The sequence below is a fragment of the Agromyces zhanjiangensis genome (genome assembly GCF_040496055.1).
Lineage (GTDB): Bacteria > Actinomycetota > Actinomycetes > Actinomycetales > Microbacteriaceae > Agromyces > Agromyces zhanjiangensis.
The window spans coordinates 571,487-660,839 of the sequence record NZ_JBEPKB010000002.1; the positions used below are offsets into that span (position 1 = coordinate 571,487).

The window sequence follows — 89,353 nt, forward strand, 5'->3', positions numbered from 1 at the left end:
ATGCGTCGGGCGGAGCCGCCCGTCGAGCCCGAGCTCGCCGAGGTGCACGAATCGGGCGACGGACTCCGCGTCAACCGTGCCCGCCGAAGCCAGGCAGGACAGCGCGATCGCGAGGTCGAAGGCCGAGCCGTGCTTCGGCAACGACGCCGGGGAGAGGTTCACGGTCAACCGCCGCGCGGGGAGCGGACACCCCGCGTTCCCGGCGGCCGAGCGGACGCGCTCACGCGCCTCGCCGAGCGCGGTGTCGGGCAGGCCGATGATGACGAAGGCCGGGAGCTGGCTCGACAGGTCGGCCTCGACCTCGACGACCGACCCGGAGAGCCCCACGAGGGCGATCGCCCTGGTGCGTGCGACGGCCATCAGCCGATGCCCTGGAGGTGCTCGATGATCGCCGGCCCCGACGACGGCGCGTGCACCGCGACGGCGTCGATGCGGATGCGCGCGGCCTGATGGTCGTTCGCCTCGCACCACGCGACGGCGAGGCGACGCAGGCGGGCGAGCTTCATCTCGGTGATCGCCTCGAACGGGTGGCCGAAGGCCGGTCCGGTGCGGGTCTTCACCTCGGCGAAGACGGTGCAGTCGCCGTCGCGCAGCACGAGGTCGAGTTCGCCGTGCGTGCAGCGCCAGTTGCGGTCGATGACGCGCATGCCGCGCGCCTCGAGGTGGTCGGCCGCGACCTGTTCGCCGCGCCGCCCGAGTTCGATGTTGTGGGCCATGGGCCCAGCGTCGCGATCGGGCGGCGACGGCAGGGCGCGTCGAGACGGGTCCGTGGCCGAACCCGTCGACCGGAGGCCGGTGGAGGACGGCTCGCAGCCCGGCTACTCCTCGAGCGCGAGGTCCTTCGGAAGCTCGAACTCGCGCGTGGCGAGCTCCTCCACGTTCACGTCCTTGAAGGTCAGCACGCGCACCGACTTCACGAAGCGGTCGGCTCGGTAGACGTCCCAGACCCAGACGTCCTTCATCGACAGTTCGAAGTAGAAATCGTGCTCGGTGTCGCGGCGCACCAACTCGACCTCGTTCGCGAGATAGAAGCGCCGCTCCGTCTCGACCACGTACTTGAACTGCGTGACGATGTCGCGGTACTCGCGGTACAGCGCGAGCTCCACTTCACGGTCGTAGTCGTCGAACTCGTCCTCATCCATCGTGGATCATCCTACTTCGAGGTCGAACAGCGACGGCGCCGGTTCGGGCGACCGGTCGTGCAGCCAGGTGCGCCGGTGCAGCGCGCTCGGCCCGTGCTCGGCGATCGCGGCGAAGTGCGCGGCGCTCGAGTACCCCTTGTTCTCGTGCCAGTGGTAGAGCGGCGTCTCGTCGTGCGCCCTGCGCATGCCCCGATCACGGTGCACCTTGGCGATGACGGATGCCGCGGACACCGACGCGCAGTCGCGGTCGGCCTTGATGCGCGTGATGACCTGCGCCCGGTGCTCGATGGACTGGCTGAGCCAGTCGTAGTTGCCGTCGAGCACCAGCGGTGCGCCCGCGACCAGCCCGCGGTCGACACCGAGGGCGGCGAACGCCCGCGCGCCGGCGAGGCCGAGGCACGCCATGATGCCGAGGCGATCGATCTCCTCGGCACTCGCCTCGCCGACCGCCGACGCGTGGACCCACGATGCTGCACGCGGCGCGAGCAGTTCGCGCTTCGGCTCGGGCAGGAGCTTCGAGTCGCGCAGGCCCGCCGGCATCCGCTTCACCGTCGTGTCGATCACGACGATCCCGACCGTCACGGGGCCCGCGAGCGCCCCGCGGCCCACCTCGTCGCACGCGAGCACGACGGGGGCTCCCCCGGCCAGGAGGTCGCGCTCCAGCTTCAGCGTCGGCACCCCGGCGGGAGGCACGTCAGCCGGTCCCCTCGTCGACGCCCGCGAACACCTCGGGGTAGTTGTCGAGCCAGGCCCAGTTCGAGATCGGCCAGCTCACCACGACGGCGCGACCGACGACGTTCTCGATCGGCACGAAGCCCTCGAGCGGCGTCCCCGTGTTATAGCGGGAGTCCTTCGAGTTGTAGCGGTTGTCGCCCATGACCCAGAGGGAGTCGTCGGGGACGGTCACGTCGAAGTCGTCGCGCGACACCTTGGTCTCGCCGGGCGGCAGCGCGACGTAGGGCTCGTCGAGCGGCACGCCGTTGACGGTCATCTGGCCGAGCGCGTTGCAGCACACGACGTGGTCGCCCGGGAGGCCGACGACCCGCTTGACGAGGTGGTCGTTGGAGTCGGGCGCGGCGAGTCCGACGAACGCGAGGAAGCCGTCGACGACCGCGACGAGCGGCGGGCGCGCCTCCTCGGAGCGAGCGGGCAGCCACCCGCCCGGGTCCTTGAACACGACGACGTCGCCGTGCTCGATTGGCGTGACCTCGGGCACGAGCTGGTTGACGATGATGCGGTCGTCCTGCATCAGCGTCTCCTCCATCGACTGCGACGGGATGAAGAACGACCGGATCAGGAACGTCTTGATGAGGAACGAGACGAGCACGGCGACCAGGAAGATCACCACCAGGTCACGGAGGAACAGCAGTGTGCTCCGGCGGCGCGAGGACGCCCCGGAGGTGGCGCGTTCGTCGCGCTGCGTACGTGTGTCTTCAGTCATGAAACGGCTCGAGCTCCCCGCCCCAGTCTAGGGGTGAGGAGCTCGAGCGGATGACGCGTTCGGAACGGCGCGCGGGCCGATCAGTTCTCGCGCTTCTCCTTGATCTTCGCCTTCTTGCCGCGGAGCTCGCGCAGGTAGTAGAGCTTGGCGCGACGGACGTCACCGCGGGTGACGACCTCGATGTGGTCGATCACCGGCGAGTGGACCGGGAACTTGCGCTCGACGCCCACCTGGAAGCTGATCTTGCGGACGGTGAAGGTCTCGCGCACGCCCTCGCCCGAGCGGCCGATGACGACGCCCTGGAAGACCTGGATGCGCGAACGGGTGCCTTCGACGATGTTGACGTGCACCTTGACGGTGTCGCCCGGGCGGAAGTCCGGGATGTCCGAGCGGAGGCTCGCGGCGTCGACGTGGTCGAGGATGTGCATGATGGTTCGCTCTCTGCGCCCGCCACCGGTCGAACGCGGATCTGATTGGAAGAAGAGTTCGGTGCCGTTCGCGCGATCACTCGCGACGTGCGGGCTCCCCGGAGGCAGAGCCATGCGACGGCACGAACAACCATTCTGCCAGATCGGATGGCTCCCGGCCAAAAGCGCTGAACGGATGCCCCGACCCGACGCGGCGGGGACGGAGGCGGACGCGGGTCAGCCCCGCGGCTCCTCCCAGCGCCGCTCCTCGCGGATCACGATGACCTCGCCGGCGTCGTCGGCCGGCGTCCGCCGCGGGTCGCCGCCGACGCGCTGGGCGGTCGAGCCCTCGGCGACGAGGCGCTCGTACTCGTCCATCGTCGCGCGCACGCGGCGTGCGCCGTCGCGGAGGAGCCGCCAGATCGCGTACCAGAACGCGGCGATGCCGCCGACCATCGCGAGTACGGCGAAGGTGATGCCGGTCGGTCCGTAGAATCCCGCGGCGACGATCAGCAGGTGCCAGGCGCCGAGCACCGCGACATCCGACCAGGCGACCGCCTTCGCCTGGCGCACGTCGGGCCGCGCGGCCACGAGCAGGGCGACGATGCCGAGCATGACGAACGCGACGGGCGTGGCGAACATGAGGCCGAGCACGCCCCACCCGCTCGAGCCGAAGATCGCGTAGCCGAGGAGCAACCAGACCGGCAGCACGATCGCGGCGGCGAACTGCCACCGGTAGAACCCGCGTCGGATGAGCATGCGCCCAGCGTACTTGGGGCCGCTGGGGGCCGGCCGGGTGTTCACTCAGGGCGGAGCCGCCAGAATGGGAGGCGGAGAGGATGAGCGTGATCGAACTGAGGACCCCTGCCGAGATCGAGGAGATGCGTCCCGCGGGCCGCTTCGTGGCGAGCGTGCTGGAGGCGACGTCGAAGGCTGCGGCCGTCGGCGTCAACCTGCTGGAGCTCGACGCGCTCGCGCACGAGATGATCCGGAAGGCCGGCGCGGAGAGCTGCTACATCGACTACCACCCGTCGTTCGGTGCCAGCCCGTTCGGGAAGGTCATCTGCACCTCGGTCAACGACGCCGTGCTGCACGGCCTCCCCCACGACTACCGGTTGCAGGACGGCGACCTGCTGAGCCTCGACTTCGCCGCCTCGGTCGACGGCTGGGTCGCCGACTCGGCGGTGTCGATCGTCGTCGGCACCCCGCGCGACGAGGACCTGCGGCTCATCGACACGACGCAGCGCGCGCTCGACGCGGGCATCGCCGCCGCGCGCCCCGGCAATCGCATCGGCGACATCTCGCGCGCGATCGCCGACGTCGCGAAGGCCGAGGGCCTCTCGATCAACACCGACTTCGGCGGCCACGGCGTCGGCCGCACGATGCACGGCGACCCGCACATCCCGAACAACGGGCGCCCCGGGCGCGGGCTGCCGCTGAAGCCCGGCCTGGTCGTCGCGATCGAGCCGTGGTTCCTGCACCGCACGGACCGCATCTTCACGGACCCCGACGGCTGGACGCTCCGGAGCGTCGACGGCTCGCGCGGGGCGCACTCCGAGCACACGGTCGCCATCACCGACGGCGACCCGATCGTGCTGACCCGGCGGGGCTGAGCCCGCCGGAAGAGCCGCCCTACGCGACCGGGCTCGGCGCCCCGACCCCGGCGCGGTCGAGGACGAGCTCGACGATTCCCGGCGGTGGTGCGGCATCCGCGCGCAGCAGGGGCGCCGCGGTCACGTCGGCGCCGGCCGACGCCGCGAGGTCGTGGAAGTGGCCGGGCGCGAGCAGGTACGTCGCCGCCACGATGCGCGAGAGCGGGTGGGTGGCACGGGCGAAGCCGACGGATTCCGCGAGCGTCGGCCGCGCAGCGGAGAGGAACCCGATCGTCACGAGCCGGCCGAGGCGTTCGCCGAGCCTGCGGGCGACGGCACGGCAGTCCTCGACCGCCCGGGCATCGCTCGACCCCGCGGCCGCGAGCACGACGCGGTCGCCGGGCGCCAGCCCCGCCTCGCGGAGACGCTCGACGAGCACGTCGACGAGCCGCTCATCGGGCCCGAGCGCGCCGGCGAGACCGGTGCGACGTCCGTGGGCCGCCTCTGCGAGGTCGACGTGCACGTGGTAGCCGGCGGAGAGCAGGAGCGGGACGACCGTCACGTCGGCGTCGTCGCCGACGGCCTCGAGCACGGTGGCCACGTCGGGCTCCTGGACGTCGACGAACGCGTCGATCACGTCGCAGCCGACGGGCGCCGATGCGCGCACCTCGGCGACGAGCGCCGCGACCGCGGCACGGCCCGCCCGAGACGACGTGCCATGCGATGCCGCGATGACCGTCGCGCGCCTCACGCGTCGACCTCCACCTCGAGCATCCCGCCGATGACGCGCGTGCGGAACGTGCGCAGTCCGAGGGCCGGGTCGGTGAAGCACTCCCCCGTGCCGAGGTCGTAGACCTCCTTGTGCAACGGCGACGCGATGGTGGGCCGCTCGGCGCGCGAGCCCACGATGCCACGTGCCATGACCGGTGCTCCAGTGTGCGGGTCGTGGTGGTCCACGGCGTACACCTCCTCGTCATCGACCCTGACGAGGGCGACGAGCCGCGACCCGATGAGCGCCACCTCGCCCCAACCGGGCTCGAGGTCGGCGATCCCGCAGGCGCGGATCCACCGGGTCGTGAGTTCGATCGTCGACGTCATCTGGGGTCCTCCTCGTCGTCGCCACCGACGCTACGGATCGGATGTTTCCCCGACCCCGCCATTGGTGTTTCACCGGGGTGAAACCGCCCTCACATGACGCGCGGCGTCATGCAAGGTCCCCGAGCGCTTGTGTTACGGCTCCGAAACAGGGGCGAAACCGCGCCGCCGTACGCTCACCGTCAACCCAGGACCGGAGGAGCCATGAACGACACCGAGATCGACGCCGTCGCCCCGCGCGACGTCCTCGTCGTCGGCGGCGGGCCCGCCGCCCACCGACTGGCCGACAGCCTGCACGCCCGCGACGGCGGCCGCACGCTCCGCCTGACCGTCGTCGCCGACGAGGTGCACGCCCCGTACGACCGGGTCGCGCTCAGCACCCGCCTGGCCGACACCACCGCCGACCTCGCGCTGCCCGCCACGCCGTGGTCCGAGGGCTCCGTGCGCCTCATCACGGGCGAGCACGTCGCCGAGGTGGATGCCGCGGCCGGCGTCGCGACGACGGCGAACGGGGTGGAACTCCGTTTCGACGAACTCGTCCTCGCGACCGGCTCGAGCGCACCCGTGCCGCCGATCCCGGGCAGCGAGCACATCCGCGTCTACCGCACGATCGACGACGTCGACTCCCTCGTGGCGGAGACGCGCGAGCTCTCCGCGCGCCTCGGCCGCGCCCCACGCGTGGTCGTCGCGGGCGGCGGCCTGCTCGGCCTCGAGGCCGCGGGCGGCCTCGCGAAGCTCGGTGCGGACGCCGCGATCGTGCACTCCGGATCCTGGCTGATGTCGGCGCAGCTCGACGAGGGCGCCGGGCGCGCCCTCGGGCGCATCATCGCCGGCCAGGGCATCGACCTGCACCTCGGGGTCCGCCCCGCGAAGGTGCTCACGGGCAGCGGCGGCGTCGTGGGGGTGGAGCTCACCGACGACCGCCGCGTCGACGCCGACCTCGTCGTGTTCGCGATCGGGATCACGCCGCGCGACGAGCTGGCTCGGGCGATGGGGCTCGAGCTGGGGCCGCGCGGGGGGGTCGCGATCGACACGGGCTGCGCGGCATCCGCCCCGCACGTCTGGGCGATCGGCGAGGTCGCGAGCTTTGAGGGCCGCTGCACCGGCCTCGTCGCCCCGGCGAACGCGATGGCCGAGGTCGTCGCCGACCGGCTGCTGGGCGGCGCAGCCGAGTTCACGACGGTCGACGACGCGACGAAGCTGAAGCTCGCGGGCGTCGACGTCGCGAGCTTCGGCGACGCGCTCGCCAGGACCGATCAGGCCCTCGAGATCGTCTACGCCGACCCCGCGCGCGGCATGTACCAGAAGCTCGTCATGACCGACGACGCGAAGACGCTGCTCGGCGGCATCTTCGTCGGCGACGCCTCGCCGTACGCGTCGCTGCGGCCGCTGCTCGGCACCGAGCTGTCGGGCGAGCCCGCGGCCTACCTGTCGGCGTCGGGCATGGAGGCGCCCGCGGGCGACGAGCTCCCGGCATCCGCCCTGGTCTGCGCCTGCAACAACGTCGCGGCCGGCACGATCCGCGACGCGGTGAACGGGCCGCACGGCGAGCACGCCGAGGGCTGCGCCGAGCTCGGGCCGCTCAAGGCCTGCACGCGCGCGGGCACCCAGTGCGGGTCGTGCGTGCCGCTCGTGAAGAAGCTGCTCGAAGCCGAGCTGAAGAAATCGGGCAAGACGGTCTCGCGCGCGCTCTGCGAGCACTTCCCGATCTCGCGGCAGGAGATCTTCGAGTCCGTCAGGGTGCTCGAGCTGACCTCGTTCGAGGAGATCATCGGCCGGCTGGGCACGGGGCGGGGCTGCGACGTGTGCAAGCCGGTGGTCGCCTCGGTGCTCGCCGCCCAGCACGGCTCGTACATCCTCGACGGCGGCCGCGGCGGCCTCCAGGACACGAACGACCGCGCCATGGCGAACATGCAGAAGGACGGCACGTACTCGGTCGTGCCGCGCATCCCGGCGGGCGAGATCACGCCGCAGAAGCTCGCCGTGATCGCGCAGGTCGCCACCGACTTCGGGCTGTACACGAAGATCACCGGCGGCCAGCGCATCGACCTGTTCGGGGCCCGGCTCGACCAGCTCCCCGACATCTGGAAGCGGCTCATCGACGCCGGCTTCGAGTCGGGCCAGGCGTACGGCAAGGCGCTCAGGAACGTGAAGAGCTGCGTCGGCTCGACCTGGTGCCGCTACGGCGTGCAGGACTCGGTCGCGATGGCGATCCGCCTCGAGCTCCGCTACCGGGGGCTGCGGTCGCCGCACAAACTGAAGTTCGGCGTCTCGGGCTGCGCGCGCGAATGCGCGGAGGCGCGAGGCAAGGACGTCGGCGTGATCGCCACCGACCAGGGCTGGAACCTCTACGTCGGCGGGAACGGCGGGTTCCAGCCCACGCACGCGCAGTTGCTCGCGAGCGACCTCGACGACGAGACCCTCATCCGCTACGTCGACCGCTACATGATGTACTACATCCGCACCGCCGACCGCCTGCAGCGCACGGCCCGGTGGATCGAGGACATCGAAGGCGGCCTCGACCACGTCCGCGACGTGGTCGTGCACGATTCGCTCGGCCTCGCCGACGAACTCGAGGCGGCGATGGCGACGCACGTCGACACGTACGAGGACGAGTGGGCGGCCACCCTCGCCGACCCCGAGCGGCTCCGCCGCTTCCGACCGTTCGTGAACGCCCCCGACCCCGACGACGCCGCAGGCGCGGCCGTCTCGGCGCTCGCCCGCGTCGAGGAGCGCGGCCAGCTCCGGCCGGCCCGGCCCGACGAGATCGCCCGCGGCGAGGCCGTGCTCGTCGCCGGACCCACCATCCCGGTCAGGGGGGCCGACGCGTGACCGGGCGCGTGACGCTCGTCGGCGGCGGTCCCGGGCGCGAGGAGCTCCTCACCGTCGCGGCCGTCCGAGCGCTCGGCTCGGCGGACGTCGTGCTGTACGACCGGCTCGCGCCGCACGCACGCCTCGCCGAGCTCGCGCCCGACGCCGAGCTCGTCGACGTCGGCAAGCAGCCCGGCCATCACGCCATGCCGCAGGAGGAGATCGAGGCCCTCCTCGTCGCGCACGCGCTCGCGGGCCGCCACGCCGTCCGCCTGAAGGGCGGCGACCCCTACGTCTTCGGGCGCGGCGGCGAGGAGGTCCTCGCGTGCCACCGGGCCGGCGTGCCCGTCGAGGTCCTCCCGGGCGTGACGAGCGCCGTCGCCGTGCCCGGCGCCGCCGGCATCCCCCTCACGCATCGCGGCATCAGCCGCCTCTTCACCGTGGTGTCCGGGCACGCGCCGCTCAGCGACGACGAGCTCCGCCACCTCGCCGGTCTCGGCGGAACGATCGTCGTGCTCATGGGGGTGGGCACGCTCCCGCAGCTCGCCGCAGGGCTCGCCCGCCACGGCATGGCGGGATCGATGCCGGTCGCGATCATCGAGCGCGGCTTCCGCTGCGACCAGCGCACGACGGTCGCCGACCTCGCCGGCATCGTCCCGGCGGCGGGGCTCGCGGGTGTCGCCTCCCCCGCGGTGATCGTGGTCGGCGAGGTGGTGCGGCTCGCGCACGACGGCGACCGCACCGCCGCCGAGCTCATGGAACGCGCGGCCGGATTCGCAGGGGCGGCCGCATGACGGACCACGTCGAGGCGACGATCGGGTTCCGGCCCGACCAGCTCGAGGGGTTCCGGATCGGCGTCACGAGCGACCGCCGATCCGCGGACCTCATCGACGCGTTCGTGCGTCGCGGCGCCCAAGTGGTGCACGCGCCGACCATCCGCATGGCGAACGCCAGCTCCGACGAGCCCGTGATCGCCGACACGCGCGCGATCATCGAGGCCCGGCCCGACGTGCTCCTCGCGACGACGGCGTACGGCGTCCGACGCTGGTTCGAGGTGGCGGATGCCGCGGGGCTCGGCGACGACCTGCTGTACGCGCTCGGGCGCACCGCGATCCTGGTCCGCGGCCCGAAGGCGCGCGGCGGCATCCGCGCGGCCGGCCTCGACGACGTCGGCATGAGCGCCGAGGAGACCACCGAGTCGCTCATCGACGAAGTGCTCGCGACGCGTCCGCCGGGCCTCACCGTCGCGGTGCAGCTGCACGGGTACCTGCCCCCCGACGCCCTCGACCGACTGCGCGACGCGCACGACCGGGTCCTCACCGTCGAGCCGTACCGCTGGATCGATCCCGACCTCACCGACGAGCGCGTGGACCGACTCATCGAGGCCGCATGCACGGGCGGCCTCGACTGCATCACGTTCACGAGCGCGCCGGCCGTGCACGCACTGCTCATGGCCGCCGAGGCCCGCGGCAGGTACGACGACCTCGTCGACGCGATGCGCGGGCCGGTGGTCGCGGCGACGGTCGGGCCCGTGACCTCCGCGCCGCTCGTCGCGGCCGGGATCCACCCGCTCCAGCCGGACCGGTACCGTATGGGCGCCATGATCCGCCAGGTGTGCGAGCACCTCGAGGAGGAGCGGGTCCTCCGGCTCGAGACGCAGCACGGACCGCTCGCGCTGCGGGGCTCGGTCGTCGAGGTGCGCGGACGCCGCGTGGCGCTGCCGCCCGTCGCGCTCTCGATCCTCCGTTCGCTCGTCCGGGCCCGCGGGTCCGTCGTCGCACGCGAGCGCCTCGCCGCCGGAATGCCGGGTGGCGCCGACGAGCGTGCGCTGGAGGTCGCCCTGAGCCGCCTGCGGCAGACCCTCGGCGTGCCCGGCCTCATCTCGACCGTGGTCAAGCGCGGGTACCGGATCGACGTCTGACCATGACCTCACATCGACCTCGGGGATGGGTGAGCAGGTGGGAACACGAAGTTCACCACCCGCGCCGGTCGGGGAAACACGCCGCGGATAGCGTCGCCTCACCAGCTCGACGAGAGCCCGACTTCCACCGGAGGCAACGATGACCGAGACCCTGTCCGCCACCACGGCAGCGGCCCCCGCCGCCGTCACCGCGCCCGGCGCGCCGCCCGCGGTCGCGGGTGCCCTCACCCGCCGTCCCGGCCGTTGGATCGACGGCTGGGACCCCGAGAACCACGTCCAGTGGGAGGGAGAGGGCCGGCGCATCGCCGCCCGCAACCTCCGTTGGTCGATCTTCGCCGAGTTCCTCGGCTTCGTCGTCTGGCAGCTCTGGTCGATCGTGGTCGTCTCGCTCCCGGCCGCCGGGTTCGCGTTCGAGACGGGCCAGGTGTTCTGGCTCATCTCGATCCCCGCGCTCGTCGGGGCGACGCTCCGCATCCCGTACACGTTCATGGTCCCGCGCTTCGGGGGCCGCAACTGGACGATCGTCTCGGCGGGCCTGCTGCTCATCCCGGCGATCGGCCTCGCGATCGCGGTGTCGAACCCTGAGACGCCCTTCGGCGTCATGCTCGCGATCGCCGCGCTCGCCGGCTTCGGCGGCGGCAACTTCGCGAGCTCGATGGCGAACATCACCTACTTCTATCCCCAGCGCGAGAAGGGCTGGGCGCTCGGCCTGAACGCCGCAGGCGGCAACCTGGGCGCGTCGGTCGCGCAGTTCGTGGTGCCGATCGCGATCACGATCGGTGCGGCGGTCACGCTGAACCTCCCGCTCGCGGGATGGATCTGGGTGCCGTTCATCCTCATCGCGATGGTCGGGGCGGCGCTCCGCATGGACAACCTCTCGAACGCGAAGGCGGATGTCGCGGCCTCGCTCGCCGCGCTGAAGGAGCCGCACCTGTGGATCCTCGCCGTGCTCTACATCGGCACGTTCGGCTCGTTCATCGGGTTCGCGGGCGTCTTCCCGAAGCTCATCGCCGACCAGTTCCCCGACTTCTCCGCCTTCCACGTCGGGTCGGCGACCCTGTCGCTCGCGTTCATGGGCGCGCTCGTCGGCTCGCTCGCCCGCCCCTACGGCGGTCGTCTCGCCGACCGCTTCGGCGGCACGCAGATCACGATTGCGGCCTTCGCCGTGATGGCGCTCGGCGCGCTCGCGGTGGTGTGGACGCTCCCGAGCGGGAACTTCTGGCTCTTCCTCAGCCTGTTCCTGGTGCTGTTCACGGCCTCGGGTGTGGGCAACGGCTCGACCTACCGGATGATCCCGACCGTGTTCGCCCTCCGTGCCGGCGCGCACAACGCGCACGAGTCGGCCGGCGACGTGAGCTCGCAGCGGAAGGCGGCCGCCGCGCTCGGCATCATCTCGTCGGTCGGCGCGTACGGCGGGTTCGTGATCCCGCAGCTGCTCGGCTTCTCGAAGACCACGTACGGCGACTACACGACGGGGCTCGGCTGGTTCGTGTGGGCGTACGCGGTGATGCTCCTCATCACCGCGGGCGTCTACCTGACGCTCGCCAAGCGCTCGGGACACCGCATCTGACCGGGGCGGGTCGGGCGACCTCACCGCCCGACCCGCTCCCGCACCCCATCGACGAACTCCGGAGGACGACATGGCAGCCGACACCCACTGCCCGTACTGCGCCCTCCAGTGCGCGATGACGCTGACCCCGACGGATGCCGCGGCCGCGCCGGATGCCGCCCCGGCGGCGCCGGTGACGGTGGCCGGTCGCGACTTCCCCGCCAACCGCGGCGGGCTCTGCAAGAAGGGCTGGACCTCCGCCGAGCTCCTCGCCTCCCCGTCCCGGCTGACCGCGCCCCTCGTGCGCGCCGCCGACGGCTCGCTCCAGGAGACCACGTGGGATGCGGCCCTCGACCTCGTGGCCGACCGGCTCCGCGGCATCCGCTCGCAGCACGGCGCCGACGCCGTCGGCGTCTTCGGCGGCGGCGGGCTGACGAACGAGAAGGCCTACCTCCTCGGCAAGTTCGCGCGCCTCGCGCTCGGCACGAGCCGCATCGACTACAACGGCCGCTACTGCATGTCGTCGGCCGCCGCGGCGGGCAACCGCGCGTTCGGCATCGACCGCGGGCTGCCGTTCCCCCTCACCGACCTCGACGACGCCGACACGATCCTCCTGCTCGGCACGAACGTCGCCGAGACCATGCCCCCGTTCATCGGCCACCTCGCGGGCGCGCAGGCGGCGGGCGGCCTCGTCGTCGTCGACCCGCGGCGCACGGCGACCGCGCGGCTCACCGACGACGGGCAGGGCCTGCACGTGCAGCCGGCGCCCGGCACCGACCTGGTCCTCCTGCTCGGCCTCGCGCACGTCGTGGTCGCCGAGCGACTCGCCGACGACGCGTACGTGGCCGCGCGCACCACGGGGTTCGCCGCACTCCGGCGGAGCCTCGCCCAGTGGTGGCCCGAGCGCGTGCAGTCGGCGACGGGCGTGCCCGCCACGACGATCCGTGCGATCGCCCGGCGGCTGGCCGCCGGCGGCCGGACCTTCATCCTCACCGGTCGCGGCGTCGAGCAGCACGTCGACGGCACCGACACCGCGACCGCCGCGATCAACCTCGCGCTGCTGCTCGGACTGCCGGGACGCCTCGGCAGCGGCTACGGCACGCTCACCGGCCAGGGCAACGGCCAGGGCGGCCGCGAGCACGGCCAGAAGTGCGACCAGCTCCCCGGCTACCGGAAGATCACCGACCCCGCTGCACGCGACCACGTCGCTCGCGTGTGGGGCGTGGACCCGGCGGAGATCCCCGGGCCCGGGCTGCCGGCGATCGAGCTGCTCGGCTCGCTCGGCCGGCCGGGCGGGGTGCGGGCGCTGCTCGTGCACGGCTCGAACCTCGTGGTGTCCTCCCCGAACGTCGCCGAGGTGCGGCGCGGGATCGAGCGCCTCGACCTCCTCGTCGTGTGCGACTTCGTCCTCTCGGAGACGGCGGCGCTCGCCGACGTCGTGCTGCCCGTGCTGCAGTGGGCCGAGGAGGAGGGGACGATGACGAACCTCGAGGGACGCGTCATCCGTCGTCGCCGGGCGCTCACGCCGCCGGCCGGCGCGCGCGACGAGCTCCGGCTCCTGCACGAGCTCGCGCGGCGGCTCGGCTCGTCCGCGCGCTTCGACACCGACCCGGAGGCGGTGTTCGAGGAGCTGCGCCTCGCGTCAGAGGGCGGCATCGCGGACTACTCGGGGATCGACTACGCCATGCTCGACTCCGGCGCCGAGGCGTACTGGCCGTTCCCGCGCGGCGGCCACGGGACCCCGCGGCTCTTCGCCGAGCGGTTCCACCACGACGACGGCCTCGCCCGCCTGGTCGCCGTCGCCCCCCGCGCGGGCGCCCGCCCGGCGCCGTCGCCCGACGAACTGATCCTCGTGACCGGCCGGCTGCTCGAGCACTACCAGAGCGGCGCGCAGACCCGCCGGGTGCCCGAGCTACTCGGCGCGCAACCCGATGCGCGCGCCGCACTGCACCCGGCGACGGCGGCACGTCTCGGCATCGGCGACGACGAGCCCGTCGAGGTCGCCAACGAACGTGGCACCGTGCGCTGTCGGGCCAGGCTCACCACCGACATCCGCCCCGACGCGGTGTTCCTGCCGTTCCACTACGGCGACGAGCAGGCCGCGAACCTCCTCACCTCGGACGACGTCGACCCGATCTCGTCGATGCCCGAGTTCAAGTCCAACCTCGTGCGCGTCACGCGCCTCGTCGAAGCGGGAGCCGGATCATGACCCCTCTGCGGATCGTCCTCATCGGCTACGGCCCGGTCGGCGCGCGCTTCGTCGAGGAGCTGCTGCCCGACGTCCGCTCGGGCGCCGTCGCGCTCACCGTCGTCGCGGGCGAACCCGTCGAGGCCTACAACCGCGTCCTCGTCGCCGAGTACGCCGTCGGCAACGCCGACCTCGACGCGATGCTCGTCGGCGACCGGGAGGCCGCGGAGGCGTCGGGCGCCGCCGTCCTCCTCGGCGTACGGGCGACGCGGATCGACCGCGACGCCCACCTGGTCCACCTGTCGACGGGCGAGGCGCTCCCGTACGACCGGCTCGTGCTCGCCACCGGGTCGCGCGCGAACGTGCCGACCCTCGACGGGGTCGACCGTCCGCGGCGCGACCTCGCCGACCTCGAGCGCCACCCGTCCACGCTCGTCGCACGCGACGACGAGCTGCCGGCGGGCGTCACCGCGCTCCGCGACCTCGAGGATGCCGAGCGCGTGCTCGCCGCGGTGCGCGGACGCCGACGCATCGTCGTGCTCGGCGCCGGCGTGCTCGGCCTCGAGCTGGCGCTCGCCGCGGCCCACGCCGGCGCGCAGGTGTGCGTCGTGCACCACGGGCCGCACCCCATGCCGCGCAACCTCGACCGCGGTGCCGGGCACGTGCTGCGCTCGGCACTCCGACGCACGGGGATCACCGTCATCGCGCACAGTCGCGCCGAGGCGATCGGGTTCCGCACCGACGCCGACGGCACGCGGCGCTTCGACATGCTCGTCACGGCCGACGGCAAGCAGGTCCGCGGCGACCTCCTCGTGCTCTCGTGCGGCGTGAGCCCGCGGAACGAGCTCGCGACGCTCGCCGGGCTCCGCACCGCCGTGGGCGTCGTCGTCGGGCCCGACCTCCGCAGCTGGAGCGACCCGGACGTCTTCGCGATCGGCGACTGCGCGCAGGTCGTCGAACGGACCGACGAGACCGTCGGCCGACGCATCCTGCCCGGCGCGCCGTCCGGGCTCATCGGGCCCGGTTGGCGGCAGGCCGAGCACCTCGCCGCCGCGCTCGCCGCCGAGGCCGGCGACCGCGAGGCCGGAGCGCCGCTCGCACCGGAGCGGGACGCGATCGTCATGCTCAAGGCCGAGCACGTCGACGTCGTCGCCGTGGGCGACGTCTCGGCCGACCCGTGGGACGACGATGCACTCGCACCGCGTCGGCGCGTCGCCCAGTGGGCGGACCCGGAGCACCTCCGCTACGTGAAGATGGTCACCGAGGACGGGATCCTCACGGGCTTCGCGAGCGTCGGCATGCCGCGGACCGCGGCGGAGCTGACGCTGCTGTTCGAACGTCGAGCCGAACTACCGGCGGACCGCTCGATGCTGCTGCGCTTCGACGGGCCCGACGACGACCCGTCGGCGAACGCCGACGCCTTCGCGCCCGAGGCGACCGTGTGCTGGTGCAACGGCGTGACCGTCGGCCGCATCCAGGAGTCCGCGGCGTGCGGCAGCACCACGGTCGAGTGCGTCGGCCGCGACACGCGGGCCGGCACCGGGTGCGGCGGATGCCGCGGGCGCATCGCCGAGGTCCTCGCACGCGCGGCCGAGGCCGACGAGGCGCCGAGCCTCACCGCCTGACGGCCGCGCACGGGAAGGGGCGCGGCGTCCGCGGCGGTTCCGGGCACGCCTCAGGCGTGCTCGCGCTGCTCCTGCTCGATCGCGGTGTACCGGTCGAGCACCAGTTCGACGAGCGCCGGGGGCGGCGGCTCGCCGGGCACGAGCAGCGGGTCGGCGATCGCGTCGCCGCCCGCCGCGACGGCCTGGTCGTAGAACGTGCCGGGGGCGAGCAGGTACGGCCCGACGACGATGCGCGAACCGGGGTGCACCTCGCGGATCATCTCGATCGCATCGGGCAGTCGCGGGATCGCGGCCGCGATGAACCCGACCGTCACCGACCGGCCGAGGCTCTGGCCGAGTCGTCGCGCGGTCTCGAAGCACTCGCGCACGGCGCGAGGGTCGTTCGAGCCCGCCGCCGCGAGGAGGACCGTGTCGCCGTCGCCGAGTCCCGCGGCGAGCAGGCGCTCGGCGAGCACGTCGACGAGGCGTTGGTCGGGCCCGAGCTCGGCGGCCAGGCGCGCCGAACCGCCGATGCGGTCGAGGCCGAGCGAGAGCCCCGTGCGGACGTGGAACCCCGCGCTCAGCACGAGCGGCACGATGACCGCGTCGGGCTCGGCCGCGGCCTCGAGCGCGGCGCCGATGTCGGCGTTGCTCGCGTCGACGAACGTGATCGAGACGTCGAGGTCGGGTCGGGCCGATGCGACGCCGTCGATCAGCCTGATGACCGCCTCGCGGTTGGCCGTCGAGGGCGTCCCATGGGTGACGGCGACGAGGCGGAGCGGCGGACGACGGACCGGCTGTGACACGTCTCCGGCATCGCTCGTCCGACCCATCTCACGCCCGCACCTTCCGGCGGAATCCGGTCTCACCCGCCGATCCGACGGTATTCAGGGCGTGTTTCGCCGAGCACACCCACGTGTTTCCGGCGCGTGAAGAGTCCCTCACGCGGGGACGGCGGGAGCGCCGGGTCAGCGGGCGTCGGACCCGTCCGGCGCGTCGCCGTCGAGCAGCTCGGGACGCACGCGGCGCGTGCGCTCGACCTGCTGCTCGTGGCGCCACTCCGCCACGCGCCCGTGGTGCCCGGACAACAGCACCGGTGGGACCTCGAGCCCGCGCCAGACGGCGGGCTTCGTGTAGCTCGGGTACTCGAGCAGGCCGTCCTCGTGCGACTCCTCGACGAGGCTCTCCGGGTTGCCCACCACACCGGGCACCAGGCGGCCCGCGGCCTCGATCATCGCCATGACCGCGACCTCGCCGCCGTTCAGGACGTAATCGCCGAGGCTGATCGGACGCACACGCATGCGCGTCGAGTAGTGGTCGACGACGCGCTGGTCGATGCCCTCGTAGCGACCGCACGCGAACACCAGGTGCTGCTCGGTCGCGAGCTCGCGGGCCGTCGCCTGCGTGAACGGCTCGCCGGCGGGCGACGGCACCACGAGGAGCGCCTCCGAATGGCCATCGCCGACGATCGAGTCGAGCGCCTCGCCCCACGGCTCGGGCTTCATGACCATGCCCGCGCCACCGCCGTAGGGCGTGTCGTCGACCGTGCGATGGCGGTCGTGGGTGAAGTCGCGGAGGTCGTGGGTGACGACCTCGATGAGGCCCGTCTGCCGCGCCTTGCCGAGCAGCGACAGGTCGAGCACGTCGAAGAACGACGGGAAGATGGTGACGATGTCGATGCGCATCGTCGTCGCCTACGCCGAGTGCGTCTCGTCGGGCGCGTCGGCGTCGGGCGCGTCGGTGACGGGCGCGTCGGCGTCGGGCGCGTCGGTGACGGATGCCTCGGCCTCGACGCCCTCCGCGGGCGCGTCCGCCTCGTCGGAGAGCTCCTCGAACAGCCCGGGCGGGGGCGTGACGGTGAGCGTTCCGGCCTCGACGTCGACCTCGGGCACGAACGCCGCGACGAACGGCACCATGACGTCGCCGCGCTTCGTCTTGACGATCAGGAGGTCCTGCGCGGGCAGGTGGTCGACGTGCGCCACCTGGCCGATGCGCTCGCCGTCGCGGACGACGGCGAGACCGATCAGCTGGTGGTCGTACCAGGCATCGGGCTCGGGCTCCTCGTCGACGGGCTGGTCGACCCACAGGATCGCCTTCACGAGCCCCTCGGCCGCGGTGCGGTCGTCGACGCCCTCGAAGAAGCCGACCGGCTGGCCGTTGTACCAGCGCAGCTCGCGGAACGCGAGCGTGCGGCCGTGCCACGGCGACTCCTCGGGCACCTGCAGCGAGAACACCGCGCCGGGCACGAAGCGCCGCTCGGGGTCGTCGGTGTAGAGCTCGAGCTTGAGGGCGCCCTTCAGGCCGTGCGCCTTCGTCAGCCGGCCGACGCGGAGCTGCTGGGGGCGGGTTGCCGCGGCCACGTCAGTCGTCGGAGTCGACGACGTCGACGCGGACCCGGCGGCCGTCGGCGAGGGCGGCGACGATCGTCCGCATCGCCTTCGCGGTGCGACCGGACCGCCCGATGACGCGGCCGAGGTCCTCGGGGTGCACGTGCACCTCGAGGACCTCGCCGCGTGCGCTCGACGCGGAGACGACCTTCACCTCGTCGGGGTGATCGACGATCCCCTTGACGAGGTGCTCGAGCGCGGAGGTGAGCAAGGCCTACGCCTCGTCCGACGCGGTCTCGTCGGCGGCCTCGGCGGGCTGCTCGGCCTTGGCCGGCTTCTCGGCCTTCGGCTTCACGACCGACTTCTTGGTCGTGTCGACCTCGTACTCGGCCTTCGGGGCGGCGGTCTGGACGGTGTTCTTGGCGTTCTTGTCGCCCTTGAACGTGCCCCAGTCGCCGGTCAGCTTGAGGATGGCGAGCACCTGCTCGGTCGGCTGGGCGCCGACGCCGAGCCAGTACTGCGCGCGCTCCGAGTCGACCTCGATGAACGAGGGGTTCTCGGTCGGGTGGTACTTGCCGATCTCCTCGATCACGCGACCGTCGCGCTTGGTGCGCGAGTCGGCGACGACGATGCGGTAGTACGGGGCACGGATCTTGCCGAGCCGCTTGAGGCGGATCTTGACAGCCACGATTCTCCTGGATGTGTTGTGAGGTAGGCGAACTGACAGCCGTGAGCGTGGGGTGCACACTCGGCGGAAGCTCAAAGGGTGTCCTGCGCGCCGGATAGAGGGTCGGGCGGTACAGAACTCGACTGACCATTCTTGCAGATTCCGCGCGGAAACGAGAATCCTCCGGGTCGCACCCATGCATACGATGGGCCCATGGGCGGCACCCTCGAATCCCTCGACCTCATCGACGGGTCCGCGATCGCCGAGCGCATCACGATGCGCGCGGCCGTCGACGCGATCCGGCGGGCGCTGCTCGGCGGCTTCGACCCCGACGCCGATCCCCCTCGGAGCGTCGTCGACGTGCGCCGGGGCCAGCTCCTGCTCATGCCCTCCGAGCTCGGCGGCTGGGTCGGCCAGAAGCTCGCGACCGTCGCCCCCGCGAACCCGTCCCGGGGGCTCGACCGGATCCGGGCCGTCTACGTCCTCATCGACGCCGAGACGCTCGCCCCGGTCGCCGTGCTGGACGGGACCGAGCTCACGAACCTCCGTACGCCCGCCGTCTCGGCGGCGGCGGCGGACGTCGTGGCCGCGCCCGACGCCGCCTCGCTCGTCGTCTTCGGCACCGGCCCGCAGGGCGTTCGGCACGTCGCGGCGATGCGCGCGATCCGGCCCGTCGAGCGGATCAGGTTCGTCGGCCGCGATGCGGAGAAGGCGCGACGCGCCGCCGCGAGCGTCGCCGGTCCGGGGCTGGACGTCGCGGTCGGCAGCGCCGCGGACGTCGCCGACGCCGACCTCGTGGTGTGCGCCACGACGGCTCGCGAGCCGCTGTTCGACGGCGCCCTCGTGCCGGATCGTGCGACCGTCGTCGCCGTCGGCTCCCACGAGCCGGCGGCGCGCGAACTGCCCGGCGACCTCGTCGGTCGTGCGCACGTGATCGTCGAGTCGGAGCGCGTCGCGCTCGCTGAAGCCGGCGACGTGATCCTCGCCATCGCCGAGGGCCGGCTCTCGCGAGAGTCGCTGGTCCCGTTCTCCCGGCTGTTCGGCGGCCCGCCGGTGCCATCCGATCGCCCACGGGTCGTGAAGACCTGCGGGATGGGGTGGCAGGACCTCGCCGTGGCGCCCCTGGCCCTCGCCGGCGAACGGCGCGGATGATGCGCTGGCGCACCGAGGACTGGCACACGGCGGGCGAGCCCTTCCGCATCGTGCTCGACGCCCCGACGGAGGGCGCGACCGTCGCCGAGCGCCGCGTCGAGGCGATGGACGGGCCCGCCGATGCCCTGCGTCGGTTCCTGTGCCTCGAGCCGCGTGGCCACGACGACATGTACGGCGGCTTCATCACGCCGCCCGACGACGACGGGGCGGACTTCGGGGTGCTGTTCTGGCACAAGGACGGGTTCTCGACCGCGTGCGGCCACGGCACCATGGCGCTGGGCGCCTGGGCCGTCAGGACCGGGCGCGCGGACGCGCCCGACGACGGCGAGGCGGTCGTCACGATCGACGTGCCGAGCGGCCGTGTGCAGGCGCGCGTGCAGCGCAGCGCAGGGCGCACGACCGGCGTGGTGTTCCGGAACGTCCCGTCGCGAGTCCTCGCGACCGGGATCCGCCTTCCGACGAGCCTGGGCGAGGTCGACGTCGACCTCGTGTTCGGCGGCGCCGTGTACGCGACGCTTCCCGCGGCCGCGCTCGGCCTCGAGGTGACGCCGTCGCACACGACCGACCTCATCCGACTCGGCCGGGAGGTCAAGTGGGCGCTCGACGACCACCCCGTCGCGCAGCTCGCCGACGAGCGCCTGTCCGGGGTCTACGGGACGATCCTCGTCGACGACCTCGGACGCACCGAGGACGGGCCGTGGCAGCGCAACGTGACGGTCTTCGCCGACGGCGAGGTGGACCGCAGTCCCTGCGGCTCGGGCACGGCGGCGCGCGTGGCGCTGTTGGCCGAGCGGGGCGAACTCGCCGACGACGAGGTGCTCACGCACGACTCGATCATCGGCACCCGGTTCCTCGGCCGCGTGGCCGGGCGTACCGCCGACGGAGTGGTCCCCGAGGTCACGGGGCAGGCGTACCGGGTCGGCGCGTGCGAGTTCGAACTCGACCCGGACGACCCCCTGGCGGCGGGGTTCAGCCTGCGCTGACCGTCGCCGGCGCCCGCTGTGCTGCGACGCGGCATCCGCTCAGAACACGAAGCCCTCGGGGAACGGGTCGTCGGGATCGAGCACGTACTGGCCGAACCCGGTCACCCACGCGCGCCCGCTGATCGTCGGCACGACCGCCGGCACGCCGCCGAGGTCCGTCTCGCGAAGGATCCGCCCGGTGAACTCGCTCCCGATGAACGACTCGTTGACGAAGTCGGCCTCGAGCGCGAGCTCGCCGCGGGCGTGCAGTTCCGCCATCCTGGCGCAGGTCCCGGTCCCGCACGGCGACCGGTCGAACCATCCCGGATGGATCGCCATCGCGTGCCGCGAGCGCACCGCGTCGGATCCCGGGGCGATGAACTCGACGTGGTGCACGTGGTCGGCGCCCTCGATCTCCGGATGCCGCGGCGGCGCCTGGGCGTTGATCGCCGCCATGATCGCGAGCCCGGCCGCGAGGATGTCGTCCTGCCGCGCCCGGTCGAAGGGGAGGCCGACCGCGTCGAGGTCGACGAGCGCGTAGAAGTTGCCGCCGAACGCGATGGAGTACGGCACGTTGCCGAGGCCGGGCACCTCGATCGCGGCATCCAGCCGCTCGACGAAGCTCGGCACGTTCTCGATCGTGACGCGCGTCGCCCGGCCGTCCTCCACGTCGACCCGCGCGACGACGAGGCCGGCCGGCACGTCGAGCCGGATCTCGGTCACCGGCTCGACGACCTCGACCATGCCCGTCTCGACGAGGACGGTCGCCACCCCGATGGTGCCGTGCCCGCACATCGGCAGGAACCCGCTGGCCTCGATGAAGACCACGCCCCAGTCGGCGTCGTCACGGGCGGGCGGCTGCAGCAGCGCGCCGGACATCGACGCGTGCCCGCGCGGCTCGTTCATCAGCAGCCCCCGGAGCCCGTCGAGGTGCTCCATGGCGTACAGGCGCCGGTCGTTCATGGTCGCGCCGGGGATCCGGCCGACGCCGCCCGTGACCACGCGGGTCGGCATCCCCTCGGTGTGGGAGTCGACCGCCGAGATCACGCGGCGCGCGCGCATCAGCGGGCCGCCAGTGCGGCGAGCGCCCGCTCGGTGTCGGCCGTGACCTGCGCACGCTGCTCCGCGGAGAGGGGGCCGCGCGGCGGGCGGGTCGGCCCGCCGTACGAGTTGCCGCAGACGTCCATGGAGAGCTTGATGGCCTGGACGAACTCGGTGCGCGAGTCCCAGCGGAACACGGCGACGAGTTGCTCGTAGAGGGCCTTCGCCTCGTGCCAGTCGCCTCGGGCGCACAGGTCGTAGAGCTCGACCGCCTCCTTGGGGAAGGCGTTCGGGTAGCCGGCGAACCAGCCGACCGCGCCGTTCACCATGAGCTCGAACAGCACGTCGTCGGCGCCCGCGATGACGTCGATGTCGCAGAGCTCCCTGATCTCGTACACGCGCCGGACGTCGCCGGAGAACTCCTTGATCGCGACGACCTCGGGGATCTCGGCGAGCTTCGCGACGAGGGACGGGACGAGGTCGACCTTGGTGTCGAAGGGGTTGTTGTAGGCCATGATCGGCAGGCCTGCCTTCGCGACCTCCTCGTAGTGCGCGATGACCTCCCCGTCGTTCGCGCGGTAGAGCGTGGGCGGCAGCAGCAGCACGCCGTCGGCGCCGTCCTCGCGGGCCAGCTCCGCCCATCGCCGCGCCTGGTGGCTGCCGACGCCGTGCGCGCCGGCGACGACGATGCCGCGACCGTCGACGGCCTCGACGGCGACCTGGATGACGCGCCGGCGCTCGTCGTCGGTGAGGGACGAGTACTCGCCGAGCGAGCCGTTCGGCCCGACGCCGCGGCATCCGTTGCGCATCAGGAAGTCGACGTGCTCGGCGAACCGGTCGTAGTCGACCGCGAGGCCGGCGGGCGCCGAGTCGTCCTCCCGGAAGGCGAGGGTCGTCGCGACGACCACGCCGCCGAGGTCCATGGTGGTGCTCATCTGCTTCGATCCTCCGTGTCGGTCTAGAGTAATATGTCACATGCTACGAGGCTGGTCCGGTGTCGGCAACCGCCGCGACCTCGCCGAGGCGGACCGGCGCGAGCACCGGCCGACGGTCGAACCCCTCGGAAGCCCCGGCGCCGCCCGCATCGGCGACGATCGCCTCGACCGCGCGGCCGCACGTGCGCCCCTGGCACGGACCGAGCCCCGCGCGCGTCGCGAGCCGCATCGCGCGGAGCGGCACCTCCGCACGTTCGGCGATGGTGCGCCGCGTGACCGCCTCGCAGCGGCACACGATGGTGTCGTCGTCGACCCACGCCGTCCACCCCGGCCGGATCCCGTGCGCACGCTCCAGGCGCGTCGCGAACGCACGCGTCCGCCGCCTGGCGGCCAGCGGGCCCCGGAGTCGGGGGTCGTCGAGCGCACCGCCGGCGGCGAGGAACCCCGCGACGGCGCCCTCGGCGAGGGCGGCGTCGGCGCCGGCGATGCCCGTGACCTCGCCCGCCGCGAAGACGCGCGCCACGCTGGTGCGCTGCCGCTCGTCGACCGCGACGACGCGCCCGCGGCGGTCGCCGTGGACGGCGCAACCCAGCGCGAGCGCAGCCTCGAGCCGGGGCGTGAAGCCGTGACCGAGCGCCACGGCGTCGCACGCGACCTCGCGCTCGGTTGCCGCCATCGGGCGCCAGTCGGCGTCGAGCTCGGCGACGACGACGCCCTCCACCCGCTCCTCGCCGAGGACGCGCACGACAGCGCTGCCGACCCGGTACGGGATCCGATGCCGCGCGAGGGCACCGGCGTACTCGAGGAACTCCCAGGCCTTGCCGGCGAGCTCCCACGGGCGCGGCAGCCACCCCGCTGCGAGCGCAGCGAGACGAGACGCCTCGTGCACCCCGACGACCTCGCATCCGAGGAGCGCGAGCGACTGCGCCACCGGAAGGAGGAACGGGCCCGCGCCGCTCACCACCGTGCGCCGGCCGACCGCGACGCCGTCCCGCTTCGCGAGCGCCTGGGCACCGCCGGCCGTGGTGACACCGGGCAGGGTCCAGCCGGGGACGGGCAGTGCGAGGTCGTGCGCGCCCGTCGCGACGACCACCGCGTCGGCGGCGACGTCGACGGCCGTCCGCCCGTCGGCGTCCGCGGTGCCGACCACGGCGCGGAGTCGCACGCCGTCCACGTCCGCCTCGGCGGACCACACGCTCGCCCCGGCGTGCACATGCGCGCCGCCGCGGTCGAGGGCCGCGCGCAGGCGCTCGAACCGGTGCCATCCGTGCTGGAGGCGGTGATCGGTGAGCCGTTCGTGATGACGCCAGTACTGTCCGCCGAGGCGGTCGCCCTCGTCGAGCAGGGTCACGTGCGCCCCGCCGGCGAGCGCGGCCTGCGCGGCGGCGAGTCCGGCCGGGCCCCCGCCGAGGATCGCCACGTGCGTCACGGACGCACCTCGCGCTCGATGCGGTCGCCGTCGACGGCCTCGCGACGGCAGGCTCGGACCCCCTCGACGCCGTTGACCGTGACGAGGCAGTCGTGGCAGGCGCCGATGCCGCAGAACAGGCCCCGGTCCCCCGTCTGCGCGGTGCGCCAGGCGGTGCGTCCGGCCCCGATGAGCACGCCGGCGATGGTCTGGCCGTCTCGGCCCCTGACGGGTTCGCCGTCGACGGTGATCTGGATCATGCGGTCTCCCGGAGGCCGTCCCTGCCCGGCAGGAACGGGGTCGGATCGAGGTCGGTCGGTGCGCCGAGCACGGCGTGCGCGACGAGCTCGGCGGTGGCCGGCGCGAGGCCGATGCCCGCGCCCTCGTGGCCCGTCGCGTGGACGAGTCCCGCGACGTCGGGGTCGGGCCCGATCACGGGGAGGTGGTCGGGCGCGTACGGACGGAACCCGACGTAGGTGCGCAGGAGGATGGTCCGCTCGAGGAACGGGAACAGCCGGACGGCCTTGGCCGCGATCGCCGCCGCGGGTGCCACGCCGGGCCGTTCGTCGAAGCCGACGCGCTCGCGGCTGGACCCGATGAGCACGGTGCCGCCGGGCGTCGACTCGACGACGGTCGAGGTCTGCAGGGCGGCGTCGCCCGACCCGACGGCGCCGACGTAGTCGCTGTCGTAGACCTTGTGGAACACGCGCTGCGGCATGGGGGCCGTCACGAGGATCATGCCGCGCCTCGGGCGGATGTCGAGGCGGGCACCGAGCCGGGCGGCGACCTCCGCGGACCACGGGCCGGCGCAGTTCACGACGACGTCGGCGCCGATCTCGCCCGTGCCCGTCCGGACGCCGGTGAGCGTGCCCGGCCGCCCGGCCGCCCCGGTGACCTCGCCGATCACGAGGCGCGCGCCGAGCCGGATCGCCTCGGCGAGCAGCGCCTGCGTCGCGTTCGAGGGCTGCACCTGCGCGTCGTCGGGGTAGCGGACGGCGTGCGCGACCTCGGGCGACAGGTGCGGCTCGGCCGCCGCGAGCGACGCCGCGTCCAGGGCCTCCGCGCGGATGCCCGTCGCCCGCTGCGCCTCGGCGAACCGCTCGAGCGCGGCCTCGCCGCCGTGGAAGGCGACGACGATGCCGCCCTTCGCCTCGAACTCCGTCGCGGGCCGGCCGTCGCGCCGGTCGGCGTCGAGTCGGGCGGCGAGGCTCCGCCACCTCGCGTTCGAGGCGATCGCGAGGTCGGCCTCGGCGCCGGGCACCTTGTCGCTCACGAGGAGGTTCCCCTCGCACCGGCTGGAGGTCTCGCCGGCGACGCCCACCCGGTCGACGACGACCACCTCGGCCCCGTGTTCGGCGAGCGCGAGCGCGCAGGCGGCGCCGACGATGCCCGCCCCGATGACCACGACCCGCACGCTGCGTCTCAGTCCTCGTGCTCGCCGCTCCAGATGCCGCCGACGTGCCCGATGTGGCGTGACATCAGGTCGGCGGCGGCATCGCCACGGCCGTCGACGAGCAGTCGGACGAGTTCGGCGTGCTCGAGCGCCGACTCGGTCAGCGCGCCCGTCTCCGCGAGCTCGGCGAGCCCGGTGAGGCGGGTCTGCTGGCGGAGCTCCCGCACGACGTCGACGAGGTACCGGTTGCCGGTGAGCCCGAGCAGCGTCAGGTGGAAGTCGGTGTCGGCCTCGAGGTAGTCCTGGAAGCGTCCCTCGCCGCCCGCGCGGACGATCTCGGCGGCGAGGTCCAGCAGTCGCACCGCCGTCGCCTCCGGGACGCGGCCGGCGAGCTCGCGCATGGGCGGTACCTCGAGCAGGCGGCGCACCTCGCGCAGCTGGCGCAGCTCGTCGAGGGAGACCTCGGTCACCCGGAACCCCCGGTTGCGCATGGGGGCGAGGAACCCGCGCCGCGCCAGGTCGAGCATGGCCTCGCGGACCGGGGTCGCGCTGACGCCGAACGCCGCGGCCGTCGTGGGCACGGTGAGGACGTCGCCGGGCTCGGCCTCGCCCGCGATGATGCGGGAGGCGATCGCACGCTCGACCTGCTCCCGGAGGCTCGCCACCTCGAGCAGCGGGGAGGGATCACCCATGCCGGCACCAGTGATATGTCATGCATTATAGGTTAGTCCCCGCGCCGCCGGAACGACAGGACGACTCCGTCGTCACGGAGCCGGACTCGATGCGACCCGCCGTGTCATGATTGCCGTGCGCCCACTGGCGCGGGACGGGGGGCCGCATGGCGATCGAGTTCGCGCGATCCGAGCGATCGACCGTCGGCATCGAGTGGGAACTCGCGATCGTCGACCGCTCGACCGGGGAGCTTGCGTCCGTCGGCGACCGCGTGCTCGCCGAGCTCGGCGACGCCGACGGGACGCCGCATGCGTCCATCACGTCGGAGCTCCTGACGAACACCGTCGAACTGGTGAGCGGCGTGCACGACTCCGTCGCGGGCGCCGTCGACGACCTCACCGGGCAGGTGGCGGAGGTGCGCGCCGTGCTCGACCGGATCGGCGAGTACGAGCTGATGTGCAGCGGATCCCATCCGTTCAGCCGCTGGTACGACCAGCGGCTCACCGACAAGCCCCGCTACCGCAAGCTCATCGAGCGCACGCGCTGGTGGGGCCGCAACATGATGATCTGGGGCATCCACGTGCACGTCGGCATCGAGGAACGCGACAAGGCGCTGCCGATCCTCGACGGGCTGCTCGCGTACGTCCCGCACCTGCAGGCGCTCTCGGCCTCGAGCCCGTTCTGGGCGGGGGTCGAGACGGGTTACGCGTCGAACCGGGCGCTGATGTTCCAGCAACTGCCCACCGCGGGCCTGCCGTACCAGCTGCCCGACTGGGGCGCGTACGAGCGGTACGTCGACGACCTCGTCCGCACCGGCGTCATCGAGGACCACACCGAGGTGCGCTGGGACATCCGCCCCTCCCCGCGCTGGGGCACCGTCGAGGTCCGCGTCTGCGACGGCGTGTCGTCGGCCGACGAGATCGGCGCGATCGCCGCACTCATCCAGTGCCTCGTCGAGTGGATGTCGACGCGGATCGACGAGGGCGAGACGATGCCGGTCATGCAGCCCTGGTACGTGCGCGAGAACAAGTGGCGCGCCGCACGGTACGGCATGCACGCCGAGATCATCACGGATGCCGCGGGCAACGAGCGGCCCGTCGCGGACGCGCTCCGCGACCTGCTCGTCACGCTCGCCCCCGTGGCCGATCGCCTCGGCTGCGCGGTCGAGCTGCAGCGCATCCGCCGCACGATCGACGAGGGCGCCGGGTACCAGCGCCAGCTGAAGGTCGCCGAGCAGCACGGCGGCGACCTGACGGCGGTCGTCGCGCACCTCGCGCGCGAGCTCCGCGAGGGCACGCAGCCGCGAGGCGAGTCCGGCTCGGACGGGTAGCCGCCGCCGGCTCCGGGAGCGGCCTGCTCCGGGAGCCGCCTACTCCGGGATTCGTCGGGTGCGGATGAGCTCGGCGAACCAGCGAGCGCTCGCCTTGGGCAGCCGCTCGAGCGTGTCGTAGTCGACCCGCACGATGCCGAAGCGCTTGGAGTAGCCGTAGCCCCACTCGAAGTTGTCCATGAGCGACCACACCTGGTAGCCGCGAAGGTCGACGCCCCTGGCCATCGCGCGATGCGCGGCCGTGAAGTGCCGGCGAAGGTAGTCGATGCGGTCGAGGTCGCGCACCTCGGGGCCGTCGGAGCCCTCGGTGACGACGTCGTCGAACGCGGCGCCGTTCTCGGTGATCATGAGCGGCACCTCGGGGTAGGCGTCGTGCAGCGCGATCAGCAGGTCCTCGAGGCCGGACGGGTCGATGTTCCAGCCCATCGCCGTGTACGGGCCGGGCTGCTCGAGGAACTCGACGTGCTGGGAGCCCGGCCATGGCGTGCCGCCCATGTCCTTGTGCCCGTCGGCGTTCACGCGCGGCGAGACCCCGTCCCACATCCGGACGGTCACGGTCGAGTAGTAGTTCACGCCGAGCAGGTCGATCGGCTGCGCGATGAGCTCGGTGTCGCCCGGCTTCACGAACGACCAGTCCGTGACCTCTGCGGTGTCCTCGACGACGTCGGACGGGTAGCCGTCGCCGAAGAGGGGCCCGAGGAAGACGCGGTTGGCGAGGCCGTCGATGCGGCGGGCGGCCTCGTGCCCCGTCTCGCCGGACGGGCGGATGACGTGCAGGTTGAGCGTGATCGAGAAGCCGGGGTCGTTCGTGACGACCTCGCGGAGCGCGGCGACGGCGAGGCCGTGCGCGAGGTTGAGGTGGTGCACCGCGGCGAGCGCCTTCGCACCGTCGAGGAGCCCGGGCGCGTGCGCTCCGGAGCCGTACCCGAGGTAGGCGGAGCACCACGGCTCGTTGAGCGTGGTCCACACGGCGATGCGGTCGCCGAGCCGCTCCCCCACGATCCGCGCGTAGTCGGCGAACGCCTCGGCCGTCGCGCGGCTGGTCCAGCCGCCCTCGTCCTCGAGTTCCTGCGGCAGGTCCCAGTGGTAGAGCGTCGCGATGGGGCGGATGCCGCGGGCGATGAGCCCGTCGACGAGGCGCTCGTAGAACGCCAGCCCCTCCTCGTTCGCCGGCCCGCGACCCGTCGGCTGGATGCGCGGCCACGCGACCGAGAACCGGTACGCCTCGAGCCCGAGCTCGGCCATCAGGTCGAGGTCGGACTCCCACCGGTGGTAGTGGTCGCAGGCGACGTCGCCCGTGTCGCCGTTCCAGACCTTGCCCGGGGTGTGGCTGAACGTGTCCCAGATCGACGGCCCACGGCCGCCCTCGGTCGCGGCGCCCTCGATCTGGTACGACGCGGTCGCCGAACCGAGCAGGAAGTCGGGCGCGAACTCGAGGCCCGAGTCGCGGTAGTCGGGGTCGCCGGTCGTCATCGTCGCTCCGTCCTCGTCCGCGGCGCGCGCCGCGCGTCCAACACTAGTCCCGGGCACACGGCCCGGGCACTCCGCAGCGGCTCTGCGGCCGCGCGGGTCAGCGGCCGAGCAGCTTCTGCAGCGCGGCCATCTCCTCCTCGGAGGGCGTGCCCGTGGCGCCGGCACCGCCGCCGAGGCCGAAGCCCGAGCCGGCGGGAGCGTTCGAGGCCGCGCCGGGCACCTGGCCCGACGCGATCGCCGCGTTTTCCGCGGCGCGCTTCGCGGGGTTGCCCGATCGCGAGCCGCCGGACTTCTTCTTGCCCTTCGCGGCCTGGCGCTTGCCGCCGCCGTGTCCGCCTCCGCCCGGGATGGGGCCCATGCCGGGGATCTGCGGCACGCCGCCGCGCGCGACGGTCTTCATCATCTTCGCGGCCTGCTCGAAGCGCTGCACGAGCTGGTTGACGTCGGTGACGGTCATGCCGGAACCCTTCGCGATGCGGAGGCGGCGCGAGCCGTTCAGGAGCTTGGTGTTCTTGCGCTCGGCCGGCGTCATCGACTGGATGATCGCCTCGGTGCGCACGATCTCGCGCTCGTCGAAGTTCTCGAGCTGCTGCTTCATGCCGCCCGCGCCGGGGAGCATGCCGAGCATCTTCTTGATCGAGCCCGCGCCGCGGAGCTGCTGCATCTGCGCGAGGAAGTCGTCGAGCGTGAACTGCTCCGACGCGATCTTCTCGGCGACCTTGAGCGCCTCCTCCTCGTCGAAGGCCTGCTGGGCCTGCTCGATGAGGGTGAGGATGTCGCCGAGGTCGAGGATGCGGCTCGCCATGCGGTCGGGGTGGAACGGCTCGAAGTCGTCGAGCGTCTCCCCGGTCGAGGCGAAGATGATGGGGCGGCCGGTGACGGATGCCACGGAGAGCGCGGCGCCGCCGCGCGCGTCGCCGTCGAGCTTGGAGAGCACGACTCCCGTGAAGTCGACGCCCTCCTGGAAGGCCTTCGCGGTCGCGACCGCGTCCTGGCCGATCATGGCGTCGATGACGAAGAGGACCTCGTCGGGGTTCGTGGCCTTCCGGATGTCGGCGGCCTGCTTCATCATCTCGGCGTCGACGCCGAGGCGGCCGGCGGTGTCGATGACGACGACGTCGTGCTGGGCGCGCTGCGCCTGCGCGACCGCGTCCTTCGCCACGCGCACCGGGTCGCCGACGCCGTTGCCGGGCTCGGGCGCGAAGACCGTGACGCCGGCCTGCTCGCCGACGACCTGGAGCTGGTTCACGGCGTTCGGGCGCTGGAGGTCGGCGGCCACGAGCATGGGCGTGTGGCCGTCCTTCTTCAGCCACTTCGCGAGCTTGCCCGCGAGCGTCGTCTTGCCGGCGCCCTGGAGGCCGGCGAGCATGATGACGGTCGGCGGGTTCTTGGCGAACTGCAGTCGGCGCTGCTGGCCGCCGAGGATCCCGACGAGTTCCTCGTTGACGATCTGCACGACCTGCTGGGCGGGGTTCAGCGCCTTGTTCACCTCGTCGCCGAGCGCGCGCTCGCGCACGGTCGCGGTGAACGACTTGACGACGTCGAGCGAGACGTCGGCGTCGAGGAGGGCGCGCCGGATCTCGCGGACGGTGCCGTCGACGTCGGATGCGGAGAGCTTGCCCTTGGTGCGGAGGTTCTTGAACGTCTCGGTGAGACGGTCGGAGAGGGTGCCGAACGTAGCCATGATGCCCTCAAGTGTAGAGGGCGGCGCCGCGGCATCCGCTCAGCACCGGCACGGGCCGGAACCGGCTCAGCCCTCGAAGCGGACGTCCACGATCTCGCGCTCGAGGTCGATCGACGCGACCAGCCGCTCGTCGGTGTCCTCCGGCGCGAGCGCGTACTCGAACTCCGCGAACGCGTCGCCCGGCTCGTCGGCGTCGGGACGGAGGTCGACGCGGGTCAGCGACATCGACCGCAGCGCGTCGATCTGGCGATCCCCGGAGTCGCGGCCGATCGCGGCCTCGACCTCCTCGGCCTGCTCGAGGTCGGGGTCGAGCACCGCGGCGAGGAAGCGCATCACGGGCGACGCGCCCGAGTCGAGCTGGGTGACGAAGGCCGACCGGAGCTCGTCGTCGACGAGTTCGAGCTCGCCGACCAGGGTCGCCGCGACGTCCAGCGCCGCGAGCGCCACGGTGTCGGCGTCGGCGTCGAGGACCACCTCGACGCGCTGGTCGCCGTACTCGACGTCCTCCGACCAGTAGTCGCCGACGAGTCCGAAGTAGTCGTGCTCCATGGACATGCGCGCCTCCCCCTTTCTCAGCCGACGAGCTGCTGCGCGAACACGTGCGGCGTGAAGCCCGTCAGGTCGCCGATGCCCTCGCCCTGGCCGATGAGCTTGATCGGCAGGCCGGTCCTCTCCTGCACCGCGATGACGAACCCGCCCTTGGCAGAGCCGTCGAGCTTGGTGAGCACGAGCCCGGTCACGCCGCCGTGCTGGATGAACGCCTCGGCCTGCGCGAGCCCGTTCTGGCCCGTGGTCGCATCGAGCACGAGCAGCACCTCGCTGATCGGCGCCTGCTTCTCCACCACGCGCCGGATCTTGCCGAGCTCGTCCATGAGCCCGCCCTTGGTGTGCAGCCGGCCGGCGGTGTCGATGATGACCATCTCGGTGCCGGTGCGCTTGGCGAAGTCCACGGTCTGGAAGGCGACGGACGCCGGGTCCTGGCCCTCGCGCTCGGGCCGGACGACCTGCGCGCCCGCCCGCTCGGCCCAGGTGGCGAGCTGGTCGACGGCGGCGGCGCGGAAGGTGTCGGCGGCGCCGACGACCACGCTCCGACCGTAGTTGCCGAGGAACTTGGCGAACTTGCCGATCGTGGTCGTCTTGCCGACGCCGTTCACCCCGACGACGAGTACGATCGCGGGGCGCTCGGTGAGCTTGAGGGTCGGGTCGTACTTGGCGAGCCGCTCCTCGACGAGCTCGCGGAGCATCCGCTGCACGTCGCGCGGGTCGGTGGTCTTGTACCGCTCGACCTGCGCCTTGATCGACTCGACGATCTCCTCGGTCACCGCCGGCCCGAAGTCGGCGCGGATGAGGGCGGACTCGAGGTCGTCCCAGGTGTCCTCGTCGATCGTCCTCGCGCCGAACACGTTGCGGAGGGCCGACCCGAGCGACCACGATGCGCGTTCTGCCATGCCTCCCAGCCTACGGGTGACGGATGCCGCGGGCTCACGCCGCCGGCCGCGCGATACCGGCCGCGTCCGGCCTCCGCAAGGCCTTGTCGCCGCCCCGCGACCCGCGGAAGCATCGACCGCTGACGGAAGGAGACCCCCATGCCCCTCGTCGGATTCCACGCGTCGCACGAGCAGCTCCCGCCGAGCGCGCTCCTCGACGCCGTCGTGCACGCCGAGCAGGCCGGCTTCGACGCGGCCATGTGCAGCGACCACTGGGCGCCCTGGAGCGTCCGCCAGGGCCACTCCGGCTACGCGTGGTCGTGGCTCGGCGCGGCGCTGCAGGCGACATCGTTCTCGCTCGGAGTGGTGACCGCGCCGGGCCAGCGCTACCACCCGGCCGTCGCGGCGCAGAAGATCGCGACGCTCGGCGAGATGTTCCCCGGCCGGTTCTGGGCGGCCATCGGCAGCGGCGAGGCCGTCAACGAGCACATCACGGGCGAGCCCTGGCCGGAGAAGGACCACCGCGACCGCCGGCTCGCCGAGACGATCGACGTCATGCGCCGCCTCCTCGCCGGCGAGACGGTCACCCATGAGGGGACGGTCAGCGTGCACGAGGCGCGGCTCTGGACGCGGCCCGAGGAGGCACCGCCGCTCATCGCCGCGGCGGTGAGCACCGAGACCGCGGCCGAGACCGCCGAGTGGGCCGACGGCGTGATCACGGTCGACCAGGACCGCGAGGCGCTCGGGGACTTCATCGACGCCTACCGCGGCGCGGGCGGTCGCGGGCCGGTCTGCGTGCAGGTGCACCTCAGCTGGGCGCCGACCGACGACGAGGCCGTGGGCATCGCGCACGACCAGTGGCGGCAGAGCCTCGTCCCGCCGCACCTGGCGTGGGAGCTCGCGACCCCCGAGGCGTTCGACGAGCGCACGGCCGACGCGACCCCGTCCGAGGTCGCCGACACGCTCCTGGCGTCGTCGGACCCGCAGCGGCACCTCGACGCGCTGCTCGAGATCGCCGAGCTCGGCGTCGACCGCATCTACCTGCACCACGTCGGGCAGGAGCAGGAGGGGTTCATCGACACGTTCGGCGCCCACGTGCTGCCCGCGCTGCGCGCCGCCGGCCCGTCGGCCGGGATCGAGGGCTGAGCCGATGCGCGCGACCGACCGCGGCGACCTGTGGTGGAAGACGGCGATCGTCTACTGCCTCGACGTCGAGACCTACATGGACTGGAACGACGACGGGTCCGGCGACTTCGAGGGCCTCGCGCAGCGGCTCGACCACCTCGCCGAGCTCGGCGTCACGTGCATCTGGCTCATGCCCTTCCAGCCCTCGCCCGACCAGGACGACGGGTACGACATCGTCGACTTCCTCGGCGTCGACCCGCGCCTCGGGTCGCTCGGGGACGTCGTCGCGTTCACGCGTGCGGCGAAGGACCGCGGCATCCGCGTGATCATGGACCTCGTCATGAACCACACGTCCGACCGCCACCCGTGGTTCGTGTCGGCCAAGCGGGGGCGCAACGCGCCGTACCGCGACTTCTACGTCTGGCGCGACGAGATCCCGCCGAACCCGCCCGAGAGCGTCTTCCCCGGCGAGGAGGAGGGCGTCTGGCAGTGGCACGATGGCACCGGGCAGTACTACCTGCACTCGTTCTACCGGCACCAGCCCGACCTCAACATCGCCAACCCCGAGGTCCGCGACGAGATCGCGAAGACCGTCGGGTTCTGGCTGCAGCTCGGGTTCTCCGGCTTCCGCGTCGACGCCGTGCCGTTCCTCATCGAGCCGCCGGAGGGCGAGGACATCGGCGACCCGCACGAGCTCATGCGCGACCTCCGCCGCTACCTGCAGCGACGGGCGAGCGAGGCGATCCTGCTCGGCGAGGTCAACCTGCCCTACGAGGAGCAACTCGAGTACTTCGGCGCCGAGGGCGACCCGGCCGAGCTCACGCTGCAGTTCGACTTCGAGGCGATGCAGCGGCTGTACCTGTCGCTCGCCAGACAGGACGCCACGGCGCTCCGCGACACGCTCGCGCGGCGGCCGCAGCTCGAGCCCGAGAAGCAGTGGGCGAACTTCGTGCGCAACCACGACGAGCTCACGCTCGACAAGCTCTCCGACGCCGAACGCGAGGAGGTGTTCGACGCGTTCGCGCCCGAGGAGTGGATGCGCGTCTACGGCCGCGGGATCGTTCGTCGGCTGCCGACGATGCTGGAGGGCGATCCGCGCCGCATCCGCATGGTCTACAGCCTGCTGTTCGCGCTGCCCGGCACGCCCGTGCTCTTCTACGGCGAGGAGATCGGCATGGGCGAGAACGGCGAGCAGGAGAAGCGCCAGGCGGTGCGCACGCCGATGCAGTGGACGGGCGGCCGCAACGGCGGGTTCTCCCGGGCCGCGCCTGGTCGGCTCGCGGCGACCCCGCCCGGCGACGGGTACGCGCCCGAGCACGTCAGCGTGCAGGCGCAGATGCACGACCCCGATTCGCTGCTGGCGACGATCCGCGGCTTCGTCACGCGGTACCGCGGTTCACCCGAGATCGGGTGGGGTGCGTTCGAACTGCTCGACGTCGGCGAGCCCGCCGTGCTCGCGCACCGCATCACCGAGGACCACCTGCGGTTCGTCGCGCTGCACAACTTCGCGCCGCGCCCCGTGCGGGTGACGCTCGAGCTCGGCGACCTGCCCGACGAGGCGGTGCTGTCCGACCTGTTCGCCGTCGACGCCGATCCGATCGACGAGCGCGGCCGGGTCGACGTCGAGCTCGACGCGTACGGCTACCGCTGGTTCCGCGTGCTCGCACCGGGCGACCGCCGGCTCACCTGAGCGGAGGCCGCGGCCGCGGCTGAGCGGAGGCCGCGCCCGCGGCATCCGTCGTCTCAGCTCGCCTTCGCGTCGAGCTCCTCGCGTACGCGCTGCCCGACGACCGCCGAGACCCCGTCCTGGCGCATCGAGACGCCGTAGAGCGCGTCCGCGATCTCCATCGTGCGCTTCTGGTGGGTGATGACGATGAGCTGGCTCTCCTCGCGCAGCGCCTCGAAGGTCGTCAGCAGGCGCCCGAGGTTGGCGTCGTCGAGCGCCGCCTCGACCTCGTCCATGATGTAGAACGGGCTCGGACGGGCCTTGAAGATCGCCATGAGGAGCGCCACGGCCGCGAGCGAGCGCTCGCCGCCCGAGAGCAGCGAGAGTCGCTCGATCTTCTTGCCCGCGGGCTTCACGCTCACCTCGATGCCGGTCGTGAGCAGGTCGTCGGGGTTCGTCAGCGCGATGCGGCCCTCGCCGCCCGGGAACAGGATCGGGAAGACCTCGGCGAAGGCCGCGCGAGTGTCCTCGAACGCGGAGCGGAAGATCGACTCCATGCGCCCGTCGATCTCCTCGATGATCGTGAGGAGGTCCTTGCGGGTGTTCGCGAGGTCGGTGAGCTGCTCGGTGAGGAACTGGTGGCGCTGCTCGAGCGCCGCGAACTCCTCGAGGGCGAGCGGGTTGACCCGGCCGAGCTGGGCGAGCTTGCGCTCGGCGGCCTGCAGGCGCTTCTGCTGCTCGGCGCGCACGAACGGCCGCGGCTCGGCGTCGGCGTCGGCGTCGTCGGGCACGGGATGGTCGGGGCCGTACTCGGCGACGAGGACCTCCTCGCCGAGCCCGAGCTCGCTCTCGGCGCGCTCGATGAGCGAGCCGACGTGGAGCTTCTTCTCGTAGATCCGCAGTTCGAGGCCGTGCACGTCCTCGGTGACGGCCTGCAGGCGCTCGCGAGCGGATGCCTCGGCGCGACGCGCGACCTGGACCTCCTCGTTGCGGCTCGCCCGCTCGGCCTCGGCCGCCGCCAGCGCGACGCGGGCCTCGGCGACCGAGCGGCCGACCGCGGCGAGGACGGGCGGCAGCGCGTCGGCGACGCGAGACGCGGCCTCGAGCTGCGCACGACGGATGACGGCTCGGCGCGCGGCCTCGTCGGCGGCACGGCGCTCGGCCTCGTGCTGGCGCTCCATCGCGACGATCCGCGCCTCCTCGGCGCGCACGCGTTCGCGCGCGGTCTCGAGCCTCAGTCGCGCCTCGACCTCGCCCTCCCGCGCGCGTTCGAGCGCGGCGAGCGCGCCGTCCCGACGGTCGGCCTCGAGCACGGGCCGCGGCTCGGCGCGCGCGGCCTCGAGTTCGCCCTTCGCCGCCGTGGCGGCCTGCTCGGCCTCCGCGATGCGCTCCTCGGCGGTGCGGAGCGCCTCCGCGAGTCGATCGGTCTCGGCCGCGGCGGCCTCGGCCTGCACGCGGGCCCGGTTCAGGGACTCGGTGCGCTGGGCGAGCTGCGCGTCGAACTCGCGGAGCGCCGCGAGCGCGAGCTTCGACTGCTGCTTGGCGTGCTCGGCGTTGCCGCGCTGCTCGTCGAGGTCGAACCGGGCGCGCTCGATGTCGGAGCGCACCTCGTCGAGCCGCGCCTCGGCGCGGTCGCGCTCGGCGATCAGCTCGATGCGGCTCTGGGTGCGCCCGGAGCCGCCGTGCACGACGTAGCGCCCCACGACGGTGCCGCCGCGCGTGATCACGGTCGCGGGCCGGTCGAGCGCGGCGAGCGCCGGCTCTGCGGCGCGGACCGCGTCGAGGTCGTCGGCGACGAGCACCTCGCCGAGGAGGGCGAGGACGCCGACGGGTGCGGTGACCACGTCGGCGGCGGCCATCAGGCCGTCGACGTCGAGGCCCTCGGTGCCGGGAACGCCGGCACCGGGGTCGGCGATGGTGAGCGCGACGCGGCCGAGGTCGTCGTCGGTCGCGACGCCGACGGCCCGGAGCGCCGCGTCGCGGTCGTCCACGAGCACGGACTCGGCGAGCGGCCCGAGCGCCGCGGCGATCGCGGCCTCGTAGCCCGGCTCCACGCGGAGGTGCTCGGCGAGGAGGCCGCGGACGCCCGCGGTGCCGGAGGCGGCAAGCGCGGCCGAGCCGTCCTTCTGGTCGAGCGCGAGCGAGAGCGCCCCGACGCGGGCGCCGAGTGCGTCGCGTTCGCGTTCGCGGTCGTGGAGCGCCTCGCGGAGCTTCTCGATCTCGGCCTCGGCCTCGAACACCGCCGCCTGCGCGAGCTCGTACGCCTCGTCGAGGTCGGTCGCGGAGGCGGGATCGGCGTCGGACTCCGCCTCGACGCGCGCGAGGTCGGCGGCGGCCGTCTCGCGCCGCGATTGCGCGTCGTCGAGGGCGTTGCGGTGCCGGAGCACCTCGCCGCGGACGGCCGCGAGCTTCGAGGCCGCGGCGTCGGCCCGGCCGGAGAGCTGGGAGGCGCGCAGGTCGTACTCGCTGACGCGTGACGCCTGCGCGGCGATCTCCTCGTCGACGGCGTCGAGCGCACTCCTCGCGTCGCGGGTGGTGACGGCCGCCTGCTCGAGGGCGGACGCCGCGTCGCCGACGCCGCCGCGGATGCCGTCCAGGTCGCCCCGCGCCGCGTCGATGTCGGCGAGCGTCACGGTGGGCGCGGCATCCGTGCCCTCGTCGGCCGCTGAGAGCAGCGCGATGCGCTGTCGCGCGAGCGAGTCGAGCGCGCGCAGCCTGGCCTCGGACTGCTCGAGCGCGAAGCTCACGGCGCGCGCACGGTCGACGTCGTCGCCGCCCTGCGCCTGCTCGAGCCGATCGATGTGGGCCTGGTGGCGTTCGAGCTCCTGCTGGAGCACGAGGCGCTCGGCGTGCCGTTCGTGCTCGGTGCGCCCGGCCACCTCGAGCGCGCGTCGAAGCTCGACGACCTCGTCGGCCACGAGCCGTGCCTTCGCGTCGCGCACGACGGCGGCGATGCCGGCGGCCTCGCGCGCGACCTCGGCCTGGCGGCCGAGGGGCTTGAGCTGCCGACGGAGCTCCGCGGCGAGGTCGGTGAGGCGCGTGAGGTTCGCCTGCATGGCGTCGAGCTTTCGGAGCGTCTTCTCCTTGCGCCGGCGGTGCTTCAGGATGCCCGCAGCCTCCTCGATGAACCCCCTGCGATCCTCCGGGCTCGCGTGCAGCACCTGGTCGAGCTGGCCCTGGCCGACGATGACATGCATCTCGCGGCCGAGGCCCGAGTCGCTGAGCAGCTCCTGCACGTCGAGCAGGCGGCACTGCTCGCCGTTGATCGCGTACTCGCTGCCGCCGTTGCGGAAGAGGGTGCGCGAGATCGTGACCTCGGTGTACTCGATCGGCAGCGCGCCGTCCGCGTTGTCGATGGTCAGGCTCACCTCGGCGCGGCCGAGCGGACCGCGCGTCGACGTGCCCGCGAAGATCACGTCCTCCATCTTGCCGCCGCGGAGCGTCTTGGCGCCCTGCTCCCCCATCACCCAGGCGAGCGCGTCGACGACGTTCGACTTGCCGGAGCCGTTCGGGCCGACGATGCACGTGACCCCGGGCTCGAACGCGAAGGTGGTCGGCTGCGCGAAGGACTTGAAGCCCTTCAGGGTGAGGCTCTTGAGGTACATGTCCCCCCGGTGTCGCGGCGTGATGGTGCTGGATGCCTCGGACGAGCGTACCCGAGCGGATGCCGCGCGCCCGCGCTCGCTCGCCGCATTCGAGCGGATCGGGGCTCCCCGGGGGCGTCCCGTCCGGCGGGCGACGCCGGGCATCGCGGGTACCGGCTCGCCGTCCGTCCCACTAGGCTGGCACGCTGCCCGAACGACGGAGGACGCATGGACGCGGAGGTCCGACCGATCCGACTGCCCGCGACGCCGCGCGCTCCGGCGCCCCCGGAGCTCGACGCGTACGCCGCCCTGATCCGCCGGCTCGACCTGGAACGGCTCGGCACCGACGAGCTCGCGCGGCCCGTCGGCGAGCTCGCGGTGGAGTTCGCGGACGATCCGTACCGCGTGCACACGCCGTTCGGCGCGTTCGACGGCGACGACCTCGTCGGCATCGCCGAGCTGGTCTGGGAGCGCGACGACGACGCCAGGACCGCCTACCTCGAGCTGCTCGGCGTCGTCCCCGATCGACGCCGGGAGCGGATCGGCTCGACGCTGCTCACGTGCGCCGAGCGCATCGCGGCGGAGGCCGGACGGACGACGCTGGTCCTCGCGGCCGACCACGCCGCGGGGACGGCGACGGGGAACGACGGTCGAGCCGGCACCCTCACCGCCCCGGGCGGCGCCTCCGGCGCGGTGCTGCGTGCCCCGCAGGGCGACGCCACGATCCCGGTCGACGACCCCGCCGCGCAGTTCGCGCTGGCGCACGGCTTCGCGCTCGGCCAACTCGACCGGGTCAGCGTCCTCGACGTCGCCGGTCGCGACGAGGAGTTCGCTTCGCGGCTCGAGGGGCTCGCCGCATCCGACGCCTACCGGGTGCGCGCGTGGGTCGACCGCGCCCCCGACGAGCTCCTCGACTCGCTCGCCGTCGCCCACGAGCGGATGTCGGTCGACGCACCCTCTGGTGCCATCGCCTACGAGCTCGAGCACTGGGACGCCGAGCGCGTGCGCGACGAGGAGCGCCGCGCCCTCGAGAAGGGACGCACGACACTCACGGCGGCGGCCATCGCGCCCGACGGCGGGGTCGCGGGCTTCACCGTCCTGTCGCTCCCCGCCGGCTCCGTCGCCGTCGAGCAGTGGGACACCATCGTGCTGGCGGCCCACCGCGGCCATCGGCTCGGGATGCGCCTGAAGCTGGAGAACCTCCGCCTGCTGCATGAGGCGGATGCCTCGCGCGAGCGGATCTACACGTGGAACGCCGACGAGAATGAGCACATGCTCGCCATCAACCTCGACCTCGGATTCCGGCCGTTCGCCCTCGAGTCGGTCTGGCAGCGGCCGTGAGCGCGGCCGTGCCCGAGGGCGGCGCCGCGGCGACGGGGTCGACGGTCGTGCTCCGGCCGATCGAGGCGCCCGACCGCATCGGCATCCCCGAATCGGCCGACCTGGAGGCGTACGCCGACCTCGCCCGTCGCATCCAGCTCGAGACGATCGGCACCGACGAGTTCAGCTGGTCCGCGGCCGAGCTCGCGGTGCTCGGCGGCAACCCGTACCTCGAGCGACACCGATTCGGCATCTTCGACGACGGCCGCCTCGTCGCCGCGACCGCGGCGTGGTGGGAACGCGAGGACGACGACGGCGCGCCCATGATCACCATGGTCGGCGTCGACCCGGCCCATCGCCGACGCGGCCTCGGCGGCCGCGTGCTCGACGCCGTCGAGGCCGCGGCGCGCGACGCCGGACGGAAGTCGACGATCCTCATCTCGGAGCATCGCACCGACGACGGAGCCGGCGAACGCCTCCACGCGCCGCAGGGCGGCGCCTCCCTGCCCGCCGGCGCGCCGTCGGTCCGGTTCGCGCGCTCGCGGGGCTACGACCTCGGCCAGCTGCTCGTGGCGAGCGTCCTTCCCGTCGGCGGCGCCGGCCCGCGGTTCCGCCGGCTGGCCGAGCAGGCCGCGCGGACCGACGGCTACCGCCTCGAGCTCTGGCGCGATCGCACGCCCGCCGAGCACCTCGACGCGTTCGCGGCCGCCCGGTCGCAGATGGTCGCGGAGGCGCCGAGCGGCGCCGTCGACTTCCCCGACGAGCACTGGGACGCCGCGCGCATCCTCGACGAGGAGGCGCGCGCCCTCGAGGCCGGGCGCTCGCACCTCACCGTCGCCGCGGTCGCCGCCGACGGCGAGGTCGCCGGCTTCACGATCCTCACGCTCGCGCCCGGCAAGCGCGCCGCCTACCAGGACGACACGCTCGTCCTCGGGCCGCACCGGGGACACGGCCTCGGCCTGCGCATGAAGCTCGCGAACCTCGTCGCTCTCGCGGATGCCGCACCCGAGCGCACCGACGTCTACACCTGGAACGCCGACGAGAACGGGCCCATGCTCGCGATCAACCGCGAACTGGGGTTCCGCCCGCACTCGATCCAGGCGACGTGGCAGCGGGGCTGAGGACGGCGCACCGGTGCACCCCGAGGGCGCTTGACGTCGGGGGCGCTCGCCGACCGTGCAGCGCCGATCAGTGAGTGTTCGCCCAGTCGGTCAACTGAGCGAGCGTGATACCGCCGCGGGCATCCTTCCCTGACAGCTTCAGCTTGGAGGCGATCTGGGCGGCGTTACAGCCGGCGGTGTCGATGACGGTCAGACCGGACCCCTTCCCGGCACCATCGACGAACTTCCCACCGGTGGTGGCGTAGTACTTTCCGGCGGTCTTCCGCACGGACTCCGGGATGGCAGTGGACGGGCAGAGGTCGGCGGTGTCCGTCACCCCGTCCCGGTCCGAATCCGACGCGGTCGGCATCGGTGCGCCGGTCATCGCCGACGGGCCGGTGGAGCAGGTGAACTTCCACGTCAGCCCGTCAGGTGCGGTCGATCCCTCCGGGGTGCGCAGCGAGAACGACAGACCGTACGTCGCCGTGACCGGTGCGGTGAATCTGAACCCCTCGGTGGCGGGCCCTCCGGCGAACGTGATGTTCAACCCGATGTTGGAGACGAGGAACACGTCGTCACCCGCACGGGCGGGGCTGACGGTGACGCCGATGACCTCGCCGGCCCTGAGCGCGACCGTGCTGACCGCGACCTTCGGTGCGGTGACCGTGCGGTCGTGGAAGAACCCGCAGTCGTACACGGTCGATGCCGTCCCGCCCTTCACCGGCTTCGCCGCCGATGCCGGGGCGACCGCCGTGGTCGCGGCGAGGATCAGGCCGAGCGCGGCGGTGACGGCGGCGATGGCCGTACCACGGATTCGGGTGCGCCCGGTCCGGGCGTCGAGGGAGTCGCTCATCGTCATTCCTTTCGACAACGGTGGTCGAGCTGCCGGAAGGCACGCGTGGAATCGACAATAGACCCTCCGTTTGGGGGTGCGCCACGGCGTCGTCGATCGGTGGTGTTCGGGCCGGGGTGGAAGGCGAGCCCTCCCCGCGACGGTTCAGGTTCGTCGGCGGTTCGGAACGGGGCTCGCGCCCGCACTCGATCCGGACGATTCTGGAGCTTTGCTGCGAGCCGTGCGTGCGAGCCGCCCTACGCCCGTCGGCGTCGCGGCGGCGCGCGAGCCGGCGCGCAGGCGCTGGCAGCGCGGGCAGCGATGCGACGACCGGTTCATGAACGCCTCGCGGACGATGGGCGTGCCGCACCTCGGGCACGGGCGACCGGTGCGCCCGTACGCGTTCAGCGAGTGGGAGAAGTAGCCGGATGCGCCGTTCACGTTGACGTACTGCGCGTCGAAGCTCGTCCCACCTTCGGCGAGGGCCTTCTGCAGCACCTCGCGAACGGCGGCGAGCAGCTCGCGGACGCGTCGTCGGCTGAGGCTCGATGCGGGCTGCTCGCCGTGCATGCGGACCGCCCACAGCGCCTCGTCGGCGTAGATGTTGCCGATGCCCGAGACCACGCCCTGGTCGAGCAGCACGCGCTTGATGCCCGTCGCCCGGCGGGCGAGCGCCGCGGCGAACGCGGCGTCGTCGAACGCGGGGTCGATCGGATCGCGCGCGATGTGCGCGACCTGCGACGGGATCGACCGCGCCCATGCGCCGGTGACGTCGGCCGAGAAGCCCGCGACGCGACCATCCGCGGTCGGCAGCATGCGATCGATCGCCATCGACCCGAAGATCCGCTGGTCGACGAAGTCGACTCGGAGCTCCCCGTGCACCGGGTGCTCCAGTTGCACCCTGATCCGCGCGTGCCGATCGTCGCCGGGGTGGTCCGGCCTGCGGAGCAGGAGCTGGCCGCTCATGCCGAGGTGCGCGACGAGTGCCGCACCGCCGGCGAGGGGCATCCAGAGGAACTTGCCGCGCCGCACGGCGGCCTCGATGCGCTCGCCGGTGAGCAGCGTCTCGAAGTCGCCGGCCGCCGACTCGTGGCGCTTCAGCGAGCGGACGTCGAGCACCTCGACGCCCGCGACCCGGGCACCGGTGACCGCCGGTGCGAGCCCGGCGCGGACCACCTCGACCTCGGGCAGTTCGGGCACGTCAGCGGTCGTTCAGGGTGGTCCAAGCCTCGAGCGCGGCCGCCATCTCGGCCTGCTTCTTGCTCGAGCCCTCGCCCGATGCGGTCACGAGGCCCCCGACGGTGACCGTCGCGACGAAGTGCTTGCTGTGGTCCGGGCCGCTCTCGCTCACGGAGTACGACGGCGCGGTCGCGCCGCGGCGGGCGGCGATCTCCTGCAGGCTCGTCTTCGGGTCCATCGCGGCGCCGAACCGGTCGGGGTCGCGCATGAGCGGCGTGATGAGGCGCAGCACGAGGTCGGTGGCGACGTCGCCGCCGCGCGAGAGGTAGACCGCGCCGATGATCGCCTCGACGGTGTCCGCGAGGATCGACGGCTTCTCTGCGCCGCCGGTCATCGTCTCGCCGCGGCCCAGTCGGATGTACGGGCCGAGCCCGATCGTCCGGGCGACCTCGGCCAGCGCGACGCTCGAGACCAGGCTCGCCCGGCGCTTGGCCAGCTCGCCCTCGTCGAGCTCGGGGTGGTCGGTGAACAGCTTGACGGTCACCGCCTGCCCGAGGATCGAGTCGCCGAGGAACTCCAGGCGCTCGTTGGTCGGGATGCCGCCGTTCTCGTACGCGAACGACCGGTGCGTGAGGGCGAGGAGCAGGAGATCGGGGTCGAGCTCGACGCGCAGCGTGCGCTGCAGTTCGGCGAGCTCGTCGGCCCCGGTGTCCGTGCGCTCGACGCGCCTCACGACCGGTCGTTCGTCGTTCACGGGCCGACTAGACGTCGGCGACCTTGCGGCCCTTGTACTCGAGGAAGAGCGGGGTGCCCGCCGAGTCCTCGACCACGCGCGCGCGGTGCGGGAGGCTGTAGGTGACCTTGCCGTTCTCGACGGTCTTGACGAGCGTGGGGGCCTCGGCCTTCCACTGCGAACGGCGCGCGTGGGTGTTGGCGCGTGACTTCTTCCGCTTGGGAACAGCCATGACTCTCTCTCAATCTCTCTGCTGGTCGGCGTCGGATGCAGCATCCGCGCCCTCGTCTTCGGAAGCCGTGAACCCTGCGAGCGCAGCCCAACGCGGATCGCGCTCGACAGGGGTGACGAGTTCCGGATGATCGGCCATTCGCTGTCCGGTTTCGGGGTCGAGACCCGGGCAGTCAGGCCGGCACACCGGCTGGAAGGGCAGTGCCAGCACTACCGCATCTCGGATGAGGGGTTCAAGATCCACGTGGTCGTCTTGAACCTCATACTCGAAAGCTTCCCCAGAATGATACGCGAAAAGCTCCTGGAACTCGACTCGGACGGGCAGTGCGATGTCGATGAGGCACCGACCGCACTCTCCCTCGGCGGTCGCGTCCACCTCCGCGGTCGCCAGCACGCCCTCGTGGACGGACTCCAGGCGCACGTCGATCGCGAGGTCGGAACCCTGCCGGATCGACACCAGGCCCTCGCCCAGCTGCTCGGGAACCGGCACGTCGAACTGCTGCTCGCGCATCTCGCCGGGTCGGTTGACGAGGTCGCGCACGTTGATGCTGAATGGGGAATGCTGTACGGCCACGAACGACGATCCTACTCGCCGGACGATGCGGGCCGGCCGAACGCGACGCGCGCCGAGGGGCGGAGCGACCCGGGGACCAGCACCGCCGCGACCCGGCGAGCGGCGGACGCGTCGGCGCGGAGCGCGTCGGATGCGGCCCGGAGGTCCGCTGCGAGGGCGGCGCGGCGCGCGGGCTCGCGGTCCTCGCCGTCGCCCGGACGCGCGGACGAGGCGGCCGACGACGCACCCTCACCCGCGACCCCGACCGCCGCAGCTCCGCGGACGCGACCGTAGCGCTCCCGCTCCACCGCATCGCGCACGCGCTCCAGGGCGGCGAGCGCCTCGACCCGCTCGCCCGGCGGCGACCCCGGGTCGCCGCGGAAGGCCGGTCGCTCGGCGAGCTCCGCCGCGACCCCGCGCACGGTGCGCCGCGGGTCGATCGGCAGGCCGAGGTCGACGGCGGTCGCGAGGAGCTCGCGCCACGCGGCATCCGCCGGTCGGTCCCCGGACCGGATGCCCGAGCGTCGCGCGGTGCGGACGCCGATGCGGATCATCGCGGGCAGGAGGAGGACGAACGCCACGGCGAGGCCGAGCAGCCCGACCTGCGCGACCTGGGCCCCCGCCGACGGCGTGGTGCCGGCACCGCCGAGCGCGCGGTCCGGATCGCCCTCGGGCCGGCCGGTCGCCCCGGGCGTCGCGGCGGGCCCCGTCGGGATCGCCCCCGGAGCGGACTGCCCTGCGTTCGGGCGCGAGTAGTCGGGAACGCTCCCCCGCCCGGGCGTCGGCTCGAACGGCACCCACCCGACGCCCTCGAAGTACAGCTCGGGCCAGGCGTGCAGGTCGTGCGAGTCGACCTCGATCACGACCTCGCCGTCGACGCGACCGTCGCCGGGCGTGCCCGAGGTGTACCCGATCGAGATGCGCGACGGGATGCCGACCTCGCGGGCGAGCACCGCCATCGTCGACGCGAAGTGCACGCAGTAGCCTGCCCGCTGCTCGAGGAACGCGGCGACGGCCTCGAACCCCGCGCCGTCGTACCCGTCCGCGACGGGGGCGCTCTCGGAGTACTCGAAGTCCGAGCCCCGCAGGAACGCCTGGATCGCGACCGCGGCGTCGTAGCGCGTCGCCGCCGACGCCGTGACGGACGCGGCCGTCTCGGCGATGATCGGCGGAACGTCCTCGGGCAGCCGGCGGGTCGCATCGGCCACCGCGCCCGGAGACGGGACCGATGCCGCGCGCAGCTGCGTGACATCGGGCTGCACGTCGAGGTGCGTGAGGCGGTACTGCTGCCCGAGCGTCGTCGCATCGACGCTCCGGACGTTGAGCGTGCCCTGGTCCCAGAACCACGACCCGTTCACCCCGCTGACCTCGGTCGACGGGTACGGCACCGGCAGCCAGGCCGTGCGCACCTGGTCGACCTGCACGGCGATCGGGCGCGGCTCGACCAGGACGTCGCCGGCGAGCCCGTCGGGCGGGGGCAGGGTGCCGAGCGTGTTGTCCCCGTCGACCGCACGGTCGGTCGCGGACCACACCTGCCCCTCGAGCCGCTCGATCGTGAGCAGGGTGAAGTAGGGCCGCTCCCCCTCCGGCGAGACGTACGAGAACGCCGGCACCGGCTCGGGCCTGCGCAGGTCGCGGCCGAGGTCGACGTACGGACTGACGCCGCGGGCGAAGAGCGTCGCGGGCCCGCCGGTGCCGACCAGGAAGCTCGTCGTCACGCTGGGCGTCGCGGCGGCGATGACGGATGCCGCGACGAGCCCGATCGCGGCCAATCCGAGCGACGCGCCCATCGTCGACACGATCGGCGCGCGCTTGGGCGCGCTGACGACGGGCGCGTCGTCCCGGTCGTCCTCCTGCACGAGTTCCGCGGCGCGGCGGACGCGGACGTCGACGCGGAGGAGGAGCAGGTAGGTCGCCGCGGTGAGCACGAGGGCCGGCACCTCGGCGCCCTCCGCGACGAACAGGCCCGGGACGAGCGCGGGCACCAGCACGGGGATCGCGGCGAGCGCGGGGACGCGCACGGTCTGGACGAGCAGGTCGAGGAAGACGGCGATGAGGCCGACGCCGACCGCGATCGCGAATACGAGGGCGGGGACGGGGATCGCCGGCACCGACTGCTGCTCGATCGTGCGCCGCGCACCCTCGGTGAGTTCGCCGAACACCGCGAACGTGTCGGGCGTCGGGATCACCAGCGCGAGGCTCGTCGCCCCGCCGAAGAGCAGCGTGAGCGCGAGCAGCATCGCGACGAGTTCGAGCGGCGGGACGAGCGACGGCGGCGTGCGCACGGCGCGGAGCGCCGCACCGCCGCCGATCACGGCGACTGCGACGACGGCGCCGGCCCACCACCATCCGCTCCCCGCGATCAGCGGCCCGAGCGCGGTCGTCGCCACGAGGAGGAGGAGCAGGCTCGCCCCCGACAGCGCGAGCGACTGCGCACGGGTCAGCGGGTAGCGGTCAGGACCCACGGCGGCCTCCCGAGCGCACGGCCTCGCGGGCCGACCGCCACGCCTCCTGCCACGCCGCGGGCAGGTCGGCCGCCCGACGGACGCGGATCACCCGCCAGTCGGCCTCCTCGAGCCGGTCGACGATGCGGGCGGAGACGCTGTCGGCGGCGAACGCGATCGCTGGCTCGACCGAGCTGCGGAGCGCGACGAGCGTCTCGGCCGCGTCGCCCGACGGGTCCACGAGCACGGCGATCGCCGGCATGCGCATGTCGCGCCGGACGGTCGTCACGGGCGCGGTCGGATGCCGCCGGGTCTCGCGCGGCTCGCTGCGTGCCGCATCACGGCGCGGCGGGTCGAGCCGAGCGAGGTCCTCGAGCAGCGCGACGTCACCGCCCGGCGAACGGTACCCGCCCGCCTCCGGCGCGATCGGCTCGACGTGGACCGCGGGATCCTCGACCGGGTCGAGCCGCACCCGGAAGCCGCGGTCGAGGAGGTGCACGCCGAGCGATGCGGCGATCTCGACCCCGAGCTCGAACGCCGGATCGAGGGCGTCGGCGCCGTCCCGCGTCCCGGACGCCGGATGCGACACGCGGCCGCCGAGCGCCGTGTCGAGGAGCACGCGGAGCTCGGGGTCGCCGCGCTGCTCCTCGTCGCGCACCATCAGCTCCCCGCGGCGGGCCGTCGCGGCCCAGTGCACCCGTCGGAGCGGGTCGCCGTACCGGTACTCGCGGGCGATCAGCTCGTCGCTGTTCGGTCGCGTGCGCCGCTGCAGCGCGTGCACCGTGCCGTCGACGCTCGCGAGCAGGCCGACGGCGGGCTCGAGGGGCGTGACCCTCGGCGTCACCACGAGGTCGCGGGCACCGCCCGCCACGCGATCGATGCGGGCGAGCCCGAACGGATCCGCCAATGAGATCCGGAGCGGTCCCACGTCGAACACGCCGCGCCGCGGCGTCCGCATGCGGTACTCCAGCCCGACGGTGTCGTCACCCGAGGGCAGGACCCCCTCGGTGCGCCCGATCGCCGGCAGGATCGCCTCGGGCGGCGGGCGGAGCGCCGGCGAGGCGAGGTCGCGCCAGTGCGCGCCGTCGAAGGCGCGACGGCTCCGGTTGTGCACGCGCAGCCTCACGGTCGTCCCGTGCCCGGCACCGACCACCGGCGGTTCGAAGGTGCGGTGGACCGCGAGCCGGGGCGGGCGCACGGCGAGGTAGCCGAGCGCGGCGAGCGGCATCGCGATGCCGACGGCGGCGAGGAGCAGGATGTCGCGCAGGTCGAACCAGAGGGAGACGCCGAAGAGGATGGCCCCCACGACCATGAGTGCGATCCCCCGCGCGGTCAGGCGGGGACGCGCCTGGTGACGCATTCGGCCGGCCCGCGACATCCGGATCACTCCCTCCGGGCGCTGCCGACCGGGACGGGCGTCTCGCCGACGATGCGACGAACGATCTGGTCGATCAGCGGGCCGCCGTCGTGGTCGTGCCCGCCGACCGCGCGGCTGGTCGGCACGAGCCGGTGCGCGAGCACCGGGACGGCGAGCGCGTCGACGTCGTCGGGCAGCACGAACTCGCGGCCGTGCATGGCGGCGTGCGCCTTCGCCGCGCGGATCAGCTGGAGCGTCGCACGAGGACTCGCCCCGAGCCGCAGCTGGCGGTCCTCCCGGGTGGCGCGCGCCAGCTCGACCGCGTACTCCTTGACGGGCTCGGAGGTGAACACCCGCTGGACCGTCTCGATCATCGCGCGGAGCTCGGCGAGCGACACGACGGGTTCCAGGCTGTCGAGCGGGCTCGCGGTCTCGCGCTGGGCGAGCATCGCGAGCTCGTCGGCGGTGGCCGGGTAGCCCATCGAGATGCGGGCCATGAACCGGTCGCGCTGCGCCTCGGGCAGCGGGTACGTGCCCTCCATCTCGACGGGGTTCTGGGTGGCGACGACCGTGAACGGCTGCTCCAGGCGGTAGGTCGTGCCGTCGGCCGTGACCTGGCGCTCCTCCATGCACTCCAGGAGGGCCGACTGCGTCTTCGGGCTCGCACGGTTGATCTCGTCTCCGATCACGATGTTCGCGAACACCGGTCCCGGCTTGAACTCGAACCGACGTGAGACCTGGTCGAAGACGGAGACGCCCGTGACGTCGCTCGGCAGCAGGTCGGGCGTGAACTGGATGCGACTGACCGTGCAGTCGACGGACCGGGCGAGCGCCTTGGCGAGCATCGTCTTGCCCACGCCCGGCACGTCCTCGATGAGGAGGTGCCCTTCGGCGAGGAGCACGGTGAGCGCCGCCGTCACGGCCTCCCGCTTGCCGCTGATCACCGTCTCGACGTTGCGGACGATGGCCGCGGCGCGGTCGCCGACCTCGTCGATCCCCATCGCGGCGGCGACGCCGACGCCGCCCTCGGTGTCGCTCACGGCCGCATCGCCCCCTGGAGGTACTCGGCGACGGATCGCGGCACGTACGGCGCCACGTCGCCGCCGAGCGCGGAGACCTGCCGCACCAGCGAGCTCGACACGTGCGCGTTCGCCGGGTCGGGCAGGAGGAAGACGGTCTCGACGCCCGCGAGGTGCCGGTTCACGATCGCCATGGGCGTCTCGTAGCCGACGTCGACCTGCGAGCGGATGCCCTTGACGAGCACCGAGGCGCCGACGTCGGTGCAGTAATCGACGAGGAGGCCCATGCTCCACGACGCGACGACGATGTCGCCCGGGATGTGGGCGTCGGCGATGGACTGCTCGATGAGCGCGACGCGCTGCGCGATGGGCAGCAGCGCCGACTTGCCGGGGTTGTGCACGACGACGACGTGCAGCTGGTCGTACAGGCCGGCGGCCCGCTCGATGACATCGAGGTGTCCGCGCGTGACAGGGTCGAATGATCCGGGGACGACGGCGATCCGCTGCATACGTGCCAGCGTAGTGCGCGATCGACGCTCCGGGCCGGGCGCGGGAGAGTCTCAGCCCCTGCTCAGGTACTCGCTCGCCTCGTCGTCGAGACGGCGTCGCACGGCGGCGGCGAGCGCCGGGTGCCCGGCGAGTCCCGGGTCGTCGGCGAGCAGCTCGGCGGCGGCCTCGCGGGCATCGGCGATGAGGTCGCCGTCGCGGGCGACGCGGAGCAGCTTCAACGACGACCGTCCGCCGGACTGCGTCGCGCCGAGCACGTCGCCCTCCCGGCGCAGCTCGAGGTCGACCCGCGCGAGCTCGAACCCGTCGAGCGTCGCGGCGACGGCCTCGAGGCGCTCCCGCGCGACGCTCCCGGCCTCGGCGTGCGAGACGAGCAGGCAGAGCCCGGGCACGCTGCCCCGGCCGACCCGGCCGCGCAGCTGGTGCAGCTGCGAGACCCCGAACCGGTCGGCGTCGACCACGACCATGGTGCTCGCATTGGGCACATCGACGCCGACCTCGATCACCGTCGTCGCGACGAGCACGTCGAGCTCCGTCGCGGCGAACGCTCGCATCGTGTCGTCCTTCTCCTCGGCCGGCATCCGCCCGTGCAGCGGGGCGATGCGCGCGCCGGCGAGCGAGGGCAGCGCCCGCAGCTCGGCGAGCACCGAGGCGACGGATGCCGCGGGGCCGGCGCCCGGAGCCGGCTCGCCCTCGGCGGGCTCGGCGTCCTCCTCGGCCACCTTCGGCTCGATCGCGGGGCAGACGACGAAGCCCTGCCGTCCCTGCGCGAGCTCCTCCGCGAGGCGCTCCCACACCCTGGCCCGCCAGCCCGGGCGCTCGGCGAGCGGGACGAGGTGGGTCTCGATCCCCGCCCGCCCGGCCGGCAGCTGCCGGATGGTGCTCACGTCGAGGTCGCCGAACACCGTCATCGCGACGGTGCGCGGGATCGGCGTCGCCGTGAGCACGAGCACGTGCGGGTGGCGCCCCTTGAGGCGCAGCGCCTCGCGCTGCTCGACGCCGAAGCGGTGCTGCTCGTCGACGACGACGAGGCCGAGGTCGGCGAACGTCGTGGTGTCGCCGAGGAGCGCATGCGTGCCCACCACGATGCGCGACTGGCCCGCGGCGACGCGCAGCGCCGCCTTCCGTCGCTCTGCGGCCTGCAGTTGGCCGGTGACGAGCGTGGGCATGAGCTCCGCCGACAGCTCGCGACCGAGCATCTTCGCGATCGAGCGCAGGTGCTGCGCGGCGAGTACCTCGGTCGGGGCGAGGAGCGCCGACTGGCCCCCAGACTCCGCGACCGCGAGCATGGCGCGCAGCGCCACGACCGTCTTGCCCGAGCCCACCTCGCCCTGCACGAGCCGGTTCATCGGCACCGGTTCGGCGAGGTCGGCGAGGATCTCGCCGCCGACCTCGCGCTGGTCGTCGGTCAGCGAGAACGGCAGCGACGCCTCGAACCGCTCGAGCAGCCCGCCGGGTCGCGGTTCGCGCCGAACGGCCTCGTGCGCGCGTGCCGCGGCCCGGCGCTCGAGGAGCGCGGTCTGCAGCACGAACGCCTCGGTGAAGCGGAGCGTGCGGCGTGCGGCCTTCCAGTCCTCGTCGCGCTCGGGCCGGTGCACGCCCTCGAGCGCGTCGCGGTGCGACCGGATGCCGCGACCGCGCCGGACGGGCTCGGGGATCGGATCGTCGACGGGCCCGAGCCCGTCGAGCAGGACGCCGATCGCGCTCTGCAGCTGCCAGCTGGAGAGCGTGCCGGTGGCGGGGTAGATCGGGATCGGCGCGGTCGCCCAGCGGACGGCCGCGGCATCCGCCCCGGTCGTCGGCACCGCGTCGTCGAAGAGCTGGTAGTCGGGGTGGGCGAGCTGGCGGGCGCCCCGGTAGTCGGACACCTTGCCCGCGAACATGCCGCGCACGCCGGGCTTCAGCTCGTTCGCGCGCCACTTCTGGTTGAAGAACGTCAGGGTGAGGATGCCGGTGCCGTCGGAGATCTTCGCCTCGAGGATCGATCCGCGGCGGGACCGCATCGTGCGCTCGCGCACCTCGAGCACCTCGGCGACGATCGTGACGTTCTCGTCGAGCGGGAGCTCGGCGAGCGCCGTCAGCTCGCCGCGCGTGGCGTAGCGACGCGGGTAGTGCGCGAGCAGGTCGCCGACCGTGGTGTAGCCGAAGGCCCGCTGGAGCGCCTGCGCGGTGCGCCCGCCGAGCGCGCCGTTCAGGCGGCTGTCGAGGGTCAGCGCCCCCTCCGCCACGCGATCGGCCGTCATGGCTCGATCGTAGGCTCCGCCTCCGTCGGCGCGGGCGCGAGGGCCTCGATCTCGGCGCGCACGTAGGGGTCGTCGGGACGCGCGAGCGCGAGTTCGCGTTGGATCTCGAGCGCCTCGTCGGTGCGACCGAGCGTCCGGAGGGCGCGCCCGACCGACCACCGGGCGACGTGCTGCTGGCCGGGCGTGCCGTAGCGGTCGGCCGCGTCGACGGCCTTCTGGAAGTGGTGGAGGGCCGCCTGCGCGTCGCCGCCGTCGTGCTTGGTCCAGCCGAGGTTGTTGTGCAGGGCCACGCCCCAGCGCTTCAGGCGCGGATCGCGGACGCCCTCGAGGATGTCGAAGCCCTCGGCGGCCCACTCCTCCTCGTGGCCGTCGTCGTTCAACGCGAGCATGTGGAGCGCGTCGAGCACCAGGAACGTCGAGCCTCCGAGCGCGGCCTCGCGGACGGCCCGCGTGAACTCGGGGACGGCCTCGTCGGCACGCTCGCCCGCCGCGGCCATCCGTCCGCGCTCGAGCGCGATGCGCGCGCGCAGTTCGGCCGCCTCCTCGTCGGAGTCGCCGGCGTCGGCCGACTCGAGCTCGTCGAGCACCGCGAGCGCCTCCTCCTCGCGCTGCTGGATGCCGATCGCCCGGGCGAGCTGGGTGGCCATCACGGCACGACCGTGCGTGCTCAGCGTCTCGTCGGCGGCGGCGGCGCGGAAGCGCTCCTCGCTCGCAGCGGGGTCCGCGAAGTCCCACATCCGGTCGATGGCCTGCTGCTCGTGCCCCCGGTGATGGGACGGATCGGCGTGCAGGGCGTCGGTCGAATCATCCACTCCTCCATCATGGCAGCGCCGGAGGAGGGGCCGTTATGCTCCCGAGACATGACGCGCATCATCGCCGGCTTCGCCGGCTCGCTCACCCTCGCCGTGCCCCGCTCGGGCACGCGCCCGACGAGCGATCGCGTGCGCGAGGCGATCTTCTCCGCCCTCGAGGCGCGCGACGCCGTCGCGGACGCCTCGGTGCTCGACCTGTACGCCGGATCGGGCGCGCTCGGGCTCGAGGCCGCGAGCCGCGGCGCCGCCGAGGTGGTGCTCGTCGAGAAGGCGCGGCCCGCCGCCGAGGTCTGCCGGCGCAACGCCGCCGCCCTCGCGAAGGCGGCGCGTGGAGTGCGCGCACCGCGCGTCCGCGTCGAGGCCAGGAGCGTCGCCTCCTACCTCGAGTCGGCGGCCGGCGGCGTCGACCTCGCGTTCATCGACCCGCCCTACGACCTCGGCGAGGCCGAGCTCGCGAAGGACCTGGCGCTCCTCGCCCCGCTCCTCTCCGGCGCCGCGACGGTCGTCGTGGAACGCAGCAGCCGCTCCCCCGAACCCGCCTGGCCCGACGGCATCGAGCCAGAGCGGCGCCGCGACTACGGCGAGACGACCCTGTGGTGGGCCTCGGCGGCCGAGGCCGATCAGCCGGCGCCGCCGTCCCAGCCCGAGTAGGGGTCCCACCCGCTCGTGTCGACCGGCTCGCCGTCGAGCGTGAGCCGCCCCGGGTCGCCGTTCGCGACGCCCACGACCTCGAAGGGCTCGGGCGGCACCGTGCCCGCCGGGAACGTCGCGAGCAGGCCGTGGTCCTCCGCGCCGGCGAGCGCCGTCAGCGGGTCCGGGCCGAGCGCGTCGGCGTGGAACTCGAGCCCGACGCCGCTCGCCTCCGCGAGCCGGCGCGCGTCGCGCGCGAGCCCGTCGCTCACGTCGAGCATCGCCGTCGCCCCGCCCGTGGCGGCCGCGACGCCGGCCGAGACCGGCGGCGTCGGCGCGAGCTGCGCCCCGACGAGGTGCGGGTGCCGCTCCCGGGCCGCAGCGGCGAGGTCGGCGTCGGGCTCGCCGTCGGCGTCGCGCGCCTCGGCGAAGAGCAGCTTGAGCCCGCGCGCCGCATCCCCGCGCGCCCCGGCGTGGGCGAGGACGTCGCCCGGCCGGGCGCCGGACCGCAGGACGGGCGCGCGACCCTCGAGGTCGCCGAACGCGGTCACCGCGATCGTGAGCACGGACGATGCGGACAGGTCGCCGCCGACCACCCCCGCCCTCGGCGCGAGTGCCGCGAGCGCGTCGCGCAGACCGTCGGCGATGCCCTCGAGCAGCGAGACGGGCGTCGTCGGCGGCGCGGCGATCGAGACGACGAGCGCCGTCGGCCGCGCGCCCATCGCGGCGACGTCGGTGAGGTTCGTGGCCGCCGCCTTCCAGCCGAGGTCGTGCGGGCGCGACCACGCGAGGCGGAAGTCCGGGCCGTGCACCATGAGGTCCGTCGTGACGACGAACCGCCCGTCGGCGGCGGCCACGACCGCCGCGTCATCGCCCGCGCCGAGGAGCGCGGCGTCGCCCGGGTCGAGGCGCGGCAGGATGCGGGCCAGCACCGCGGTCTCGCCGAGTTCGCCGATCGTGGGCGAGGGCTCGCGTGCAGGCTGCTCCATGGCTCCCACGGTAGCCTGATCGACGATGTCGACTCCCCCGTCAGGCCGCCGCCGGCGCCGCCGCATGCGCCTCGCCGCGGCCTCGCTGGTCGCCGCGTCCGCAGTGCCCCTGCTCGCCGCCTGCAGCCAGCCGGTGCCGTTCGATCCGGCGCCGGATGCCGCCGACGCGGACTGCGCGTCGGTCGTGGTGCGCCTGCCCGACCAGGTCGCCGGCCTCGACGCACGCGAGACCACCGCCCAGGGCACGGGGGCGTGGGGCTCGCCGGCCGCGGTGCTGCTCCGCTGCGGGGTCGAGTCGCCCGGCCCCACGACGCTGCGCTGCGTGAGCGTCGACGAGGTCGACTGGATCATCGACGAGTCCGACGCGCCCACCTACCGCTTCGTGACGTACGGCCGCTCGCCCGCCGTCGAGGTGGTCGTCGACAACGACGCCGTCGCCGGCTCGACGGCCATCGCCGACCTCTCGGGTGCGGTCGCGGCGATCCCCGCCGAGGGCGGATGCACCGACCTCGAGGGTCTCGCACCCGGCACGGCCGGGGCGACCGACGCGGGCTGACGTCCCCGCCCTGCGGCCGGGGTGACCCCGGCGCGCCCCGGGGCCGCACTCAGCCGACGCGCACGCCCCGCGCCATCCCGACCCGGATGAGTTCGTCGATCAGCTCGGGGTAGCTCACGCCGGACTCCTGCCAGCAGCGCGGGAACATCGAGATCGGGGTGAAGCCCGGCATCGTGTTGAGCTCGTTGACCACGAAGCCCTCGTCCGTGAGGAAGAAGTCCACGCGCGCGAGCCCCTCGGCGCCGATGGCCTCGAAGGCCCGGATCGCGAGGTCGCGCATCTCCTCGAGGCGACCGTCGCCGAGGTCGGCCGGACACACCAGGTCGACGCCGGGCGCGTCGAGGTACTTCGCCGCGAAGTCGTAGAACCCGTCGCCCGTGAGCACGATCTCGCCCGCGACCGACGCCCTCGGCCGCTCGCCGGGCGCCCCGCCGAGGACGCCGATCTCGACCTCCCGGCCGATCACGGCCGACTCGATGAGCACGGTGTCGTCCTCGGCGAACGCGACCTCGAGCGCCTCGTCGAGCTGCCCGGCATCGGAGACCTTGCTCACGCCGACGCTCGAGCCGGCTCGGGCGGGCTTCACGAACTGCGGCAGCCCCAGGGCGGCGGCGTCGGCGCGCACGGCGGCCGGGTCGTCCGCCCACTCGCGCGCGGTCACGGTGCGCCACGGCGCGACCGGGATGCCCGCAGCGGCGAGCGCGGTCTTCGTGAAGTGCTTGTGCATGCCGAGCGAGCTCGCGAGCACGCCGGAGCCGACGTACGGCAGTCCGAGGAGCTCGAACAGGCCCTGGATCGTGCCGTCCTCGCCGAACGGACCGTGCAGGATCGGGAAGAGGAGGTCGACCTCGCCGAGCGAGGCCTCCTCGCCGCTCGCGGTCAGGACGTGCAGCTCGCGCGACGCCGCGGACTCGGGCCAGCGCACGCGCGTGCCGTTGTCGTGCACCTCGGGCAGGTTCTCCGGGTCGAGCGCGAACCGCTCGGGGTCGTCCGCCTCCAGCACGAACGCGCCGTCGCGCGTGATCCCGACCGGGATCAGCTCGTAGCGGTCACGGTCGATCGCCCGGAGCACTCCCGCCGCCGTGGCGCAGCTGATCGAATGCTCGCTGGAGCGCCCGCCGAAGAGCAGAACCACCCTGAGCTTGTCCATCCATCGTCCTTTCGCCCTGGGGCTCGTCGTCGGTCGTGAGGTGCGGCGCGATGTCCTTCGGTTCGAGCGTGCCGGCGAGCACCTGCCGGACCTGCTCGACGATGGGCATCTCGACCCCCTTGGCGCGCGCCAGCTCGAGGATCGGACCGACCGATGCGAGCCCCTCGGTGGTCTGCTGCATCTGGTTGACCACCTCCGGCAGCTTGTAGCCCTGGCCGAGGAGGCGCCCGGCGGTGTTGTTGCGCGACAGCGGCGACTGGCAGGTCGCGATGAGGTCGCCGAGCCCGGCGAGCCCGGACAGCGTGTCGGGGTGCGCGCCGTAGGCGACCGCGAAGTCGGTCATCTCGACGAGGCCGCGCGTGATGATCGACGCCTTCGTGTTCTCGCCGTAGCCCGCGCCGTCGACGATACCGATCGCGACGGCGATGAGGTTCTTCAGGACCCCGCCGAACTCGGTGCCGATGACGTCGGTGTTCACGAACGAGTGGAAGTACCGGTTGCGCGAGACGGAGGCCACCGACTGCGCGGTCTCGAGGCTCGCCGACGAGACCACGGCCGCCGTGGGCTGCTCCTTGGCGATCTCGAGCGCGAGGTTCGGCCCCGAGATCACCGCGATCTTCGACTCGGCGATCGGCAGCACCTCGGCGATGACCTCGCTCATGCGGTGCCCCGTCGACTTCTCGACGCCCTTCATGAGCGAGACGATCGTCGCCTCGGCGTGCAGGTGCGGCTCCGCCGCGATCAGGTTCTGGCGCAGGGTCTGGCTCGGCACGCTGATGTAGACCTGCTCGGCGCCGGCGAGGGCGAGGTCGAGCCGGCTCGTCGCGCGCAACCCGATCGGCAGGTTGATGCCGGGGAGGTAGTCGCTGTTGCGCTTGGCCTCCTGGATCTCGCGCGCGAGCTCGGGACGCCGCGCCCACAGCATGACGTCGGCGCCGCCGTCGGCGAGGATCTTCGCGAACGTCGTGCCCCAGCTGCCCGCGCCGAGGACCGCGACGCGCTTGCCGGGAACGCGGCGACCGGCACCCCTAGCCATCGAGGCGCCCCGTCTCCTTCTGCCCGTGCTTGGCCGGGTCCCATCGCTCGGCCGGCGGCGTCTCGCCCCGGAGCTCGCCCACGAGCGCGGCGATGGCGTTCATGAGGTCGTTCGTCGCGGCGAGGAGGGTCGCCTGGTCGAGCGGCTTGCCCTCGTAGGCCGACAGGTCGAGCGGCTCGCCGATGATGACGTCGACGGTCTTCCGCGGGAAGAAGCTCACCTTCTTCGCGTAGCGCGGCATGATCTGCTGCGTGCCCCAGTGGGCCGCGGGGACGACGGGGATGCCGCGCTCGAGCGCGATGCGCACCGCGCCGGTCTTGCCGCGCATCGGCCACATGTCGGGGTCGCGCGTGAGCGAGCCCTCGGGGTAGACGATGACCACCCGGCCCTTCTCGACGAGCTCCTCCGCCGCGCGGATGGCGGCGTGGCTGCTGCTTCCGGCGCGCTCGACGGGGATCTGGCCGGACGTGCGCAGGAACCATCCGAGCACGGGGTTCTTGAACAGCGACGCCTTGGCCATGAACCGCGGGAGTCGCCCGAGGTGCCATGAGGCGACGCCCATGACGAGGGGGTCGATCTCGCTGTAGTGGTTGGGCGAGAGCACGAAGGCGCCGGCCTGCGGCATCCGCTCGGGGTGGTGGAAACGGTACTTCACGCCGAGGCTCCACAGCGGGAGGATCAGCGCGGCCAGCACCCAGAAGAACGACGGGCGGCGCTTCTCGGCGCCGGGCTTCGCTGCGGGCACGACGGAGGGGTCACGATGGGGCACTGACCCATTATCCTTCGAGCGCGAAGTCCGCTCCGAGCAGCTCGAGCTTCGTGATGAAGTTCTCGTAGCCGCGCGCGATGATCCCGACGTTCGAGACGGTCGAACGACCCTCGGCGGTCAGCGCCGCGATGAGGTGGCTGAACCCGCCGCGCAGGTCGGGCACCTCGATGTCGGCGCCGCGCAGCTGCGACGGGCCGGAGATGACCGCGGAGTGCTTGAAGTTGCGCTGTCCGAACCGGCACGGCCGGCCGCCCAGGCACTCCTTGTGCACGTCGATCGACGCGCCCATCTCGACGAGCGCGTCGACGAAGCCGAAGCGCTGCTCGTAGACGGTCTCGTGCACGATCGAGACGCCCTTGGCCTTCGTCAGCGCCACGACGAGCGGCTGCTGCCAATCGGTCATGAAGCCCGGGTGAACGTCGGTCTCGATGATGACGGGCTTCAGCTCCCCACCGGGGTGGTAGAAGCGGATGCCGTCGTCCTCGATCTCGAACGCCCCGCCGACCTTGCGGAAGATGTTGAGGAACGTGAGCATCTCGGGCTGGCGTGCACCGCCGACGAAGATGTCGCCCTCCGTCGCGAGCGCGGCCGCCGCCCAGCTCGCCGCCTCGTTCCGGTCGAACAGCGCGCGGTGCGAGTAGCCCTGGAGCCGCTCGACGCCCTCGATGCGGATCACCCGGTCGGTGTCGACCGTGATGATGGCGCCCATCTTCTGCAGGATGTTGATGAGGTCCATGATCTCGGGCTCGATCGCCGCGCCCGTGAGCTCGGTGATGCCCTCGGCGAGCACCGCGGTGAGCAGGACCTGCTCGGTCGCGCCGACACTCGGGTAGGGCAGCGACACCTTCGCGCCCTTGAGGCCGGTCGGCGCCGACATGCGGATACCGCTCGGCAGCTTCTCGACGATCGCGCCGAAGTTGCGCAGGACCTCGAGGTGGTAGTCGATCGGGCGGTCGCCGATGCGGCAACCGCCGAGGTCGGGGATGAACGCCTCGCCGAGGCGGTGCAGCAGCGGCCCGCAGAACAGGATCGGGATGCGACTCGAACCGGCGTGCGCGTCGATGTCGGCCATGTGCGCCGACTCGACCGCCGCCGGGTCGAGGATGAGGTCGCCGTGGTCGGGACCCTCGGTCACGGTCACGCCGTGGACCTCGAGGAGACCGCGCACGATGCGCACGTCGCTGATGTTGGGGACGTCCTTCAGGACGCTCGGCGTGTCGCCGAGGATCGCCGCGACCATCGCCTTCGTGACGAGGTTCTTGGCCCCCTTCAGCTCGATCCGACCACGGAGCGGCTTGCCCCCGTTGATCGTGATGCGGTCGACCGGAAGGCCGACCGCCGTCGCATGCTGCTTCGCGTCATCCACGAGTGTGTTCACTCAGTTCCCTGTCTCTGCCGGCTCCCTGATGGGGAGCGTCGTCGGCCGCCACCCCGCCCGAGTCGCCTCGAAGTCGGAGATGGCCTGCTCGTCCCGGAGGGTGAGCCCGATGTCGTCGAGCCCTTCGAGCAGCCTCCACCGAGTGTAGTCATCGATATCGAAGCTGACTGTGAGGCTCCCGATGCTCACCGTACGCTCAACCAGGTCGACGGTCGCGGCTATTCCCGGCTGGGCCTCGATGGCCTCCCACAGCCGCTCGATGTCCTCGTACGCGACCTGCGCCGCGAGCAGCCCCTGCTTGCCCGCATTGCCGCGGAAGATGTCGCCGAACCGGCTCGAGATGACGACCCGGAAGCCGTAGTCGCGCAGCGCCCACACCGCGTGCTCGCGGCTCGACCCGGTGCCGAAGTCGGGGCCCGCGATCAGGACGGACGCGCCGACGTGCGCCGGGTGGTTGAGCACGAACTCGGGATCCTGGCGCCAGGCGTGGAACAGCGCGTCGTCGAAGCCGGTCTTGGTGACGCGCTTCAGGAAGACGGCGGGGATGATCTGGTCGGTGTCGACGTTGGACCGGCGCAGGGGGACGGCGACGCCGTCGTGCGTTCTGAACTTCTCCATGTCAGTTGCCACCCTTCACGCCGGCGCCGACCGGTTCGGCCGCGGAATCCTGTTCGAGGTCCCAGGGGCTCGAGAGCGTGCCCCGCACGGCCGTCGCCGCTGCGACGAGCGGCGAGACCAGGTGCGTGCGGCCGCCCTTGCCCTGCCGTCCCTCGAAGTTGCGGTTCGACGTCGACGCGCAGCGCTCGCCGGGGGCCAGCTGGTCGGGGTTCATGCCGAGGCACATCGAGCAGCCGGCGAAGCGCCACTCCGCGCCGAACTCCTGGAAGACCTTGTCGAGGCCCTCGGCCTCGGCCTCGAGGCGCACGCGCGCCGAGCCGGGCACGACCATGACGCGCACGCCGTCGGCCTTGGTGCGGCCCTTGATGATCGACGCGAACGCGCGGAGGTCCTCGATCCGGCTGTTCGTGCACGAGCCCATGAACACGGCGTCGACCGCGATCTCCTTCAGCGGCGTGCCCGGCTCGAGGTCCATGTACTCCAGCGCGCGCTCGGCGGCGGCGCGCTCGTGCTGGTCCTCCATGGCGGCCGGGTCGGGCACGGCCTCGCTGAGCGACACGCCCTGGCCGGGGTTCGTGCCCCACGTGACGAAGGGCTCGAGCTCGTCGGCGTCGATGAACACCTCGGCGTCGAAGACGGCGCCCTCGTCGGTCGGCAGCGTGCGCCAGTACTCGACCGCCGCATCCCAGTCCTCGCCCTCCGGTGCGTGCGCGCGGCCCTTCAGGTACTCGAACGTCGTCTCGTCGGGCGCGACCATGCCGGCCCGGGCTCCCGCCTCGATCGACATGTTGCAGATCGTCATCCGGCCGTCCATCGACAGGGCGCGGATGGCGCTGCCGCGGTACTCGAGCACGTAGCCCTGACCGCCGCCGGTGCCGATCTTCGCGATCACGGCGAGGATGATGTCCTTCGCCGTGACGCCGGGGCGGAGGGTGCCCTCGACGGTGATCGCCATGGTCTTGAAGGGCTTCAGCGGCAGCGTCTGCGTGGCGAGCACGTGCTCGACCTCGCTCGTGCCGATGCCGAACGCCATGGCGCCGAAGGCGCCGTGCGTGGAGGTGTGGCTGTCGCCGCAGACGACGGTGATGCCGGGTTGCGTCAGGCCGAGCTGCGGGCCGACGACGTGGACGATGCCCTGCTCCTTGTCGCCCAGCGAGTGGATGCGGATGCCGAACTCGGCGGCGTTCCGGCGCAGGGTCTCGATCTGGGTGCGGCTCGTCGGGTCGGCGATGGGCTTGTCGATGTCGAGCGTCGGGGTGTTGTGGTCCTCGGTCGCGATCGTCAGGTCGGGGCGGCGGACCGGCCGGCCGGCCATGCGGAGCCCGTCGAACGCCTGCGGGCTCGTCACCTCGTGCACGAGGTGGAGGTCGATGTAGATGAGGTCGGGCGTGCCGGCCTCGCCCTTCGCGACCAGGTGCGCGTCCCAGACCTTCTCGGCCAGGGTGCGCGGACGCGCCGGGTTCGGGGTGCTGTCGTTCATGCGGTTCGTCTTCCTTCGGGGAGGGTGGTCGGCCGTCGACGGACTCCGCGGCGGGGAAGGCCTCAGAACCGGGCCCCGCCGCGGCACGGAAGGAGAAGTCGCCGAGCACGCATGCCGACAGATTACACCGAGTCGGCGGGTGCCCGTTCCACGAGGAAGGCGACGTCGCCGAGCAGGAGGACCGCATCGGGCGGCACCTCGGCGGGCACGCCCGACTCCAGGTCGGTGGGGTCGGACCCCTCGGGCCAGACGCGCACCCCGTTCGTGGAATCGAGGTCGGTGACGAGGAGCCGCTCGTCCCGCACCTCGAGGAGCGCGTGGGTCTTGGACATCGAGCGGGTGTGGTCGGGGATCGCCACGACCGTCGCCCCCTGCAGCCAGGCCGGCGGCTTCGGGTCGCGGCCGGCGACCACCCGGTCGGGAACGGTGAACTCGATTCCGTCGGCGCTGCGCAAGTGCCACGGGCCCGGTGCGGGCGGCGCGGTCTGCGCAGCGCGCGAGGCTGCCGACGCCGCTGCCGCGTCCGGATCCGCGGGCGGGAACGCCTGGGCGGGCGGCGCGATCGGCAGGGCCGACGGCGGGCGGATGCCCGGTGGCGGGCGGAACCCCGGGAGCGCCCGCTGGGCGCGCACCGTGCCCTCGGCGTGCTCCGGGCCGGCCGAGGCGGGCGCGTCCGGCACGAGCCCGGGCGGGGGCACGATGAAGTCGGGCTCGCTCACGCCCCCACCTTAACCCGCGGCATCGTCGCGCCCGGCCGTCACCGGCGGCGGCGGAGACGGTATCGGGCGACGAAGCGCCGCATCCGTCCCGCTGCCGCCGCGACCGCCGCGGCCGCGGCATCCGCCTCGGTCCAGCGTCGCTCGACCGAGGCCGACTCGACCTCCCCGCCGCCGAACACGTCGCGGTCCACGGTCGCGGCGATCGCCGAGAGCGGCGCGCGACCCGCGATGCGGACGTCGCCGAGACCCTGCTCGTCGAGCTGGCGCTCGAGCGCCCGGGCGGTCTGCAGGCGCGACGACCGCTCAGGCGGTTCGAAGCCGAGCTCGGCGTAGCGGTCGACGAGTTCGTCCCACGCCCCGGCGACGCGACGGTCCGGCGTGCCGCGATGCCGGACGGCGCGCCGGTGGCGTTTCGCGAGCGCGACGACCAGCATCGGCAGCAGCAGCAGCGCCGCGGGGATGCCGATCGAGGCGATCACGGCCCACGCCCAGGCGGGCAGCCGGAACGGGCGGTCGCGATCCTCGTCGTCCGTGTCGTCGATCTCGGTCGTGGTGAGGAGCTCGTCCTGCGCCTGCTCGGCTCGCGGGGGCTGGCGCACTTGCGGCTGGGGCTCGGACTTCGGCTTGGGGGTCTGCTCCTGCGGCACGTCGACGTCGTCCGGAGTCGGGTGGAAGGCGATCCAGCCCACGCCCTCGAACGGCACCTCGACCCACGCCGTGACGTCGGCACCCACCACCTCGACCGCACCGTCGCCGTCGGCGACCTCGGGCGCGTAGCCCATCACGACGCGCGACGGGTAGCCCAGGTGACGGGCCATGAGCGCCATCGCCGCGGCGTACTGCTCCTCGTCGCCGACCATCCGGCTGCGCGTGAAGAGCTCGATGAGGCGATCGGCGCCGTGTCCGGCGCGCGAGGCGACGGCGTCGCTCGCGAGCCCGTGGCTGAGGAACCCCGTCGTCCTGAGCTTCCGCTCGACGTTCCGGAGCTGCTCGATGGGGCTCGGCGCGTCGCCCGCGTACTCCTCGGCCTTCGCGGCGACGACGTCGGGCAGGTCCTCGACGGGAGGCGGGGCGAGCCGGGCGACCGGCACGTCGACGAGGTCGGCGTCCTCGGGCTGGACCTGCACGCGCGCCTCGAGGCGGTAGCGCGTGCCCTCGGCGGCGCCGCTCGTGAGCACGGCGGTCCCGGCGGCGGCGTTGTAGCGCACGTCGCCCGCGCGCTCGACCGACCCGCGGTCCAGCAGCTCGAGCCGTGAGCCGTAGCCGACGGTCGGGAGCCAGACGTCGGAGTAGGCCGCGATCTCGACCTCGATCGACCGGCCGCCGCCGAGGTCGGCGAGGTCGGGCGCGGGCAGTGTCGAGCCGACGATCGCGTAGCCGCCGTCGGCGGCCGCCTCGTCGGGACCGGCGACGTTCCAGAGTCGGCCGGTGTAGGAGTCCATCGCGGCGAGCCGCAGCGTGTCGCCCGGCTCCAATCCGTCGACGACGAACACCGGCGAGTCGGCCAGCTCCTTCGTGTACTCGCGGTAGCCGGCGAGCGGACTGGGGAACTGCAGCGGGTCGAAGGGCGGCACGATCCGGTCGCGGAGCACGAAGCGGTCGGGTGCGACGGGCGCGACCGCGACGCCCGCGACGGATCCGACGATCACGGCCCCGGCCACCACGATCGCCGATCCCGTGAGCCTCCGGCGGCGCAGGCGCGCCGCCCCGTCGCCGCCCGACTCGACGCTCGCGCCGCGACGCCAGGCGATCCAGGCGAGCGCGACCGACGCGAACGCGACGCCGCGGACGGCGGCGAGGAACGCCTGGTCGGTGCCGAGCAGGATCCCGGACAGGAACAGCAGCACCGGCCCGACGAGCACGACGGCCGAGCGGGTCGGGGTGCGACGACCCGGAAGCCACCTGAGCACGAGCATGCCGCCGACGAGCGAGACGACCGCGGCCGCCGCGTACGGCACCACGGCGACGTGGTCGGGCGCCTCCACGGGCGCGGCGATGGTGAGGATGTCGGCCCAGCCGTGGACGGCGCCGACGGCGAGTCCCGCGAGCGAGGTGAGCGTCGGCAGGACGACGAGGAACGCCGCGGCGGGCATCGTGAACGGCGTGCCGACGACGAAGTACAGCACGATGCCGAGCAGTACGGTCACGAGCACGTTCAGCCGCAGGATCGTGCCGAGCACGGCGGCGAGCGTGCCGACCAGGATGCCGGCGAGTGCGGCCGCCAGGAAGTCGAGGCCGCCGAAGCTCGTCTCGTACCCGGCGATCGCGACGAGCGACAGCGCCGAGAGCACGCCGAGGTCGGCGAGGGCGCCACGGGGGATCCGGGTCACGGTCGGACCCTCCTCACGAGGCGCGGCAGGTCGTCGAGCGAGCCGACCGTGACGATCGTCGACTCCCCCACGCGCGTGATGCGCGATGCGGCGCCCGCCTCCGTGCGGAACACGATCACCTGCGTGTCGGAGCCGAACACGGTCTCGGCCGCCCGGAACTCGGCGAGCGGTGCGCGCGACCCGCCGACGACGATGAGCACGCTCGGCGCCGGGATGCGGCGTCCCGCCTCGCGGACCACCTCGCGCACGGGCGCCGCGCCCTCCTCGAGGGGCGCGACCCGGCAGGAGTCGTCGAGCAGGGCCGTCGGCGTCGCCGTGCCGAGCCGCACGCGGTCTGCGACGACGGCGAGGCGCGTGGCGTCGCGGATCACCTGGACCCCGAGCGAGGCGAGCACCGACACCGCGAGCTCGAACTCCTCCTCGGAGGCGTAGTGCCCGGCGCTGGTCGGCTGCACGAGCAGCAGCTGCGAGCGCCGGGTCTCCTCGTACTGGCGGACCATGAGCCGCCCGGTGCGCGCCGACGTGCGCCAGTGGACGTTCCGCAGCGCGTCGCCGGGCTCGTACGCCCGGAGGGCGTGGAAGGAGATGTCGTTGTCGGTGATGGTCTTCGTGACCTCGCCCTCGAGGTCGCGCACGAGTCCCGCCGCCGACGGCTTCAGCCGTGCGGTCACGGGGTGGACGAACAGGTCGACGGGGTCGGTCCAGCGCACCTCGCGCCGGAGCAGGCCGAGCTGGTCGCCTCGGACGGATGCGGCGGGGCCGGCGACGATCACGGCGCGCCGCTGGGTCGGCACGGCGAACAGCTCCTCGTGCTCGCCGCCCGCGGGGATCGTCGGGATCACGAACTCGGCGAGCCCGTTGCCGACGGGCAGTTCGAACTGCGAGGGCACGGATGCCGCGTCGCCGACGTTCTGCACGACGAGCCGCCCCAGTGCGCGTTCACCGGCCACCACGCGGCGCGGCTGCAGTTCGATCTCGACGCGGTATGCCATCCGGCCGAACGCGAACGGCACGGCGACGAGGAGCGCGGCGAGCAGCGTCGCGCCGACGAACGCGAGCTCGATCCAGCCGAGCGGCCACGCGAGCGCGAGCGCGATGAGGCCGGCGGCCAGCACGAGCCATCCGACCGGCGAGATCACGCCCGTGACCGGTGCGGCGAAGGCGCCGAGGGCCCGGCCGGCGCGTCGCAGCGCGGCGGTCAGGGAACGAGCGGATGCCGCGAGCGAACGCCCGGCGGACCGCAGCGCGATGCGCGTCTGCGAGGGCGCCGTCGCCGATGCGGTCGGAGCCGAAGCGACGGGCGCCGGCGCCGCCGGTTCGGGCGGCGTCGACGCGGGCGCGTCGATGCCGGTCGTCATGCCGCGCGGTACGCCGGCGGCGCGATCTCGCCGAGCACCCCGCGGACGATCTCGTCGGCGGTCGCTCCGGCGAACTCGGCCTCGGGGTCGACGATGATGCGGTGCGCGAGCACCGGCACGGCGAGCTCGCGGACGTCGTCGGGCGTGACGTACGTGCGTCCGCGCGAGATCGCCCAGGTCTTCGCGGCTCGCGCGAGCGCGAGCGCGCCGCGCATGCTGACGCCGAGCGCCGAGTCGCGGTGGGCGCGCGTCGCCGAGACGACCTGGTTGAGGTACGAGAGCACCGCCGCGTCGACGTGCACATCGGCCGCGAGCCGCGCCATCGTGGTGACCGAGCTGGAGGCGATGATCGGCGACACCTTCGACGCACGGGCGCGGTTCGCCGAGTCGAGCAGCAGCGTCACGGCGGTGTCGTGATCGGGGTAGCCGAGCGAGGTCTTGACGAGGAAGCGGTCGAGCTGCGCCTCGGGCAGCGAGTAGGTGCCCGCCTGCTCGACCGGGTTCTGCGTCGCGATGACCATGAACGGGCTGCCCACCTCGTAGCCGACGCCGTCGACGGTGACGCGGCCCTCCTCCATGACCTCGAGGAGCGCCGACTGGGTCTTCGGGCTCGCGCGGTTGATCTCGTCGGCGAGCACGACCGACGCGAAGATCGGGCCGCGGTGGAACTCGAACTGCCCCTTGCCCTGGTCGTAGATCGTCACGCCCGTGACGTCCGACGGCAGCAGGTCGGGGGTGAACTGGATGCGCGAGTGCGTGCCGTCGAGCGTGTTCGCGAGCGCCTTCGCGAGCACGGTCTTGCCGGTGCCCGGGTAGTCCTCGAGCAGCACGTGCCCCTCGGAGAGCATCGCGGTCACGACGAGCTCGATGATGTCGCGCTTGCCGAGGATCGCGCGGTCGACGTTGTCGACGAGCTTCGAGAAGGCGTCCTGGAACCAGCTGGCCTGGTCTTGGGTCACGGTCATGTTCGTTCCTTCGGGTCGTACGGTGCGGGCGGTGTCACGCCCGTCACCACGTGTTGAAGCCGATGTTGTTCCACTGCGTTCCGCTGATCGCGCCGAGCGTTCGCGACGTGCCGCCGCTGACGTTCTCGAAGCGCACGGCGATGGTCTCGCCCGCAGAACGTACGCCGAGGTGGTTCAGCAGCTCGAGCCGCCCGTTCGCGCTCACGTCGTAGGTGCCCTTCCAGTTGCTCCAGCCGCCGTTCACCGTCACGTACACCTGGTAGCGCCCCGGGTCCATGTCGGTCCAGGTGATGCGCACGTTCGCGCACCCGCCGCCTCCGCTGTCGCACGCACGGCTCGGGCCCTTGCCGATCGATCCGGATGGCTGCGGGGGCGGCGGGTTCTGGACCGAGAAGCTGTCGGACGAGGCGGTGCCGGCGTTCCCGCTGCCGAGGTTCACCGCACGCACCGACACCGTGTGCGAGCCCGCCCCGACGCCCGTGAAGCGATGCGTGCGGTCCTGTCCCGAGTTCACCCACGTTCCGCCGTCGATCCGGACGTCGTAGCGGATCGTGCCGCCGCCGGTGTTCGACGGGGCGTTCCAGCTCACGTCGACGCTCGTGGGGGCGTAGCCGTTGACCTGCGCGTTCACGCCGGTCGGCGCGCCCGGCGTGCCGTACGGCGTCTCCGACGCGGACAGCGGCGACCACTGGCTCCAGCCGATGACGTTCTTCGCTCGCACGCGGAAGGTGTAGGCCGTTCCGTTCGCGAGCCCCGTGAACTCCTGGTTCACGCCGGCGGCGCCGGCGCCGAAGTCCCGCGTCTGGCCGTTGTACTCGACCTGGTAGTCGGTGATCGCCGAGTTGTTGTTCGCCGGCGCCGCCCACCGGATCGTCACCGAGCGGTCGCCGGAGTTCCGGATCTCGGGCGCGGCCGGCCGGTCGGGCGCGTCGCGGACCACGACGGTCACCCGGCCCTGCACCTCGCGCGCCGGATCCTGCGTGCCGTCCTGGATGCGGTAGATCACGCTCAGCGTGCCGGTGAACGCCGCACCCGCGTTCACGGTCACGTCGGAGGCCGTGTGCGACACCGACGCGTTCGCGCCGACATCCGCCTGGTCGACCTGCGCCGCCACGACGGTCAGGGGCGAGTCGGGCGCGAAGGGGTTGAAGTCGTTCGCGAGCACGTCGATCGTGGAGGTGCCGCCCCGGACCATCTCGACCGGCCCGTCGTCGCTCGCCTTCGGCATCGCCCGCGTCGACGAGACCACGGTCACGTCGACGTACCCCGGCACCGTGAACCCGTTGAAGACCACGTCGAACGAGATCCGCGTCTCGGTGCCCGGCTGCACCCCGAGCGGCGACGAGAGCCGGAGGATGGAGCCCTCGACGATGCTCGCCACGATGTCGGCATTCGCGCCCTGCAGGTTCCGGTACTCGACGCGCTCGATGTTGTCGGGATTCGGCTGGTCGGTCGACGAGCGCAGGTCGACCTCGAGCGGCGCCTCGCCGGCCTCGATGGTCTCGGTGCGCGGCGTGAACGTCGGCGGGGTGTCGTTGAAGTCGGGGTCGCCGACGGTGATCGGGACGGTGAGGATGGCGGTGCGCCCGACGGGATCGTCGGCGCTCTCGCCGTCCGTCACCTCGAAGGTCAGCGACGCCGCGCCGCGGTAGTCGGCCGCCGGCACGTACTGCACGGCCGTGCCACTGACGAACGCTGGTTCGCCCGCGTTCGTCGAGGACGCCGACAGGATCAGCGCCGGGTCGCCCGACGGCACGATGACGAGGTCGTCGACGTTCCAGCTGATGCTGCCGTTCATCGGAACGATGACGTCGCCGAGGTCCTTGAGGTAGGGCGCGGGGAACCTGGCCCGCTCCTCCGCGAGCAGCTCCTCGGGCGTCTTCGGTCGCTGCGTCTCCTCGACGGTGTCGTCGCCGGACGGAACGGGCGGCACGATCACGAACGCCATCGCCGACAGGTCGTCGAGCTCGTTCGCGAGCCGGTACGCGACGGCGTAGCGCTCACGGCCCGGCGTCACGTCGATCGTGCCGTCGGCGGCGACCTCGGCCCGCCCGGCGTTCGGCCCCTCGAGGGAGACGGCGAGGTCCTCGACGAGGCCGCCCGGGTTCGTGGCATCCGCGAGCGGGTCGACGGTCGCCACCTCGCCGTCGACGACCTGCTCGGGCTCGATCACCTGGTCCTCCGCCGTGGGCGGGTCGACCACGGCGTCCTCGGTCACGGCGACCTGGAGGAAGGCCGTGTCGGCGCCGCCATGGCCGTTCGAGATCTCGTAGCGGATCGTGTAGGCGGCCTCCTGCTGCGGTGCGGTCACCACGATCCGGCGCCGGTCGCGGATCTCGGCGTCGATGCCGTCGTCGACCTCGGGCAGGTCGGCCACGTGCAGCTGGTAGCCGCTCGGGTCGGAGTCGTTGAGCAGCACCTCGACCGACGCCGTGCGGCCGGGCTTCATCTCGATGGCGTCGTCGACCGCCGTCGGCGGCAGCTGCACCTCGGGTCGCGGGATGACGCCGATGCGGATGGTGCCCTCGGCGGTGGCGCCGAACGTGTCGCGCACCTCGTAGCCGAACTCGTCGGTGCCCGCCGATCCGTCGAACGCCTCGTACGTGAACGACGTGCTCGTGCGCTCGATGACACGCCCGAACTCGGGCGCCACCGTGATGCCCGTGAGCGTCACGGAGTCGCCGTCCGGGTCGAGCTGGTCGAGCGGCACGTCGACCTTCACCGCCGACCCGGCGAACGTCCGCGAGGTGAGCGGCGTCGGCAGCGGGGCGCGGTTCTCGCCCGCGTCGCGGCCGACGACCGTGAACCGCACGGTCGCGCGCGCGGTCTGCTCGTGGTCGTCGGTCACGGTGTAGATCGCGCTGTACACCCCGGGAGCCTCGGGAGCCTGGAAGCGCACGGCGTCGCCGTCGGTGAAGGCCAGCCCGTCGGGCGCGTCGACCTCGACGAGCTCCGGGACCAGGTGCAGGGTCGCGGCATCCGGATGCGTGTCGTTCTCGAGCACGTCGACCGTCACGATGTCTCCCGACCGCACGACCGCGCCGTCGTCGACCGCGACGGGCGGCTGGTGCTTGACGAGCGGCGGCACGGGCACGATCGTCACGCTCGCCGTCGACGAGTTCACGCCGTCGGAGACCGTGTACGACACCTGCAACTGCTCGTCGACGGCCTGCGACGCGGTCACGCGGAGCACGGTGTTCGTGAGGATCTCGACCGAGACGAGTCCGTCGGCGGCGGAGTCGTCGATCGACTGCACGGCGAGGACCCGGCCCGACGGCGAGACGTCGTTGGCGAGCACCGGCACGGTCAGCGGCTCGGCGGCCCTGAGGTAGGCCGTGTCCTTCACCGCGATCGGCGGGGGCGCCTCGGCGGGCGCGTCGACGACCTGCACGCGCACGAGCCCCTTGCTCGTCGCCGCACCGGCGCCGAGCGAGTAGAGGAAGACGTACTCCCCCGGCTCCGTGCTCGAGAACGCGATGGTGCCGCGCTCGACGTTCGGGGTGACGGCGGCGACCTCCGGCGCCTCCTCGACGCCGAGGAGCTCGAGGCCCGCCCCGGAGGGCGAGAGGTCGTTCGCGAGCGGCTCGATGAGCGTCGTCTCGCCCGCGAAGACCCGCGCGAAGTCGGGGGTTCCGACGGGGTTCAGCGTTCCGGTCGGCTTCACGTCGACGGTCAGGGTGCCGGCGGCCGTGGTCCGCCCGTCGGAGACCGTGTACTGCACCTCCTTGGTGCCGAGTTCGGCGGAGCGGTGCTCGAACGTGATCGCCCCGTCGGGGCTCGACCGCACCGCGTCGCCGCCCGTCGGCGAGGCGTTCACGAGGTACAGGTCGTCGCCGTCGGGGTCGTTCCAGTCGGCGAGCAGGTTGTACGTCAGGTGCTGGCCCTGCTCGAGGCTGATCGCCGACTGTCGGAGCGCGGCGGGCACGGCGTTCTCGCTGTCCGGCACGATGCGCACGTCGACGGATGCCTCGGCGACGCCGCCGCGGCCGTCGTCCACGCCGTAGCGGAACGACACGCTGCCCGCGGCGCCGGCCGCCGGGGTGAACTGCAGCGCCCGCCCGCCGTCGATGAGCTCGAGGCGGCCGGCCGCCTCGGAGACCTCGGACGTGCCGGCGATCGTGAGCACGTCGCCGTCGGGGTCGGTGTCGTTCTCGAGCACGTCGAGGATGGTCGTGCGCTCCGGCCGCACCCCGTACTCGTCGTCGCGCGCGACCGGCGGCCGGTTCACGTCGGTGCGCTCGGCGAGCGTGTCCTCGAAGGTCTGCTGGGCCGACTTCTCGTCACCCTCGAGCTCGTCGCTCTCCTCGGGGGGCGTGACCTCCTCCCAGTTGTCGACGAGGCGGAGGTCGGAGTCCACGAGCCACGCATTGCCGTTCGCGAGGTCGTTCAGCACGATCACGTCGCGATTCACGCGGAACTCGAGTCGGGAGCCCGCGGTCGGCTGCTCGATCGCGGTCGACCGCGGCTCCGCGTCGTCGCACGCGAGCAGGTAGCGTCCGACGGCGCCGCCCCAGGCACCGTGCGCGCAGGAGCCGAGCCGAACCGGCGCCGCGACGTCGCCGGCATCCGCGGCCGCGACGTCCCCGCCGTTCGGGATCGTGCGGACGGCACCGCCGCCGAGCGGCACCTCGAGCAGGCTCGTCGCGGTGGCGAGCACGACGCGGTCGCTCTCGGGCCCGGACTGCTGGATCCGCAGGGCGGCCTCGGGCAGTTCGACCTCACGTCCCTCCACGACCACGCGGCCGGCGTCCTCGTCGAACACCACGGCGCGCTCGCCGACGGCCGCGAGCTGGTGTTCGCCGACGGCGGGGAGTCCGGCCGTGGTCGGCTCCGACGACTCGCGGGTGAGGGAGACGAGCTCGCCGTCGCCCGGCGAGGTCGCGAGGACCGTGCCCTCGGGCGTGACCGCGACGTGCGCGCCCGGGCCGAGCTCGACGACCGGGTCGGTGCCCCGGTGGTCGAAGGCGAGGTCGCCGTCGGCGTTGACGCGCCAGAGCTCGCCCTCGGGCGAGAGGATCGCCAGCACGTCGCCGCCGTACGCGACCTCGGACGAGGGCGGGACGTCGATGCGCTGGACGAGCGTGGTGAAGGACGGGTCGATGCGCTCGATCGAGCCGATGCTCGGGTCGTACAGGAAGGCGTCCTCGCCGTCCTGGAAGACGTCGATCTCGTTCGTCGCCGTCGCCACGGCCGCGTCGAGTTCCTCGATCTGCCGGTTCAGCCGGCCCGCGAGCAGTTCCTCGGCGTTCGTGACCCACACCTCGCGCGCGCGCAGGTCGGGGTCGGTGACGGGGAAGCCCTGGTGGGCGACGGCGAGCCCCACGGGAACGCCGGCCAGGACGGCGAGCGCGGCGGCCGAGGCGACGTTCCGGCGCGACCGCGCCCATGACCTCAACGTGACCACGAATACGTCTCCCCCGGTGCGTTCCGTCGGTAGGGCGTCGGATGTCGCCGCCGGAGGGACCGGCGGGTCGCGCATACGCTAACACGCCGATTCGGGGCCCCCGAAATGGGGAGCGGTCCCCACCTCCGTTCCGATCCGGAGAGGATCCCCCGCACGCGTCGACGGCGAATCGGAGAACCGCCTCCGGCGGCGGATGCCTCGATCAGCCGTCGCCGGAGGCGTCGCCCCGGGGGTCGGCATCGAGGAGCTCCAGGTCCTCCACGCTCACGAGCCGCGTCGCGACGGCGTACTCGACCAGGCGGGCGCGGCGGTTCACGGCGAGCCGGCCGCGCCCGCCCCGGAGTCCGTCGACGCCGATCCTGTCGAGCTTCTCGCACACGTTGTCGAGCTTCCGGTTGAACGTCGTCATGCTCCAGCCGAGGCGCGCCGCGGCCTCGGCGGACGACGGCACCGTCGCACGACCCGCGCTGGGCTGCGAGAGCACGTGCTCGGCGAGCGCGACGATGAGCAGCCGCTGGTTCGTCGTGAGCGTCACGGGCAGGATCGTCGTTCCGCCGTCGGCGGGTGCCGCGGTGAGCGAGGTGTTGTAGAAGTCCTCCTCCGCGTGCACCGTGAAGTCGTACGTCGTCGCTCCGGCACTGAAGAGCACGTGGACGGTCTTGAACACGAGCGGGAGCTTGGCGCCCGGGGCCACCCAGGACTGCACGCTGCCCGTGGCGTCCGACACCGTCGCGGACAGCAGCTGGCCGACGTTCGAGAGCCACCACAGGCCGAACTCGCTCGAGAGCGTGAGGAAGGTGCGGTGCAGGTAGGGGTTGTCGTCGATCGTGAGGTCGGACTCGCGTCCGATCGTGAAGGTGCTGCCGGCCTCGACCGTGTACCACTCGCCGCAGTACTCGACCCGCAGCGGCCTCACGACGTGCACCCCGTGACGGGCTCGGAGGTCTTGCTGCCGCGCTGCACCTGGACCTCGATGCAGACGGTCTGGCCGGCCGCCACGTCGTCCACGACGATCGCGGGGCCGTCGGCGACCGCGGTCGACCCGGATCCGTCGGCACGCTGCCAGCGGTAGCGGTCGCCGTCCTCGGCTCCGTCGTGGCTGACCTCGAACACCGCCCGCCCGTCGGCGACCGTGCCCGGCTCGACCTCGGGCGCCGGCACGCTCGCGGCGACCACGGCGTCCTCCGCGATCGGGCCGGGCTCGGCCGGGTCGGCGTCCGGACCGCCGAGCGGTCCGCCGAGCAGCAGCGCGGCGCTCACGGCGACGATGACCGCGATCCCCGCGACGGCGGTGATGATCCCGGCCAACGCCCGCCTCCCGCCCGACGACGCCGGGCCGTCCGGCGCCGGCCCGGCGCGACGCGAGGCATCGTGCCGCGGCGGCGCGGCGGGGGCCGTGCCCGCGGCCTCGTTCGCCGACGCGGAGGCTCGCGCCGGCCTGAGCACCGTGCCGTCGTCGACGGGCGACGGGTCGACCGTGGGGCGGGCCTGCGCCACGACCTCCCGGACGCCGCGGACGCGCGTCGCATCGGCCTCATCGCCCGCGGGCGGCAGGTCGAGCCCGGTCGCGGCGGCCGCCGCGCTCGCCGGGGCCGGCGCGGCCCAGTGGCCGGGCGCGACGATGCCGGCCTCGACGACGCGCACCGACCGCGCGCGGGTCGCGGGTTCGTCGTCAGAGTCGACAGCGGGGGGCATCTGCTCGCCGTCGGCGGGCACGGCGAGGTTGGGCACCTCGATGCCCGTCACCGAGTAGCCGAGTTCGAGTTCGATGCGCTGCAGCGCCCGGCCGAACTCCACGGCGCTCTGGAACCTGGCGTCGCGCGACGCGGCCATGCCGGTCGCGAGCACCGCCTCGAGGCTCGCCGCGACGTCGTCGCGGCCGATCGGCGTGATGCGGCCTCGCTCGATGCGCCCGATGAGGTCGAGCGGGCCGTTCGAGCGACCCGGGACCTCGAACGGCGTGCGGCCCGCGAGCAGCGTGTGCACGGTGGCCGCGAGGGCGAACACGTCGCTGCGCGTGTCCGGGCGCGGGTCGTCCTCGAACATCTCGGGCGGCGACCACGGAACGCTCATGCCCACCGCGGCCCGGTCGGAGCCGCTCCCCGAGCCGGTGGCCGCCGCATCGCCCGTGAACGACATCGTGTGGACCGGGAGGTCGCCCTCGAGGTCGGACGAGATGCCGAAGTCGCTGAGCGCCGGCCATCCGTAGTCGTTCGTCAGCACGTTCGCGGGCTTGATGTCGCGATGGAGGATACCTGCGGCGTGCGCGGTCGCGACCGCCCCGGCGAGGCGGATGCCGGTGCGCAGCGCGTCCTCGACGGTCAGCGGCCGGCGCTTGTACCGCTCGGACAGGCTCGGACCGGAGCAGTACTCCATCACGAAGTAGGGGCGGCCGTCGGCCGACACGTCGGCGTGGAAGATCGTGACGATGAACGGGTGCGCCGAGAGGCGCGCCATCAGGTTCGCCTCGGCGACGAACTGCGCGCGGGTCGTGGCGTCGATGTCGTCGGCGAGGAGCACCTTCACGGCCACCTTGCGACGGGGCAGGCGCTGCTCGTACAGGTACACGTCGGCGAAGCCGCCCGATCCGAGGAGGCCGAGGTGCGTGAAGCCGGGGAGCTCCGGAGGCGCGGCGGGCGGGCGTCGCATCAGCGCACCACCACCTGGATGCTCCAGCCGCCGCCGAGGTCGATGACGGTGTCCGGCAGCACCGGGGTCGCCTCGGACGGGCGGAGGCGCAGCGGCGGCTGGCCCGGTGCGACGACCTGCGTGCCGTTCCGCGACTCGAGGTCGGTCACGACCACGGTGCCGCCCTCGACGGCGACGCGGAGGTGGGTCCGCGAGATGTCCGGGTCGCCGGCGCCGATGACGACGCGCCTCGGGATCCCGGTGCCGGTGACGCGCCCGATCGCGGGAGCACGACCGAGGACGAGTTCGCCGACGATCGGCTCGATGGACCCGTCGGGCATGCGGAGTGCGGGCGGCGGGGATGCGGGCGAGGATGCCGGCGCATCGCGGGTCGCCGGGTCGCCCGTCGGCTCGTCCCTCCCCGCTGGATCGCGGCGCTCCTCGCGGAGGCGTCCGAGGTCGGATCGCGCGACCGTCAGTCCGTCGTGGTCGCCGAGCGCCGTCGGTGCCGCCGTCGTCGGCGTCGGCGCGACCGCCACCGGCCGGGGCGTCGCGGGTTCTGGCCGCGACGGGGGGCTGGACCCGAAGTCCGGCGGGACGATCACGGGCACCACGGCCGGCGCACGCTCGTCGGCGGGTGCGGCGGGTGCGGCGGGTGCGGCGGGCGGCTCGGCGGCCGCCGGCGCCCGGTCGAAGACGGGCCGTTCGATGCGCGGCCGTTCGGTCCTCGAGACGCCGACGACCGTGTCCTCCGGGACGATCGTCCGTTCGTCGGGTGCGATGGTCTCCGCCGCGGCGTCGGCGGCGGACGTCCCGGAGGACCGCACCTCCCGGGCGGCAGGTCGCTCCACCGACGCGGACTCCGGCTCCCGCGTCGTCGACGGCCAGTCGACGACGGATGCCGCGACCACGCCCTCGACGATCGGCCACCGCCGCCCGGCGTTCGCGCCGGCGATCGCGACGTGCACGTGGGGGTGCCCGTCGACGGCGCGTTCCTGCCACGTCGACACTCCTGCTCCCGAGACCTCGACGTCGCCGAGCGTCACGCTGAGGTCGCCGCGCACGAGCGCCCGCGCCGTCCCCGACGGACGCTCACGCACCACGAGCGCGAAGCTCGGCGCAGCGGTGATGCCCGACCCAGCCAACCGGTCGATCACGTGCGCGGCGGCATCGCCGTCGAGGTGAGGCCAGAGCGCCCGCACGTCGTCGACGCGCTCGGCCGGAAGCACCAGCAGCGCCTCCTCGCGCATCGCGGCCAGCCAGCGACCGCCGTGGTCGGGCAGGTACTCCGCCACGTCATCCCCCGTTTCCGCGCGGCGTGGTCTCCTCGACCGCCTCGGGGAGGCCGTCTCCTCGATCCCGCGTCGTCCCGTCCTCGTCGGCGACGCCGCCGAGGTCGGACTCCACCACGATCGCGCTCACGTTGTCGCGGGCGCCAGCCGCGAGCGCGGCATCCACCAGCTCGCCGGCGAGGCCCGCCGCGTGCATCGAGTGACCGGCCAGGAGACGCCCGATCTCGTCGTCGCCGACCTCCTTGGACAACCCGTCGGAGCAGATGAGGAACACCTGTCGGCCCGTCGCCGGGATCAGCCAGACGTCCGGCTCGACGTGCGCGTCGGCGCCCATCGCCCGCGTGATGACGTTCCGGTCGGGGTGACGCTCCGCGTCCTCCGCGCGGATGAGCCCCGCATCGACCATCTCCTGCACGGCGGAATGGTCGATCGTCACCTGCTCGAGCCGCCGCCCGTCCCAGACGTACACGCGCGAGTCGCCGACGTTGAAGACCATCCAGTGCACGCCGCGTCCGTCGCCGGCGTCGACCAGCGCGATGCCCGAGACCGTCGTGCCGGCCACGGCCGTCCCCTCGTCCCCCTCGTCGGAGAGCGCGCGGACCACGTCGTTCGAGGTGTGGATCGCGTCGAGCACGCGCTCCGGGGTCGACGGCGCGCCCGCGTCGAGATGCCGGCGGAAGGTGTGGACCACGGCACGGCTCGCGGCGTCGCCGCGGGCGTGCCCGCCCATGCCGTCCGCGACGAGGTAGACGGGCGGCTGCGCGAGCAGCGAGTCCTCGTTCACCGTGCGGACGTTGCCGACGTGGGTGCGGGCGCTGTGCGCGATCCGTGCCGATCCCGAGGGGATGGGCACGACACCGCTGCCGTCAGTCGTCACGTGATCGGATCCTCTCTGGGCAGGGCAGAGTCCACGCCGCGGGGGCGCAGTCGCTCCACGCTAGCAAGCGCTCGCCGCGCCCGCGTCACAACGACGCGCCACGCACCGCCTCAGCGCTCGACGGACGAGTTGTCGGCGTCGCGATCGCGCTCGACCTCCTCCGTGAAGTGCGGGATCTCCTCGCCGAGCGTGTGGCCGCGACGTCGGGCGTCGAGGTTCGCCTTCACGACGCTCGCCACGGTGGCCACCGCCATCGCGCCGACGATCACCGCCAGGGAGGTCCACGTCGAGATGTCCGGCGCCCACTCGATGTGCTCGCCGCCGTTGATGAAGGGCAGCTCGTTCTGGTGCATCGCGTGCAGGACGAGCTTCACGCCGATGAACGCGAGGATGAACGCGATGCCGTACTTGAGGTACTCGAGGCGCTCGAGCAGGCCGCCGAGGAGGAAGTACAGCTGGCGCAGGCCCATCAGCGCGAACACGTTGGCCGTGAACACGATGAACGGACTCTGGGTGATGCCGAAGATCGCGGGGATCGAATCCAGCGCGAAGATCAGGTCGGTGGTGCCGATCGCGACGAAGACGATGAGCATCGGGGTGAAGAAGCGGCGACCGTCGATCATCGTGCGGAGCCTGATGCCGTCGTAGTCGTTCGTGATCGGCAGCCGGCGGCGGAGCATGCGGATGAGCGCGGAGTCGCCGCCCTCGTCCTCGTGGTCGCCGAAGGCCTGCTGCGCCGCGGTGTAGAGCAGGAACGCGCCGAAGATGTAGAAGATCCAGCTGAAGTTCTCGATCAGCTGCGCACCCAGCAGGATGAAGATCCCGCGGAGGATCAGCGCGAGGATGATGCCCACCATCAGCACCTCCTGCTGGTACTTCCGGGGCACCGCGAACCTCGCCATGATGATGACGAAGACGAAGAGGTTGTCGATCGAGAGGCTGTACTCGGTGAGCCAGCCCGCGAGGAACTGCGCGCCGTGCTCCGCGTCGCCGATGACGAACATCAGGCCCGCGAACACGAGGGCGAGCGCGATGTAGAACACGACCCACAGGGTCGACTCCCGGAACGACGGGACGTGCGGGCGCTTGATCACCAGGAGCAGGTCGGCGACGAGGATCAGCGTCAGGACGACGAGCGAACCGACTTCGAACCAGAGGGGCAATGCGGTCACGGAGGGCCTTTCGGAGGGTGCGGCGATGGCCGAAAGTCTCTCCCGGCGCATCGGATGCGCCGCCACGCCCGGAGCGGCATCGACGGCGCTCGTACTGACGATCGTGGCCCGGGACCGGTGGCCCGGCGGGATACTCCCCTTCGCTCGGACGAGTCTAGGCGACCCACCCCGGAAACGACGAACGCCCCCGCATGGTGATGCGAGGGCGTTCGCCTGTCATTGGTGACCCCAGCGGGATTTGAACCCGCGCTACCGCCGTGAGAGGGCGGCGTCCTAGGCCGCTAAACGATGGGGCCTCGCTGCGACGTGTTCGAGTATGGCATACGTTTCCGGCGCATTCCAAATCGAGGGCTCGGGGCCCGCTGCGACCGGCTCAGGCGAACACCCGCAGCGCGGCGGGCACCACCTCGACCTCGATCGGCAGGGGCCCGACCCGCTCTCCGTCGGCGTACGCGATGATGTCGTCCGCCTCCACGCGCACGCGGCGCGCGCGTACGAACTCCACTGCCGGATGGTCGACATGCTCCCCCGCGAAGACGCGCGGGAACACGCCGAGCAGGCCGATGCGCGACAGCGGGTGCACGATGAACACGTCGAGCATGCCGTCGGCGAGGTCGGCGTGCGGCACGATCCGCATGCCGCCGCCGAGCGACGGGGTGTTCGCGACCGAGACGAGCATCGCGGCCTGGTCGCGCCGCACGCCGTCGATCGTGATCGCGTACCGACGGGGCCGGAACGTCGCGAGCTCGCGCAGCAGGGCGATGGTGTACCGACTCGGACCGCGCGGACGCGTCATCCGGTTCGCCCGCTCGTTGACGACCGCGTCGAAGCCCGCCGACAGCACGCACGCGAACCACGTGCGGAGCTCGCCGTGCTGCATGACGCCGAGGTCGATCGACTGCGGCGGCCGCCGGAGCGCCTCGACGAGCGCCTCGATCCCCGCCTCGGGGTCGTCGTGCGGCAGGCCGAGCGCGCGAGCGAGGTCGTTGCCCGTCCCCGCCGCGACGAGCCCCATGGGCACCTGGGTCCCCGCGAGCACGTTCACGCCCAGCGAGACCATGCCGTCGCCGCCGACGACGACGAGCCCGTCGGCCCCCTCGTCGAACGAGGCCTGGACCTCCCGCCGCAGGAGCTCGAAGTTGTCGGCGCGCAGCACCGTCACCTCGTACCCCTCGGCCTCGAGGCGGTGCGCGGTGGCAGGGCCGATCGAACGGTTGCGACCGAACGAGGCGCTCGGATTCACCGCGAGCAGGAGGCGACGGGGGCCACGCGACATGCAGCGATCATGGCAGGGCGACCCGGTTGCGCGCACGACACGCACGGTGTTGGCTCGGAACATGCGCGTCACCAAGCTCGAGCATGCCGCCCTGGTCGTGGAGCACTCCGGCGACCGGCTGTTCGTCGACCCGGGCAAGTTCACCACCCCGATCACGGAGGCGGCGGGCGCGCTCGCCGTGGTGATCACCCACCTGCACGACGATCACTGGACGCCCGAGCAGCTCGGTCGCATCCGCGACCGCAGCCCGGGCGCCCGGGTCTTCGGACCCGACGGGGTCGTCGCGGCGGCTGCGGACGCGGGCATCGAGGTCGAGCGCGTCGCGCCCGGCGACGAGGTCGAGGTCGGCCCGTTCCGGCTGCGCTTCTTCGGCGGCCGGCACGCGGTGATCCACCCGTCGATCCCGGTGATCGACAACGTCGGCGTGCTCGTGAACGACGCGCTGTACTACGCCGGCGACTCCTTCGCGGTCCCCGAGGGCGTCGAGGTCGACGCGCTCGCGGCGCCCGCCGGTGCGCCCTGGATGAAGATCTCGGAGGCGATGGACTACGTCATGGCGGTCCGCCCGCGGCGCGCGTTCCCCACGCACGAGATGGTGCTCTCCCGTGCCGGGAAGGACCTCTCGAACGCCCGGCTGGGTTGGGCGACCGAGCAGGGCGGCGGCGAGTACCTGCCGCTCGAACCCGGCGACTCGTTCGACCTGTGAGGCGGCTGCCGCGGCATCCGCTGTCGGACTGACACAACGCGGCGCGCCGCCATCGACCGCCCGTTGGCCGGTTCCACCGAAGTTCCCCGGCGTTCATTGACGAACTCACGGGATCTCTGCCAGATTCATGCCACTTTCGGCCGCGACGGAGCGACCGTCGGCCGGATGTCACGACCGAGGGCGCGCACGCGGACACGAGTGGCGGCGCCTCGGCACCCCGGCGCCGTCGGTCCTGCACCCCACGTACACGGGCGCCTTCGGCGCGCCGGAAACCCAGGAGACTCGATGACGAGAACCGACCACGCCGTGCACCGCCACGGCCTCGGCGTGCGGATCGCCGCCGCCGCGACGACCATCGCCCTGATCGCCCTCGCGGCGTTCTTCCTGCTCACCACGAACACGATCTCCGCGGGCGCCGTCCGTCTCTCCGACGGCGCCGGAGCGGCCGACGCGGGCTCGGCCGAACTCGCCGACGGGGCGCAGGCCCTCGCCACGGGGGTGGGCGCCGTCCGGGACGGCGCGGCCGCGGCGGCCGAGGGGGCCGAGGCCGCCGGGGCGGGCGCCGAGTCCGCCGCCGCAGGCGCGGCGAAGCTCGAGGCTGGAGCCGCGTCCGCGCAGGCCGGAGCTGCCGAACTCGCCGACGGAGCGGCGCGGAGCGCGACCGGCGCGAGCGACGCCGCCTCGGGGGCGGCTCGTGCCGCGAACGGATCGAGCGCGCTGTCGGACGGCATCAGCCGCGCGAACGCGGGCGCCGCGGAGGTGGCGTCCGGTGCCGGCAGCGCCGCGGACGGCGCCGCCCGCCTCGCCGACGGCGCATCGCAGCTGGCCGGCGGCGTCGCCGCGCTCGCCGACGGCGGCGACCTCGTCGAGGCCGGCTCCGCGGCTCTCGCGGCGGGGCTGCGCGACGCGGCCGGCTCCCAGGGCGTCCAGCTCCTCGTCGCCGGCACGGGGGACGTGGCGGCGGGCGCGAAGGGCGTCGCCGACGGTACCGCGGCCGTCGCCGCGGGCAGCGCGTCGCTCGCGCAGCAGCTCGCCGCCCTGCACCAGGCGCTCGCCGACGGCGGAGCGGACGAGGCGACCGTGGCCGACGCGCTCGCGCTCGCGCAGGCCGCCCAGCACCTCTCCGGCACCGCCGGCGCGGTGTCGACCGGTGCGGCGAACGTGTCGACGGGCGCGCAGTCCACGTCGGCCGGCACGCACGCGCTCGCCGCGAAGCTCGACGTCGCCGCAGCGAAGTCGGGCGAGCTCGCGGCAGGCGCCGCCACCCTCGACGCCAAGCTCGACCTCGCCGCGACGAGCGCCGGCACCCTCAGCGCGAAGTCGGCCGAACTCGCCGACGGCGCCGCTCGGTTGAGCGCGGGCGCCGCGACCCTTCGCGGCGGCACCTCCACGCTCGACCTCAAGGTCGACGAGCTCGTCGCGGGCACCGGACGCCTCGCCACCGGCACGGCCGAGCTCGCGACCGGCGCCCAGCGCCTGTCGACCGGGGCGAGCGGACTCGCCGTCGGGAACGGCTCGCTCGCCCAGGGCGCGACGGACCTGTCCACCGGCCTCGACGAGCTCGCAGCCGGTTCCGCCGAACTCGCGACGGGAACGCGCACGCTCGCCGACGGCACGATCGAGCTCGCGACCGGGGCGGACGCGCTCGCGACCGGGGCCGCCGAGCTCCGCGACGGCAACGGCCGGCTCGCCGCGGGTTCCGCCGAGCTCGCAGCCGGCACGCAGGGCGTCGCGCCCGGCGCGCTGCTGCCGTGGCTGGTCGTCTTCGGAGTGCTGACGCTGGTGGCGCTGGCCGCCTGGTTCATCCACCGCGTGCGGCACGGGCGGATCGCTCCGGCGGCGGGCTGACGCGGAGGACGGGCACGGCGCGCGATGCGCCGTGCCCGTTCGCGCGCGTTCGCACGATCGGTGCCGCGCCGTCCGGATCGACCGGGTGCGCGACCGCACCGCCGGCCGATCAGCCGCCGGGACCGCCGTTGCCGCCGCCGTTCCCGTTCCCGTTCCCGTTCCCGTTTCCGGGGCCGCCCGAGTCGCCGCCGCCATCGGTGCCGCCGCCCGAGGGCGGCTCGCCGGGCGTGCCGGGCCCGTTCGCCGGGTCGTCGGTCGCCGGCGGATCCGGCTCGACGACGCGACCGTCGGGGAAGGACCCTGGACCGGCGACCGGGCCGAGGCCCGCCTGGGTGAAGGCGTCGCCGCCGTACTTCGCGGCGGCCGCGGACATCACCTCGGGCCACATCCGGTGACGCGCCGTCGCGGCCTGACCGGTCCCGAACCAGATGCCGCGCTGGTTCGCGTCGCCGTTGACGCTCACCACCGCGGCCGCCGTCGCGACCTTGCTGCTCGCACCGACCATCCACGTGTCCTTCGCGCCATCCGTCGTACCGGTCTTGCCGATGAGCGGAACCGCGGGGACGGTCGCGGCGCGCGAGGCCACCGCCGTGCCCTGCGTCATCACCATGCCCATCGCGGTGTGCATCGCGGCCGCGACGGGTTCGGGCACCGACTGCCGGCAGTCCGACTTCGGCGGCGGGATCTCGTCGCCGTCGCGCCCGGTGATGCGGTCGATCGCGATCGGCGAGCACGTCTTTCCGTTGTTCGCGATGCCCGCGAAGGCGACCGCCATCGACAGGGGCGCGACCTCGTTCGTGCCGATGACCGAGGACGGGCCCTGTACGAGCACGTTGCCGTCGGCGCGGTGCACGTCGAACGCCTCGGCCGTCTTGCGGATCCCGCAGAGGTCGAGCCGCTTCGCCATGCCGATGAAGCCGGTATTGATCGACCCGATGGTCGACTCGAGCGCGCTGTAGTTCGCGCCGGACTCGTTCGCGTCGTTGCGCGGATTCCAGTCGCCCGCGAAGTGCGGCCCGAGGCAGCTGTCCTGGAACACGCCCCAGTTGCTCTTCGGCCTCGAGTCGACGCGCTCGGCGAGCCCGTGCCCCTCCGCCAGCCACTCGGCGAGCGTGAAGACCTTGTACGACGATCCGGGCTGGAAGCCTCGGGATCCGCCGTAGTCGAAGTCGGTGTTGTAGTTGATGCTCGTGTACTGCGGCCCCTTGGCGAGCACCTTCGGGTCCTGGCTGTAGGTCCGGTTCTGGGCCATCGCGAGCACCCGGCCGGTTCCGACCTCCACGGTCGAGATGACGCCGCCGACGTCCCACCCGGGGTACGTCGCCGGCACGTGCGCGGCGATCGCCCGCTCCGCAGCACCCTGCAGGTCGAGGTCGAGGCTCGTGTAGACGTTGTACCCGCCGCGACGGAAGTTCAGCAGTCGCGACGCCTCGTCCTCGCCGAACACCGGGTCGTTCTGCAGGATGTGCTTGACGTAGTCGCAGAAGTAGGCGGCCCCGCCCGCGGTCTGGCACCCGGTGCTCGGCTCGGTGATCTTCGGCTCGACGGGGGTCGCGATCGCCTCGTCGAACTCGGCCTGGGTGATCTTCGACTCGTCGAGCATGCTCTGCAGGATGTAGTCGCGGCGGGCGTGGTTTGCGGCGTACCCGTCGGCCTTGCCGTTCGCCTCGTTGCCCGGTTGGTCGAGTCGGAACTTCGACGGGTTGTTGACGATCGCGACGAGCGACGCCGCCTGGGCGAGCGTCACCCTCGAGGCCTTCGTGCCGTAGTAGTAGTTCGCCGCCGCCTCGATGCCGTACACCGTTCCGCCGAAGCCCGCGATGTTCAGGTAGCCGAGCAGGATCTGGCTCTTCGTGTACCGCTTCTCGACGCCGATGGCGAGGCGCATCTCCTTCAGCTTGCGATCGATCGAGGTCTCGGTGACGGCGTCATAGCATCCGTCGCGCTCCTCCTCGTCGACGGCGTCTCGCTCGCACTCCTGCACGCGCACGTTCTTGACGTACTGCTGGGCGATCGAGGAGCCGCCCTGCGTGTCGCGGCCGCTCGCCGTCGTCACGGCCGCGCGCATCGTGCCCTGCAGGTCCACGCCGTTGTGGTCGTAGAAGCGGGGGTCCTCACCCGCGATCGCCGCGTCCTTGACGTACTGGCTGACTTCGTCCCACTCGACCTCGACCCGGTTCTGGTCGTAGAACGAGGCGAGCAGCTTCTGCTTGCCGTCGGACTGCTTGGCGTAGATGTTGCTCTTCACCGAGAGCTCGCCGATCTTCAGGTAGCTCGGCAGGTTCTCGAAGAGCGAGATGGTGCCGGATGCCGCGACGCCCGCGGTCGCGATCGCCGGCGTCACCGCGGCGGCGACGAGCAGTGCCGCGGCCGCGCTCACCGCGACGAGGCCGAGCAGCCCGCCGAGGACACCGCCGAACGTGCGCGGCCGGGTCACCGCGCGATCGTGCGTGTCGCCGTACATCATCGAACCAACCCCGACCTTCCGAGGCCGTCCCCGTCACGGGACCGGATGCAGGGTTCCGGTCCTCTTCAGCCTCGTCCTCCATCGAACCTCAGGGACCGGCCCTTGTAAAGCGGCGCCGGGCGTGCCGCACGGCATACTGCCCGGGGACCAGGCCGCGAACGCGATGACCCACGGCGTCGAGGGCGATCCCGTCGCCGGGATTGCGCGGCTCGATCACCGGCGGACGCCGTCAGTGCGCTCGACCGGCCCGGAGCCGGACCGCGTCCTCGAGCGCCCGCCGGTCCCGGATGGGCGTCGATCGCGGGTAGCTGGTCGTGAGGAAGTGCTGCGCGTACGGGAAGCAGGCGGCAGAGAAGGGCTCGTCGGCGAGGAACTCGGCGCCGAACGTGTTCCGCTCGATCGCGACCGAGTCCGTCGGGAGGTGGAGCGCCCGGGTCATCTCACCGGGATCGAACACGAGGCCGAACGGTTCCGACCCCGCGTGGGCGAGGCGTCCGCCGTAGTCCACTGACAGGTTGCCCTCGACCCACAGCCGCGCGTCGAGCGGCCGGAAGGTGCCATCCGGCAGGGATGCGGTCATCGTCAACTCGTTCGGTCGCTCGCGGCTCCGGACATCGATGATCACCTCGCCCGAGTGCGAGGTCGTGATGACGGCTCGATCGGTGGTCGCAGCGGAGAACCCCTGACCCGGGTCGTAGTTGACGGTGTTCGATTCGTAGTCGCAGATCACCCAGGTCAGCATGCCGGTCCGCGTGTCCTCCGCGATCAGGTACAACTCGACGCGAGCGCCCCAGAAGACCGAGGCGTGCAGCGTGAACGCCCCGAGGATGGCGCACAGTCGCGGCGCGTCGTCGGCGAACATCGCCGTCGGGACGAGCCGGTAGCCGGGCGGGAGCAACCGCTCCGCGGCCGCCTCGTCCCGGATCTCGTACGCGAGGAAGGTGCAGTACGGCTCCACGACGAAGCCCATGAACTCCTCGCCGCCCGCACGGGACACGATCCAGCGCTGCACGCGGAGCGGGAGTCGCGCGAGCATCTCCGCGCGACCGTGCAGCGCGGCGACGTCCTTCGGCGAGATGGTGCCCTCGGCGTGGGTGATGAAGCGGCGCAGCTCCGACGGCGCGATCCCTGATTCCATGCCGCAACGCTAGGGCGACGAACGCCGCCGCGAATCGTACGGATGGTTGACCTCGACGAGAGCCGCGCCGACCGAAGTCGAGTCGGCGGCCCGGAACGCGTTGTTCCGAGCCGCCGACCACGTCCGTGACCCCGTCAGAAGATGTCAGTCCCCGCAGACCCCCCTGGCCGTGTCGTTCTTGCCCTGACCGCCGATCGCCTTGACCACGTCCCCGACGTTCGTGAACCCGAGGGCCCCCACGGTGTTGATGGTCTTGTGCACCTGGCCGAAGCACGCCGCGTCGTTGGGCGCGGCCTGGGCCGGCGCGGCGAAGCCGAGCGTGGCGAGGGCGGCGATGAATCCGGTGGCGAGAATGCGCTTCATTGAACTTCCCCTTCGATCGGCGGGTGCTGATTCACCCGTTACCAGTACTTCCGGCCGAGGAGCCTGTTCGGATGCACCTTCCGCGCGGGCGGGATCAAGACGACCGTGCCCTGCATCCGCGCTCGCCATGCGGGCTCTCAGACATCGCCGCGCGCTGGATTCCTGGTCGCTGAGCTCGGGTGCAGCGTCACGCCGGTTCTGCGATGGTCTGCCGCTGTGCGCACGCGGATGCCGCGGGGTCCCCACCCCGCGGCATCCGATCGCCCCCTCGACCTCGCGCGACCCCTACCGCACGCTCTCGAGGAAGTTCCGCGTCCGCTGCCGCTGCGGCGCGTCGATGACGGACGCGGCGGTGCCGGACTCGACGAACGCACCGCCGAGTGGCCGCTCCTCCTCGACATCGCCGAAGCCGTGCCATCTGAGCGTTGGGGGTGTCCGGTCACCTGCAAGGTCGGATCCGATGCGCCTCAAACCTGTACCGCCTCTGGTTCGCGGTGGCGATGCTCGCGGAGAGCGGGCCCTGCGGCCACCTGTTCCGCGACTGCCATGTGCGAGACGATGCGCGCCGCGCACACGCCGAACGGCTTCTGGTCAGGCCCTGACTCTCCGCCCGTCGGCGGGCCGTCGAGGTTCGCTCGATCGACCAGAGCATCCGACGCAGTGCTTACAGGGCCTGCATCTCCCAGAGCTCGCGGTACCGGCCCTTCCGCCCGACCAGCTCGTCGTGCGAGCCGATCTCCACGATCCGACCGCGATCGAGCACCACGATCCGATCCGCCTGACGGATCGTCGACAGTCGGTGCGCGACCACCAAGGTGGTCCGACCGACCATGAGCCGCTCGAGCGCTTCCTGGACTTTGCGCTCCGATTCGACGTCGAGCGCGCTGGTGGCCTCATCGAGGATGAGCAGTCGCACGACGGGCGCGCACGTGTTTGGTTGTGGGTGCCGGCAAGTACACGGAAGGAGCGGAGTGGCGGCCTGGGACGATGGTCGATGGATGCGGTTGTTCGCCGGTGTCTCGGACCGCAGGGCCTGCTCACCGAGGGGCGCGCTCGAACCCTTCGAATCGTCATCAGGAGGTTGGTCGACTGCGATACTCGTCGAACACACGCGTCAGGATCGCGTCGAGCGTCCGGGCGACCGCGAGCGTCGCCGCGCGGTCGTGTCGGGCGACCTGCAGGTCGCCGGCGGCAAGGGCCTCGGCGACCGCGCGGAGCATCGGCCGGAATCCCGAGCCTTCACGGGGATGCACGACGCGCTCGGGCGAGTGGAGGATCGCCTCGCGCGAGCCGGCGTGAACGCGCGCGGTGGTGCCCGCCCAGAACATGGGGTCGATCGTGATCCATCCGAGTGTGCCGCTGATGGTCGCGGCCTGGTCGAGGAACCCGATCGCCGAGCAGGCGACGTCGGCCCGGGACCCGTTCGCGAAGGTGAGCGTGGCACGTGCCTCGACGTCGGTGCCGTCGGCGGTGACGCCGGATGCCTCGACCGAGATCGGCTCGCCGAGCACCCACTGCGCCAGCGTGACGCCGTAGATGCCACGGTCGCGCACGGCGCTGTCGCCGCGCTCGGCCGTCCAGGCCCGGCTGGTCGCCTGCGTCGGCATGCCGAAGGTCGCCGACACGGTGCGCGGCTCGCCCGCGACGCCGCCCTCGAGGCGCTCGACGAGGTCGATGTGCAGCGGATTGAACTTCATCCACATCGCTTCCATCGCGAACACGCCCGCAGCCGCGGCGGCATCGAAGATCTGCGCGATCTCGGCCGCATTCGATGCCATCGGCTTCTCGATGAGCACGTGCTTCCCGGCCGCGATCGCGTGGAGTGCGATCACCGTGTGGGTCGCGATCGGGGTCGCGATGTAGACGGCGTCGACATCGTCGCGCCCCAAGACATCGGCGACGGAGGTCGACGATGACGCGATGTCGTGTCGCTGGGCGAACGCGTCGGTCTTCTCCGTGTCGCGGCCCCACACGACCGTCACGCTGTCCTCGCCGAACACGGCCTGGAGGTCGGGGACGAACTGGTGCGAGATCATGCCGGTGCCGAGCACGGCCCAGCGGATGCTTCCGGACATCGATGTTCCTTTCGATTCTCGAGCGCGGTCGCTCGGCTTCACGGAGTCAGTCGTGCCTGCGTCTGGCCGCAGTGATGAAGGCGACCGCGTGCTCGGCGGCGGCATCGACCGGCAGTTCGAGCGGCACGACGATGCCGTGTTCGTCGTCGGCGAGGGGTTCGAGCGTCGACAGCTGTGACGCGAGCATCGATGCCGGCATGAAGTGCCCGGTGCGCGCGCCGATCCGCTCGGCGAGCCGCGCCTCGGTGCCGTGCACGTGCACGAACGCGAGGGATGTCCCGCTGTCGCGGATCAGCGCGGCCCGGTACGCGCGGCGCAGTGCCGAGCAGGACACCACGACCGGATGCCCCGCCGCGATCTCCGCCGATACGCGGCTGGCGACTCGCGCGAGCCACGGCCATCGGTCTTCGTCGGTGAGCGGGATCCCGGCGGCCATCTGGGCCTTCGCCTCGGACGAGTGAAGGTCGTCGGCCTCGACGAGCACCGCACCGAGCCGGTCCGCGACGGCGGCGGCGAGAGTCGACTTCCCGGCCCCGGCCACTCCCATCACGACGATCGGTTCGGTCATCACGATCACCAGTCGTGCACGGTTCCGTCGAGGAGACGGTTGTACGGCAGGTACGCCTGCTCGTACGGGTACTTCCCGGCGTCGTCGAGATTCAGCTCGACGCCGAGCCCCGGCGCATCGCCGGGGTGCAGGTAGCCGTCCGTCCAGGTGAAGGACTGCTCGAAGACCTCGTCGGTCTTCGCACCGTGGCGCATGTACTCCTGGATGCCGAAGTTGTGGATCGACAGGCCGAGGTGCATCGCGGCGGCCATCCCGACCGGGCTGATATCGGTCGGGCCGTGCATGCCGGACTTCACCTGGTACATGGCGGCGTACTCGAGCGTCTTTCTCAGCGGGCTGATCCCGCCCATGTGCGTGACGGCGCCGCGCACGTAGTCGATCTGCTGGTCGCGGATCAGGTCCTTGAAGTCCCAGATCGTGTTGAAGATCTCGCCGATGGCGAGCGGCGTCGTCGTGTGCTGCCGCACCAGGCGCAGCGCCTCCTGGTTCTCGGCCGGGGTGCAGTCCTCGAGCCAGAACAGATCGTACGGTTCGAGGTCCTTGCCGAGTCGGGCGGCCTGGATCGGGGTCATCCGGTGGTGCCCGTCGTGCAGCAGCGGCACGTCGGGACCGAACTCGTTGCGGACCGCCTCGAA

General features: G+C 73.0%; 78 protein-coding genes, 1 tRNA gene and 1 pseudogene (1 of these 80 only partly in view). 18 read left to right on the forward strand and 62 right to left on the reverse strand.

The features are described from left to right. The 7 genes from ABME02_RS05855 to ABME02_RS05885 all read right to left on the reverse strand — a co-directional run. Positions 1–360, reverse strand: the 5' portion of a protein-coding gene (locus ABME02_RS05855) for a YifB family Mg chelatase-like AAA ATPase (protein ID WP_353814314.1). The gene continues 1,221 nt to the left of window position 1, outside the view; only the first 360 of its 1,581 coding nucleotides appear in the window; it begins with the start codon at positions 358–360; its stop codon lies beyond the left edge, outside the window. Further along, entirely contained in the window at positions 360–716 is a 357-nt protein-coding gene (locus tag ABME02_RS05860; protein WP_353814315.1) for a YraN family protein, read from the reverse strand. The genes ABME02_RS05855 and ABME02_RS05860 overlap by 1 nt, the downstream gene beginning before the upstream one ends. 102 nt (positions 717–818) lie before the next feature. After that, positions 819–1,142, reverse strand: coding sequence for a DUF2469 family protein (locus tag ABME02_RS05865; RefSeq protein ID WP_155843385.1), 324 nt, complete (start codon positions 1,140–1,142; stop codon positions 819–821). Between the two features lie 6 nt (positions 1,143–1,148). Beyond that, positions 1,149–1,835, reverse strand: coding sequence for a ribonuclease HII (gene rnhB, locus ABME02_RS05870; protein ID WP_353814316.1), 687 nt, complete (start codon positions 1,833–1,835; stop codon positions 1,149–1,151). 1 nt (position 1,836) lies between these two features. Next, positions 1,837–2,583 carry a signal peptidase I gene (gene lepB / locus ABME02_RS05875; RefSeq protein ID WP_353814317.1) on the reverse strand — a complete coding sequence of 249 codons (747 nt, stop codon included), beginning with the start codon at positions 2,581–2,583 and terminating at the stop codon, positions 1,837–1,839. 80 nt (positions 2,584–2,663) lie between these two features. Then, positions 2,664–3,011, reverse strand: coding sequence for a 50S ribosomal protein L19 (gene rplS / locus ABME02_RS05880; RefSeq protein ID WP_353814318.1), 348 nt, complete (start codon positions 3,009–3,011; stop codon positions 2,664–2,666). 216 nt (positions 3,012–3,227) lie between these two features. Further along, positions 3,228–3,749 (reverse strand): hypothetical protein, encoded by a 522-nt coding sequence (locus ABME02_RS05885; protein WP_353814319.1) that lies wholly within the window; start codon positions 3,747–3,749, stop codon positions 3,228–3,230. An 86-nt stretch (positions 3,750–3,835) separates the two neighbouring features. Here ABME02_RS05885 and map point away from each other — a divergent pair, with 86 nt between their 5' ends. Beyond that, positions 3,836–4,603 (forward strand): type I methionyl aminopeptidase, encoded by a 768-nt coding sequence (map, locus tag ABME02_RS05890; RefSeq protein ID WP_353814320.1) that lies wholly within the window; start codon positions 3,836–3,838, stop codon positions 4,601–4,603. A 19-nt stretch (positions 4,604–4,622) separates the two neighbouring features. Here the strand turns inward: map and ABME02_RS05895 are convergent, their stop codons facing one another. After that, positions 4,623–5,333 carry a sirohydrochlorin chelatase gene (locus tag ABME02_RS05895; protein WP_353814321.1) on the reverse strand — a complete coding sequence of 237 codons (711 nt, stop codon included), beginning with the start codon at positions 5,331–5,333 and terminating at the stop codon, positions 4,623–4,625. Next, positions 5,330–5,680 carry a nitrite reductase small subunit NirD gene (gene nirD / locus ABME02_RS05900; RefSeq protein WP_353814323.1) on the reverse strand — a complete coding sequence of 117 codons (351 nt, stop codon included), beginning with the start codon at positions 5,678–5,680 and terminating at the stop codon, positions 5,330–5,332. Before nirD ends, ABME02_RS05895 begins: the two co-directional genes overlap by 4 nt. 201 nt (positions 5,681–5,881) lie before the next feature. Here nirD and nirB point away from each other — a divergent pair, with 201 nt between their 5' ends. The 6 genes from nirB (at position 5,882) to ABME02_RS05930 (ending at position 15,771) form a co-directional block, all read left to right on the forward strand. Further along, entirely contained in the window at positions 5,882–8,509 is a 2,628-nt protein-coding gene (gene nirB / locus ABME02_RS05905) for a nitrite reductase large subunit NirB (RefSeq protein WP_353814324.1), read from the forward strand. After that, positions 8,506–9,282 carry a uroporphyrinogen-III C-methyltransferase gene (cobA, locus tag ABME02_RS05910; protein ID WP_353814325.1) on the forward strand — a complete coding sequence of 259 codons (777 nt, stop codon included), beginning with the start codon at positions 8,506–8,508 and terminating at the stop codon, positions 9,280–9,282. Before nirB ends, cobA begins: the two co-directional genes overlap by 4 nt. After that, on the forward strand, positions 9,279–10,409 hold the full coding sequence (locus ABME02_RS05915) for a uroporphyrinogen-III synthase (RefSeq protein ID WP_353814326.1): 1,131 nt from the start codon (positions 9,279–9,281) through the stop codon (positions 10,407–10,409). The genes cobA and ABME02_RS05915 overlap by 4 nt, the downstream gene beginning before the upstream one ends. Before the next feature lie 139 nt (positions 10,410–10,548). Beyond that, complete coding sequence (locus ABME02_RS05920) at positions 10,549–11,979, forward strand: MFS transporter (protein WP_353814327.1); 1,431 nt, start codon at positions 10,549–10,551, stop codon at positions 11,977–11,979. Between the two features lie 70 nt (positions 11,980–12,049). After that, positions 12,050–14,167 carry a molybdopterin oxidoreductase family protein gene (locus ABME02_RS05925; protein WP_353814328.1) on the forward strand — a complete coding sequence of 706 codons (2,118 nt, stop codon included), beginning with the start codon at positions 12,050–12,052 and terminating at the stop codon, positions 14,165–14,167. Further along, entirely contained in the window at positions 14,164–15,771 is a 1,608-nt protein-coding gene (locus tag ABME02_RS05930) for an NAD(P)/FAD-dependent oxidoreductase (RefSeq protein WP_353814329.1), read from the forward strand. Before ABME02_RS05925 ends, ABME02_RS05930 begins: the two co-directional genes overlap by 4 nt. A gap of 50 nt (positions 15,772–15,821) precedes the next feature. Here ABME02_RS05930 and ABME02_RS05935 read toward each other — a convergent pair whose 3' ends face one another. The 5 genes from ABME02_RS05935 to rpsP all read right to left on the reverse strand — a co-directional run bounded on the left by ABME02_RS05935 (position 15,822) and on the right by rpsP (position 18,765). Next, positions 15,822–16,556 carry a sirohydrochlorin chelatase gene (locus tag ABME02_RS05935; protein WP_353814330.1) on the reverse strand — a complete coding sequence of 245 codons (735 nt, stop codon included), beginning with the start codon at positions 16,554–16,556 and terminating at the stop codon, positions 15,822–15,824. 162 nt (positions 16,557–16,718) lie between these two features. Further along, positions 16,719–17,435: a tRNA (guanosine(37)-N1)-methyltransferase TrmD gene (gene trmD / locus ABME02_RS05940; RefSeq protein WP_353814331.1), complete on the reverse strand. Its 717-nt coding sequence runs from the start codon at positions 17,433–17,435 to the stop codon at positions 16,719–16,721. Between the two features lie 9 nt (positions 17,436–17,444). Further along, the gene (gene rimM, locus ABME02_RS05945; protein ID WP_353814332.1) at positions 17,445–18,110 is read right to left on the reverse strand and encodes a ribosome maturation factor RimM; all 666 of its coding nucleotides are present in this window, start codon (positions 18,108–18,110) and stop codon (positions 17,445–17,447) included. Between the two features lies 1 nt (position 18,111). Then, positions 18,112–18,348, reverse strand: a complete 237-nt coding sequence (locus ABME02_RS05950) for an RNA-binding protein (protein WP_353814333.1) — start codon at positions 18,346–18,348, stop codon at positions 18,112–18,114. Between the two features lie 3 nt (positions 18,349–18,351). Next, the gene (gene rpsP / locus ABME02_RS05955; RefSeq protein ID WP_353814334.1) at positions 18,352–18,765 is read right to left on the reverse strand and encodes a 30S ribosomal protein S16; all 414 of its coding nucleotides are present in this window, start codon (positions 18,763–18,765) and stop codon (positions 18,352–18,354) included. 192 nt (positions 18,766–18,957) lie between these two features. Between rpsP and ABME02_RS05960 the strand changes: the two genes are divergently transcribed. Then, positions 18,958–19,896, forward strand: coding sequence for an ornithine cyclodeaminase family protein (locus ABME02_RS05960; RefSeq protein ID WP_353814335.1), 939 nt, complete (start codon positions 18,958–18,960; stop codon positions 19,894–19,896). Next, a complete protein-coding gene (locus ABME02_RS05965; RefSeq protein ID WP_353814336.1) occupies positions 19,896–20,879 on the forward strand; it encodes a proline racemase family protein in 984 nt (327 codons plus the stop codon). The genes ABME02_RS05960 and ABME02_RS05965 overlap by 1 nt, the downstream gene beginning before the upstream one ends. 39 nt (positions 20,880–20,918) lie before the next feature. Here ABME02_RS05965 and ABME02_RS05970 read toward each other — a convergent pair whose 3' ends face one another. The 6 genes from ABME02_RS05970 to ABME02_RS05995 are packed head-to-tail and all read right to left on the reverse strand — an operon-like array spanning position 20,919 to position 26,327. Next, a complete protein-coding gene (locus ABME02_RS05970; protein WP_353814337.1) occupies positions 20,919–21,920 on the reverse strand; it encodes a proline racemase family protein in 1,002 nt (333 codons plus the stop codon). Further along, complete coding sequence (locus ABME02_RS05975) at positions 21,920–22,834, reverse strand: dihydrodipicolinate synthase family protein (RefSeq protein WP_353814338.1); 915 nt, start codon at positions 22,832–22,834, stop codon at positions 21,920–21,922. Before ABME02_RS05975 ends, ABME02_RS05970 begins: the two co-directional genes overlap by 1 nt. A 43-nt stretch (positions 22,835–22,877) precedes the next feature. Then, positions 22,878–24,263 carry an FAD/NAD(P)-dependent oxidoreductase gene (locus ABME02_RS05980; RefSeq protein WP_353814339.1) on the reverse strand — a complete coding sequence of 462 codons (1,386 nt, stop codon included), beginning with the start codon at positions 24,261–24,263 and terminating at the stop codon, positions 22,878–22,880. Then, positions 24,260–24,502 (reverse strand): (2Fe-2S)-binding protein, encoded by a 243-nt coding sequence (locus tag ABME02_RS05985; RefSeq protein ID WP_353814340.1) that lies wholly within the window; start codon positions 24,500–24,502, stop codon positions 24,260–24,262. The genes ABME02_RS05980 and ABME02_RS05985 overlap by 4 nt, the downstream gene beginning before the upstream one ends. Continuing rightward, positions 24,499–25,647 carry an NAD(P)/FAD-dependent oxidoreductase gene (locus tag ABME02_RS05990; protein ID WP_353814341.1) on the reverse strand — a complete coding sequence of 383 codons (1,149 nt, stop codon included), beginning with the start codon at positions 25,645–25,647 and terminating at the stop codon, positions 24,499–24,501. The genes ABME02_RS05985 and ABME02_RS05990 overlap by 4 nt, the downstream gene beginning before the upstream one ends. A 17-nt stretch (positions 25,648–25,664) precedes the next feature. After that, on the reverse strand, positions 25,665–26,327 hold the full coding sequence (locus ABME02_RS05995; RefSeq protein ID WP_353814342.1) for a GntR family transcriptional regulator: 663 nt from the start codon (positions 26,325–26,327) through the stop codon (positions 25,665–25,667). A gap of 146 nt (positions 26,328–26,473) precedes the next feature. Between ABME02_RS05995 and ABME02_RS06000 the strand changes: the two genes are divergently transcribed. Continuing rightward, positions 26,474–27,637 carry a glutamate--cysteine ligase gene (locus ABME02_RS06000; RefSeq protein WP_353814343.1) on the forward strand — a complete coding sequence of 388 codons (1,164 nt, stop codon included), beginning with the start codon at positions 26,474–26,476 and terminating at the stop codon, positions 27,635–27,637. A gap of 39 nt (positions 27,638–27,676) precedes the next feature. Here the strand turns inward: ABME02_RS06000 and ABME02_RS06005 are convergent, their stop codons facing one another. From ABME02_RS06005 to ftsY, 4 genes are all read right to left on the reverse strand, one after another. Then, on the reverse strand, positions 27,677–29,110 hold the full coding sequence (locus ABME02_RS06005; RefSeq protein WP_353814344.1) for a GH1 family beta-glucosidase: 1,434 nt from the start codon (positions 29,108–29,110) through the stop codon (positions 27,677–27,679). A gap of 97 nt (positions 29,111–29,207) precedes the next feature. Further along, entirely contained in the window at positions 29,208–30,794 is a 1,587-nt protein-coding gene (gene ffh / locus ABME02_RS06010) for a signal recognition particle protein (protein WP_353814345.1), read from the reverse strand. A 66-nt stretch (positions 30,795–30,860) separates the two neighbouring features. Continuing rightward, entirely contained in the window at positions 30,861–31,349 is a 489-nt protein-coding gene (locus tag ABME02_RS06015; protein WP_353814346.1) for a DUF2004 domain-containing protein, read from the reverse strand. Positions 31,350–31,366: 17 nt separating this feature from the next. Then, on the reverse strand, positions 31,367–32,242 hold the full coding sequence (gene ftsY / locus ABME02_RS06020) for a signal recognition particle-docking protein FtsY (protein WP_353814347.1): 876 nt from the start codon (positions 32,240–32,242) through the stop codon (positions 31,367–31,369). A gap of 138 nt (positions 32,243–32,380) precedes the next feature. Here ftsY and ABME02_RS06025 point away from each other — a divergent pair, with 138 nt between their 5' ends. Beyond that, positions 32,381–33,367, forward strand: coding sequence for a TIGR03885 family FMN-dependent LLM class oxidoreductase (locus ABME02_RS06025; RefSeq protein WP_353814348.1), 987 nt, complete (start codon positions 32,381–32,383; stop codon positions 33,365–33,367). Positions 33,368–33,371: 4 nt separating this feature from the next. Beyond that, complete coding sequence (locus ABME02_RS06030; RefSeq protein ID WP_353814349.1) at positions 33,372–35,036, forward strand: alpha-amylase family protein; 1,665 nt, start codon at positions 33,372–33,374, stop codon at positions 35,034–35,036. A 53-nt stretch (positions 35,037–35,089) separates the two neighbouring features. On the opposite strand, the gene smc is transcribed toward ABME02_RS06030, so the two are convergent. Further along, on the reverse strand, positions 35,090–38,617 hold the full coding sequence (smc, locus tag ABME02_RS06035) for a chromosome segregation protein SMC (protein WP_353814350.1): 3,528 nt from the start codon (positions 38,615–38,617) through the stop codon (positions 35,090–35,092). A 207-nt stretch (positions 38,618–38,824) separates the two neighbouring features. Between smc and ABME02_RS06040 the strand changes: the two genes are divergently transcribed. Together ABME02_RS06040 and ABME02_RS06045 are read left to right on the forward strand one after the other, a co-directional pair. Then, a complete protein-coding gene (locus ABME02_RS06040; protein ID WP_353814351.1) occupies positions 38,825–39,937 on the forward strand; it encodes a GNAT family N-acetyltransferase in 1,113 nt (370 codons plus the stop codon). Continuing rightward, the gene (locus tag ABME02_RS06045; protein WP_353814352.1) at positions 39,934–41,037 is read left to right on the forward strand and encodes a GNAT family N-acetyltransferase; all 1,104 of its coding nucleotides are present in this window, start codon (positions 39,934–39,936) and stop codon (positions 41,035–41,037) included. Before ABME02_RS06040 ends, ABME02_RS06045 begins: the two co-directional genes overlap by 4 nt. A 67-nt stretch (positions 41,038–41,104) precedes the next feature. Here ABME02_RS06045 and ABME02_RS06050 read toward each other — a convergent pair whose 3' ends face one another. From ABME02_RS06050 to ABME02_RS06100, 11 genes are all read right to left on the reverse strand, one after another. Beyond that, entirely contained in the window at positions 41,105–41,869 is a 765-nt protein-coding gene (locus ABME02_RS06050) for a hypothetical protein (protein WP_353814353.1), read from the reverse strand. A 144-nt stretch (positions 41,870–42,013) separates the two neighbouring features. After that, entirely contained in the window at positions 42,014–43,048 is a 1,035-nt protein-coding gene (gene mutM / locus ABME02_RS06055; RefSeq protein WP_353814354.1) for a bifunctional DNA-formamidopyrimidine glycosylase/DNA-(apurinic or apyrimidinic site) lyase, read from the reverse strand. A 1-nt stretch (position 43,049) separates the two neighbouring features. Further along, positions 43,050–43,712, reverse strand: coding sequence for a ribonuclease III (rnc, locus tag ABME02_RS06060; RefSeq protein ID WP_353814411.1), 663 nt, complete (start codon positions 43,710–43,712; stop codon positions 43,050–43,052). 76 nt (positions 43,713–43,788) lie between these two features. Further along, complete coding sequence (gene rpmF, locus ABME02_RS06065; protein WP_092669520.1) at positions 43,789–43,992, reverse strand: 50S ribosomal protein L32; 204 nt, start codon at positions 43,990–43,992, stop codon at positions 43,789–43,791. Between the two features lie 9 nt (positions 43,993–44,001). Next, on the reverse strand, positions 44,002–44,565 hold the full coding sequence (locus tag ABME02_RS06070; RefSeq protein ID WP_353814355.1) for a YceD family protein: 564 nt from the start codon (positions 44,563–44,565) through the stop codon (positions 44,002–44,004). Between the two features lie 11 nt (positions 44,566–44,576). After that, entirely contained in the window at positions 44,577–47,009 is a 2,433-nt protein-coding gene (locus tag ABME02_RS06075) for a transglutaminase TgpA family protein (RefSeq protein WP_353814356.1), read from the reverse strand. Further along, on the reverse strand, positions 46,999–48,300 hold the full coding sequence (locus tag ABME02_RS06080) for a DUF58 domain-containing protein (RefSeq protein ID WP_353814357.1): 1,302 nt from the start codon (positions 48,298–48,300) through the stop codon (positions 46,999–47,001). Before ABME02_RS06080 ends, ABME02_RS06075 begins: the two co-directional genes overlap by 11 nt. Before the next feature lie 71 nt (positions 48,301–48,371). Continuing rightward, positions 48,372–49,346 carry an AAA family ATPase gene (locus ABME02_RS06085; protein ID WP_353814412.1) on the reverse strand — a complete coding sequence of 325 codons (975 nt, stop codon included), beginning with the start codon at positions 49,344–49,346 and terminating at the stop codon, positions 48,372–48,374. Positions 49,347–49,381: 35 nt separating this feature from the next. Further along, entirely contained in the window at positions 49,382–49,873 is a 492-nt protein-coding gene (gene coaD / locus ABME02_RS06090; protein ID WP_353814358.1) for a pantetheine-phosphate adenylyltransferase, read from the reverse strand. A gap of 51 nt (positions 49,874–49,924) precedes the next feature. Further along, the gene (locus ABME02_RS06095; protein WP_353814359.1) at positions 49,925–52,114 is read right to left on the reverse strand and encodes an ATP-dependent DNA helicase RecG; all 2,190 of its coding nucleotides are present in this window, start codon (positions 52,112–52,114) and stop codon (positions 49,925–49,927) included. Then, the gene (locus ABME02_RS06100) at positions 52,111–52,926 is read right to left on the reverse strand and encodes a tetratricopeptide repeat protein (RefSeq protein ID WP_353814360.1); all 816 of its coding nucleotides are present in this window, start codon (positions 52,924–52,926) and stop codon (positions 52,111–52,113) included. Before ABME02_RS06100 ends, ABME02_RS06095 begins: the two co-directional genes overlap by 4 nt. A gap of 48 nt (positions 52,927–52,974) precedes the next feature. On the opposite strand from ABME02_RS06100, the gene ABME02_RS06105 reads away from it, so the two are divergent. Beyond that, positions 52,975–53,577, forward strand: coding sequence for an RsmD family RNA methyltransferase (locus ABME02_RS06105; protein WP_353814361.1), 603 nt, complete (start codon positions 52,975–52,977; stop codon positions 53,575–53,577). On the opposite strand, the gene thiL is transcribed toward ABME02_RS06105, so the two are convergent. Continuing rightward, complete coding sequence (thiL, locus tag ABME02_RS06110; RefSeq protein ID WP_353814362.1) at positions 53,547–54,545, reverse strand: thiamine-phosphate kinase; 999 nt, start codon at positions 54,543–54,545, stop codon at positions 53,547–53,549. The genes ABME02_RS06105 and thiL overlap by 31 nt on opposite strands. Positions 54,546–54,570: 25 nt before the next feature. Between thiL and ABME02_RS06115 the strand changes: the two genes are divergently transcribed. Continuing rightward, positions 54,571–55,101: a DUF3515 family protein gene (locus ABME02_RS06115; RefSeq protein WP_353814363.1), complete on the forward strand. Its 531-nt coding sequence runs from the start codon at positions 54,571–54,573 to the stop codon at positions 55,099–55,101. Positions 55,102–55,150: 49 nt separating this feature from the next. Here ABME02_RS06115 and ABME02_RS06120 read toward each other — a convergent pair whose 3' ends face one another. The 18 genes from ABME02_RS06120 to ABME02_RS06205 form a co-directional block, all read right to left on the reverse strand. Beyond that, positions 55,151–56,251, reverse strand: coding sequence for a D-alanine--D-alanine ligase family protein (locus tag ABME02_RS06120; protein WP_353814364.1), 1,101 nt, complete (start codon positions 56,249–56,251; stop codon positions 55,151–55,153). Then, positions 56,151–57,287 (reverse strand): NAD(P)H-dependent glycerol-3-phosphate dehydrogenase, encoded by a 1,137-nt coding sequence (locus ABME02_RS06125; protein WP_353814365.1) that lies wholly within the window; start codon positions 57,285–57,287, stop codon positions 56,151–56,153. The genes ABME02_RS06120 and ABME02_RS06125 overlap by 101 nt, the downstream gene beginning before the upstream one ends. Beyond that, positions 57,280–58,056 carry a lysophospholipid acyltransferase family protein gene (locus ABME02_RS06130; RefSeq protein WP_353814366.1) on the reverse strand — a complete coding sequence of 259 codons (777 nt, stop codon included), beginning with the start codon at positions 58,054–58,056 and terminating at the stop codon, positions 57,280–57,282. Before ABME02_RS06130 ends, ABME02_RS06125 begins: the two co-directional genes overlap by 8 nt. A gap of 7 nt (positions 58,057–58,063) precedes the next feature. Next, positions 58,064–59,434 (reverse strand): UDP-N-acetylglucosamine 1-carboxyvinyltransferase, encoded by a 1,371-nt coding sequence (murA, locus tag ABME02_RS06135; RefSeq protein WP_353814367.1) that lies wholly within the window; start codon positions 59,432–59,434, stop codon positions 58,064–58,066. Further along, the gene (gene leuD, locus ABME02_RS06140) at positions 59,435–60,052 is read right to left on the reverse strand and encodes a 3-isopropylmalate dehydratase small subunit (RefSeq protein WP_353814368.1); all 618 of its coding nucleotides are present in this window, start codon (positions 60,050–60,052) and stop codon (positions 59,435–59,437) included. Position 60,053: 1 nt separating this feature from the next. Continuing rightward, positions 60,054–61,532 carry a 3-isopropylmalate dehydratase large subunit gene (gene leuC, locus ABME02_RS06145; RefSeq protein ID WP_353814369.1) on the reverse strand — a complete coding sequence of 493 codons (1,479 nt, stop codon included), beginning with the start codon at positions 61,530–61,532 and terminating at the stop codon, positions 60,054–60,056. A gap of 122 nt (positions 61,533–61,654) precedes the next feature. Beyond that, positions 61,655–62,251, reverse strand: coding sequence for an FHA domain-containing protein (locus ABME02_RS06150; RefSeq protein WP_353814370.1), 597 nt, complete (start codon positions 62,249–62,251; stop codon positions 61,655–61,657). 38 nt (positions 62,252–62,289) lie between these two features. Next, positions 62,290–64,581 (reverse strand): transglutaminase TgpA family protein, encoded by a 2,292-nt coding sequence (locus ABME02_RS06155; protein WP_353814371.1) that lies wholly within the window; start codon positions 64,579–64,581, stop codon positions 62,290–62,292. Next, the gene (locus ABME02_RS06160; RefSeq protein WP_353814372.1) at positions 64,578–65,939 is read right to left on the reverse strand and encodes a DUF58 domain-containing protein; all 1,362 of its coding nucleotides are present in this window, start codon (positions 65,937–65,939) and stop codon (positions 64,578–64,580) included. The genes ABME02_RS06155 and ABME02_RS06160 overlap by 4 nt, the downstream gene beginning before the upstream one ends. Beyond that, positions 65,936–66,904 carry an AAA family ATPase gene (locus ABME02_RS06165; protein ID WP_353814373.1) on the reverse strand — a complete coding sequence of 323 codons (969 nt, stop codon included), beginning with the start codon at positions 66,902–66,904 and terminating at the stop codon, positions 65,936–65,938. Before ABME02_RS06165 ends, ABME02_RS06160 begins: the two co-directional genes overlap by 4 nt. 43 nt (positions 66,905–66,947) lie before the next feature. After that, positions 66,948–72,308, reverse strand: a complete 5,361-nt coding sequence (locus ABME02_RS06170) for an Ig-like domain-containing protein (RefSeq protein WP_353814374.1) — start codon at positions 72,306–72,308, stop codon at positions 66,948–66,950. Positions 72,309–72,510: 202 nt separating this feature from the next. After that, on the reverse strand, positions 72,511–73,224 hold the full coding sequence (locus tag ABME02_RS06175; RefSeq protein ID WP_353814375.1) for an FHA domain-containing protein: 714 nt from the start codon (positions 73,222–73,224) through the stop codon (positions 72,511–72,513). Then, complete coding sequence (locus tag ABME02_RS06180; protein WP_353814376.1) at positions 73,221–74,957, reverse strand: protein kinase domain-containing protein; 1,737 nt, start codon at positions 74,955–74,957, stop codon at positions 73,221–73,223. Before ABME02_RS06180 ends, ABME02_RS06175 begins: the two co-directional genes overlap by 4 nt. Beyond that, complete coding sequence (locus ABME02_RS06185) at positions 74,957–76,231, reverse strand: FHA domain-containing protein (RefSeq protein ID WP_353814377.1); 1,275 nt, start codon at positions 76,229–76,231, stop codon at positions 74,957–74,959. Before ABME02_RS06185 ends, ABME02_RS06180 begins: the two co-directional genes overlap by 1 nt. A gap of 1 nt (position 76,232) precedes the next feature. Beyond that, entirely contained in the window at positions 76,233–77,105 is an 873-nt protein-coding gene (locus ABME02_RS06190) for a PP2C family protein-serine/threonine phosphatase (protein ID WP_353814378.1), read from the reverse strand. 110 nt (positions 77,106–77,215) lie between these two features. Beyond that, positions 77,216–78,328, reverse strand: a complete 1,113-nt coding sequence (locus ABME02_RS06195) for a TerC family protein (RefSeq protein ID WP_353814379.1) — start codon at positions 78,326–78,328, stop codon at positions 77,216–77,218. 169 nt (positions 78,329–78,497) lie between these two features. After that, positions 78,498–78,573, reverse strand: a tRNA-Glu gene (locus ABME02_RS06200). A 77-nt stretch (positions 78,574–78,650) separates the two neighbouring features. Next, a complete protein-coding gene (locus ABME02_RS06205; RefSeq protein WP_353814380.1) occupies positions 78,651–79,553 on the reverse strand; it encodes a diacylglycerol/lipid kinase family protein in 903 nt (300 codons plus the stop codon). Between the two features lie 61 nt (positions 79,554–79,614). On the opposite strand from ABME02_RS06205, the gene ABME02_RS06210 reads away from it, so the two are divergent. Together ABME02_RS06210 and ABME02_RS06215 are read left to right on the forward strand one after the other, a co-directional pair. Beyond that, entirely contained in the window at positions 79,615–80,259 is a 645-nt protein-coding gene (locus ABME02_RS06210; protein WP_353814381.1) for an MBL fold metallo-hydrolase, read from the forward strand. A gap of 285 nt (positions 80,260–80,544) precedes the next feature. Then, a complete protein-coding gene (locus ABME02_RS06215) occupies positions 80,545–82,107 on the forward strand; it encodes a hypothetical protein (RefSeq protein ID WP_353814382.1) in 1,563 nt (520 codons plus the stop codon). Positions 82,108–82,216: 109 nt separating this feature from the next. Here ABME02_RS06215 and ABME02_RS06220 read toward each other — a convergent pair whose 3' ends face one another. The 7 genes and pseudogenes from ABME02_RS06220 to ABME02_RS06250 form a co-directional block, all read right to left on the reverse strand. Next, positions 82,217–84,544, reverse strand: a complete 2,328-nt coding sequence (locus ABME02_RS06220) for a transglycosylase domain-containing protein (RefSeq protein WP_353814383.1) — start codon at positions 84,542–84,544, stop codon at positions 82,217–82,219. A 259-nt stretch (positions 84,545–84,803) separates the two neighbouring features. Beyond that, positions 84,804–85,712, reverse strand: a complete 909-nt coding sequence (locus ABME02_RS06225; protein ID WP_353814384.1) for a hypothetical protein — start codon at positions 85,710–85,712, stop codon at positions 84,804–84,806. 144 nt (positions 85,713–85,856) lie between these two features. Next, the gene (locus tag ABME02_RS06230; protein ID WP_353814385.1) at positions 85,857–86,075 is read right to left on the reverse strand and encodes a hypothetical protein; all 219 of its coding nucleotides are present in this window, start codon (positions 86,073–86,075) and stop codon (positions 85,857–85,859) included. A gap of 664 nt (positions 86,076–86,739) precedes the next feature. After that, a pseudogene (locus ABME02_RS06235) lies at positions 86,740–86,988 on the reverse strand (ABC transporter ATP-binding protein); the annotation flags it as partial. Between the two features lie 160 nt (positions 86,989–87,148). Beyond that, a complete protein-coding gene (locus tag ABME02_RS06240; RefSeq protein WP_353814386.1) occupies positions 87,149–88,150 on the reverse strand; it encodes a Gfo/Idh/MocA family protein in 1,002 nt (333 codons plus the stop codon). Between the two features lie 46 nt (positions 88,151–88,196). Then, positions 88,197–88,718 (reverse strand): gluconokinase, encoded by a 522-nt coding sequence (locus tag ABME02_RS06245; RefSeq protein WP_353814387.1) that lies wholly within the window; start codon positions 88,716–88,718, stop codon positions 88,197–88,199. A gap of 5 nt (positions 88,719–88,723) precedes the next feature. Further along, positions 88,724–89,353 (reverse strand): enolase C-terminal domain-like protein (locus ABME02_RS06250; RefSeq protein ID WP_353814388.1); only part of this gene is annotated, 630 nt, incomplete at its 5' end.

Coding starts and splice junctions, on each gene's coding strand:
- ABME02_RS05860 (WP_353814315.1), bottom strand. CDS start 716: ATGGCCCACAACATCGAACTCGGGCGGCGCGGCGAACAGGTCGCGGCC.
- ABME02_RS05865 (WP_155843385.1), bottom strand. CDS start 1,142: ATGGATGAGGACGAGTTCGACGACTACGACCGTGAAGTGGAGCTCGCG.
- lepB (WP_353814317.1), bottom strand. CDS start 2,583: ATGACTGAAGACACACGTACGCAGCGCGACGAACGCGCCACCTCCGGG.
- rplS (WP_353814318.1), bottom strand. CDS start 3,011: ATGCACATCCTCGACCACGTCGACGCCGCGAGCCTCCGCTCGGACATC.
- ABME02_RS05885 (WP_353814319.1), bottom strand. CDS start 3,749: ATGCTCATCCGACGCGGGTTCTACCGGTGGCAGTTCGCCGCCGCGATC.
- nirD (WP_353814323.1), bottom strand. CDS start 5,680: ATGACGTCGACGATCGAACTCACGACCCGGTGGATCCGCGCCTGCGGG.
- nirB (WP_353814324.1), top strand. CDS start 5,882: ATGAACGACACCGAGATCGACGCCGTCGCCCCGCGCGACGTCCTCGTC.
- ABME02_RS05915 (WP_353814326.1), top strand. CDS start 9,279: ATGACGGACCACGTCGAGGCGACGATCGGGTTCCGGCCCGACCAGCTC.
- ABME02_RS05920 (WP_353814327.1), top strand. CDS start 10,549: ATGACCGAGACCCTGTCCGCCACCACGGCAGCGGCCCCCGCCGCCGTC.
- ABME02_RS05925 (WP_353814328.1), top strand. CDS start 12,050: ATGGCAGCCGACACCCACTGCCCGTACTGCGCCCTCCAGTGCGCGATG.
- ABME02_RS05930 (WP_353814329.1), top strand. CDS start 14,164: ATGACCCCTCTGCGGATCGTCCTCATCGGCTACGGCCCGGTCGGCGCG.
- trmD (WP_353814331.1), bottom strand. CDS start 17,435: ATGCGCATCGACATCGTCACCATCTTCCCGTCGTTCTTCGACGTGCTC.
- ABME02_RS05960 (WP_353814335.1), top strand. CDS start 18,958: ATGGGCGGCACCCTCGAATCCCTCGACCTCATCGACGGGTCCGCGATC.
- ABME02_RS05965 (WP_353814336.1), top strand. CDS start 19,896: ATGCGCTGGCGCACCGAGGACTGGCACACGGCGGGCGAGCCCTTCCGC.
- ABME02_RS05970 (WP_353814337.1), bottom strand. CDS start 21,920: ATGCGCGCGCGCCGCGTGATCTCGGCGGTCGACTCCCACACCGAGGGG.
- ABME02_RS05975 (WP_353814338.1), bottom strand. CDS start 22,834: ATGAGCACCACCATGGACCTCGGCGGCGTGGTCGTCGCGACGACCCTC.
- ABME02_RS05985 (WP_353814340.1), bottom strand. CDS start 24,502: ATGATCCAGATCACCGTCGACGGCGAACCCGTCAGGGGCCGAGACGGC.
- ABME02_RS05995 (WP_353814342.1), bottom strand. CDS start 26,327: ATGGGTGATCCCTCCCCGCTGCTCGAGGTGGCGAGCCTCCGGGAGCAG.
- ABME02_RS06000 (WP_353814343.1), top strand. CDS start 26,474: ATGGCGATCGAGTTCGCGCGATCCGAGCGATCGACCGTCGGCATCGAG.
- ABME02_RS06005 (WP_353814344.1), bottom strand. CDS start 29,110: ATGACGACCGGCGACCCCGACTACCGCGACTCGGGCCTCGAGTTCGCG.
- ffh (WP_353814345.1), bottom strand. CDS start 30,794: ATGGCTACGTTCGGCACCCTCTCCGACCGTCTCACCGAGACGTTCAAG.
- ABME02_RS06015 (WP_353814346.1), bottom strand. CDS start 31,349: ATGTCCATGGAGCACGACTACTTCGGACTCGTCGGCGACTACTGGTCG.
- ftsY (WP_353814347.1), bottom strand. CDS start 32,242: ATGGCAGAACGCGCATCGTGGTCGCTCGGGTCGGCCCTCCGCAACGTG.
- ABME02_RS06025 (WP_353814348.1), top strand. CDS start 32,381: ATGCCCCTCGTCGGATTCCACGCGTCGCACGAGCAGCTCCCGCCGAGC.
- ABME02_RS06030 (WP_353814349.1), top strand. CDS start 33,372: ATGCGCGCGACCGACCGCGGCGACCTGTGGTGGAAGACGGCGATCGTC.
- smc (WP_353814350.1), bottom strand. CDS start 38,617: ATGTACCTCAAGAGCCTCACCCTGAAGGGCTTCAAGTCCTTCGCGCAG.
- ABME02_RS06040 (WP_353814351.1), top strand. CDS start 38,825: ATGGACGCGGAGGTCCGACCGATCCGACTGCCCGCGACGCCGCGCGCT.
- ABME02_RS06050 (WP_353814353.1), bottom strand. CDS start 41,869: ATGAGCGACTCCCTCGACGCCCGGACCGGGCGCACCCGAATCCGTGGT.
- rpmF (WP_092669520.1), bottom strand. CDS start 43,992: ATGGCTGTTCCCAAGCGGAAGAAGTCACGCGCCAACACCCACGCGCGC.
- ABME02_RS06080 (WP_353814357.1), bottom strand. CDS start 48,300: ATGGTCGTGGGGGCCATCCTCTTCGGCGTCTCCCTCTGGTTCGACCTG.
- ABME02_RS06085 (WP_353814412.1), bottom strand. CDS start 49,346: ATGGGGATCGACGAGGTCGGCGACCGCGCCGCGGCCATCGTCCGCAAC.
- coaD (WP_353814358.1), bottom strand. CDS start 49,873: ATGCAGCGGATCGCCGTCGTCCCCGGATCATTCGACCCTGTCACGCGC.
- ABME02_RS06095 (WP_353814359.1), bottom strand. CDS start 52,114: ATGACGGCCGATCGCGTGGCGGAGGGGGCGCTGACCCTCGACAGCCGC.
- ABME02_RS06105 (WP_353814361.1), top strand. CDS start 52,975: ATGACGCGCATCATCGCCGGCTTCGCCGGCTCGCTCACCCTCGCCGTG.
- thiL (WP_353814362.1), bottom strand. CDS start 54,545: ATGGAGCAGCCTGCACGCGAGCCCTCGCCCACGATCGGCGAACTCGGC.
- ABME02_RS06115 (WP_353814363.1), top strand. CDS start 54,571: ATGTCGACTCCCCCGTCAGGCCGCCGCCGGCGCCGCCGCATGCGCCTC.
- ABME02_RS06120 (WP_353814364.1), bottom strand. CDS start 56,251: ATGGACAAGCTCAGGGTGGTTCTGCTCTTCGGCGGGCGCTCCAGCGAG.
- ABME02_RS06125 (WP_353814365.1), bottom strand. CDS start 57,287: ATGGCTAGGGGTGCCGGTCGCCGCGTTCCCGGCAAGCGCGTCGCGGTC.
- leuD (WP_353814368.1), bottom strand. CDS start 60,052: ATGGAGAAGTTCAGAACGCACGACGGCGTCGCCGTCCCCCTGCGCCGG.
- leuC (WP_353814369.1), bottom strand. CDS start 61,532: ATGAACGACAGCACCCCGAACCCGGCGCGTCCGCGCACCCTGGCCGAG.
- ABME02_RS06160 (WP_353814372.1), bottom strand. CDS start 65,939: ATGACGACCGGCATCGACGCGCCCGCGTCGACGCCGCCCGAACCGGCG.
- ABME02_RS06165 (WP_353814373.1), bottom strand. CDS start 66,904: ATGACCGTGACCCAAGACCAGGCCAGCTGGTTCCAGGACGCCTTCTCG.
- ABME02_RS06180 (WP_353814376.1), bottom strand. CDS start 74,957: ATGCGACGCCCGCCCGCCGCGCCTCCGGAGCTCCCCGGCTTCACGCAC.
- ABME02_RS06195 (WP_353814379.1), bottom strand. CDS start 78,328: ATGCGCCGGGAGAGACTTTCGGCCATCGCCGCACCCTCCGAAAGGCCC.
- ABME02_RS06205 (WP_353814380.1), bottom strand. CDS start 79,553: ATGTCGCGTGGCCCCCGTCGCCTCCTGCTCGCGGTGAATCCGAGCGCC.
- ABME02_RS06210 (WP_353814381.1), top strand. CDS start 79,615: ATGCGCGTCACCAAGCTCGAGCATGCCGCCCTGGTCGTGGAGCACTCC.
- ABME02_RS06215 (WP_353814382.1), top strand. CDS start 80,545: ATGACGAGAACCGACCACGCCGTGCACCGCCACGGCCTCGGCGTGCGG.
- ABME02_RS06225 (WP_353814384.1), bottom strand. CDS start 85,712: ATGGAATCAGGGATCGCGCCGTCGGAGCTGCGCCGCTTCATCACCCAC.
- ABME02_RS06230 (WP_353814385.1), bottom strand. CDS start 86,075: ATGAAGCGCATTCTCGCCACCGGATTCATCGCCGCCCTCGCCACGCTC.
- ABME02_RS06240 (WP_353814386.1), bottom strand. CDS start 88,150: ATGTCCGGAAGCATCCGCTGGGCCGTGCTCGGCACCGGCATGATCTCG.
- ABME02_RS06245 (WP_353814387.1), bottom strand. CDS start 88,718: ATGACCGAACCGATCGTCGTGATGGGAGTGGCCGGGGCCGGGAAGTCG.